Genomic DNA, 115343 nt, shown 5'->3' on the forward strand with positions numbered 1-115343 from the left:
CACTTCATGTGGTTTATTTGTTGTACATTTTTTGCATTGACTTTCAACATTCCAACCATTCCTCTTAAAACTAGTTTATAATCTCCAGAAAGCTCATTTTTAATCATTTAATTTCCGAGTATCTATTATAAAAAAATTATAAAAAGTAAAGTTAAAAAATGGTAAGAAAATCGCTATTTGTTTATTATATTGCTTTCCTAACTGTAATTCAATTTAATAAATCACAATTTAAATGAACAGTAAAGTAAAATAATAAGCAATTTCTATATATGTTCTACGTTTCTAAATGGGTAAAGTTGCAAAAAGATTTCCAAAAAGTTACTGGGAGTTAAGGGTAGGTTGATGGTATAATTTTCATGTTTATTAGGATAAAAGACCTACATACTTAAGTTGGAGGCAGAAACGTGAGACGGAAGTTTACCCAGTCAATTTGCATGTTTTTAATGGTAATATCAGTAATAATATGGTTGGATTACAGCAATTTTACACATTCATCAATTCAAGCAAAAAGTGCAACAGCCACTAACAAAATAGCGAAATGGACGAACAGCGAAGTAATCATTAATGGTGTACATGTTGAAATTACCGGTTTTAATATAGATGGGAATAATTATTATAAGTTGCGGGATATTGCAATGCATATGGCTGGAACTAGCAGTGAATTTATCGTAGTTTGGAATAAGCAAGCGAAAGCGATTGAAGTGAAAACAGGGGAATCATACGAAGATATTACTTCGTGGTGGCAATTTGGCATTTACATGAATTTGATTAACATTTGATACAATAGTCACTACTTGGTTGCTTATAACTCCATCAATCATTCAAAAGCAACGAATTACACCAATGCAAGAGTGGAAGGTGTAGATACAGATAAACGTGATGTTTTTGTAGCGGCTGTTCCTCGTAATGATATGGTTAATGGTAAGATAAACTTTAAAAGCTTAAGCAAATATAGTGGCACAGCATTGTCAGCTTCCGTACCACATATCGTTCCTATTACTAGCAACAAATTTATGGTACTATGGCAAGAAGTGAAGAAAGTAACCGATGAACCTTTCAAAAATTATATCGACGATGGACATCTGAAATATGTTTTATGTGGATGGAGCGGGCAAACCGCTAGACAGCGTACAAACTGTTCCTTATTTTCGATTATCGGAAGTGCAGCCGGTCGTGAATCAAAATAAAGTAATTTGGTTTACCAATGTAAAAAATCAACGTACTTTCTATGAAATTCCGTTATCGGCTTCTTAAGCAGTTTAATGTTACTGCAATGTAGAAGATTAAATCAATAGTAAGTACAATAGGAGTATAATAATGGACAAACTAGTAACTCGTTGTGATTGGGCGATGAAACATGCATTAGAAGAAAAGTATCATGATCAATTTTGGGGTATACCCGTACATGATGATAAACAATTATTCAAAATGCTACTATTGGAAGGACAGCAAGCTGGTTTAAGCTGGTTGACGATTTTGAAAAAAATGGACACATTATGTGCTGCATATGATAACTTTGATCCTGTCAAATTAGCCGAATACGATGAACAAAAGGTTGCGCAGTTGTTAGCAGATGAAGGTATTATTCGTAATCGTCAAAAAGTACAAGCAGCTATTCATAATGCGAAGCAATATTTAAAATTGTGTGAACAACACCAATCGCTGGATCGCTTTCTATGGAGCTATGTAGATTTTCAGCCTATTCAAAATAATTGGTCAGTCATAACAGAAGTACCCGCGCGATCGGAGCTGTCTGATCAAATAAGTCAAGATTTGAAACGATTAGGATTTAAGTTCGTTGGTACGACGACGATGTATGCCTTTATGCAAGCTGTCGGAATTGTTAACGATCATTTACTAACATGCTCTTTCCGTGAAGCGGATCGAATAGTTTAAACGAAGAGAAGCTGGATGGAAAAATGTATTTTTTATTCCATCCAGTGTGATCGTGTGAATATGCTGCAGCATTTCTTACACCCCTTCTTCAAGTTCCCACTAGAGCAAGTGGTGATTGCATGGCATAATGTATCTAGCCCCTTCCCATGGCCGTTTATACGTTTACTCGTACAAAACTTCGTATCTAGCCCCTTCCCAAGACTGTTTATATGTTTATTCATACAAACCCTACGTATCTAGCCCTTTTCCAAGACTGTTTATACGTTTACTCGTACAAAACCTATATATCTAGCCCTTTTCCAAGATCGTTTATATGTTTTTTCAAACAAATCTACGTTACTAGTTAGTTATTAGTTTTTCTCTGATTTCTGGAACGCCTCCGTAGTTTGGGCATGAACTACAAATGGCTTAATTTTTAATTTATAAATATTTTTTTGTACGATACATTACTAGCCTGTACCATTTTATAGCTTCTTGCATATTCTACTAGAAATATTGCAAGGAGGAAGATCAATGATGGAAGAGTTTTTGCAGTATATTTCTGAACAGTCGTTAATTCTTATTCCAGTACTCTATGTTATTGGAATATTATTGAAGAAGACACCACAAGTAAAAGATTGGGTTATTCCATGGATATTACTAGTATGCGGTGTTACATTGTCTATTTTTTTAGCTGATGATGTATTACAAGGAGTTATTCAAGGTGTATTGGTAACAGGTGCTTCGGTACTTGGACATCAGTTATATAAACAATCGAAAGATAGAGATATGAGTAGTAAATAAGGAGATCAAAGCAAGCTTCCATAAATTCGTGGAAACTTGCTTTTTTTTTTGTTGCACATTAAAGGCGCACTCTACATACCAAATATAGTAAATTATCAATTTATGTGAATGAATAGTTGCATTCTGTTGTAAAAGTCGCTTATTCTAATAAGTGTAGTAAAAAATAAATTTTTATAGGTGTATGTACCTATAAATATAAAGTATAATAAATTTTGAGAGTCTTTCTTATTAAATTTAAAGTAATTTGGGCATATATATCTTGAAAAGTATCCAAATTTCATAAATATTTCAAATGTTTTTTGTATAATATAAATAGCTACAGGTGGGGTGATAGGACGAATGGAATGGTTGATGTATGCGATTGCAGCATTCGCTATAATAGCTGTTGGTTGGTATTACTTTGTTACTATGGTCAATAAAATATATGGCCGCAAATCAGTTGAAGCAAATAAAGAAAAGCAATGGTTTGGAACATTATATAATAATCACATAGATGCAGTTATTTCTGTAGATCAAAATTTTCGGATCATGGAAGCTAATAGTCGAGTGGAAGAACTGTTGGGTATACAGATCGATTATTTTAAAGGTCGTCCAATCGAAACGATCGTGACAGCGGTCAAGTATGAGCAACAGGAAATGCTTAGAGATTACTTTATGAGAGTGTATTGTGGAGAATTAACAGAATTTAATACAGTAGCCCATAATGAGGATGGTTCGAGTGTAGCACTTCAGCTACAGTGTATTCCATTTCAAATAGATGATGTTGCGAGTGGTAGCCATTTTATTATTAGAGATATTACAAAAGAAGTACAGTCACTGGAGCAGATGAAAGAACTCGCATATCAGGACGAATTAACGGGGCTAGCTAATCGTCGTCATTTTTATGAGCTGTTACAGCAATTTATAGTGAAGTATCGGGTAACAGGTGTTCCAATTGCTGTGTTGATTATGGATTTGGATGGATTCAAACAAATTAATGACTCCATAGGGCATTTTGCAGGAGATCGTTACTTGCAGTCTATTAGTGATCAGTTAAGAAAAGTTGCTGCGGCTTACCAAGCGGAGATTGCTAGACTAGGCGGCGATGAGTTCGCCATCGTGTTTGAGCATGATCAAGTATGGACAGCTGCTGAAAAATTATCAGAACAAATTATTGCGCACATACAAGAAGCAATTCCAGAGCAGGAGCAGATAATACCTGTATCTATTAGTATTGGAATAGCTATTTATCCAGATGATAAATTAGATATGATGGATCTTCTCAAAGCTGCTGACGAAGCGTTATATGGTGTGAAAAGTAACGGGAAAAATGGCTATCGTTTTTACAAGGAAAAGGAGAATTACGTAAAAAAAAAGTTGTCAGCGGCTAGCGAGATAAATGATAACAAAAAAATACAAACAAATGAACGTCTGGCAAGTCGGCATGATGATGTTCTTACGTTAACTAATTCAGATCGAGAGCATATATAGATGCAAAATAAAAACCAGTACACAGTTATATCTATCCATTTAAATGTGATTGGATGCTGCTGAGTACTGGTTTTTTGTCGTTATGTTTAAATACGATTACTCCGTTTTTTCATGATCGTTAGTCAATTTTAGTACATCAAATAGTTTGAATAGTAAACTGGATAAGAGCGCTACGACAGTAGCTAACGACATACCGGTTAATGTTAGATCACCAACGCTAAACTCTACACCACTTAATCCTACGACAAATACGATAATCGTCAAATACAGGTTCGTTGGCTTGTTATAGTCTACTTTGGACTCGATAAGCATCCGAAGTCCTGATGCAGCAATTACACCAAACAGAAGTAGGGAAACGCCCCCCATAACAGGCGGTGGAATTACAGCAATTAATGTAGCCACTTTCCCTGAAAAGGATAGCAAAATGGCAATAATTGCTGCTCCTCCGATAACGAAAGTCGAGTAAACTCTGGTGATTGCTAGCACCCCAATATTCTCTCCATATGTCGTGTTTGGCGTTGACCCAGTGAAACCTGATATAATGGTAGAGATCCCATTTCCAAGTAGTGATCGATGAAGTCCAGGATCTTTCTGCAAGTCTTTGCCGACGATGTTACTTGTTACGACTAAATGACCAATATGTTCGACAATAACAACGAGTGCAGCCGGTGCAATAGCGATGATCGCAGACCAATGGAATTCTGGAAATGTAAATTGTGGTGTTTGGATCCAATTAGCTTCACTTACTGCCGACATTTCTGTCATTTTCATAAAGTAAGCTATGACATATCCACTAATAATACCGAATAGAATAGGGATGATGCGCATAAAGCCACGAAATAGAATAGATCCAAGTATTGTAATTGTCAGGGTAAGGACAGAAAGTAGCACATTATTACTATTCATCGTCCAATCGGCAGTGCCATCGGATATCCAGCCTGCATTTCTAGCAGCTACTGGTATAAGCTCGAGACCGATGAGCGCGATAATGGCCCCCATAGCTGCTGGTGGAAAGGCAACATCGATCCAGCTGGTGCCGACTTTTTGAATAATGAAAGCGACGATGGTAAAGATGATACCCACAACGATGAAACCACCTAAAACTGCTGCATAACTACTTTCGCCAAAAGCGGCGTTCTGAATTATTGCAGAGGCAGGAGCAATGAAAGCGAAGCTAGAACCTAAGTAGGCGGGAATCATTCCTTTACTAATCCATATGTATAGTAGTGTTCCTATTCCGTTCATCAATAAACAGATGGCAGGATCAACCCCTAATAGGTTTGGAACTAGTACCGTAGAGCCGAACATCGCAAATAGATGCTGTAGGCTGAGCATGGCACTTTGGCCAAGTGGGGGTCTTTCATTGACACCAATCGATTTTCTCACGTTATCCCGTCCTTTTGTACAAAATAATGCATTATGCCATTGTTGATTTTACAACTTTGTTATCGACTTGACAATGATTAGTTACACAGCAATAAGTAATTGTTACTATTTTTGTTTTTTTACGTACATAATAACTAGACTAGACTCGAGAGGAGCAATTGATTTGAATTTTATGGGGCAAAATCAAAATGAAGATGAAGGCAATAATCAATCCCAAAAACCATCATTTAAACCAGTTAATGCTGGAAAGACGATAGCTATTGTTATTGCTGCTATTGTAGTTATTTATTTGGGATCAACTTCTTTTTATACGGTACAAGAACAAGAACGAGCAGCTATATTAACGTTTGGAGCTTATACACACGAAACAGGATCAGGGCTACACTTTAAGTTTCCATATCCGATACAAGAAGTAGTGAAAGTACCGGCAGAGTTAACGCAATATATTACGTTAGGCTATCGAGATGAAGGAAAAAAAGCGAATGAAACGATAGAATCAGAAGCAATGATGATTACAGGTGATGAAAACATTGTTATCGCTGACGCAGTCATTACTTGGAAAATTTCTGATATTGGAAAGTATTTATACAATATTGATAATGCAGAGCAAATTTTGCACAATGCAGCAAGTGCATCAGTTCGTTCAGTCATCGGATCTCAAAAATTGGATTTTGCTATTACAGATGGTAAAACGGTTATTCAAGATGAAGTACGTAGCCGCCTTGTAGAACTACAAACGAAGTATGATACGGGGATTCAAATTATTGACATCAAGTTCCAAGATATTGAACCACCTGGTGGAGAAGTTGAAGATGCATTTCGTGATGTAACGAACGCACGTGAAGAGAAAAACACGAAAATTAATGAGGCAAAACGTTATGAAAACGATCGTATTCCGAAAGCAAGAGGGGAAGCACAAGCGTTAATCGAAAATGCTGAAGCAGACAAAAAATCTAGAGTTTTGAATGCTGAAGGTGATGTAGCTAAGTTTAACGCGATTTATAAGGAGTACGTCAATAACAAGAGTGTTACAGAAAGTCGTTTAATATTGGAAACGTTAGAGAAAATATTACCTAACGCACAAATATTAATTACAAATACAGGATCGAACACTGTAAATTATTTACCACTTAATGAGTTGTTACAAGGAAAAGAAAATGGTAATAAAATCGAGAGTGAAAAAGGGAAAGCGCCCGTTGTGAATGAGTCATCATTCAGTACTAAAACGCAACCGCAAGAAAAATCAGAAAATCCTTCATCAACAAATGATGTTTCGACTGAAGTAGATTTACCTAATACGAATCCGGAACAGTCTAGTAATGAAAATGGTCAAAGCGCAACTCCAGGAGGTAATCGATAATGAATAAACGAATAGTAGCAACAGTTGTTGGTGTTGTTATACTTATTATATTAGCATCCACATCATTGTTTACAGTGAAGGAAGGCGAATATAAAGTAGTGTTACGGTTTGGAGAAGCCGCTCGAACGGTTACTACTCCTGGGTTAAAGCTTAAAGTTCCTTTTATAGAAAACTTAACAACTTTACCGAAATATCAAATGACATATGAAAGTGCTGCAACGCAAATTTTAACGAAAGATAAAAAGATTTTGTTTGTAGATAATTTTACAGTTTGGCGGATTAATAATCCTGAAAACTTTTATAAAAAGCTACATTCGATCAGTAATGGTGTGAAACGTATTGATGAGGCTGTTTTTAATGCCATGCGCCGAAAACTATCGGAAGTGGATTATGACAACATTATTAGTGAAAATACAGAGCGCGGAAATATTAACGATCAAGTGACGAATGATGTTATTGTAGCATTGGAAAGAGATGATTATGGTATTGAAATCGTTGATGTGCGTATTAAACGTACGGATTTACCGGAAGGGAACAAGCAAAGTGTTTATAACCGAATGATTTCTGATCGTAAATCGATGGCTGCTCGTTATTTGTCTGAAGGAGATGAAGAGTCTCGTAAAATTACATCCAAAGCAGATAGAACAGTAAAAGAGTTAATTGCTCAAGCGGAAGCGGATGCTAAAAAAATTGTTGCCTCTGGTGAGTCGGAAGCTGCCAAAATTTATAACAGTGCATACGGGAAAGATCCGCAATTTTATAATCTATATCGAACGCTAGAAAGTTACGTTGTTACATTGCAAAACGAACCTGTAATAATGATCCCAATTGAGTCTCCATATGCCAAAATATTGCTCGGGCAATAATAAATTTTTAGAAGAAAAATGATTGCTTCCCACTGTAATATATTTCACTGTACAGATGTTTAAGAGTGTAGTATCATCCAATCAAATGAACAAAATAGAAGGATCCTTCGATTGTTGAAGGGTCCTTCCTTTGTACGCTCTAACGAACATGAGAACAGGGGATAGTAAGCGATGAGAGAGCAGGCAGCAACAAAGAAATCAACGTATATGGTATCGCGTCTTGGAATGCATATGTCTGGTCGAGTTTGGTGGAATGTTCGAATTGATTTGGTTGCTTCAATTATTTTTTCGCTATTTAACGTTGTAGTAAATCAGTTTTACATCGCATTTGCTATTCAACATGGAGCAACCCATTTGCAAGTAGGTATTTTATCTGCTGCTCCGGCTATTGGTTTGTTGTTTTCACCAATTTGGGCGAGTTTAATAGAAAAAGCTAAAAGCCCTCGTTTGTACGTAATTATTCCTAATATTGTAGGTAGAGCGTTAATGATCTTACCGGCATTTGTAGCAGAGCCTATAGTTTTTGTAATCGTTTCACTTGTGTATCAAATATTGATGGGCATTCAGTCTCCAGCTTATGCTGCACTAGTATCCAGAATGTATCCATCGAATATACGTGGACGATTGATGGGATATGTGCGCGTAGCAATGGGTGGGTTGATGATACCGCTTGCTTTTATAGTAGGTAGTTGGGCGGAGGTGTCTGGTACGAGTATGCCGCTAATATTTGCAGCAGTTACAGGTACATTATCGATTAGTCTATTTTATTTGTTGCGTGTGCCAAAACAAAGTGATGTTAAGCAACATAACCTTGTTCGCAAAACAGCGAAAATTTCATTCTCAGAACAATGGCAGCTTGTTAAAACGAACCGGATGTTAACGATATTTCTTATTGCTACGACCTTTGCTGGATTTGGCAATATGCTTGCCGTACCACTGTATCAAATTGTTCAAGTAGATGTATTACAATTGTCTAACTTATATTTAGGCTATGCGAGGGTTGCCTATTATGTTGCCTTATTGATTGCTTTTATAATTGTCGGATGGATGATTGATAAACTACCGATTAAATATACACTTGTTATTGGGATTTTGGCTTATGCCCTCGTACCGCTTATTTATAGCATCTGGGGTAATTATAGTGCAGTTATTACGGGTTATATGATTCAAGCAATCGGAGATGCTATTTGGGATATTGGAATATTGGCGTTTGTATTTCGATTATTGCCAGGTAGAGAAGCGATGGTATTTGGTATCCATTTGTTAGCAACTGGTATACGAGGATCGATAGGTCCGCTGTTAGGTGCATCACTGACGGATTCATTACCCATTCCAATCATATTATTGATTGCTTCAGCATGTAGTGTTATTGGGACGTTATTGTTCATATGGGGAAATCGGGGAAAAAATATGCTGATGTAATCAACAGTCGGCTAAATAATAAAAAATGACTCTTGCTATTCGTTACTGTGTAGAAAAAACGAATTAGCAAGAGTCGCTATAGAAAATCAATACAATGAAATTGTTAATGTATCGCGTTCTGAAAGGGAATGGAGTGTAGCTTCACTACCGATAATTTCTACACTGATAAGGGAAGCAATACATTTTTTCAAGGCGTTTTTTCCGGTTTCCAACTTCCGATGTAATACTGCTGATAGTTTATCTAGAGCATGTTTATTTGTATCTGTTAGATAAACAGGAATTGTTTTTTCCTGGAATAAAAATAGAGTTTTCATTAGTACAACCTCCATCCATCAATAATGAAATACTGTAAACGGCGATAACCGATGCAGTTATTATCCTTGTAATTGTATTTTAAATCACAATTATTAAATAATTCTTAAAAATCAATAATAATATCGTTACAAAGTTGTGTCGGATTCAATGGATGAAAAACGAACAATGACAAAATAGCATAAGAAAATGCTAATTTGCAATCTGTTATTGTTTTTTTGCTGCATTTATAATAGTGGGGAAGGGTAAAATGGATAAGTAATCAACGATATGGAGAGGAAGTGTTTAGTATGACACGTATGAATATTGGTTTGCAGATGTACACTTTGCGTGAAGCACTTGCTGAAGACTTTGAAGGAACATTAAGAAAAGTTGCAGCGATAGGATACGAAGGTGTAGAATTTGCAGGTTATGGTGGTATGGATGCTAACTCATTAAAAAATTTGCTGGACGAACTACAGATCAAAGCCATTGGTAGTCATGTTCCGTTAACTTCACTTCTGGAACGATTAGACGAAGAAATTGAATATATGAAAGTAATCGGTGGCAAATATATCGTATGTCCATGGTTGCCTGTTGACGAACGTGATGAAGCAGCTTGGGAAGGGCATGTAGAAGCATTCCGCAAAATTGGTGAAAAGGTTGCTGCTGCTGGTCTAGTGTTTGCTTATCATAATCATGATTTTGAATTCCATGTAAAAATGGATGGACAACCTGTATTTGATGCATTGTATAGTAAAATTGACGCTGCTCACTTACAAGTAGAAATGGATATTGGTTGGGTACAATATGCAGGTAATGATCCATTAGCTTATATTCGTAAATATAGCGGTCGTTTGCCACTGTTGCACTTGAAGGATTATCAAGATGGCAGTTTTGAACAATCAGCTATTGCAACGGTTGAACTAGGCAGAGGGAAGCTTGCGTTGAACGATATTATTCAAGTTGCTGAAGAGTCAGAAGTGGAGTGGATTATTGTTGAGCAAGATATTTGTATGAATCCACCGCTAGAAGCAGTAGCCGAAAGTTTTGAATGGGTAAAAAATAATTACATGAACAAATAAGGTGAAGTATGTATTTTTAAATAGAGGAGAATTTAGAAATGAGTAAAATTCGTGTAGCCGTAGTTGGATGTGGATCGATTTCAAAATTTCGTCATGTTCCAGAGTATGCGGCGAATGACAATGTAGAGCTGATTGCATTTGTTGACCCTATTATAGAAAGAGCAGAAAACATGGCAGTTATTCATGGTGGCAAAGCTTTCGCTACTCACCTAGAGATGTTAGCGGAAATGAAGCCAGACGCTGTTAGCGTATGTACACCGAATAACGTGCATGCTTCTATTAGTATTGATGTTGCTAATGCTGGTGCACACGTTTTGGTTGAAAAACCAATGGCGGTTACAGATGAAGAAGCGGCTGCAATGATTGAAGCTGCAAACAAAAACAGTGTAAAATTGATGGTGGGACACAATCAACGTTTTATGCCGCCACACGTGAAAGCAAGAGAAATTTTGGCAAGTGGAAAATTAGGTAAAGTGTTAACATTCCGGACTACTTTCGGTCATCCCGGTCCAGAATCGTGGAGTATTGATGGACGCGAAAGCTGGTTTTTCCGTAAAGAAGAAGCAATTATGGGTGCTATGGGAGATCTAGGTGTTCATAAGTCTGATTTGATCCGTTATTTACTTGCTGATGAAGTAGAAGAAGTTGCTGCATTTATTGGTACAGTTGATAAAAAAGATACCGATGTTGATGATAACTCTTCTTGTTTAGTAAGAATGAAAAGTGGAGCGATTGGTACACTTGTTGCTAGTTGGACGTATTACAAAGGTGAAGATAATTCGACAGTATTATGGTGCGAGAACGGTGTAATGAAAATTGGAACGCACCCTGATGATCAAGTTATCGTTGAACTACGTAATGGTAGTATTGAAAAACATAAAGTTGGCGCTATTGCAACAAACGATAAGCAAGAAGTTAGTGGTGTAGTTGACGAATTTATAAATAGTATTTTGGAAAACAGAACACCTGCTGCATGTGGCGAAGAAGGTCGCAAATCGTTAAACGTTATTTTATCGATGTTCGAATCTCAAGCAACCGGAAGATTTGTAAAACCAAATAACTAAATATATAATGCAGTTTCCAAATGATACGATGCAAGCCGATGATCACTCGATTAATATAAACCGAGTGGTTATCGGCTTTTTTTTTGCTATTTGCTGGCGTGGTTAGTGTGCCTATTTACTGCTTTATTAGCGTATCCCTTTCGATCAGTTGCAATGGAAACTGATCCAGGGGGATACGACTAATAAGGAATTAATAAGAAATTAGTAACGGATTAGTAAGGGATTTAGAAAAATTAGAATGATAAGAGAGGGGAATGAAGAGATTTTAATAAACGTATAAAAACGTTGATACATCAACACATTCATTTTCTTTGGAAATTATTATGTCATGCAATACAGTATTGCTCGTGTTACCATGAAAAAGTCGAGAAGAGCAGACACAACTAAATTACTAGAAAGGATGTCTCGGACGATGAAAAAATGGGGAAAGATACTTGCAGCTACAGTTATTGCATCAACAATAGGTAGTACGTCATTGCTACCACAGCAAACGGTAGAAGCGAAACATGCACAAAAGAATGAGGAAAAATCACATTGGCAACACGATCATAAATTAGATTGGAAGGCACAGTCTTTTGAGTGGCATGTACAAACGAAACTGTTAGCCAATTTGGCTGAACAGTCGGGCATTTCAAAGCAAGAATGGAGTAAAATTGAAAAATTGTTATATTCTATTATAAAATGGAAGCCTTCGGAATCAAAGCCAACACCAGCGCCAACGGTGAAGCCAACACCAGCGCCAACGGTGAAGCCAACACCAGCACCAACGGTGAAGCCAACACCAGCACCAACGGTGAAGCCAACACCAGCGCCAACGGTGAAGCCGACACCAGCACCAACGGCACAGCCTGGTTTTACGAAGGAGCAATCGGAAATTTTGCAACTAGTTAATAAAGAGCGAGCAGCGGTTGGGTTAGCTGCTTTGCAATTAGATAGCTTACTTAATAAAGTTGCTACAGAAAAAGCAAGAGATATGGATGTCAATAATTATTTTGATCATCAATCACCAACCTATGGTTCACCTTTTGAGATGATGCAAAGTTTTGGTGTGAAATATCGTTACGCAGGTGAAAACATTGCTTCAGGATATAGAACGAGTGAAGAGGTAATGCGTGGTTGGATGAATAGTCCAGGTCATAAAGCGAATATATTGAAATCATCGTTTACTAAGCTAGGTGTAGGCTATGTGAATGGTGAATGGGTACAAATGTTCACTGGGTAAGCGATTAAAATAGAGCCGAGTGATGTGCCAAAAAGTGTGTAGTAAAAAAGGAGTATAACATTGAATAAAAAATTTGCATTTATTTTAATTATATTAATAACTTCGTTATTATCATTAAAAGCAGCGGAAGCGTTGAGTGTATCGAATCCGCAATTAAATAAGAAGCAGGTTCAAACACTGTCCAGCGACGAAGTAACTACTCTAGGCAGTGCAAAACCAACATTAAAGAAAACTGCCTATGAAGAAAGTGTACCACAAGTGAAGGCAGCGAACGGAAAAGTTTACACTTATACAAAAAAGCTAGCTGTTAAAGCGACGGCATATACGGCATCTGCTGCTGAAAATGGTGGTTGGGGCGCTGTAGATTACTTTGGTAATAAATTAAAGGTAGGAACTGTTGCGGTTGATCCGAAAGTGATACCGTTGGGAACGAAGCTGTATATTACAGGATATGATTATGCGGGCTTACCTGAAGGCGGTATGTTAGCAGTTGCTAGTGACATTGGCGGAGCAGTAAAAGGGAACAAAATAGATATATTCGTTCCCGATTCCCGCAGTCAAGCGATGAAGTTTGGTATTCAAAAGCTAAAAGTTTTTGTTATCGAATAGGAGATTTATTAATTAATTCTGAGATCAATACAATTTGATAGTCCTCTTTTTGCAACATTTCAATGAGCTCGGGCAAAGCTTCAATGGTTCCCATTAGACTTTGCCCGCTTCCACCACCAGCATGTTGCAGTATAATGGATCCGGGCTTGAGCGTACGGTTGATGTTCATCATCACTTGCTCGCTGCTCGGATTATTTTTCCAATCCTCGGAATCAACATCCCAATTTACGATAATAAAGTTTTCTTCGGCACTCCATTTTAATTGTTGCTTATTAACTTCTCCATAGGGCGGACGTATAAAGCGAGGGGAATAACCTGTAATTTTTTTTAATATCCGGTTCGTCTCCATAATTTGCTGTTGATATTCTGCCAAAGTAAGTTTAGTTAGTAAAGCATGGTTATAGGAATGGTTTCCAATTTCGTGTCCATCATCTATCATACGTTTCACAAGTTCAGGGTTAGCCTTCGCTCGTTCACCAACGATAAAAAAATTCGCTTTTACGTTATATGTAGCTAAAATATCAAGTACTTGTGGTGTGAATCGATGATCAGGAGCATCGTCAAAGCTTAATGCAACTTGTCGCTTGTCACGTGTTCCATGCAAAAAATAATGTTGAGGGAACATTTGCTGCAATTGTTGCCAAGAGATTGTTTCTTTTCTAGTTGTATCACGTTTCGTATTTGATTTTTGAGGGGAACGTTGTTGCTTTGGTACCTTTCTATCCGGTGAAGATAAGTAATTATAATTGTCGCCGTTTGCTGCGCTCGTAGTTGGTGTAACATGCCATACAACTGCACAGAGGAGTAGTATTGCTAGAGAAACACGCAATAAAGTTCCTATTTGTCGTATGTGCCGCTGCATTAATCTGCTCATGCTGATCATCCTTTACACGTTTTGTCATGTAGTTTAGTGTGCCCGCAAACGACGTTTTCATGCGACTATTTAATTTTAAAAAGTTGTATTGTTCGTTGTAGTTGCGTAGACATAGACAACATTTTTTCTGTTTCTGCCACTACAGATTGGACGGATACCATTTGTTCGTTCATCGATGCAGATACTTGTTCTGTACCTGCTGCTGATTGTTCTGTAATTGCTGATATATTTTGAACGGAATTAGAAATTTGTTGTGCACCTAGTAGCATTTCTTCACTTTCTGCTGCGAATGCTTGAATTTGGTTAGTAATAAACTCGATACTCTGAACAATTTCAGCAAAGATGGTCGCTGTCTGCTGAATATTGTTTGCTTGTTTTTTTACTACTTCTTCATTAGCTAACATGTCTTGCATAGCTTGGTTAATATGTTCATCGATTTTTTTTACTAAATGGAATACTTCTTTTGTTGAAGCACTTGATTCTTCAGCTAGCTTACGAACTTCATTGGCGACTACAGCAAATCCACGACCATGTTCGCCAGCACGAGCAGCTTCTATAGAAGCATTCAATGACAGTAGATTGGTTTGTTCTGCAATCTCTGAGATCGTTTTAGTAATAGCTGAAATACCTTTTGCACTGCTCGCAAGCTCTTTTATCGCATCTCCAACTTTGTTCGTTGCTTCTATATTACGCTGCATACTGATCTCTTGCACATCTAATGCTTCTCGACCTTGATTTACCAATGTAATCATTTGTTCAGAACGATTGTTCATCTCGTAAGTAGATTGAGTATAATTAGCTACTTTTCGTTCGATTGCTACGATCGATTCGCTCATTTCATGAACATCATCAGAGATTGCACTAGCACCTGTAGCAAGTTCATTCGCTGAAGCGGCTACTTGTTCCATAGCTAATTTCACATTGCTGTTTTTTTCGAAAATACTACGGCTAGATTCATTAACTAATCGTGTAATGCTGCTCGTTTCTGTTAAGATATCGCGTAATTTGTCAATCATGCTATTGAAAGAATGAGCTAAATTGCCAGCTTCATAAGTATCTACATCAATTTTTTGAGTGAAATCCCCTTTTGAGATACGATGGGCGGCGTTAGAAATATCCTCCAGTGATCCCGAGAAAGATGATTCAAAGATTTTAGATGCAGGATATATCACCACAGCCATGATAGCGGTTACAAGTAATAAAGGTAGTAACGCTGCTTTAGAAATAAGCAGTGCAATTGCGGTGGAAACAGTGAAGGTGATTAGTAAAGAATAAAGCATAACAAGCGTCTTATTGCGGACTGACAATGAATAGTACCAACGACCCATAAGCCATTTCTCCTTTCGACTATACACGATAGCGAAAGTATAGCATTTTTAGCTGGAAAGGTCTATAAAATTTGTTATCAAAACTTTTTATTCATAAAATTTCATATTTTTGGTGGGGAATAATTCTAAGGAAATGGGTATAAAGACGCAAATGCATGTGCGGTAAATACGAATGATTTATTCGGTGTGCAAATATTTTGCCGATGATACGATAGAGATACGACAGGAAAAGGTCAATAATTGTCGAAGCGACGAGGAGGTAATGGGATGAATGAGGAAACAGTTTCACTATCTAGGCAAGTGGATTTTGTATTTCGTCAACTAGAGAAGGAATTAACGAATGCAGTAGCTGGTACAGTATTAATTCATATTCGGAATAATGCTATTGGAAAATTCGGTGTGAAACACCATCCGATTAATTGTAAAGATGGTAAATTAGAAAATAATTACTTTACAGGACTAACGCCGAGTCAAGTGGAGGAATTTCGACAAATTGCCGTGCAGGCGTTGCAATATCGCAGTAATTGGACGCATGGAGAAATACTATATGATTTTTCTGTCAAGCAAAATCCGAAATCTTGGTCAGCAAGTGTTCTCTATGAGTCCAACTACAATATGGCTTATTGGAATTCAAACTACTCCCAGAGTGCTTCTGGTGCTTCTGTTATGGAGAGAAGTTATCCACGGAGAGTGAAGTAAGTATGTAATAAATGTTTTCGTTTATTTTGGTTAATTACTTTCATTAAGACTTTGTTTTTTTCTGCGAAGTTTAGCCTTTACAATGAACCCAGCACCTGTACTAAGGAGAGATAGCGTACCGAAAAGTAATACATACCAAAAGCTATGGCTTATTGCTATCGCCGTTAAGCTTAAAAAAAGTGTTGTAATTATTGCGAACGTTAACGAAAGCGGTTTGGACATCAGAAATAGCTCCTTTCTTCTCGATATATAAGTGTGGCTAAATATCGAAGTTTATAAATGGTAAAAATATGCTAATAAAAAATAGAAAATAGTTTGTATAGTAAAAAAGAAATTGCACATAATATGTTTGCAAGCTTGCTACACATTATAATAACTCCAAAACAAAGTGAGAATTCGAAGGGAGCAACACAAAATGGCAAACCAAAACAATCGCAATAGCAGCAATCAGCTTGTAGTACCACAAGCTACACAAGCTTTGAACCAAATGAAAATGGAAGCAGCTCAAGAGCTAAACATTCAATTTTCTCCAGATGGTTACAACGGAAATCTTTCTACACGTGATGCAGGTTCAATTGGTGGATATATTACAAGAAAGCTTGTCCAAATTGCAGAACAGCAATTGTCAGGTAAATAGCCGTTAATTGATTGCTATTCACAATAGTTAAAGCAGAGCCCAAGGATTATCCTTGGGCGTTTTTATTTTAGCACGGATGGATCAGTTTGCAAAATAAGTTAGACTGGAGTCACTGGTGTAACAACTGTGCCGTGGAATGGATATTCATATTCAATTGGACCATCAAAAGTGACGTAATCTAAGTTTAACATTAATAGTAGATGTCGAATACCTGTAGTTGGATCACTAATAATAATATGATCTCGACCAGCAGCTTCGATCACGCCTCGAAATATTTTGGCATTCCACTCCGAATTATTTTCATATGTCATATAAAAAGTTCCTATTTTTCCACGATTTAATCTCAAAATATTCTCCACGTAAGACTCTTCCATTTGATTGTTGGTTGGTGCTGGCATTGGCATTGGTTGCATCGGCATATAATTCATTGGCATATATCCTGCCGGCATATTAGGATAAGGCATCTTCATCGCTTGCATCGGCATCGCCATATTTGGTTTGCCAGCCATTTTTCCCATCGGCATATTAGACATTTTGGACATGCTGCCCATTGGCATATTGGACATATTCGGCATATTGCTCATTTGACCCATTGGCATATTTGCTGCACCCATATTTGGCATTGCCATATTACTCATTTGATTATTGTTCACCATTAACACTCCTGTTCACGTACTTATTGGTTTTCATTAAAAGCTTACTTCAATTAGTAGACATTTGGACAATCGCCATAGGTTGGTACAAAGAAGCAATGTTTTTTGTATCTTCCACTATTTACTTGATTATACCAAGTAGGGGGGCAAGGGCCGTCAGGACGATAAAACCACAAGGCGTTCGAAGCGGGATGCTGGCGTTCCCCCGAAACTGTTCGTTCTGCAAGCCTAACTTCACGGTCACGTGCTTTTTGATAGAAGTAACTTTTTTGAACGGCTTCAAACCCACCCGGAGACTGATAGATCATATCGGGAATGCTACGGATATTTCGAAAATCCATACAATCACCTTTTACACGATTGACACCGACATTTCCAACCATAAGCATTCCAAGTTCGCCTTCGCCTTCTGCTTCAGCACGCATCAGCCTAGCAAGTTGTCTAGTGTGTTCAGCATTTGTTTTTATAACAGCCACATGTTTTCTTCCTTTCTATTACAATGAAATTTCTATTGGGCATTCATCTATAAATTTAGTTTATTAAGTAATTAACAAATTGGTGACAATTTGCACAACATTTTTACGTGTCGAATTCATGAACATAAGCCGTTTACATTGTCTTTATACGTAATTTTAGGTATGATTAATGACGGTTGTAGTAGAAAAAAAGTCGTAATATGATTTAAATCATTGCGGCTTTTGATTATAATTAGGAGGCTCACTTCGTGTTAAAGGAACTTTATGAATTGACGAAACCACGGTTGCTCCGGTTGAACATGTTTGCTGCACTAGGTGGATTTTGGGTTGCTTCCAAGTGGCAGCTTGATTTTTGGCTTATGCTTTCAATGTTGATCGGCTCCACTTTAACGATGGCGTCAGCCACAGTCATTAACAATTACTGGGATCGCGACTTTGATACGCGAATGGAACGAACAAAAAACAGAACACTACCGATGGGGAAAATGAAACCATCTGCTGTACTGCTCTATGGGCTACTGTTAGGAGTTAGTGGAATCGTTATTTTGTTTATCGTTGAACCAGTTACTGGTTGGTTAGGTCTTTTGGGTTGGTTTGCTTATGTTATCATTTATACGATTTGGTTAAAAAGAAGATCGACTTGGAGTACAGCAGTTGGTGGAATCGCTGGAGCGATGCCTCCGGTTATAGGGTATTGTGCGGTTACTGGGACTGTTGATATTGGTGCATGGGCTTTGTTCGCCATCTTGTTTCTGTGGCAGCCTGCACACTTTTGGTCACTTGCTATTCGTAGAGTGGAAGAATACCGCGCTGCAGGCTTTCCATTATTACCAGTAGTTAAAGGAATTAAACGAACGAAACTGCAAATGATTCCTTACATTTTCTTATTGCTTCCTACTGTTATCGTTCTTTATGTGTATCAATTTGCTGGCATTTATTTTTTAATTATTTCCTTAGCGTTAACACTTATTTGGTTAGTACACACGATTATGGGGTTAAAAGCAGAAGATAACGACAAATGGGGCAAACAAAATTTTATTATTTCTATTAATTATTTAATGATTGTGTTTATTGCAATGATTGCTAATACTTTAACGGCTGCTTAATTTTTTTTTATTATGGGGGTAGCTTAGATGGGGTTCATACGGAAACATAGTTTTAAAATTGCTGTATTGGTGTTGTTGCTCGCAGTTGGAGCGTATTTATTTTATTCACTCGTATGGAGTAAAGGACAACCTTTACCGATCGAGATGGATGCACCAGAGTTTACGATACAAGATATAGATGGAAAGGAAGTATCGCTCGCTGATACGGCAGGTAAGGTGAAGTTAGTTTATTTTTACTTTGCCAATTGCCCGGATGTATGTCCACCGACAACTTTTTTACTGTCACAACTACAAGATTTGTTACGAGAAGATAAGTCTTTAGTTGAAAAAGCAGAACTAATATCAATTACGTTTGATCCGGTACGAGATACACCTGAAGAAATACGTAACTTTGCAACGCGTAATCATGCGCAATTCGATGGCTGGCATTTTTTACGTGGAGAAGAGGAAGCTACGAGAAAATTGGCTGAAAGTTATAAAATCGTTGTCACAAAAAATAAAGAAACCGGTGAGTTTGGTCACTATAATCGGATTATACTAGTAGATAAAGATAATCAAATCCGTAAGTGGTTCAATGGTAGTGATGAAATGCTATCAGCAGAAGATATGTTCAAAGAAATGAAACGATTGTTTTAAATGATGAGAAATGAAAAGCTGGTTGCCGCAAATAAGTCTATTTGCAAACTACCAGCTTTTGTTGTATAACCATACTACTATGTGGGGAAGCAAGGGTTAATCTAACAGCAATGCCTCGTAATTGATATATTCGTTTAGTTCAGCTTTTTCTAATTGTATTACTAAATAATCAAGGGGAGTTTTTTCAACTCCTGGATAGCCACGTCTAGTGTAAAGATGAACGGCATCTGGAAATAAGTCACGGAGCATTCCCCGGATTCGTTTGCCGGAAGCATCATTGTCGGTGAAAATATAAACGTGTTTGTTAGCAGCTTGCTTGCGCAAAAGTGCCAGTTGATCTTCTCCAGGTGTACCATAAGTGCATAATATATCGATATCGGTGTGTAATAATTTACGCAGTTTAGATCGATCATTTTTTCCTTCAACAATAATGACGTTGTCCACGTTTGACACCCCCATCGCTGCATCATTATATATGTAGTTTATCATCAAATAGCGAGTAAACCAACTATGCTCGTTAACTTGCAAATGTCAATAAGCGGTGCGCAAATGTTTGGAGTAGATGATTGGTAGTATCGTAATGGCAGTCATAAGTAATAAAAAGGCAATGTAGTATGGTGAAACATAATTACGTAATGCTCCAGCTGCTACTGGTCCGATAAAGGCACCGATCGAAGTAGCGATAGACAGAATAGAAAATGTTCGTCCATATTTTACGCCGCCACTTAATTCAATTAACATAGTAGATAGTGCAGGTAAGGTTACTCCTTTTGCAAGTCCCACCATAAATAGTAATACCGTAAGTGGTATCGCTACTTCTGACGCAATTAGAAAATAAACGATAGCAATGCTAAAAGCTCCCCATAATGTACGTTGAAAAGCTGGTAAATTGTTCAAAAACATTAAACTGAGCGTAACAAGGGCACCTAAACTAACGATAGAAAATAATAATCCGGTTGTCATCATTGCTTCTGTTGTTTTCGCTAGTAATGGTATTTCGAATGAGAGTATACCTTGCGCACAGCTTAAACCAACAGGTAACAAATAGATTAGCCATGGAATACCGGTACCTTCTGGTTGTAATTTGGGTTTAGGTTTAATAACTACGGGTACAGCATCAGCTATTGGTGCTGGTGATGAAGATAATGGTGCTTTGATGTCTTTTATAAAAAAAATTGCCAATAATGATGTAACCACAAGTAACCATCCTAAAAAAGTGAAAGTCGTCGTGAATCCGATTTTAGCTACTAAATAAGCTCCAGCAGCTGGAGAAGCTACAGAAGCAATCGTATGTACTAGCCCATGCCCCGCCATTAATTTTCCTTGTTGCTTCAAATCATTGGACATTTTGGCGAGCAAAGCCATACAGGCAGGAGACAAAAAGGCAATAACAAATCCACTAATGGAACGAAGCAATAGTAATTGCCAAGGATCGGTGACATAAGCTTGCAGTAATAGAATAATTCCTGCACCAAGTAAACTGAAAATGATAAAACCTTTGCTACCTAACCGATCAACAGCTACTCCTGCGATAACATTTCCAGGCAAATGAGTAATGGAATACATTCCCATCATCAGCCCGATAAAGGATGGTGCTGCGCCGATGGAGATTGCAAACGGTGTTAAAATCGGATATTGTGCGTGCAGATCGAAAAAGGCGATGAACAAAAACAGGTAGAGCCAAATAGCGTTCCTCACTAGGCCTTGCCTCCTTAAAAGTACTATCATAACTACTTGTACGTAATAGTTGTACAACTTATGACTCAAGGTTATAATGTTTGTTATGAATTGGAAGAAAAGTTTACTATTTTGGAGGGGAACTGATGGATTTTTTAGATTTTTCAGCTTATGATTTTGAAACGTGGCAAACATTTTTAAAGGATAAATGGTTAATTATAGCAATTGCTTTGCTGGTTTTAATATTTATTATCCGCTTAGTGAAAACTGTAGTAAAATGGTTGTTAGTTGCTGTTATTGTTATTGGGCTAATATTGTACAGTGGATATTCGCTAGATGATGTAAAGCAATTGGGAACGAATGTAACGACAACTTTAAAACAAGAAGCAGTGGAGTTAATGGTTGCTGGAGCGAAAGATGCTGTATATGAAGTTAATAAAGACGGTAGCTTTATCGTTAAAACAAAATTACTAGAATTAAAGGGTAAAGCTGGTGAAAAACAAGTAACAGTGTCGCTACGCGGGATTGAAATTGGTAAACTAGATATAGACGATACTATTAAAAAGTTTATTGAACAAGCGAAGAATAGCAGTTAAATATTTTATGAACGGTAGGTTTCGATATGGTTAGGAGTGTTAGAGATGGACGACGATAAACAAAAAAAAGAAATGGATCACCAACGTCATTTTTCTTTTCGGCTTAATCTGTTCTTTTTTGTCGTTTTTGCTTTATTTAGTATTTTAGTTGTCCGCTTGGCAGTATTGCAATTTGTGGAAGCTCCTTCTCTTATTGCAGCAGGGGAAAGAAAGCTTACAAGTACAAAACCGATTGCGCCGATTCGCGGCAATATTTATGATGCATCAGGACATGCGATTGCTTATTCTATATCTACACAATCACTGTATTACAGTTTTGCTGCAACAGGCAATGCAGATAAATCTGTAGAACAAGCGAAAGAAGATGCGGTGCAATTAGCAGAAATATTCGAAAAATATGGTGATCCTGAAAATGCGATGACAGCTGAAGAGATTATGCTACAAATGGACTTGAAATTTCAACGGAACACTATTTCTACACCACGTAGAATAAAAACAGATTTGAATCAAAAAGAGATAGCTTATTTCATGGAGAACAGAATTACCTACAAAAATGTTGATATTATGGAAGAAAGTGTTCGTAAATATGATCAAGATACTGTCGCCGTTCAACTTGTTGGTTATTTAAAGAAGTTTAAAGGACTTAATTTAGATAATATGCCTTTTTATAAAAGTAAGAAGGAAGAGACAGATCGTAAGTTGCAATATTTGGAAGAAGAAGAAGTTGGAATGGACGGCTTAGAATTAATGTATCAAGATGTGTTGCGTGGTAAAAATGGGCTTAGAAGCTATCCGGTGAATCGTTTGTCTCAAATTACCGGCCCGATGGAATTTACGCCACCAGAAAAAGGTGCTTCGTTGTATTTAACGATCGACAAACAAGTACAGGTACAAACAGAGCAAGCTATTATGGACCATTTGGAAGTTATTCGTAAGTCGAACAATCGCTTTGAACGTGCTGAATATGCTAATACTGGATATGCTGTGGCGATGGAAGTCGATACTGGAAAAGTAGTAGCGATGGCGAGTATGCCGGACTATAATCCAAATATTTGGGCTGGTGGTAGAATAAGCCAGCAAGATCTTGATGATTTTGGTAGTAATATGAATAATGGTACGATTCAAACGGCATATGGTAATTATACGGACGAAGAGCGGATGAAGCGACCTAACTCCATCGTTCCTCTAGGTTCCACGATTAAGCCACTTACTGTGTTAGTTGGACTTAATGAAGGATTAATTACACCTAATACGTACTATAACGATACATCCAAATATATGTTTGGTCGTGAAGGTTATCGAGTAGCTATCAATAACTCTCAATTCAAAGCATTCGGTTCTATTGATCCAGCACAAGCTATTCGCCATTCGTCCAATACTTTTATGGCGGAGAAAATTGGTAATGCACTAAATATGCGTGGAGATGTAGATGGTAAGTCATCGATTGATATATGGGATGAATATATGAAGTTATTCGGTTTAGGAGTACAGACTGGAAGTGGATTGCCTCATGAATCCGCTGGAATTATTAACTATTATACTGAAGCAGAAAGAGCGAGTAAACAATCAGCACTCATTTATGCTTCATTTGGTCAGCAAGGAAGTTATACGACGCTACAATTAGCGCAATATACAGCTATGCTTGCCAATCGAGGTAAACGGATAAAACCGCAGTTTGTGAATGAAATTCGAACGGCTGATGGAGAGTTAGTGGAAGGCTATACACCAGAAGTGCTGAATGAAGTCAATTATAAAGAAGAATACTGGAAAGAAATCGAGCAAGGTATGGGTCAGGTTAAAGTCGAAGGGTTTGAAGGTTTTAAACATAACTTTAATCGAAAAACGGGTACTTCCGAGCAAGATGTCGGAGGAAAAAAAGTCAATAATGCTGTCTTTATCGCTTATGCACCTGCCGAAAAGCCTAAATTAGCAGTTGCTGTAGTAGTTCCAGATGGAGGATATGGTGGGTATGGTGCAGCGCCGATTGCTCGTAAAATCTTTGATGCATACGATGAAATTATCGGATTGACCGATAAGCCCAAAAAAGAAGTGCAGACAGATGAGGAAAACCCAGAAGAAGGTAATGTGAATAGTAGTTCGGAGGAAGCAGTAGAGTACACTGAATAAAATGAAATAAACTGATAAAAGCTGCGTGAAAACGGAATAATATTCTGTTTACTACGCAGTTTTTTTGTTGTAAAAAATAATGTTGCTCAAGGGAAACATTATTGTGTATAATAAACAAAGAGGCGTATGGTGAAATAAAGTTACTAAGCGCAAATTGGTAGTAGATTGCATATAAATAGAGAGATACAGCAGTATTATAAATTAATTATTAGTCTACACAGCATATGGAGGAACTGGTATGAGAAGGTTAGTTAATCGAGGATTACAGATGTTGTTACTAGCTACGAGCATAATATTGATTGTCGCTGGGTGCTCTAGTGAAGGAAAAGTGGATGGCAAGCTTAACATTACAACAACTACTGGTATGATCGCTGATATTGCAAAAGAGGTTGGCGGACCATATGTACATGTTATTGCATTGATGGGTTCAGGTATTGATCCTCACTTATATCAAGTGTCGCAAGGGGATATTCGGAAACTGGATAATGCCGATATCATTTTCTATAATGGGTTACATTTGGAAGGGAAAATGGTAAATATGTTTGAAAAGTTAGAAAAAAAGAAAACAACGGTTGCCGTATCTTCTGCTCTAGATCCATCACAATTAATGAAGGATGAAGGGCAAGGAGAAGATGCTTATGATCCTCATATTTGGTTCGATGTGAAGATGTGGATGAGTGCGGTGGAAGTTGTAAAAAACACTTTAATTGAAAAAGATAATCTAAACAAATTATATTATGAACAACAAGCAGCAGCATATTTAGAAAAATTAACCGATTTGGATCACTATATACATCAACAAGTAAAGTTAATTCCAGAACAACAGCGCATACTTGTAACAGCACATGATGCTTTTGGTTATTTTGGGAGAGCATATGGAATTACTGTAACTGGGTTGCAAGGAATGAATACGATGGCAGAATTTGGGTCGCGAGATATTAGTACGTTACGTGATTTTCTGGTGGAGAACCAAATAAAAGCTGTATTTGTAGAATCGAGCGTGTCACCTAAAGCAATGGAGTCCGTAATAGATGGTGCTCGTATATTAAAGCACGACGTATCGCTAGGTGGAGAGCTTTTTTCTGATGCAATGGGAGAAGAAGGAACGCCGGAAGGTACTTATATTGGAATGGTAAAGCATAATATTGATACTTTAGTAAACGCTCTTCGTTAAAAAATAGATAAAGAAAAGTAAAAGAAGACAAGAGGTGGCTAATATGGCGGTAAAACCGTTAGAAATTATAAATTTAAGTGTAGCTTATCAAAAGAAAGCAGTCTTAAAAAGTGTTAGTTTTACTGTTAATGAAGGAGAATTAATCGGGGTTATTGGTCCGAACGGAGCAGGAAAATCAACGATGATTAAAGCGGCGTTAGGATTAATACCAAGTATAAGTGGTCAAGTAAATGTATATGGAAAAAGTTATAAAGAACAACGTCATTTGATTGGTTATGTTCCACAACGGGAATCAGTCGATTGGGATTTTCCAACTAACGCTTTAGATGTGGTGACGATGGGGACCTATGGTCAATTAGGTTGGTTCAAAAGACCAGGTGCAAAACAACGACAGATAGCGATGGAATGTTTGCAAAAAGTAGGAATGGCTGATTTTGCAAATCGTCAAATTAGTCAGCTATCTGGGGGGCAACAACAAAGAGTATTTTTGGCACGAGCACTTGCTCAAAATGCCCAGCTCTACTTTATGGATGAACCATTTGTCGGCGTTGACGCTGCTACGGAAAAAGCAATTATTACGTTGTTGCAAGAGTTGAAGCGGCAAGGGAAAACGGTTATTGTTGTACATCATGATTTATCAACAGTAAAACAATATTTTGATTCCGTTCTTCTACTTAATGTGGAAGTAAGAGCATACGGACCTGTAGAAACGACCTTTACGGCAACTAATTTGCAATATACGTATGGCGGAAAGCTAGCTTTGCTTGATCAAACGCTAGCCGATCTTACGCCGGCTAAACAGCTGGAAGAGGTGTAATTGCGATGCTAGAAGCGATTGTTATGTTATTTCGTGATCCGAATATGCAGTGGATATTTCTTGGCTGCTCGCTACTTGGGTTAAGTAGTGGATTGATTGGTTGCTTTACTTACTTGCGCAAGCAAAGCTTGGTAGGTGATACACTTGCTCATGCGGCACTGCCGGGTATATGTATTGCATTTATGTTAAGTGGTGTGAAGTCGATGTTTCTTTTTCTAATTGGAGCAACCGTTGCTGGTTTTATTGCGACTATAGGTATAGGGGTTATTACAAGGCATTCAAAATTAAAGCAAGATGCAGCGTTAGGAATTGTATTATCAACATTTTTTGGTTTTGGAATTGTATTGCTTTCTATTATTCAACGTGGTGATTATGGCAATCAAGCAGGTTTGAATCGGTTTATGTTTGGGCAAGCGGCATCGATGGTAAGTAGTGATGTATATATGATGGCAATTATTAGCGTATTGCTCGTTATCATTTGTTTTTTACTATTTAAACAATTTAAGTTAATTTCATTTGATCCGGGATTTGCAAGAGGATTAGGTTATCCAGTCACTTTTTTGGAGCAGTTAATGTTGCTATTAGTCGTTATTGCGGTAGTTGCAGGTATTCAAGCCGTTGGTGTTGTATTAGTAGCGGCGCTACTCATTACACCAGCAGTAGCTGCTCGTTACTGGACAAATCAGCTTAGTATCATGGTTATTTTATCAAGTGTAATAGGAGCAGCTAGTGGTGGTTTAGGTACGTTAATTAGTGCATCTGTACCTAATATGCCGACAGGACCTGTGACAGTGTTAGCGGCTGCGTTTATTTTCCTAATATCTATTTTGTTTGGATCTAGTAAAGGGTTATTGTTCCGTAAGCTACAATATCGGAAAGTAAAACAATCATTTGAACTGGAGTTTGCTGGAGAAGTAGCAATTCATGCGAATGAAGCAACTACTACACCTCATGCTTTATCGCGTAAGAAAAGGCAACAAGCTGGGAAGGGGTCGCAAACATGAGTCATTTTTGGATTTTATTAACAGGTTCTCTTGTGGCTTCATGTTGTAGTATTTTGGGAGTATTTTTAGTGCTAAGAAAAATGGCGATGATTGGTGATGCGATTAGTCACGCAGTTATGCCTGGAATAGTGATTGCTTTTTTATTAAGCGGTTCAAGAGATTCTGTCTTAATGATGGTAGCAGCACTCGTTTTTGGTTTATTAACGACATTTTTAATTCAATTATTTCAACGTAATGGTATTCAAGAAGACGCTTCGATAGGTGTGGTGTTTACAACATTGTTTGCTATTGGTGTTGTATTAGTTAGTTTATTTGCTAGACAAGTACACTTGGATCAGGATGCGATTTTGTATGGCGAAATTGCTTTTGTTCATTGGAACACATGGGACATTGGTGGAGTAAGTTTAGGACCGCAGGCGGTCTGGCTACTTGGATTTACGTTAGTGGTAATTATTATTGTCGTTGGGCTATTTTATAAGCAGTTTAAAATTGTTTCGTTTGATCCTGCTTTAGCGGCGGCTATCGGCATTCCAGTTGCGTTTTTCCATTATTTAATGATGGGATTAGTATCGATGGCTACCGTAAGTTCATTCGAAAGTGTTGGAGCGATATTAGTGGTAGGATTACTAATCGTTCCAGCATCGACTGCTTATTTATTAACAGATAAATTAGGTTGGATGATTGGGCTAAGTGTAGTAGTTGGTGTAGCTAGCACGTGTATAGGATACGTTGCTGCTAGTTTATTAGATGCTTCTATTGCAGGTAGTATGGTTTGTGCGGCTGGTATAATCTTTGCACTCACCTTTTTATTTTCCCCCAAGCATGGGGTGCTCGTTCGAAAGTGGCGACAACGAAAAATGGCTGCTTCAGCATAAAATAACAGGCTAGCATTATTTACTGTAGTTAAAACAGTAAATTAATGCTAGTTTTTTGATTTTGCACCTGTTTAATATCGATTACTTGTGAATTAGTGACGTAGTTTATTTGGTTTCAGTGCAAACTATGCTAGAATAATCTTAATTAGAAAAAAGTTGTATGCTCTATAGAGATATTATTTATATGACAGGACGGGAGAGAATTTTGATGACAAAGTATAAGCTGATGGCACTAGATATGGATGGAACGCTCTTAAATGAATGGTCCGAAATTAGTGATGAGAATGCAATATGGATACATAAAGCACAAGCTGCGGGGGTAACGGTTTGTTTCTCTACAGGACGTGGCTTTATGAGTGCTAATCCGTATGCTCATCAACTTCAGCTTGTCACACCAATGATTACTGTAAATGGTAGTGAAGTGTGGAGTAAGCCCCACGAATTGTTGAAACGTACGGAGATGGATGTAGCAATGATAGCTCAGCTTCACCAGTTAGCAGGTGAGTATCCTGATGCGTGGTTTTGGGCTTATACGACAGAAGGTATTTATAATAAAGAGAAATGGATTGGAAAGCAGCGGAAATTGGAAGATTATACGTGGCTGAAATTTGGTTTTCATACTGAAAATGATAAAGAAAGAGCAGAAATAACAGAAGAGCTTATCAAATGGGATGCCTTCGAAATTACTAATTCATCGATTTGGAATATTGAACTTAATCCGAAAGGTGTTAATAAGGCAGCGGCGATCCAAGAGGTTTGCAAATTTTTAAATATAGATATATCGGAAGTTATTGCTGTAGGGGATAGTCTAAATGATATTGCTGCTATTCAAGCTTGTGGCTTAGGTATTGCAATGGGTAATGCACAGCAGGAAGTGAAGGATGCAGCCGATGAAATAACAGTGACTAATAATGAAGATGCGATTGCTGCTATTATAAAAAAACATATCTTTGGACAGTAGTTTTCGTACTATAACAAAAAATTAATAAAGTGTTAATAATTTTGTAGCATTGTTTAGTTAGGCTTAAGTGAAGGAGCAAACTATATGGAGATTTTAGGTTGGATTATAATTGTTGCTCTATTTATTGTTGGAATGGCAGGAGCGATATTTCCAGTTTTACCAGGTGCACTTGCAATTTACTTTGCCTATTTTATTTATGGCTGGTTTTTTTCTTTCGGACCACTTAATGTATGGTTTTGGATTATTCAAACGGTAATTGTAGTTGTATTATTTGTAGCTGATTATGCGGTTAGTGCTTGGGGAGTTAAACGATTCGGTGGTAGTCGGGCATCCGTTATATTCAGTACAATTGGGATTATAATTGGACCTTTTGTAATACCAGGATTCGGGCTAATTGTTGGTCCTTTTTTAGGTGCAGTCTTTGGTGAGATGATAGCAGGATCGTCATTCGGAAAGTCGTTACAAGTTGGTATTGGTTCTGTTGTAGGATTATTTACAAGTACAGTTGTCAAGATTATTTTGCAATTAGCAATGATTGTTCTATTTATTATCTGGGTAGTTTAGAATCAATCAGCTCTAACAAAGAACAGGGAGAAGGCAGTTATCGGTTATGTTAAAAAAAGATAATTTAATTAGAGGGACCTTGATATTAACCGTTGCAGCATTGACCGCCAGAGTGCTAGGTTTGTTCCAGCGTGTACCGCTTGATTATATGCTCGGTAGTCAAGGGATGATAGCTTTTACTATCGCCAATCAAGTGTATATGGTATTGCTAATTATTGCGACAGCAGGTTTCCCGAGTGCTGTAAGTAAAATGGTGTCTGAGCGATATGCGCTGGGACAACCTGCGGAGGCCAAACGAATTTTCCATGCTGCGCTAGCATTTGGGGCTATTACTGGTGTCATTTTATCCGCTACTCTGTTTATAGTAGCTCCGACATGGGCTAAAATAGCTGATTTGCCAAGTGCCTACTTGGCAATTAGAGCGATTGCTCCAGCGTTACTACTCTTTCCAATTATCGCTATGATGCGTGGCTATTTTCAAGGAAGACAGTTAATGTCTGCTGGTGGTATTTCACAAATTGTCGAACAATTTATGCGCGTCCTACTTGGGTTAGGTTTAGGTTTAATCGTATTGGATCTAGGTTGGGGCGACGATTGGGCTGCTGCTGCTGTTACATTCGGTAGTGTGTTTGGTAGTATTGGCGCGTTTGGAGTTATGATTTGGTTTGGTCGTAAACTAAAGCGGCAAGATCAAATGGAGCAAGTAAAAGTAAAGCCACGCTTTAATGCGGAAGCGTCCGCTGCATTAATGATGAGTTCGAGTAGTAGTAAAAGTGTCAGAAACAGTACAGTCAACCAAGGAAGTAAAACGAAGTTTCGTAAAATATATCGTGAAATATTAGCGATGTCTTTGCCAGCGCTACTTACTTCAATGACGGTCAATTTAATTTATTTGTTTGATACTTCTTTTTTTAAACGACTTACTTCCGGATTTTATACTGCCGAGATGTCTGATATTGTACAAGCAGATTATGGGATAAAAGCTATTTCTTTAGCCGGTATTCCACCTATTTTGGCAATTGCACTTGGATCAACGATTATTCCAGTCATTTCGTCGGCTTTTTCTGTAAACAATATGAAAGAAGTACAGAAGCAAGCATCATTAGTGATGCGAATAGTTTGTTTTACAGGAGTTCCGGTCGCCTTATTATTAGCGATTGCTTCGTATTCTGTGACAGGATTGTTATTCGTTAGCCCAAGCGGTTCTGACGTAGTGGCATTGCTTACTATTGGTACAATTGTCCAAATAACGATGATGACAACAAATTCGATACTGTATGGTATGAGCAGATCGAAAACATCGATGTATCATACTGCAACTGGTTTATTATTAAAAGTGGTCATTAGTGTAGCTACTGCTCCGTTTATAGGTATTTATGGGCTTATACTAGGTTCAACGATTTGTTTTATCGTTATTACGATGTTGAATGTTCGTACGATTAATCAAATTGTTACGTTGCGAGTATTGGGTAAACGCTGGGTTCCTTATTTGTCAGCTGTTGCTATCGCAGGGCTTGCTGGTTGGTTATCTGAAAGAGGCGTTCTACTTTGGACGACAAACTTGCCGAATAAAGTGTCTTACTTTATTAGTGCATCCGTGACAGCTGCTGTTGTTGGTGCATTATATGTGGCATTGCTATTTGTATTCAAAGTGATTACAGCGGATGATCTACATAGTTTTCCTAACAAATTGCGTAAGCCATTAGAGAAAATAATGAGGATATTTACTGGAAATCAAAAGATGCGTTCCAAGTGATTAGACATTATTCGTTAAAACTTCTCATTTACACCTCCAAGATTTACTAGTACACTTATGGTTAGGTATTAGTTAATCAAAGTGTGGATATTTTTTATTCGTACTGAAAAAAGGAGAAGTGTAAATGTCAAAAAAGTTGTTAAGATCTATGTTAACCATGCTACTGGCAGCGACATTGTTAATTGCAGCCGGCTGTCAAAATGTAGGTGACCTTAATCTTAATGAGGCACTAAGCAAATCATTGAAGGTACAATCAGTAGAGAGCAAACAATCTATTGCATTGGAAATTGACTTAAACGAAAAGTATGAAGCGACAGCTGAAGTTACCGATGTTATGCAGTTGTTTAGTAAAGTGAAACTAGATATTACTCATGCAAAAGCAGATAAAGATGGTAATGCATCTGTAGATGGTACTATTTATTTTGCTGATAAAGCTGGAATCAAATTTTCGATGCAAATGAATGCTAAAGTAATGGCATTCCAAATAGATGGTGCGAAGCAGCCATTCTACCTTCCGTTAGATTTGGATGCCGAAGAATTTTCGGAAGAAGAGATAGCTGAAGCGAATAAGCTGCAATTACAAATTACCGAGTTAATTGGTAAATTTATTATCGAGAAATTACCTTCTCCAGACGGACTAGCCGTACAACCTGTGAAAGATACTGTTAACGGGGAGTCACTTTCCTTGATGCAAGTAAGTGCAGAAGTAGATGGTGAACAATTATTAACGTTACTTACGCAATTTGTAGATAACCTGTTGAAAGATGAAGCTGGCTTTAAAGTGGTTATTACTGAAGTTATTAAATTAGTGATGGAAAATCCGTTGTTTGCAGAAGAGATGGCTTTGATGTCAAGTGACGAAGAGCTTGATCAACCGAATGTCGATGATATTGCCAAAGAACTATCGGATACACTGTTCGAATTTTTAGTGGAAATGCGCAAAGAAATGGGAGATTCGATTACGACAGAATCGATTGGTTCTATTTTGAAAAAAGTACTACATGCAAAAGTTGATCTGTTCTTGGATAAAGAATTACAAACTAGAAAGCAACATGCAGAAATCAATGTAAACTTGGGCAAATACAAAGAGTTTAAGGATATGCCGTTCCATGCGATTCGTCTTAAGTCAACATCAGAGAGTTGGAATATGGGCGGTAACGTTAAAGTAGATAAACCATATAAACCAGCAGAAAGTATTGAACTAAGTGAGCTGGACTATATGGAAGGTTTTGAAGTATTGCAATTATTCGATAATAAATCCGAACTATATTCTATACTAAAAAACAATTTCCATATTACAAAACAAACGTATCATGGATTTTTAGAAGAGTATGAGGGCGCTCCAGTCATTATGCCAGGTAATATTACATTAGTATCGCTTCGTGATATTGCTGATTATTTTGGTGGGGAATTGAAATATGATAAGAAAAGTAAGACAGTTACTTATAATGACATAGCGACTAATACAGTTATTAAAGTTACTTTTGGCAGTAAAATAGCTGAAGTGAATGGCAAAAAGGTTGAGTGGAGATATCCAACTATTAACATCGATGGTTATGGTTACGTTGATGCTCGTAATTTGGCTAATGCGCTAGGTGCGAGTATTAAGTGGGGCGATGACTATGGATTTAAATTGTTAACGATTGAGCGTGAGCTTTAAGTTAAAGTTAGTATTACGTTCAAGTATATAGTCAGCACTACAATTATAGTAGGGTGAAGGTTGTTGTGACCTTTATCCTACTTTTTTGTATTTCTATCCGGCTATGTGATAAGGTTCACATTTTCAACATGGCTTTTAGGCTGGCTTATCGCTATAATTGAAATGTTATTAATTTTTTGAAATTAGGTGATTTTATTATGGTAACCGGCCGCTTTCGCAAGTTGGCTATTGTGACATGTATCGGAATGCTTATCGTATTATTAGCCGGAGCTTTAGTAACGAATACGGATTCAGGAGCTGGATGTGGAACGGACTGGCCACTATGTAATGGGAAATTTATCCCAGCCTATACGGTGGAGTCAATGATAGAATATTCGCATCGCTTCGTGAGTGGCGCAGAAGGAATACTTGTGTTAATTGTTACGATTCTTGCTTATCGGATGTATAAGCGGGATAAGCAAGTATATAAAGAGCCGTATTATTATGCAGCAGCAGCTTTATTATTTACTGTTATTCAAGCGCTTATGGGCGCTGCCGCCGTTAAAATGCCGACGAGTGCTGCCGTAATGGCCATTCACTTCGGAATATCGTTAATTGCTTTTACAGCTACATTCCTTTTAGTGGTGTGGACTTATCGAGCGAAACATGGCGTACCACCTGTCTTTAAAGTGCCACGTGTTATTGTGATGCCTACATTATTGATTGCGATTTATTGTTATGTGGTTGTTTATTTAGGAGCTTTTATTCGTCATACAGATTCAGCGGGTGGTTGTTTGGGATGGCCATTATGTAATGGTGAAGTTATTCCAGAGTTGCAAGGGGCAACGGGGATCGTCTTTTTACATCGAGTAGCCGCTTTAGTCTTTGGTCTTGCTATTGTTGCACTTTATTTCTTTATAAAAAAACAAGTTCCCAATCGAGAAGTTGGTTTAACTCATTCTGCTGGCTGGGTGCTAGCACTTGTAATTATTCAAATTTTCAGTGGTGCTTTACTTACGTATTCAATTGGCGATGAGAATTGGTTTTTGTTTACCAGTTTATTGCATAACGTGATTATTGTTGCATTATTTAGTATTGTTATTGATATTTTAATTCGGGCATGGCGATTTAGTAGTCAAAAGTAAGAGGAATGAAACTTCGGATGGATAGATGTTCAAAATTAAAATATTCTTCTAGTTGCAAACTACTTAGGGCATACTAATCCAGCTGTTAATGCAGGATGGAGGAAATGTAGATGCTTAGATTTTTATTCGATGAACAACAAGCAGTATCCAATCAATTAAAACCGGCTTATGAAGTTATAGATCGATTCGGGCAGTTAATAAAAGCACAATTAGCAGAAATAAATGATGGGGAACAGGAACAACTCAAAAAAAGGCGTATGTATGAAATTAGTGCCAAAGGATTACGAGCGGCGCTGGATGAATTAGAGCAAAGTCATTATGTTGCTCAAAAGCTACATTCAACAATTTCTGCTAAAACCTTGCAGGAAATGTCAAGCGAAGAGCGAATTAGTTATGATAGATATGTATACTTTGATAAAAATGGTTTTATTAGAGTATTTTCTTTGTTAGATAAATTAGGTACTTTTCTAAACGAGATGTTGCACTTGCAAACAGAACGAGTAAAACCACACTTTTCGTATTTTACCGTTTTGCGTCATATGCGGCATAAACAAGTTCATATGGTATTGACAAATCCGTTGAATGAATCGAAAGAGAAGTACAAAGAATCGGTAAAACGACTGCGCAAACGACGGAATACAGAAATTCATTATATGAATTCAGAAATGCAAGATGATTATATTCGTAGTCAACGTTTGTACGGAGATGAATATGAATTGCATAATTTGCCGTTAGAAAATTTGCAGCAGCAAGTGATGGACCTGCAAGAGGGGCTAACTATGGCTACAGAAGCATTGCAGCTCGTGTTTGCTTATGGTTGCCAGTTGGTCAATAAAAAGCAGCTATAATAGGGCAAAAGGTGGAGAATCCGTGGAGCTTAAAGGAAAAACAGCTTTAGTGACTGGAGCTGCCAAAGGGCTGGGGAAACGAACGGCACTGCAATTAGCCGAACAAGGCTGTAACATTGTTTTAAACTATTATTCAAGTGAGATGGAAGCTGTTGAAGTTAAAAGACAGCTGGAGCAATTTGGAGTGGACGTAATTTTAGTACAAGCAGATATTAGTACGACAGAAGGTGTGGACAAACTAGCTAATCAAGCTATTGCCAGTATGGGTGGAGTTGATATACTAATCAACAATGCCGGACCATTCGTACGAGAACGGAAGTTGTTTGTCGATTATGATGAGCAGACGATGGTTCATTTGTTACATGGTAATTTACTTAGTGCGATGTTGCTTGATCATAAGCTGTTGCCTTACATGATGGAGAAAAAATGGGGACGAATTATCCATTTTGGATTTGGTCATGCTGGCGAAGCTAGAGCATGGCCACACCGTGCCGTATATGCAGCTGCTAAGACGGGGCTCGTCTCCTTTACAAAGTCATTAGCAGTAGAAGTAGCTCCTTATGGTGTAACGGTTAACTTAATTGGTCCGGGAGATATTCGTGGGAATAATAAAGAGCTAGCGATAGCTGATGTATTGCATCAGCAAGATGCGGAGTCACCTTCTGGAAGACCGGGTACTGGTGAAGATGTTGCACGTGTTATTTTGTTTTTGTGCAAAGAACAATCCAGTTTCTTAACAGGCAATGTCGTTGATGTGACTGGCGGGTTTGATCCAATTCGTGCCAATATTAAAGGGATAATGTAACAAAAGAGTCTTATCCGGCGAAGCTGAGCAGCTTCGCATAGGATAAGACTCTTTCAATTAAAACACTTGCATGACTTCTACGACACCTTCAACTTCTTCTAGAAGAGCGCGCTCGATGCCTGCTTTAAGCGTTATTGTTGAACTTGGGCAACTGCCACATGCACCTACAAGGCGAAGCTTAACAATACCGTCTTCAACGTTAACTAGTTCAACATCCCCACCGTCACGTTGTAGAAACGGGCGAAGCTTATCTAGTACGTCAAGCACCTCATCATACATTGTATCGCTAACTTGGTTACTCATTGCAATCAACTCCCTTCTCCCCTATTATAGTACAATAATCAATTAATATAAAGCTGGTGAATGTATGATAAAACAGGTAATTGAATTTTGTGCAAGTAATACCCACCACGGTACCGATAGAGTAATGGAAAAACTGGAAGATATGGAGCAATTTACAGTTATTGAATATGGTTGCCTTGGCAATTGTGGAGAGTGTTATTTGCTTCCGTACGCACTAGTAAATGGCACTATCGTTTCTGTCCAAAATATGGAACAATTATTTGATCGGATATTGGCTGAAACAATAGAAAAATGTAAGGACTAGCCACGATGCCGTTTTGATTTCCATAAAACACCGCTCTTAATAAGGCGTGGAACACGTCCCATTATCGGAGTACTGCCCATCACACCAAATCCACTTTTCTTCCCTAACGATCCGAGCATCCCTTTTAACTTAATAATGGTTAGCTTTGGGGTGCGATCGTGCCACTGCGCATGCAGTATTTCCGCTATTTGCTTGCCTTGTGCTCCTGCCGCCTGACCACTTGGTGAGTACGGTAAAGCGGCGCAATCTCCAGCAATGTAGACATTAGTGAAGTCGGGTAGCTGATGATGCTCGTTAATAATTAATCGCCCCATTGTATCTTTGGGAAGATTAATCGCTTGAACCAATTGTACAGGTTGGATGCCTGCGGTCCAGACGGTAATATCGGTAAGAATAGTATCTTGTTTCGCATTCATGTCATATAATTGACCAGGCTCGACCCGTTCCAAATTAGTATGTCCACGCATTTCGATATGATGCTCCATAAACCATTCGGAAACGAACGTTTGTAGTCTGCCAGGAAAAGCAGATAATGCTTTGTCGTTGCGATCAATTAGTCTAATATTCAAATCGGGACGACTTTCTCGTAATTCGCTAGCTACTTCTACGCCACTCAACCCGCCACCAATAATCGACACTTGTCCATAGGGCTTCACATCATTTAAGGCAGCAGAAGTTTTACGCACGGCTGAAAAAGATTGGATACTATAGGAGTATTGTTCTGCGCCTACGATATTATGATATTTGTCGGTGCAGCCTAGACCGATAACTAGCCAATCATAATACAATTGTTGTCCATCGGCCAAATTAACGAGCTGTTGCTCCAGCTGCACATTGGTTACATCTCCATAGACGTAACTTATTCGCTCATCTTCAGGGAACGGCACCCGTAATTGCAAATCGGATACTGTACCTGCTGCTAATGCATAAAATTCTGTTTTCAATCCTTGAAATGGTAAGCGGTCGACTAACGTAATCATAATATCAAGTGGTAAATTTCTACTTAGAAGATCAGTAATTAATGAATGACCTCCGTATCCACCACCAAGTACAACTAAATTTCTCATTGTTTAACAAGCCTCACTATTCCTTATAATAGCTGTAGCAAAAAGACTTTTACTGAAAGACCTCGATTTCATTATAAAATGTATCTCGTTCTACTGGAATACGACCAGCACCTTTAATGAGCCAAATTAAATCTTGTTTAGTAATCCCTTCTGGAGTTAGAGCGCCAGCAGCATGACTAATTTTTTCCTTGACGATTGTACCATGTGCATCAGAAGCTCCCATCGTTAAAGCAACTTGTGTTAACTGCACGCCAATATTAATAAAGTATGCTTTAATGTGTTGAAAGTTATCTAACATTAGTCTGCTTATTGCTATCGTTTTTAAGTCTTCAAAAGCTGAATTTCTTCTGCGAATTCCTGCTCTTGGATTAATCGGCTGCATGGAAAGTGGAATAAATACTAAAAAGCCGTTCGTTTCATCTTGAAGCTCACGAATATACATTAAATGTTTAATGCGATCTTCTTTTGTTTCAATCGAGCCATATAGCATCGTTGTATGGGTACGTAAACCTAATTGATGAGCGGTGCGATGAACTTCCAAATAAGCAGATACATCGGCTTTGTTGACATGCATTTTTTGACGGTAATAGTCAGATAAAATTTCTGCGCCACCGCCAGTTAAAGATTTTAAACCAGCAGCCATCAATTGTTGTAACACTTCTTTATAGCTCAAGCCACTAATTCTTGCGAAAAAATCGATTTCCGCAGCAGTATAAGCTTTTAATGTAACGTCAGGATATTTTTCATGAAGTGCTTTTAGAGAATCTACGTAATATTGAAAAGGCACATGTTGATTATGCCCACCAACGATATGAAATTCTCGGACTCCGGGATGGTAGTGTTTTTCTACATATTCAATCATTTGCTCTCCTGTTAATGTATATGCTCCTTCATCACCTTCGTCTTTGCGAAAATTACAAAAAGCACAGCGAGATTCACAAACGTTTGTAAAGTAAAGACTCATATTTTCAATAAAGTAAACTTTTTTTCCGTTTTTCCGCAAATTAACTTCGTTGGCTAACTGACCAATCGTTAACAAATCATCAGATTCATATAAAAATACGCCATCTTCTAGTGTTAGACGCTCACCATGTTGCACTTTCTCGATGATGCGCTGCATGTGAGAGGTTTCATTTGGTACAATAATATTCATTCGCTTTTACCCTCCATATGTAACATTCCATAATACTTGTGAAAAAAATAACAATTAGACGTAAATAGATACTACTACGATTATAAACCTCTATTCAGTGAAGGGGCAATATAATGTAACACTTTTCACAAATTTAACTGTTATTCTTCAAGCTGAAGGGAGTTACAGCTATCTTTAGGAAGAACATAGAAAAAAAACATAGGAATATACGCCAGTTGAGTGAAAAGCAATTATACAGTATACTATAGAGAAGTAAGTGAATAAACTATATTTTTATTTAAGTTATATGGAGGGATGTAGTATGATCGATATTAAGATCAGTGAACTAGCATCTGAAAAAATAAAAGAAATGATTGCTAATGAAGATATACCGAACTTGTTTTTGCGTCTAGGCGTAAATGAAGGTGGATGTAGCGGCTTTTCCTACGGTATGGGTTTTGATGATGAAGTGAAGCAAGGGGACGAAAAGCTAGAGCTAGACGGCATTAAAGTAATTGTAGATGAAGACAGTCGTAAATATTTGAATGGGTTAGAAATTGACTTCAAAGACGCTGTAATGGGTGGTGGATTTACCATCGATAACCCGAATGCTTGGGTTACATGTGGCTGCGGATCTAGCTTCCGTACGAAAAAAGATGCTGGTAAACCGGATAGCGATTGTTAAAAAAATAACATAATATAAGAAACTTCTAAGGGTGTCCAGATAGTTAGTGCGAACTAACTTTCCGGACACCTTTTTTTGGTTAATTGTTGAACATAGGAACGGAAAACCGTTATTACATCGTTATTACATGTAGATAGGAACGTAAAATCGCCATACATGTGGGATGTAGCGGAAAATTGCCATTACGTGCAGTATTTGTAGCGAAGCTTTATACGAAGAAATGTTTAACCAGTCACGTGTAGCCGTCTTTATCGAAAGGGTTTGTATGAAAAAACGTATAAAAGTTCATCTGTAGCGGTGTGTGGCGAAGGTTTTATACGAAAAAACGTATAAACGGTCACGTGTAGCGGTCTATATTGGAAGGGTTTGTATGAAAAAACGTATAAAAGCTCATTTGTAGTGCTCTGTAGCAAAGTTTTTATAGGAAAAAACGTATAAAATTCCTTTTGAAGTGTATTCCTGTAGCGATTCCAAATCAGATTAGTGATTGAAAAAAAATCCGGATGTTATGTTGTTTATTATTTGTTTATTGCTCATTGCTAAACTATATAGGTAATTCAGCATGTGACATAAGAAAGAGGAGGCATTTGATTTATAATAAAATGGATACAATCGGTGGGAAAGGTGATTTGTTTCTTATTGCTACTAATGATAGTAGTCGAACCGTTGGCGGCAGCGAGTAAGGTGGGGGCAGCTTCAGATCCTGAATTAACAGTTGTTGGAAAGTGGACGGCATACGGGCGGAGCGGAATTGTAAAAGGAACGGAGCCGGGATCGTTTAATTTTCTTAGTGATGTAGCTGTTGACGGTGCTGGAAATTTGTACGTGGCAGATTGCAGATACACTAAATAATCGGGTGCAAAAAAGAGATGCGATATCAGGTGAATGGACCGTATGGGCAAGTCAAATGGAGCAAGCGGACAGTTGATCGGTGAATTCAATGCACCAACTCACCTTGCTGTTGATAAGGATGGTAATGTGTTTGTGTCTGAACAGAGCAATCAGCGTACCTGTGTAAATGGGAGCAAGGAAAGGAGAGGGAGCGGTTGAGCATAATCGTTGTGGACGATGAATATTTGGCAGCCCAGCGATTATTTCGGTTGCAAGAAGAAGGAATAACACAGCCAATTGCTGTATTTCATGATCCGCAACAAGCCTACCAATACGCAGAACAAAGGGAACTAAAGTTGGCGTTTTTGGATATATCGATGCCGACTATCGACGGTATTTCTTTGGTTAAATTGTTGCATAAGTTGCAGCCAAGCTTTCGGATTGTATTCGTTACTGGCAACAAAGAGTATGCCATTCAAGCGTTTGATATAGGCGTAGTTGACTACATATTGAAGCCGGTAATGAAGGAAAGATTGCATACAACAATACAGCGGATGGATAATTGGAACGAGCTAATGAGTCAGTCCTTTGCCATGAAACTATCTGTTCGTTTATTTGATCAGTTTATATTGACAACAAGTGCTGACGGTCAACGCCAACCACTAAAACTACGCAGTCCAAAAACAGAAGAATTATTCGCCTTTTTGTTGTGCCGCAAAACAGTAAGCAAAGATCTGGTCATTGACGTTCTATGGCCGAACATGACTCCAGAAAAAGCTTGGAAAAATTTGAACTCCAATTTATATTATATACGCAAATCGCTAGATGCGAGAGTCATACCCAATTGTATGACGACATCTGGATCAGAAATTAAAATAGATGCTAAAGCGTACGACTGGGCGATGGATGAGGCATATCGCTTGGAACGTAGTTATATTCACTTGTTAGAACATGCCGCTAAAGCGTACGAAGAAGCAGAAAACTTACTACCGGAGCTAGAGTGTTATCAGCACATTATTGCATTGGATCATTTGAGAGAAGATATTCATCGTCAAATTATTCGGATCTACTACCTACTTGATCGGCGTAATGACGCAATATTGCAAACGAAACGACTGCAACAAATTACACGTGAATTGGATGAAACGATGCCGAATTAGACGGTACATCTATTATGGATAAGTAGTAACGATCGCTTTACGAACTTGGGATGGGGTAACTCCTTTATACTGTTTGTAGAGCTTGCTAAAGTAATTGGCATTATCACAGCCGACTAAGCTTGCTATTTCATAAATAGCATATTCGCTATCGAGCAATAGTCGTTCCGCCTCGTTTACTCTGCACATATTGACATATTCAATAAAGGTACGACCAGTCAGTTTTTTGAATTGCTTGCAAAAATGAAACGGATCTAAATTTACGATGGTTGCTGCGTAATTAACCGTTAATTTATGATGATAATGCTGCTCAACATAATGTAGTAATTGTTTAAAACGTTCACGATTAGCAAAATAATAACTAGACAAATGTGTTTGCTGATGGTGATTGCTTGTCCGATAGTTACGTGCTAGCTGAACAAGCAGCCCATATAATGTTGTTTTGACAATAAGCTGATAACCTTCCTTCACCTCGGTTAGTTCATTTAATATGTGCAGCAATGCTTCATGAAACTGGTGATCCCATATCGTATCTAGCGATACAGCAACTGGAAAATGCAATATCCCCTCGATGAATGGAGCAAGCATTTGGGCATGGATCGGATCATGTAGCCAATCTCCAAATAACGATGAATTGAACACTAATGAATCATATATGATTATACCTTCTGACTGTGCATATCCGACATGTAAACTACCGCCAGGAAGTAGTAACACTTCACCTGGTTGCAAAGGATACGGTTTACTATCGATATAAAAAATAGCTGTACCCGTTTCCATTCGAATAAACTCCATATGTTCATGCCAATGTAGTGTAAGGATACAATCGTCAATACGAGCATGCGATGCTACATTATGAAATCGTTCAATTGGATATGTTTTTTGCAATAAACGAGTATTTTCCCATAATTCCTTAGGATGATTCATCCTATCATCACCACCACAATATTAGACTAATGTTAGCCAACTTCATTTAGTGAAATTAAGGAATGTGTACTATATAATGAAGCTGATAGAGTAACTATATGACAATATTGTAATGGAAAGCAAGTTACTTAAGGAGGGATATTGTGCAAAAGCATTTTCAAGTACTGTTAGTCGGGTGTGGTAATATGGCTCATGCTTGGATGGATTATATTGTAACGCGCCGTGATGTAGAGGTGGTAGGGTTAGTAGATATTCATCTGCCTGCAGCAGAAGCCTTTGCCATGAAAAAGCAGCTAAACGTGCCGCTTTTTACTCATATAAATGATGCACTACAGCAAATTACAGCAAATTTGGTATTAGATATATCGATTCCGAGTAATCATTATGAAGTAGCAAAATTAGCGATGCAGCGTGGCTGTGATGTGTTAGCCGAAAAACCGATGGCCGAGTCGATCGAACAATGTTTGGAATTAGTAGAGATAGCGAAGCAGACGGGTAGAACACATGCGATTATGCAAAATAGAAGGTTTGATCCGAAAATAAGAGCGCTACGACAAATGTTAGATCAGCACGTCATTGGGCAAGTTGGTTTTGTTAGTGCTCAATTTTACTTGGCACCTCAATTTGGTGGTTTTCGTGAACAAATGGAAAGTCCATTACTGCTAGATATGGCGATCCACACGTTTGATCAAGCGAGATTAATAACAGGGGCTAATCCGGTATCTGTTTATTGCCATGAGTTTAATCCAGCAGGTTCGTGGTACGCTGGCAATGCGATGGCGATTTGTATCTTTGAAATGTCGGATGGCTCCGTTTTTCATTACAATGGCTCTTGGTGTGCGGAAGGGGCTCCGACTTCTTGGGAAGCAGACTGGCGGGTGATTGGCAGTAAAGGAACGGCTATATGGGATGGTCATCATGAACCGTATGCAGAAATCGTTCCATTGCGAGAACAGCAGGAGGCAGCTCAACAACAAAGATTAATGAAGGAATATCTACATGTTACTGCGGAGATGGCAGAGATGACGTATACTTTTCATCACGGATGTCTTGACCATATGTTTCAAGCGCTAGTGAACGAGGAAAAGCCAGAGACGGACAATAGTGATAATATATATAGTATGGCGATGGTACTGGCTGCACTGGAAAGTGCGCGTATGAAGCAAAAAGTAGAAATTGCATCTTATTTGGAACAAGCGGCTCGTCAAAAATAATCTGTCTTATCAACAGATGGGAAAATTTAGTGAATAGCGTGAACAGACCTTGCCATTGGTGGAGGTCTGTTTTTTATTACAGAGTAGAAGGCGGAGTGACCGATGTTACTTCCGGTGATTAAACTCACATGCAAAAAATGACTTTTGCATTAATATAATGGTATAGCTTATTAATAACGAAGGAGTTGGTGCGTAATGGCCGCAAAGGATTGGGGCACGCATGCTAATCAGGCGACAGCAGCATCACAATCACAAACCGATGTCCTTGTGAGCCGCGCCAAACAAGCGCAAGAGCAGTTTATGTCTCTTTCACAAGAACAAATCGATAACATTATACAAAAAATGGCACTTGCTGGTTTGAATCAACATATGCAGCTTGCGAAGCTTGCAGTTGATGAGACAGGCAAAGGAATATATGAAGATAAAATTACAAAAAATATTATGGCAACAGAAACAATTTATCAACATTTGAAACATGATAAAACAGTAGGTGTCATTGAAACAAATGAATATGAAAATTATAATGTTATAGCTGAGCCTGTAGGTGTAATTGCAGGTATGATTCCTTATACAGATCCGACATCGTTTACGATGTTTAAAGCTTTAATGGCTATTAAAACTAGAAATCCTATTATTTTCGTCTTCCATAGCAGGGCAGAGGAATCTAGCCGACGAGCAGCACAATATTTATTAGCAGCAGCACTAGAAGCGGGAGCGCCAAAAGATTGTATTCAATGGTTAGATAAGCCCGATGAAAAGCAAGTGGATCTATTAATTGCTCATCCAGATGTAGCGTTAATATTAGCTTCTGGTGATGAAACTATGATCAGGCGAGTCCATCGTACAGGGAAGCCAACGCTCGGTTTGAGCCCAAGTAATGTTCCTTGTTACATTGATCGAACTGCCGATTTAAAGCAAGCTGTTACTGATCTAGTTCTATCGAAAACATTTGATAACGGCATGCCAAGTGCTTCAGAACAAGCGGTCATCATTGACGAAGCGATCTATCCAACAATGAAACATATGATGCAAGCGCTCGGTTGTTATTTTGTTAATGAAGCAGAGAAAGAACGGCTGTCACAGTTGTTCACAAATATGAGGCATTCCGATGAACTTATAGGTCAATCCGCATGGAGCATTGCAGAACGTGCTAAAATAGAAGTACCAGCACATACCATTATTTTGGTGGCAGAACTTGCTGGTGTTGGGGAACAATATCCGTTATCTGCTCACAAACAATTTCCAGTACTTGCTTGTTACAAAGTAGCTGATGTAACGCAAGGGATCGAACGTTCAATGGAAGTGATGAACTATAGTGGAATTCCACATTCGGCGGTTATTCATTCCAATGACGATCAATCCATTCAACAATTTTCTAACTTATTACCAGCGATTCGAATAATGATTAATTCTCCAGCTAGTTTAGGAGCGATTGGTGATCATTTTAGTACGAACTGGCCGTTTCTTACGTTAGGAAGTGGAAATACAGGTACATCCGCTGGTATAAATTCTGTGAAGTTGCTTAATCTAAAGCGAATTTCGGAACGAACAACGCATATGCAATGGTTCAAAATACCGCCTAAATTGTACTTTGAAAAAGGTTCTACGCAGTATTTAGCGAAAATTCCGAATATTCATCGGATTGTTATTGTGACAGATAAAAATATGGTAGAGCTTGGTTATGTTAAGAAAGTAGAGTACTATTTACGGAGACGAAAAAATGCGGTACAAATCGAAGTAATTGCTGATGTAGAATCAGATCCATCGATTGAAACGGTACAAAGAGGTGCGGCAATTATGCATCGATTTGAACCGGATTGTATTATCGCTCTTGGTGGAGGGTCGCCGATAGATGCAGCGAAAGCTATGTGGTTATTTTATGAATATCCCGATACAGATTTCCAATCTGCCAAGATGAAATTTATGAATATGCGTAGCAAAGTATATAAATATCCGAAGCTAGGGAATAAAGCGCAGTTTGTAGCGATACCGACTACTTCCGGCACTGGTTCTGAAGTAACTTCTTACGCAGCTATATCTGATACAGAACATCGATTGGATAAGCATACACTATTGGATAGTGAACTGACGTCTAACGTTGCTATCATTGATCCGGAATATACGTACACGTTACCTGCGAGCACGGTAGCTGATGCTGGGATGGATGTATTAACACATGGAATTGAAGCATATGTTTCTATTATGGCAAGCGACTTTACCGATGGTCTGGCGATTAAAGCGATTGAGCTAGTATTTGACTACTTGGAGCATTCGTTTTCCACTGGAGATAAAGTAGCCCGTGAAAAAATGCACAATGCTTCGACGATTGCCGGAATGGCTTTCGCTAACGCATATTTAGGTATTTGTCACAGCTTAGCTCATAAGTTTGGTATTTATTTTAAATTACCACATGGCCGAACGAATGCTGTACTGCTACCTTACGTTATTGCTTATAATGCACAACGACCTACTAAGTTCCAAGCTTATTCTAATTATAATCACTATCAAGCAGATACGCGTTATGCTAACATTGCTCGGATGCTGGGGCTACCTGCTCGTTCAACCGAAGAAGGTGTTAAAAGTTTAATTAACGCTATTATAAAATTAAATAAATCGCTAGGAATTCCAGAAAGTTTTATGGAAGCTGGAATTGCAGAAACAGAATTTTTAACAGTGGTCGATCGATTAGCCAGTTCGGCTTTTGAAGATCAATGTACAACTACTAACCCGCGCATGCCGCTCATTTCAGAATTAGTACAGTTATATCATGATGCATATTATGGTAATTTGTCGAAATAGCGGCCTGTCTTTTCATAGATTAATGCAATTGCATGTAAATTATTGAGGAGGAATGCAACATGTCTACAGTTAAAACAGAAACGGAACGATTACAAGCATGGGAAAAATTTAACGATGGTGTCTGGCAAGAGACGATTGACGTTCGAGATTTTATTGTACAAAACGTCAGTACGTATACAGGTGATGATACGTTCTTGGCAGGACCTACAGAGGCTACAGATAAATTATGGTCCATCATCAGTGAATTAACGGTACAAGAGCTTCGCAATGGTGGCGTGCTGGATGTTGATGTGAATACACCATCTACTATCGTATCGCATGGACCAGGGTATCTAGACAAAGATTTGGAGCAGATTGTCGGTGTACAAACGGATGCGCCATTCAAACGTTCGGTTCAGCCATATGGTGGTATTCGGATGGTAGAAGATGCATGTAAAGCTTACGGCTTTGAATTACCGCAAGAAATTGTCGCTATTTTTACAGAAATTCGAAAAACACATAACCAAGGTGTGTTTGATGCTTATACACCAGCAATGCGGGCTGCTCGTCGCGCGGGTATTATAACTGGGCTACCGGATGCATATGGTCGAGGCAGAATTATTGGAGACTATCGTCGTGTTGCTTTGTACGGCGTAGATCGACTGATCGAAATGAAAAAAGCAGATATGAAGCTGACAGATAACGTTGCAATGACAGAAGAGGTTATTCGTGAACGCGAAGAGCATTCGGAGCAAATTCGCTCTCTCATGGAATTGAAACAAATGGCAGCAAGCTATGGCTACGATATTTCTCGTCCAGCTGTAAATGCAAAAGAAGCAGTACAATGGTTATATTTCTCCTATTTGGCAGCAATTAAAGAACAAAATGGAGCAGCAATGAGTTTGGGACGTGTATCTACGTTTTTAGATATTTATATTGAGCGTGACCTGCAAGCGGGTATATTGACGGAGCAAGAAGCACAAGAAATTATTGATCACTTCGTTATGAAATTACGGATCGTTAAGTTTCTACGTACGCCAGATTATAACGAACTATTTAGTGGGGACCCAACATGGGTAACAGAATCGATTGGTGGTATGGCGGAAAATGGGAAATCACTTGTTACTAAAAACTCATTCCGTATTTTACACACGCTATACAATTTAGGACCGGCTCCTGAACCTAACCTAACGGTTCTATGGTCAGAAAGTTTGCCAGATGCGTTCAAACGATTCTGTGCGAAAGTATCTATCGAAACAAGCTCCATCCAGTACGAAAATGATGATATTATGCGTCCTCACTTTGGAGACGACTATGGTATAGCTTGCTGTGTGTCTGCGATGCGTATCGGTAAACAAATGCAGTTTTTCGGAGCACGTGCGAACCTTGCCAAAGCTTTATTGTATGCCATTAACGGTGGTGTCGATGAAGTATCAGGAGCTCAAGTTGCTCCTAAAGCAGCACCAATTGTAGATGAGTATTTGGATTATGATATCGTTATGGAAAAGTTCGACAATATGATGGAATGGCTAGCTGAATTGTATATGAATACATTGAATGTTATTCACTACATGCATGACAAATATAGCTATGAGCGTATCGAATTTGCTCTCCATGATCGTCAAATTTTACGTACGATGGCATGCGGTATTGCTGGTCTATCCGTAGTAGCTGACAGTTTAAGTGCAATTAAATATGCGAAAGTTCGTCCAATTCGCAACGAGCAAGGGATTGCTGTAGATTTTGAAATTGAAGGAGAATATCCTCAATACGGTAACAACGATGATCGCGTCGATCAGTTTGCAGTTTCCATCGTGGAACAATTTATGAGCAAATTAAACAAACACAAACCATATCGAGATGCGATACCTACACAATCTGTATTGACGATTACATCGAACGTTGTTTATGGTAAAAAGACAGGTTCTACACCTGATGGACGTAAAGCTGGTGAGCCATTTGCACCAGGTGCGAACCCAATGCATGGACGCGATCGTAAAGGTGCGCTAGCTTCACTATCCAGTGTTGCGAAGTTGCCATATGATCATTCTTTAGACGGCATATCGAATACTTTCTCCATTGTTGGTAAAGCGTTAGGTAAAGATAGTGAATCACAATCGACTAACCTTGTTTCCATGCTTGATGGATATATGGGACAACAAGCGCATCATTTGAATATTAACGTGTTTGATCGCTCAACATTAATTGATGCGATGAATCACCCAGAGCAATATCCGCAATTGACAGTTCGTGTATCTGGTTATGCTGTTAACTTTATTAAACTAACGAAAGAACAACAGCTGGAAGTAATTAGCCGGACATTCCACGGAGAAATTTAAGTTAAATAGTAAACGATAAGATAAGGCGGCCTGCCCGGTTTTTGTGGGCAGGCTGCTACTATTTACAATAGCTAAAGATATAGTAATATTAATGTAACAATGATTTTGGAAAAGGGGAGAACAGCGATGAGGACGGTCACACCACCGCAATCTGATTTAGAGGTAAAAGGACGCATCCATTCATTAGAGACATTCGGAACGGTGGATGGACCAGGTATTCGTTTCGTACTGTTTTTGCAAGGTTGTGCGCTACGCTGTCAGTTTTGTCATAATCCAGATACATGGGATACGACGATAGGAAAAGTAATGACAGTACGCGAAGTAATCGAAGAAATTAGACCATATGTCGGTTACTATACTCGTTCTGGCGGGGGATTAACTGTATCTGGTGGGGAACCGACATTGCAAGCGCCGTTTGTGGCGGCATTATTTCGAGCAGTAAAGCAAGAGTTAGGGATTCATACTGCGCTTGATTCTTCTGGTTTTAATGAACCGAACCATGTAGCTGCTACAGGCTTGTTCGATGCAACCGATTTGGTTATGCTTGATTTGAAAATGATCGACGAACAAAAGCACCACAAGTTAACGACGCAATCCAACAAACGCATTTTGCAGTTTGCTCAATTTTTAGCAGATCATAACAAGCAAATGTGGGTAAGACACGTCGTTATTCCTACTATTACAGATGAAGAAGAAGATATCGTGAAGCTAGGACAGACGATTGCACGCCTCGGTAACGTAACACGATTAGAATTGCTGCCATATCATATAATGGGGAAATACAAATGGCAGGAATTAGGATTAACTTATGAACTTGAACATATTGAACCACCGACAAAAACGAAAATGCTGCAAGTAAAACAAATCGTGATCGACCAACTTATTGATAAAGAGCTAGATATTAATATTGGGATGTAACGCTTAAATAACATAGCTTGGTTCTTCCTTTGAAGAAGGGGAGTGCCAAGCTATCCGTTTTGTACGATTTTTCACACAGTGAATGGTCTTTTCCAGGCAGTGATGACTGATTTAAATGATAAATCGTATAAAATTTAGCTTTTTGACCGCCGCACCTAGCTTTTTGTACGCTTTTTCGTACAATAGGCTTCGTTTGGGGTCAATTTAGAGGCAACTTGTGTGAAATATCGTATAAATTGGTTTCTACTTCATGTAAATAATAGAGTTGTGAGGGACTATCTACATCTTTATACGTCAAGTACTGATTTTGAGGTAGAACCTTAAAAACTAACGTTTTGATTTTCATTGGCTATTAGATTTGTTTGTTTGGCAATCTCCCGATACTTCCCCGGTGTAATCCCTTCATGTTTTTTAAACACTCGAATAAACCCGATATCATTGGCGTAGCCTACCGTTTGAGCAATATGCATAATTGTAAAACTAGTAGTCGAAAGTAGCTGCTTTGCTTCTTCCATTCGGATATAGGCGATATATTCTGTAATATTGATATTATTATGTTTTTTGAAAAAAGTTGATATGTAGGCTGGAGCCATATTGAAAGCGCTAGCAATTGATGTTAAAGATAAGTGATGATCTAGCGCATGATCTTGCAGGTGCTGCTTTAGTTGCTCATTTAATTTGATGGCAGGATCGGTTTTGGCTGCTGTTACATTTTTACATATAGAATAGCAAACCTGTTTAATTGCTTGTAGCATTTCTTGTACAGATGCTCTATCCATCACATAACGAATAAGATCAATACCAGGTAATAGTTGTTTACTGTCAATTTTTAAGGCATTAACTACTTTCATCACAGTGCTAAGTATATCAATCATCATAAACTTACCCGTTTCGGACGTTACAAGATCGTGTGACATATTAAAAGTATATAATTCCTCTAACAGTTGTTCGGCTTGTTCATAATCACCGCTTTTTAAAATGTTAATAAAATGAATTTCAGATTCGAGTGAATATTCATAATAGCTCGGTTCAATGTTTTTTATTTGATCAAAGTAAATGATCGCTCCAGTACCATGGATAATACGGTAATCTAATGCGCTCATCGCTTCGCTATAGCAACGGGCAATTTGTTCTGCACCTGCATGAATGGAGCTGGAGGCAAACGTTATATTTAGTTTAAATCGTACTGTTGCAATCTGTTGCAAATTATTAATTAATTCGTCACGCATTTGTTTGGCAATAACTCGATCATCCGCTACATTAAATAGTAGCGCTACTTGATTTTTACCTGTTTCCACGACGTAACCATTATCTCTCATAAGTTCACTACTTAAATTGAGCAGTATAAATCGGACTAGTGCCCATTCCTGCTCACTATCTTCGCGCCGAAACTGACTAGAATCATCACAATCAATAATAACTACGCAATGGTTTCCATTATTCAAATGAATGCCCATAAAATCTAACGAACCTTCTTGCATCATTGCCGCTGAGCTACGATTTTGCAAAATCCTCGTTAAAAAGTGTGAACGGACAACAGGAGCATGATCAGCAAGCAAATGCTGCATTCGTTTTCGATCTTGCATATTATGTTCAATTGCAGTTTTGATAAAGTCATATTCATTAATATATCGTTGGTTTGAATTAGTTTTTAGATTGTTGTCATTACTTTCATTGGTTTCTTTCGTAAGGACACGAACCAAATCTCGCACAGGGCTGTAGTTACGATATGCTAACCAATAAGCAACTATAGCGCCAGCGACTATGGCGATGACTAATAGTATTAGAGCAAGCTTCGAAATTTGATGAATAGGTTGGAGAACAATATCACTAGGCATGACAGAAATATACTTCCAGCCATTCATCCCTTCCGTTTGTGAAAGAAGAACATTTTCTGATTGGAGTGATAATGTGCGATATCCGCTTTGAAAAGAATCCATCTGAATAAAATCAGGCAATTTTTTTTCGGATGCAGTAGAAATAAGTACTTGCCCGTCATCATTGATAATAAAAATGTTAGCATTATTTGCTTTTTCTACTTGTTCCAGCATGTTTAATATCGTTTGTTCATCAATATATAGAACGAGCATCGATCTAACATTATTTGATTCACCAAGCGGTAACGAAACTTTAACAGCAATTTGATTGAGAAATACGGATTCGGCATGTTCGGTGTAGACGGGTTCCGCAGGCACAAAGCTTTTAAAATGATATCCGCTTAGTAAAGTTTCCCTTTGTTTACTTAAATCGAAGTTACCATAGCGAGATATTTTCTCTAAAAACATTTTTGTATCCGTTTTCATGCCTGGGGTTAAAATAATATCCTTTCTTATATCATGAATGAAAAAGCTGTTAACTAATTTGCTCCCGGAACGAATATTTTTGAGCGCAGTAACTGCTTCATGATTGGTAATATAGTCGTTTGCTTCATTAATACTCCAAAACAGTTGCAGCTTCGGATTAGTAGCTATTTGACTAATAAGTAAATCAATTTCTTCCATTTGCTGGTCAACAGTAGTACGTACTTGCTCTAGCATCGCATAGTTGGAACGGTTAGCATTTTCGGACATCATCGATTTTACGTTGGAGTATAGAACGACAGATAAGGCTACTGGAATAATTAGAATGATAATATAGGACAACCATAGAGTAAGAAAAACAACGTTACGTTGACGCATAGTATGTCCCCCCTCAAATACTTCAAACGAGCTAGAAATAATGATTTATACAATCTTTGGAAAGTAATTGTAGCTTATCATATTTGATTTTTTCAAGCAATCCTTGTTAGAGGTAAATGTGTCAAAAAGCTTGATAATATAGGCTATTCTATTAAATTGATAGTGCTTATAGAATTTAGTTAGTTCAAAAAATGAAAATAAAATAGCTGTTTTAAAATGCTGGATATAGGTTTAGAGAGAAATGGAACCTATACTAAATGTAATAGGTCGGCCACCTAAAGTTTATCATTAATTACGAGAAGAATATCGAGGAGGGTCTTATGCGATGACAAAAACAAAAAAGCAAAGAATACTTCAAGTATCGATCGCACTTTTAATTTTTACATTGATTATTGCTGGTTGTAGTGGTGGCGGAACTAATGGTGGTAGTACGAATAAACCTAATGGTACCAATGAATCAAACAAAGGTAACAATGATCCACAAGTTTCAGATGATCCAGTAACAGAAGATGTTAGTTATCCTGATAAAGTAACATATTGGGTAGCGCTAGGAGCGAATGCAGCAGCGACAATGAAAGATTACGGAGAGATTAAAGCATATAAAAAGTTAGAGGAAGTAACAGGAACTACAGTGGAATTTCAACATCCTCCTACAGGACAAGAGAGAGATCAATTTAACTTAATGATCGCTTCTGGAAAATTGCCAGATGCCATCGAGTATAACTGGTCAGGTGCGCCTAAAGGAGTCGATAGTTTAATAAAAGAAAACCGAATTATTCGTTTAAATGAACTTATTGAAGAACATGCACCTAACTTGAAAAAGTTACTGGATGATAATCCAGAATTTAAAAAGCTAGTAACGACAGATGAAGGGAATATTTATACTGTTCCTTTTATAAGAAATCATCCATCACTACAATCTGTTAATGGGCCAGTTATGCGGAAAGATTGGTTAGATTATTTGAATTTGTCAGAACCGAAAACTATAGCGGAGTGGGAAACGGTATTAACAGCTTTCCGTGATGGAGATCCAAATCAAAATGGAGAGAAAGATGAAATTCCCTATTTATTTCATATTCCTGATTTAGATATAAATCATTTGTTTATCGGCGCTTATGGCATTACATCGGGCTTCTATAATGATGGTGGAACGATTAAATACGGACCAACACAACCAGAATTCAAAGAGTTTTTAACACTAATGGCAAAATGGTATAAAGAAAAGCTAATTGATCAAGATTTTGCCACGACAGATGGAAAATTAAGAGATGCGAAAGTAACAGGTAACCAGTTAGGTTCGCTAAGTGCTTACCCAGGTAGTGGTATCGGTCGTTATACTGAACTTGCTAAAGAAACTACGCCTAACTTTGCGATGGTTGGTACGGTATATCCTGCTTTAGAAAAAGGTGGATATGCCATGGGACAATTTAGCTTTCCTTTTACAGGAGAAGGAACGGCAATTACAGCAACGGCAAAAGACCCAGAAAAAATATTAAAATGGTTGGATTATAAATATTCTGATGAAGGGCATTTATTGTTCAACTTCGGTATTGAAGGAGAAAGCTATGTAATGGAAGGCGATTATCCGAAATTTACGGATACTATTTTAAATAACCCAGAAGGTTTACCAATAACACAAGCGATGGCTAAATACTTTATATCTGGTTGGAGTGGTCCGATTGTACAAGATTATCGTTACCAAGAACAATATTTCCAATTGGAAGAGCAACGTAACGCTAGTGCAAGATGGCAAACTGCTAATCACGAAAAGTTAATGCCACCTGTTACATTAACGATTGACGAAAGCTCCAAAGTTTCATCGATAATGAACGATGTTAAAACGTATCGAGATGAAATGATGACGCGGTTTATTATGAATGCGGAACCAATTGAAAACTTTGACAAATTTGTATCGACGATTGAAAGTATGGGCGTTCAGGAAGCGATTGCAGCACAACAAGCAGCATATGATCGTTTCCAACAACGAAAATAGTTGGAGTAGTATACAAGTGATAGAAAATTAGTTCGTCTGACGGGAGGGCTCTTACAAGTGGAACTGAAACCAAAACTGACATCGACGAGTCCCCCTGTAAAGGGGGCCGATAAAAACGCTTTTAAATATCGAGCGTTACGCGACCTGAAAATTAATAAGTATGTATATATGATGCTTATTCCTGTTATTGTTTATTATATTGTCTTTATGTATTTTCCAATGTACGGTCTACAAATTGCTTTTAAAGATTTTTCTGCGGGAACTGGTATGTTAGGAAGTCCTTGGGTGGGCTTTAAACACTTTGAAAGTTTTTTTAATAGTTATTATTTTTGGAGATTGTTGCGTAATACGCTGTTATTAAGTTTATACGAGCTTTTATTCGTATTTCCAGCATCTATTTTACTAGCATTATTACTAAATGAAGTACGTAGTTCCAAGTTCAAACGTACCGTACAAACAATTACGTATATGCCTCACTTTATTTCCATCGTAGTCATTGCCGGGATGTTAGTAGACTTTTTATCACGCGATGGATTAATTAATGATGTTGTTGCTTGGTTCGGTTTGGAACGAACAGCATTTTTGGGAGAACAAAGCTGGTTCAGGACGATTTATATATCGTCTAACATATGGCAAGGCGTCGGCTGGGGTTCGATTATCTATTTGTCTGCAATGTCCAGTATCGATCCATCTTTGTATGAAGCCGCTCGGGTAGATGGGGCAGGACGATTACGTCAAGCATTCAATGTTACATTGCCAGGAATTATGCCAACGATTGTTATATTGTTAATTTTACAAATTGGTAATTTTATGACAGTTGGAACGGAGAAAATTCTTTTGCTATACAATAGTACGACTTATGAAACTGCTGACGTTATAGGTACATTCCTCTACCGAAAAGGGATTCTAGAAGCAGACTACAGTTATAGTGCAGCAGTGGGCTTATTCAATTCCGTTATTAATTTTACGTTGTTAGTGCTAGCCAATGCGATTACTCGTAAAACTAGCGAAAATAACTTGTGGTAAAGGATGCGGCAGCGATGAAAATTAAACGAAGTGTTGGAGAAATTGTATTTGATACGAGTAACGTTGTTGTTCTACTATTGTTGTCAGCAATTACGTTATACCCATTATTATATGTATTAATAGCGTCGCTTAGTGATCCTGCTTGGTTAGTGAAAACGAGAGGTTTGATCTTTTATCCAAAAGGTATGACGTTAGAAGCGTACAAAATGGTGTTTATGAATCCAGCTACGATGTCGGGATATTTCAATACGATCTTTTATGTAGTAGTTGGAACATCGCTTAATATCGTAATGACTGCATTAGGAGCTTATGCATTATCTAGGCAAAATGTGATGTGGAAAAATCCGATTATGTTCGGAATAGTATTCACCATGTTTTTTAATGGAGGATTAATTCCTACTTTTTTATTAGTTAATAATTTAGGATTACTTGATTCACGTTGGGCACTAATACTTCCAGTAGCGATGAGTGCTTATAATTTAGTTATTATGCGGACCGCTTTCGCTGGTGTACCAGTTAGTTTGGAGGAATCAGCGCGTCTGGATGGAGCGAATGATTTTACGATTTTACTACGGGTAATTGTTCCATTATCCATGCCAGTTATTGCAGTTATGTTATTGTTTTATGGTGTCGGACATTGGAATGCTTGGTTTAATGCGATGATTTATTTGCGAACACGTGATTTATATCCGTTACAGTTGATTTTGAGGGAAATATTAATAACGAATAGTACCGATACGATGATGACCGGTGTTGGTGGTGGGGATAAAATGCCAATTGGTGAAACCATCAAGTATGCGACCATTATTGTAGCGACCGTCCCGATCCTGGCATTATATCCATTTTTACAAAAATATTTTGTGAAGGGCGTTATGATTGGAGCGATAAAAGGTTAATATTTGGATAGTTTAAAATGTTAATACGTGATCGATATTAGGGGCTGGATGTTATGAGTGGAAATAGATTATTAAATGAAGAAATTTATAATTCCAAACTTTATTTTGAAAAGGATTTCGATCTTCGATTAGAAAAAGAACTGTTGGACAGTCCATTAAAAGAAAATGATGTATTAATTCGAACGGTATATAGTTTAATTAGTCCAGGAACAGAATTAGCATTATATACCGGAACGCATGTAGGGATATCAGATCCGAATAATACATTTGCCAAATACCCCTTTTATCCGGGATACGCTCTTGTTGGTGAAATTGCTGCTGTTGGTAGTGATGTTGAACACTATTCCATTGGAGATTTTGTATATGCTACGGGAAAGCACGCTAGTTATAACGTGTTATCTACTCAAAATCAACCAATATCGCCTATTATAGCGATTAGTCATCAATCCGAATTAGAAAGAATACCCTTTGCCAGATTAGCTGGAATTTCAATGACTGCTATTATACAGAGCAATATACGGGTAGGGGATGTTGTTGTAGTTATTGGTATGGGGTTAATTGGAAATATGGCAGCTCAGCTATATGCGTTATTGGGTGCTGAAGTAGTAGTAATAGATGTTGTGGAGGAACGGTTACTCATAGCGCAACAAGTGGGAATACAACATACGATATTAGCAACGGATGCTGCACAGTGGAAAGAGAAATTACAACAACTGATGAAAAGAGAGCAAGCGGATATTGTAGTAGAAGCAACTGGATCGCCACATCTTGTTGTACCTGCACTGGAGCTTGTGAAAAATATGGGGCAAGTTATCGCACTAGGTTCAACACGTAGTCATACAAAAATAAATGTATATGAGCACATACATCGAAAAGGTGTCCGTTTTATAGGAGCACACGAAGGGTTACAAAACGATAGCGATTTTCCTTCCAATCGATATGAAATTACACGTTACATGTTACGGTTAATTAACGACAATATATTGAAAATCGGTCCACTGATAACGAATAAAATAACCTATACCGAGGCACAGCGAGGATATGAGATGCTACTGCATCAGCGTCACGAAGCTTTAGGCGTATTATTACAATGGAAATAAAGGGATTAAAATAACAGATAGGGCTGTCCCATAAAAAACTTCCCCAAAATAAAAAGTTGGGCGATAAAACGTAACGCAATGTAACATAACGTAACGTTTCCGTCCAACTTTTATCCAATATTTCGTACAAATCTCAACTTCATCCGTCATTCGCAGCTCTATTATCTGCCTGTAGCTCTCCGTCGATGGTTCCATCCGCTGTCAATTATCAAACCAAGCCCTTTTATACGAAAATTAGTACAAAGCCACCATTTTGACGGTCATTTCTGAGCTTTTCATACGAAATTTCGTATAAATCCTCCAACTTCGATCCTTATACCGAGGTCGTTTATACGATAAAACGTATAAATCCTACATTTCGACAACCATATTCAGCTTGGTCATACGAAATTTCGTACAAATCTCAACTTCATCCGTCTTTCGCAGCTCTATTATCTGCCTGTAGCTCTCCGTCGATGGTTCCATCCGTTGTCAATTATCACACTAAGTCTTTTTATTTGAAAATTAGTACAAAGCGACCAAGTCTGCATCTACCTGACCATATCCAATCCTTTTATACGATAGAACGTATAAAAACCTGCGCTATAGCGCAGGTTTTTTATGATTTACATTCACATTCAAATTCTACATCCATGCCCATATTGATAACCATACCTACGTCCATGTAATTTGTTGCTTAGATTCGACAAATTTCAATCGGGCATACTGGACATTCTGGGCAGCCTGCCATTTTGCGAAGTTCACCTTGATTAATAATTTGGAGAAGTCCATCATTATTTTGCTCAAGAATACCTTCTTTTTTCATGCTGCTTAGCATTCTGTTAATGCCTTCACGAGTAGTTCCAGCGAGTTCAGCTAGATCGCTATTCGTTAATTTGATGTCAATTAATATATGATCGCTTTTCATAATACCGAAGCTGTTGCATAGGCGGATTAATGTGGAAGCTAGTGCGCCATGTTTGCCACCCATTAATAAATCGCGCAGTTTTGATTCTGTTTGTCGTTGCATTAAACTCATCCACATTGCAAATCGATATGAAAACTCACCGCTTTTGCTCATTAGTAGTTCTAATTGCAAACGTGATATAACTCCGACTTCGACATCGTCGATTGCTTCGGCACTATATCGGTGCATCGTATCCCAAGCATCAATATCAGCAATCAAATCATTCGCTTGTACGATAGATAGTAGCAAGTCTTTACCATCACTTGTTGTTTTGCGTAGTTTTAGTCTTCCACTTTTTATCCAGTAAACTGATGTTGCTTCGTCTCCCTCCCAAAATAGGTAAGACCCTGCTGAAACTTTCTTTATATGTGTAATAGAAGCGAGCTGATCTAGCTGCCCTTCTGTAAAAAACGATGCATTCCCTTTATATCCGTTGTCGGTTGTTGCGACCGGCCGTTCTGTTGTGTTGGCGAAATAAATACTCATACCGCTTCATCCCCTCACCCTTGTTACTTTTATCATACTATCATCTGTAAAAATTCGAAATCAGGGAATTCACTGATTATGATAGGGAATTTCCCTGACATACATATTTGAAAATAAGCTCTATACTACATATAGGATAAAATTTTACGATTGTATGGAGCAGTAAGGGGTGGTATGGATGATTACTACTATTGAATCCAAAATTGACTATTCGTTAGAGTATATACGTCAGCAGTCCAGTAGTGATTTTATTGGACTTGGCGTTATCGATAGGGAGCAGCGCAATTTGTATTGGAGCTATGTAAAAGGTAGTGTAAGCGCTCGGACTTTACTCATTGTGCAAAAATTAACAGGTGGCTTAACAGGTGCTGCTATTCGAGCTGGAAGACCAATGAAGTCGTCGTTTATATGTAGTGATGCAGATCGATTCCGACAAGGTGAACCTGTGATGTTAACCGAAAAATTAGACAGTGCATTGTCACTGCCTGTGTATAATTCTAATGAGATTACAGCGATATTATTATTAGGAAGAAGAAATCAGATGATATATAGCTCAGCGGAGCAAGGGGACGCTGTTGATTATGCCAGTCAATTAGGGGAATTGTTAGTGATGGAATTACCTAATCGCTTACAATAAAATAGTGTGATAACATCTCGCTGTACTGCTATAATAGATAAGGAGCAATGCAGCGAGGTGAGAATATGATTAAACTAATGATCTGTGATGATCATGCCGTAGTTAGATCTGGTTTGTCTATGCTGTTGCATGGACGTAATGGAATAGAAGTTATCGGTGAAGCGTCTGAAGGTGATGAAGCGATTGTACTCGCTCAACAAATCCATCCTGACGTTGTATTAATGGATTTAAGTATGCCGCATGGCAAAGATGGAATGACAGCAACGAGTGAATTGAAAAAGCTAATGCCAGATGTTGCGATTTTAATTTTGACGATGCATGATGATGATGAATATTTGTTCCGTGCCATTCAAATCGGGGCTTCTGGTTATATATTGAAAAATGCACCACATGATGAATTGATATCAGCTATTCAATCTGTAGCTATGGGCGATGCTTATTTGTACCCAACGGCAACCAAACGGTTAATGGGAGAATATTTGGATCGGTTGCGCAATGGTGCAGAAGTCGTGACTCCTTATGATACGTTATCCGAGCGAGAACGAGAAATTTTAGGCTGGCTGGCGAAAGGTTACACGAACAAAGAGATAGCTGAAAACTTATTTATTAGTGTGAAAACGGTCGAATCGCATCGTAGTAATGTGATGGACAAACTAGGGCTAAAGACAAGACCAGAATTGATTAAATTTGCTTTGAAGAAAGGACTGTTGAATTTTGAGTAATCCCTCTTCATCTTTGATGCCCCAAGGAATAGGCAATGACGTCGATAAACTGATCGCTATATTGCAACAACAGCATATGAAGCCAGACCTGCTAGAGCAGGTAACGAATTCTTTGAAACAACTGACAGATGTAAAATTCGCATTAGATGAATCATCTATCGTAGCGATAACAGATGCTCGTGGGCGTATTCAATATGTCAATGATAAATTTTGTGAAATCTCTAAATATGAACGCAGTGAATTGTTAGGGGAAGACCATCGAATTATTAATTCAAGTTTTCACAGTCGTGTTTTTTTTCAGCAGCTATGGCGAACGATTGCTAGTGGCAATGTATGGCGGGGAGAAATAAAAAACAAGGCGAAAGATGGCAGCTACTATTGGGTTAGTACAACAATTGTTCCTTTTATAGATAATCAAGGTAAACCGTACCAGTATTTAGCAATTCGTACAGAAGTAACGGATCGCAAGTTAACAGAGCAGAAACTGAAAGAAGCAATGGTCAAAGTTATTGAAATTCAAGAAGATGAGCGGAAACGAATATCACGAGAATTGCATGATGGAATAGGGCAAAGTCTATTTTCGCTACTTATTCGATTAGATCGGTTAATTTCTGAAAATGAACAGTTGTCTGATTTACATCTGTTGCGTAAAGACGTGTCTGTTATGATGGAAGATATTAGAAGTATTGCGTTTGAATTACGTCCATCTGTGCTGGATGATCTCGGTGTTGTACCTGCTATTCGTACTTACATCGAAAACTATGCGCAGCATTTTGCAATTAATATAAAATTGGAGCATAGTTTAGAAACACGATTATCATCTGCTCGTGAAACAGCTATATACCGAATTATTCAAGAATCATTAACTAATATTGCAAAATACGCTGATGTATCTGAAGCGGTAGTACAGCTTATGGAAAATGATCAAGAAATAATTGTTACGATCGCTGATGAAGGGCAAGGTTTTACGTTAGATGATTGTGACCATGGCGTTGGATTGTTTAGTATGGAAGAACGTGCACGAAGTGTAGGTGGCATGATCGATATATGCACATCGCCTGGTAATGGAACGACTATTAAATTTACTTTGCCACTTACGTAAGCTAAAAGCTGTAATCAAGCAACATGAGAAAGACTGTTTGCAACGAAAGAGAGGAGTAAGTTGGCGATGAAAGAATGTATTTTTCATTTTAAATTGACTAGAGGAAAAGAGACAGAAGCGTTACGGGGATTACTTTTTTTGGGTGATGATGAGCGTCCACAAATGAAAGATTTTTTAGCTGCATTTACTCAAATGGGCTACAAAGTAAAACGAGATCATGATTACGAATTGAAGTTTACATCACTTGATCCAAAAGATCCTTTTCAAATAGAAATTACGAAATTAGAAATAAAGGGTGAAAAGAAAGATCAAGCAGCGATTGATGCGGAGTTAAAAGCAATTTTAGAGCAATTAATTAAACCATCGTGGTGATCTGTCTCTTAAAAACATTTTATGGAAAAATTAAACCTTACAAGCAAATCAAACTGTTTATGCAGTGGGAATAGCTTGTTTTTTTTTTGGCTTTTGCATCATAATAGTAACAAACGTAATCGAAAGTAGGAGAAACGAGTGTACCGCATATTTATAATCGAAGATGATTTTAAAATAGCAGAAATATTAAAACAAAAGCTGAAAAAATACGGTTATATAGTAGAGCGAGCGGAACAATTTCAGCAGTTGCAAATAGAAAGTAAACAGTTTGATCCTCATGTCATTTTACTGGATATTAATTTACCGTATTATGATGGATACTACTGGTGTAGGCAGATTCGAATTACTTCCAGTGTACCAATTATTTTTTTGTCAGCGCGAGCGGGAGAGATGGATCAAGTAATGGCGCTAGAAAATGGTGGAGATGACTACGTCACAAAACCGATTCAAATTGATTTGTTGTTAGCCAAAATTAAAAGCTTGTTGCGGAGAACGTACGGAGAATATGCTGGTGATATAAATCAAGTGCGCGGAGATAGTAACGAAGAATCAGAGCATCAAACAGCAGGAGTGATAAATGTTGGTGAACTCCAATTATTTTTTTCGCGAAATGTATTGCGCTGGCACCAACAACAAATAGAATTAACAAAAAATGAAGTAAAGTTGGCCCATTGCTTCCTGCAAGCATACGGAAATGTGGTGACGAGGGAGACACTTTTGGAAGCGTTGTGGGATGATGTTAGTTTTGTCGATGACAACACGCTGACGGTGAATGTTACTCGTTTACGCAAAAAAATGGAACAAATCGGATTGCCTAAAGCGATAGAAACGGTTCGAGGTAGTGGTTATAAACTAGTTTTGCCAGCTTTATAGAATCGAAAAACGATGTGTCAGAAAGTTAAAGGTGAAGCAATTGAAGCAGTCAAAGCAATTAAAGAAATTAAAGCAAGAAGGAAAGTTGCTGCGCATATTTTTATTTGATCGTTTGTTGTATTTGTTGAGCATTGTTATTATCGTTATTATTTTTGCTGTTTTAATGGAGTTAGAGTTAGTTCTTTATGGTGGATATGTTCATTCGGCTACTCGCAACTATTTTGTGTTTTTGGCTATTGTGATCATGCTAGCTGTTATAACGATTGATTATTTACGACAACGGAAATACTATACAGAAGTCCTTGTCTCTACGACTCCAACAATGGATTTAAGTGAATCGTTACTATTCCAATCGGCTGTAACCAAAGAGCAACAAGCAGTGAATGCGATGATACAACAACTGCATACCGCTTATTTGAATCAATTGGGCGAGCATCGTCGCAAACAAGAAAGAAATCATCACTTTGTATTACAGTGGGTCCATCATATGAAAACGCCAGTTTCAATTATTGATTTATTAGTAGAAGAAGATGCAGAGCAAGTAACGATGCAAAGTATTCGTGAAGAGAATGACAGAATTTCTAGTGGGTTAGATATTATGTTGCATACTGCTCGATTAGAAAAATTTGCAGTAGACTTGCACATAGAAGAAGTAGCTGTTCATGATATCGTTCGCAAAGTAATTAACCTACATAAAAAGCAATTTATCCAGTTTTCGATCTTTCCTCATTTGGAAGGACAGTTGACTGTAGAAACGGATGTGAAATGGTTTCAATTTTTAGTGCAGCAGCTCGTAAGTAACGCGATCAAATATAGTAAGCAAAAACCAGGTAATAAAAATTTGCGAATTGTATGTACGAGCAGTAAGGAGCAAGATCGAAGTATAGGCGAAATAACGATTATAGATGAAGGAATTGGTATTGCTGAGCACGAGCTACCACGCATTTTCGATCCTTTTTATACAGGGCAAAATGGGCGTTTAGTAGAGGAGTCTACTGGTATGGGGCTATATTTGAGCCAACTAATTGTTGGGAAGCTCGGGCATACGATAGAAGTACAGTCTACAATTGGTATCGGAACAGCTGTGACGATAAAATTCACTTCAAGTGGTGTGCATCATTTTAGCCAATAAAGTCAAGGTGACAATAATGTAAGCTAGAAATAGGGAATAGAAGCTGAATTGTAAGACAAATCGATGGGTAGCCCTTCTGTTTATTTATATAATATGTGTAGATTAGTAATTGTACGAAGGAGGAGTTATAACCATGTCTGTTTTACAAGTAAAAGGTTTATGTAAAATTTACGGCGGTAAAGGTAAGATGACTTATAAAGCATTAGAAGATATTGAGTTGGATGTCAAAAAGGGCGAATTTGTCGGCATTATGGGACCGTCAGGGAGCGGGAAAACGACATTATTGAATCTATTAGCAACGATAGATAAACCAACGTCTGGCGTATTGGAGATTAATGGGATTAATCCAGTAACCTTATCACCCAATAAATTAGCATTATTTCGCCGTAGACAGTTAGGATTTGTGTTCCAAGATTTTAATTTACTTGATACGTTAAGTATAAAAGAAAATATTATATTGCCGCTCGTTTTAGAGGGAGTAGCTCCGCGGCTTATCGAAGAGCGCTTGCAACCTATTGCTGAATTTTTGAATATTTCATCTATATTAACGAAGCGGACGTATGAAGTTTCTGGTGGTCAGAAACAAAGAGCGGCTATTGCCCGGGCAATCATTCATCAACCATCTTTAGTGCTAGCCGATGAGCTAACGGGTAATTTGGATTCAAAAGCGGCGAAAGATGTAATGGATGCACTACAAGATATGAATAAACAAATGGATGCAACGATACTAATGGTTACCCATGATCCGTTTGCGGCAAGTTACTGTGAACGTATTATTTTTATTAAAGATGGTAGCTTTTTTTCGGAAATACGACGCGGTGCTAATAGGCAAGCTTTTTTTCAACAAATATTGGATGTGTTAAGTGTGCTGGGAGGGAACTTCGATGACGTTTCGCTCACTCGCAATTAGTAATATAAAAGGAAATTGGCGGTCTTATAGTGCTTATTTTTTAAGTAGTGTCTTTTCGGTCGCTATATTTTATCTTTATGCCGCATTTATCTATCATCCGGGCATTGTGAATGGTCATATTATCGGAGCTTCTGGTGTAAAAACAGCGATGGAGCTTTGTCTCTATTTGATCATTATATTTTCGTTCTTTTTCGTCTTATATTCTAATTCCGCATTTTTAAAAACACGAAAAAAAGAATTCGGACTATATTCTTTGTTTGGGATGACACGAAATCAGTTACGTAAGATGGTCATTTATGAAAACACGGCTATTTCGCTGTTAGCGATAGCAACGGGAATCGGCATTGGCATGCTGTTTAGCAAATTGTTTTTTATGACGATATCGGCGTTACTCCAAATGGAACAGTCGATGCCGTTTGCAATGCCTAGTCGAGCTATATGGATAACTGCTATTGGATTTTTTAGTTTATTCTTTTTTTTATCGATCTGGTCTTCCTTTCGGATTGGCAAAGTAGAAATAATTGAACTACTCCAAGCAGGGCAGCGTCCAAAAGGGGAACTTGTTTATTCCAAGTGGCTTGTTTTGGTTGCCGTTGTTTGTCTAGCTGCAAGTTATTCCATGGCATATATCATGGATGGTTTTAGTTTTATACTATTATCTTTACCCATCTTAATTACTGTAGTAATTGGAACTTATTTTTTATTAACCCAGCTCAGTATCTTCTTGTTGAAATTAGCAAAGCGAAAACCATCTTTTTATTATAAACGGACGAATTTGCTAACGTATGCGCAGTTGGGTTACAAAATTAGAGATAACGCTCGAATTTTATTTACCGTTTCTATTTTAAGTGCTGTTATTATGACAGCAATGAGTACAGTATACATTATGTCGATTCAAATGCGAGATGATGCACTTGAGATATACCCACATACGATGTCTTTTGCAGCACCCAGTCAGCAAATCGAACAATTACTGGATGAAAAACAGCTGGAAGAGAAAATAGCAGCAGCAAACATTGAAGTTGCTTTCAAAGATAAATACAGCGGGATTTTGCTGGATAATTCTACTATAGAATTACAGATGATGAACAAAAAAGGAGTAAACAAGCCGTTCCACTGGGATCAAAGTATATCCTTTATTATTGCTGAATCAGATTATAACAATTTGGCGCAACATTTAAAATTACCCAAAACATCGCTTCATGATGGCGAATTAGTTTTTATTGGTTCCAGTTATGAATATATTGATCATTCTTTTAAACAAGGAACGTTCCAAAGTACCATTGAAAGTCAAATATGGAATGTGGATATCGTGCAGTGGATTGATGGGAATATAATGAACAAAACACTACCATATGTCGGTTATACACTAGTAGCTAACGATGAAATGTTCCAGCAATTATCGCGTAATACAAATAAAGAGCAAACAATAACCGTTATCGGTTATGAATTAAAAAATTGGACGAAGACCACTTCATTTATGAATGAACTGAAAGCAGATTTAACACCAGAACAACTAGAGATTAGTAGTATTGGTAGACTAGCAGCATATAATGAAGCAAATACGATCAGTGGTTTAACATTATTTATTGGTTTATTTATTAGTTTATTATTTTTTTTAGCTGCTGGCAGTATGATTTATTTCAAACTGTTCACAGAGCTATCAGAAGATCGCAGTCATTTCCGCTCTTTACATCGGATTGGGATGACTAAAGCAGAAACTAAACGAATTGTTGTAAGTCAAATAGCGATTATCTTTTTCGTACCTTGTGTCATCGGAATCGTTCATGCATTGTTTGCAATGCAGTCACTGGATAACATTATGATGTCATCTAATTGGTTATACTCGTTTGTTATTATCGGTATTTTTATTCTCATGCAATATATTTATTTTCTAGCTGCCAGTCGTAGTTATATGAAAGGTTTAATGAGGAGCGAAGGATAATTAAGTGGTGTTTATTTTCATAGAAACAAGCGTAATTGTTGCTGTTCTTTCAGCTGACAAAATTACGCTTGTTTTTTATGTTATGGGGCGAAACTAACGTTGATTTGGACAATTTCTGAGCGACTACCAATCCGAATGGGAGGTCCCCAAAAACCGTAGCCAGAAGTTACAATCGAATGCATATTATTTTTTTGCAAGTATCCCCAATCATTTTCAAATAATAGCTGTGTAATCAGGTGTGCTGGTGCTATTTGCCCTCGATGCGTATGACCAGAGAGAATAAGGTCTGCCCCTTGTTGTTCAGCTTCCGCGAAATCTTTTGGTTGATGCTCCAGTATAATAATTGGCTTCGTATGATCTAGTTTTTCTGTAAGCTGTTGCAGTGGCACTCGTGCTTTATCAGAATGATCTTTGCGACCAATAATGTATAGTTTGTCTTCAAGAAGTTCTACTTCATCATAGAGAACCTTAATATTACTGCTCTCGATCACTTCTATCAATTGTTCTAGTCCTTCTGTTGTTCGATCGTGATTACCGAGTGAAGCATAAGTGCCGTACGTAGATTGTAAGTTTTGTAAAATAGCTGGAATGCCTTGAGCGACTACTGGCGCTAGTTGGTCATCGATAATATCTCCGGGAAATAAAATAATGTCTGGTTCCAGCGCATTGATTTCTTTTACTAATCGTTTCGCGTGATTTTTACCTGATAAATACCCGAAATGCATATCCGAAGCTACAACAATTCGCAATGGGTCTTTTGCATCGTTGAGCTGTACATTATCTTTGACAATCGAAACGTCATATTGCTTAACATAAGGGCTATAAGCATTGAAAGAACCGACTGCAATAATGACAACGAGTGAAACAAGCAATATAATGCTAATCGTTTGTTGTGCCCCTTGTTTGGAAAATTTCATCATTCGTGCTATCCAGATAATCAGATGGGCGATTGGCAATAACATTAATAAAAGGACAAATAAGACCAGCCAATATGCGCCTATCACTTGCAAATAAGATTGTGAAACAAAGATTCTGCCCAAAATAAAGGAAACAGCTAAAAAGCTAATAATAATAATATAAGCCCATTTAAACCGGTTGCGCAGCACTGGTTGCAAAAAGCGCCAGCTACTTCTTCCAATGTAATAAACTAAAGCGCTATATACGAGTAAAAAAACAATTCCAATTACAATAAACATCGTAATTCTCACTCCCCCCGCTTTATTATAGCAAGTAACAATAGTAAAATGCTAATCGATGGTGGCGTGCTCTTCTTTGCGTTGAAGTGGTATACTAGAAGTAGCGATAGAATTAGTAAGTACGATGATAAGTTATAATAAATGAAAATATAAAAGTAGGAGAATGAATATATGAAATCACTAGTATTAGCCGAAAAACCAAGTGTAGCAAAAGAAATAGCTCGTGTACTCGGCTGTACCCAAAAACATAAAAGCTATATTGAAGGTCCAAAGTATGTGGTCACGTGGGCGCTAGGACATCTTGTAACATTAGCAGAACCGGAAGATTACGATAAAAAATACCGCACATGGACACTAGAAGATTTGCCAATTGTACCAAAGCGGATGAACTTGAAAGTAATGCGTGAAACATCGCATCAATTTAAAGCAATTGCACAATTATGCAAACGACAAGATATATCGGAGTTAATTATTGCGACTGATGCTGGGCGTGAAGGGGAGCTAGTTGCTCGCTGGATTATGGAATTAGTCCATTGGCGCAAACCGTTTAAGCGGTTATGGATTTCGTCACAAACTGATCAAGCAATTAAAGAAGGGTTTCAAAAGCTAAAAGATGGACGAGCTTATAACGATCTTTATGCATCGGCTGTATGTAGAGCAGAAGCGGATTGGCTAATTGGATTGAATGTGACTAGAGCACTTACGACGAAATACAATGCACAATTGGCGGCAGGGCGAGTACAAACGCCAACATTGTCGATGTTGATGGAAAGAGAAAAGGCGATAAAAAACTTTCAATCGCAGCCTTATTGGACGATAACAGCACAATTTGATCGCTTTCAAGCTACATATCGTCAGCAAGATACACAGGATGGAAGGATATGGAGTGAAGAAGAGGCAAAGGAAATTGTAAAGCGAATTGCTGATAATAGCCAAGTGGCGACCGTCGTTCAATTGCGGACAACCGAAAAACAACAGCCTCATCCACAAGCATATGATTTGACGGAATTGCAGCGGGATGCGAATAAAAAGTTAGGTTTTTCGGCGAAGCAAACGTCCAATGTATTGCAAAAATTGTATGAGCAGCATAAATTGGTAACCTATCCGCGAACGGATTCCAAATATTTGACGACAGATATGGTACCGACGCTTCCTGGTAGATTGCAAAGTATCGCAGTAGGTCCCTATCAAACATTAGCTAGAAAAGCGCTAGCTGGAAAAGTAACGATGTCTGCTCGTGTAGTTAATAACGAAAAAGTATCTGATCACCATGCGATTATACCAACGGAACAATTTGTGCAGCTAGGTCAATTAACGAATGATGAACGAAGACTGTACGATCTCATTGTACGCCGGTTTTTAAGTTTGTTTTTTAAGCCTTATCGATACGATGAGACAGCTGTTGTTATCCAAGCTGGTAACGATAAATTATACGCCAAAGGTAAAATCGAAAAAGATGCTGGGTGGCGAGCAGTTTATACAGAGAACAGTAGAGAGCTGGATCGAGAGGACGAAGAAGAGGACGGACAAGAAAACACATCTTCTCTAGAGCAACAGTCGTTGCCGCCACTCAAGCAAGGCGAGAAGCTCAAAATAAAACAAACGATGTATAAACCATTGCGGACGATGCCGCCCGCACGGTACACGGAAGCTAGCTTGCTAGCACAGATGGAAAAGTACGGTCTTGGAACGCCAGCGACGAGAGCTGATATTATTGAAAAGCTATTGCAAACAGATACAATTGACCGAACGAGCAATCGACTGCAACCAACAGGCAAAGGGGAGCAATTGATTGAACTGGTCGTAGATGAGCTGCGTAGTCCAGAACTAACTGCAAAATGGGAAGCAGAGCTGGAAAAAATCGCAAAAGGAAAAGCTGATCCAGAAAAATTTATCGTCGCTATTCGTCAGCAAGCTACGAAGTGGGTAGGCGAAGTAATTAGTACAACGAAACAATACAAACCGCATAATACAACCGGCAGTTTTTGTCCTGAGTGTGGAGAGGCTATGCTTGAAGTGAAAGGGAAACGTGGCAAATCATTTGTCTGTTCCAATCGAGAGTGTAGCTATCGCAAAGCGGCTGGACCAGTATTGCTGAATAAACGTTGCCCGCAATGTCGCAAAAAGATGGAAATGCATGACGGAAAAGCTGGGAAGTATGCACAATGTAAACCGTGTAACATTATAGAAATGTTGGATGAAGCGAAAAGTGGCAAAATAAATAAGCGAGAAGAGCAAAAGCTACTAAATAAATATAAAGATAATGCACCTTTAACTAATAGCTTGGCATACAAATTGAAAGCAGCGATGATGGAACAAAATAAAAAGTAGGTAATCATCATCACAAAAAGACAGTGTAGATTCGTGAACGAGCGAATTTATTCTGTCTTTTTTGCTGTGTTTCTAAATTAACGGCTAATAACCAGCGACAGCCATCCAAGAAAGTTTATGAGGTTGGACATATTGTAATAGTAAAGAGGGAGAAGGAGTGTGAAGATAATGACAGTAGCACGCGGCAGTGGACGAATACTTGCTAATAAAATGTCAAAAACGGACGTCTTAATCCGCAACCATGAAATTGCTAATCATATACCGCCTACAAAAAGATTCCATTCAAAAAACTTAATGGAAATGCTACAAACACATGGAATGGTTGTTATTAAACCGTTGGTTGGTTCAGGTGGAGCAGGTGTAATAAAAGTTGTGAAACATGCGAAAGGAACCTATTCATATACGTATTTATCCCGTACTCGTTCGTTTCAATCGTATGATTCATTATATAGAGCACTACGAGCTACAATGAAAAAGAAAAGATATATGATTCAAAAAGGAATTGACCTCGCAACTGTGAATGGCAGGCCGATTGACTATCGTGTAAAATATGTGAAGGAAAACGGCAGATGGAGATACAAAGCAATTGTAGGAAGGATTGCTCGTTCTGGCTTATTTGTAACCAATTTGCAGCGAGGTGGACGGCTCGTATCCGGATCAAAAGGAATTGCGTTATCACTAGGATCAAGTTACGTAAAAGAGAAAAAAGGTAAGATGCGTAAACTAACGGTGTTATCTACGAAAATACTAGAACAGCGATATCGTGGTATCAATCAACTGGGCTACGACTTTGGAATAGATAAAAGCGGTAAAATATGGTTATTTGAAGTAAATACGCGACCACAGTAGTAGTATATATAGTAAAAAGTGCGATAAAAAGTTTTATGGAGTTTTAGAATACAATTAAACTTTTCTATCAAGAAATTATACCCACACCTGTGGGTAACATTATCCACATAATCCACCTTGTTATTCTTCGTAATTCGACTATTGTTCACAAAATACGCACAGCATATCCACACTGGGTTGTGGATATGCTGCTTGTTGTCGATTGAAATTAATACATGATACTATGAATCTATCATTAACTTTGCCTAAAAGGAGGACAATCGTATGCGGCAGCTTTCTGATGAACTTCTTGTAGATACTTATCATGCGGCAATAGAATACCAACTTGATCCTGACTTTATATCACTTATCTATGCTGAGATTGAACGAAGAAGTGGAGATTCGGAGCAATTTACGTATCAAATGGTCGTCGTTTAATTATCATTAACATCTATGAATATAGCAATACCTTACCTGATAATAAATTAGATAGTTATATTATATGTAGAGTATCTTCTAAAGATGCTCTATTTGTTTTATTTACAAGTTCAAACGTGCTATATTTATAAGGAGCAATTTATCGGATAAAGGAGAGCATATTACTGTTTGTGTACAGTTCTAAACATTTTCGTATAAAATACCCTTGAATTTTGGCGAAAAACTCTGTAATATGTCTGATGTATGTTGTGATTAATTTCATAATAATTGTAGGCAACATGGAAGAGATTAAAAGATTAAATAGTATAATGTTAAAATTATGATCAAGATTGTGTAAAAATTCACAATCTTTTTACAGAAAATTAAAGAATGGAAGGGATCAAACGATGAGTAGCATACCCAAAATAGTTATCCTTGGTGCCGGATACGGTGGTGTACTTACTGCGCTTCGTCTTCAAAAAGAATTGAATTACAACGAAGCTGACGTAACTTTGGTTAACAAGCATGACTATCACTATTTTACAACCCATTTGCATATGCCTGCAGCGGGTACAGACAATCCAGAAAACGCACGAGTAAATATTTCGAAATTAATTGATGAGTTTAAAATTGATTTTGTGAAATCTACTGTTGTGCAAATTCGACCGCAAGACAAGAAAGTTATTTTAGAGGATGGAACTTTGTCTTACGATTATTTAGTGATTGGACTAGGTGGCGAGCCAGAAACATTCGGCATACCGGGATTAGCAGAACATGCGATGAGTATTCGTAGTATCAACTCCGTACGTTTGATCCGTGAACATATTGAATATCAATTTGCTCGTTACAAATTAGAGCCTCATCGAACAGACTACTTAACGTTTGTAGTTGGTGGTGCTGGATTTACAGGAATCGAGTTTATCGGTGAACTGGCAGATCGTATGCCATTACTATGTAAGCAATATGATGTAGATCCTAATTTAGTCAAAATTTATAACGTTGAAGCTGCTCCAAGTGCACTACCTGGGTTTGATCCGGAATTAGTGGAATATGGAATGGATGTTCTTGCGAAAAAGGGAGTAACGTTCCGCATTGGTACAGCGATCAAAGAATGTACGCCTAGTGGTGTAGTTGTCGGAGATAATGAAGAAATTAAATCTGCAACAGTTATTTGGACAGGTGGTATTCGTGGTAATCGTCTGATTGAAGAAGCAGGATTCGAAACGATGCGTGGTCGTGTAAAAATAAGTGACCATTTGCTTGCACCAGATAGCGATCATGTTTATATTATTGGTGATAATTCATTGATGTTTAACCCAGAAGGTCGTCCATATCCACCAACAGCACAGATTGCAATGCAACAAGGAGTAGTATGTGCGCATAACCTTGTAGCATCAATCCGCAACCAGCCACTGAAAGAGTTCACGTTTAGCAATAAGGGAACTGTTGCTTCACTTGGCAAAGGCGAAGCTATTGGTGTTGCTTTTGGCAAAAAGTACAAAGGTCGTGTTGCTTCTTGGTTGAAAAAAGCAATTGACATTCGTTACTTATTTATTATTGGTGGTATTCAACTTGTATTACGTAAAGGTAAGTTTCTATAAATGAGACATTGTAGTGTGCAAGTTCGTGGGTTGTTAACTAGAGATGAATTAGACCGATATAACGCTTTAATGGAAGTGGGTTCTTATTTAGAATCACAAACACGTTATGACTTAGCTTATACCGTTCAACATGAAGTTGATCTGCTCATTATGCCAGCGATTGAACGTCTAAAAGAAAAAAGTAGACAACGTGATCGAGACACAGCAGCTTATTTGGCTGAGAAGCAAGTGCCAGAAACAGACGAAGACTAAAGTTGCATCGTAATAAACTGCACATAAAAACACCTGTCTTAGCTATAAGTGTATAGGGCTGACCTATAGTTTATAGCTAGTGACAGGTGTTTTTGATTTATACCATTGCGTAATTGATGATAGTTCTCACTAAATGCGAAGTAATTGCTCTAGTTTATCGATGTCCAATATATTACCCACATAAAAATCGCCAAATTCCGCATAACGCGCACTAACTTCATCAAAGCGCATTTCGTAAATTAATTTTTTGAATTGTAGAGCATCGTCAGCGAATAACGTTACGCCCCATTCCCAATTGTCGAACCCGACAGATCCCGTAATAATTTGTCGTACTTTCCCAGCATAAGATCGACCGATTAAGCCGTGACTTAGCATTAATTTTTTACGCTCATCCATACTAAGCATAAACCAGTTGTCTTCGCCATCTCTCCGTTTATTCATTGGATAGAAGCAAATGTGATCTGCTTTAGGAAGCACAGGCTTCAATCTAGCAACAACGTGTGGATTTTCCATCGGATCTCCACCTTCTTTTGCCAAATAGTTACTTAATTCCACTACACTTACGTAAGAATAAGCAGGAATAGTATAACTAGCAAATGAAGTTTTGTTAAATGCTGTTTCAAGCTCATTTAGATCTTGCAACGATTCGCGCAGGTGCATAAAAACAATATCAGCTTTTTGTCCAACGATAGAGTATACGGCTGAACTTCCTTGCTTATTATTTTCTACTTCTAGCCATTCACTATAAAAAGCTTGTAGTTCATTTAAAGCGTCGGTTCGTTCAGCTGCACTGGCAAGGCGCCATTTGCTCCAATCTAATTTGCGAAAATCGTGTAATGCATACCAGCCCTCCAACGTTAAAGCGGCTTCATTCATCTATAATTAACTCCTCTCGTATGTAAACACTAATGTTACTATTGTACCAAAGGCGGAATGTAATGAGCAAATGGCGGTACTGTGACATTTATTTCAGGTGGATTGACTTCAATATTGCAATTGATTAAACTTAATTACGAGAGAAGGAAAGGGGCATATTGTATGGTTATTTACATTGTGCAGTTAATCATTGCTACTTTGTTGTTTTTTGTCATGTTATTTGGTATCGGTTTTATATTAAACATGCTACTAAAAACAACATGGTTTCCGGCAATTGCATTTATTGTAGTTTTAATAGTCGTTGCTATTTGGTCGCCTTGGGATACCGAAACATTTAACCCAACGTTTAATAATATAGGCGAATATACGATATATTATTTGCCAGTAATTGGGGCGATTATTGGAGCGTTTGTTAGTGGCTGGACGATAAAAGTATTGCGTGAAAAAGGATTTAAAATGTTTTAGTACATAGTGAATTATAAGAAACAGCTTCTGCATAAAATCGGAGGCTGTTTTGTTTTTTTGCTGTTATCTACTATTTTACAGAGGGCGCTATTACTATTGATTTATGATAAAATAGGAGGTAGTAAGTGAAGGATGGAGCTAAATAACTATGATTATATCTAATTTATTACATTTTACGGCACATCATCGTTTTTATATATTTCGTGATTTTTCAATGAGCCAATTGGATGGGAAAATGTTGTCCCAAATTTATCAACCGATGATCGGAGCATTTGCTATTGCTGTTTATCAGCAGATGTATCATATGGTGGCGGAAGGTAAGACAGGTTATTCTACTATAGAACCGCTACGCAAGTTATTACTTGGTGCTGGTTTAGAGATGAATGAAGCGAGTCGAAAATTTTTATTAGACCAAATGTCCAAGCTGGAAGCTATCGGTTTACTGCAATCTTATCGGTTAGCTACTGATGATGGCGGTGAAGTAATTTATGAGTTTGAATTAGTTGCTCCGTTATCACCGACAGACTTTTTTAGTACAGTACATTTAGCGATGTTATTACGTGATAAAGTAGGGAAATATGCTGTAATTGAGATGCGGGAATCTTTATCTTGTGCGGAGCCAGATGAATTAGCGCAAGCGGAGTTGATGAAAGAAAACTTGTCGATCCCTTTTTATGAACTATTTAAACTGAATACGCAATCGTTTGATTTGGAGTTGGAACAAGCACTGCAAGAAGTCGCGCCTACTCGTGAGAAAACAGCTGTTGTAGCTTCGCAAGAGCAATTTGTCATTCCTCCTACGATTACATATGGAGAGATTATACTGCGCTTTCCACGTGGCTCTGTTAATCGTCCGCATGTCGAAAAACTACGGATGCATACGGATATATTGGAACAGCTAAATTATGTAGCTTATAAATATCAGCTATCGGTTGTAGATATTTGTCGTATTTTGGATGAAGATGGTGTTTTTGGATCATTTGGAGAATTGCAGTTAGATGAAATACAGCTGATTGCCTCGCAAATGTATCGACAAGATTCTAAGCGGGAACAACAACAAGAAAAACGATTAGCAAAAACAGCAGTATTTCAAAATGAAGAAAAAGGTAATGAAAAGCTAGATAATGAGGAAGCAGCAGTAGAAGAAAAGTATTATTTGCAGGTGCCAGATCAATTAGCTACATATTGCGATATAAGTCAATATAATATGTTGATGCGTAATGAACCATGTACTCACTTTTTAAAAAGGTTTTTCCCAGGTGCAGTACCCCAATGGTTAGAGCAGCAGTTCGAGCATATCGACGTTGTGTATAAACTCGCAGAACCAGTCGTTAATGTGTTAATTCATTATGTTATAGGAGCCAATGATAGCAATCGCATTACGAAAAGCTTTATTGATGCCGTTGCTTCCAATATGTTAATTAAAAAAGTGACTAGTTTTGAGAAGGCAGTTATGTATGTTCGCGAACAAATAAAACTAGAGCTAATGAAAGAAGAACGGAAAGAAATAGCAAGTGGAAAGCGAAGTAAATCGACGAGTGGAGCTGCTCAAACGAGCGCTAACAAATATAATAATAAACGTAATCCTGTTCGAGCGAAACCAGAGATACCGATTATTTCTAGTGAGCAAGCCGCAGCTACTGCTGTTTCGGCAGATGAAATGATGGAATTGCGAAAACTAGCACGTAAGTTAACAGATCACAAAAATGGTTGAGTCGTATAAAGGAGTGATTAACAGGTGGATTCTTTAGGAAATATGCTACAAGGATGGAAGCAAGGGCAATCCATGATGGAACAAGCAGAACAAAAGATGAAAGCACTGGCTGAAGAACCACTGATTAAACAATTACGAGCGAAACATCCTCAGATCAATGACACTATTTTAAAACTACACATGAATAAACTATATCAACATGTTTCAGAATATCGTAATTGTTCCCATTGCCCGGGGCTTGATCTATGTCCGAATGATTATGAAGGGCATTATACGATGCTCTACGTCGATGAATCACAAGCACAAGTGCAAATAAACGATCGGAAAATTGCTTGTAAAAAGTTTAATGCTAGGCAAAAGGAAGAACATATTCGCAGTCGGATTCATAGTTTTTATATTGATGAAAAGTCGTTAAAGAAACGTTATTCGATTGAAGAAATATTAGACAATGATCCGGAACGTGTAAAAGCTGTTGGACAAGTGATGCGCTATATTCACAAAGTGAAGGAAGAAGGTTTATCAGCTCATGGTCTCTATTTGGCAGGTCCATTCGGAACAGGTAAAACATTTTTGATGGGCTATATGATGCATGAGCTAGCAGAAGCTGGATACTCGGGCGTTATTATTTATATGCCTGATTTTGTAGAAGATTTAAAACTACTGATGCATGATGCGATAAAATTAAAAGAAACGATAGATATGTTGAAAGAAACCGATGTACTCGTATTTGATGATATTGGAGCAGAAAATTTAAGCCCTTGGGTACGTGATCATATTATCGGAACGATATTGAACTACAGAATGGAACGCAAACCGACATTCTATACTTCTAACTATCATATGGCAGAGCTGGAGCGTCATTTTAGTTTTACGAATAGAGATGGCGATGAACAACATAAAGGTCAGCGATTGATGAATCGAATTGCGCCATATGTAGAAATGGTCATTGTAGCTGGTAGTAATAAGCGAGGTATGCCTGATTTGGGTAACGAGGAAGTGGGAGAATAACGCTGGGACATAGAAGAAGCCGGTGTGCGAATAAGCAGCGACCGGCTAATCTTCTTGTGACGTATGGTTGTGCGCAACAATTATGAAATGATGAATTTCACAACAACTGCTGCTACAAACACAATCGTCATAAAAGCAAACATACCACCAAATCCGAAAACAACGTCCCAGAAGTCATGACGCGGTTCCTGATTGTAATGTTCGCGTGGATCTTTTACGTTTTCCATCATTACGACCTCCTTTTACGAGCGATTGCTTCTCATAGTATACCCAACTATTAGAATACTTGTAAAGCATGTCAGTGACAAAAGTTAAATACAAATGAAAATAATTGTTATATTAATAATAAGGTGGGCAAAATGATGAATCATTACGAACATATTCAGCACAAGTTAGCGATATTGCCTGATCAGCCGGGTTGCTATTTAATGAAAAATAGTGATCAAGCAATTATTTATGTTGGCAAAGCAAAAGTGCTCAAAAATAGGGTACGTTCGTATTTTTCGGGAAGCCATAATACGAAAACACAAAAGTTAGTATCGGAAATTGTTGATTTTGAATTTATCGTTACAGCTAGCAATGCGGAGGCATTAATTTTAGAGTGTAATTTGATTAAACAACATCAACCACGCTATAACGTACTATTAAAAGACGATAAAACGTTCCCTTATATTAAAATTACGAATGAAAGACATCCTAGATTGGAAGTAACGAGACGAGTTATTAAAGATAAAGGCAAATATTTTGGGCCATATCCAAATGCCTATGCTGCACAACAAACGAAGAAATTACTAGATCGCCTATATCCACTACGTAAGTGCAATACGATGCCAGAAAAAGTATGTTTGTACTACCATATCGGGCAATGTCTTGCTCCATGCGAATATACGGTGGAACAATCTACTTATGATCAAATGGTACACGAAATTACGAGTTTTCTAAACGGTGGACAGTTGGTCGTTCGCAAAGAATTGGAACGGAAAATGGGAGTGGCAGCGGAGCAATTAGATTTTGAGCAAGCAAAAGAATATCGAGATCAATTGTTGGCAATCGATGCGACGATGGAAAAACAAAAAATTACGATGGCAGATGCGTTGGACCGTGATATTTTCGGCTATGCGGTTGATAAAGGGTGGATGTCTGTCCAAATTTTATATATGCGGCAAGGAAAGATGATCGAGCGACATGGAACAAGTTTCCCCTACTATGGTAATGAATATGATGATTTTATTAGTTTTGTTTCGCAATATTATAGTGAAAATCCTGCCTTGCCAAAGCAAGTACTATTGCCACGACCAGAAGAGGATGAGCAAGCCGAAGAAGTAGTTAGCGCATTGGAAAGTTGGTTGAAAATTAAAGTGCAGCTACCACAGCGAGGCAAAAAAAGTGAAGCGGTGGCGATGGCACAGCAAAATGCTACGCTAGTTTTAAATGAAAAGTTTCGCTTATTAGAAAGAGATGAAGATAGAAGTGTTAAAGCGGCACAAGCGCTTGCCAAGTGGCTGGGGCTGGATCAAGCAACACGAATAGAAGCATTTGATAACTCGAATATTCAAGGAACGAATCCAGTATCTGCTATGGTCGTTTTTGTGGATGGGAAACCGGCTAGTAAAGAATATCGTAAATACAACATTAAGACGGTGCAGGGCGCAGATGACTACGAAACGATGCGGGAAGTTATTCGCAGAAGATATGAGCGGGTATTAAAAGAGAACTTGCCTCAGCCTGACCTTATTGTAGTCGATGGAGGAAAAGGACAAATATCAGCAGCTTTGGATGTGCTGCACAATGAGCTAGGGCTATTTATTATGGTATGTGGATTAGTAAAAGATGATAAACATAAAACAGCACAGTTAATGGCTGGAGAGCCGCCGGCTATTGTTCCACTGCCACGTGATAGTCATGAGTTTTATTTGTTACAACGCATTCAAGAAGAAGTGCACCGATTTGCTATTACATTTCACCGTGCGCAGAGAGCAAAATCAATGGTTGAATCGAAATTGGATCAAATACCTGGCATAGGGGAAAAGCGTCGTAAAGCGTTATTAAAACATTTTGGCTCGCTTAAAAAAATAAGTGAAGCAACGGTAGAAGATTTTCAAGCAATCTCAATCGGTTCAGCACTGGCGACACGTATTTTAGAATCTTTGAATGACGATGGACAAGCGTAGAAAACAGAAGAAATTATCAATAGAATACTGCTTATGCAAAAGGCGCTATAATCATCCGTGTTGGTTAACGAATGGTTATAGCGCCTTGCCTATGAAACCATGTTTCTGTAGCTGCTAACCGATCTTTAAAGTTGTTTAAGATCGCTGTAGTGGTACTTTGCCTGAATTACGGCGCGTTCCATCCCATTTTCTCAAAAGGAAGGCGATAATAACGGGTAATATTAAAAAGAAGGTGGCAGATAATTTATCTGTCGTACTACCCATCATATACAGGCTGCTACTTACCGCAATTGTATTGAAAATGGCATGAGTAAAGACGGCTGTTGGAAATCCGTAACGAACGAAAATGAAGCTGAATAACAAACCGATGATGATCAATTCGATCAACCGTGTCGTCGCCGGATAGAATGGATACGTTACATGTCCAAGTGCCCAAAAAATAGTCGGTAATATCGCGGCAGCAAAAGTATTGCGGAACCACCGGCGGAATAATCCAATTCCAAATAAACGGAAAATAGCTTCTTCCGATATGGCTGCTGCCCAAGCTAATACAGGCATTAACCAAAGTACAGACATATTGTAAGGAGAAGTCGAAACGTCACTAGTACTCCAAGTACCGATAACTTTGCTTAGTATCCAAAAAATAACAGGTTGTAATCCTAACATAATGAAAGCAAACAAGTAGGATAAAATCATACTGCGCCATATATAGTTGCCGTAGCCTTGCTCTCCACGTTTTGGCCAAATACTTCGTTTCTGTACTCTCCATAATCCTTCACCTGCAAAGATGGAAATATAAACAGAAAAGGCCATCATAACAGTTAGTATAAACATCACGACAATCATTAATAATTTGAAAGGAGCAGAATTGGATGGTATAGCGCCTTCCAAAGCAAACATTCCATCGATCATATTTAAGTTCATAATGAGATAGGTAAGGAAGAAAATCGCTGTTAACATAATTCCATATTTAAACGATGTATACTGACGATAGACAATAGCATAAATGATCGCCAATATTGCTAAGACGATACTCATCAGTAAATAGCCGTACTGGCTTAACTGCATTGCTAACTTGTCTTGTTGCTTCACATAGGTAATATAATCATCCGGTGGAATAAAATTAGAAGCATATTTTGTTACAACAATCCGATCGTTAATTAACGCTGCTTGTGCAGTAACTTCCATTGTTGCTTCGCCAATGTTATAGCTGCTAGAGGTTGCTTTCCACAATCCATCTGGCGTTTGTTCCCATTGCTGTAATTGCTTTGGATGGAGATGATATCGTAATAGCTCACCTGTAATGGCATCGATTTGTGTTTGTTTGTCTAATGGTTTAGTTGCTTTTTCCTCATCTGTTTGCATGGATTGTAATTTTGGGAAGTGCCAGCCCACTATTTCGCCGCTATACATATGTACATCTACTGTCGGAGTTTCCTGCATACCAGCAATCGTCAAGCGAACTTGAAAAAAATCATTAGGAAAATGAGAGTCATATTGTTGGTCGTAGTTGGCAGTTAGTTTTTCTTTATCCAAATACCCAACAAACAACCGCTTTGATTGATGGATAGGCTTACTTGCACGAACAGTAACACCTAAATGTTGCTTCGCAAAATTAATTGCTTTTGTGCTAGCTTCTTGTTTGGAGATTGCTTTACCGCCGTAAGGATGCTCATTTGAATATTTGATTAACGGTATTATTTCAAAAGAAACAAACACAAGGCAGCTGATTATGGCAGCTAAAATATATTTTTTCCACTCTTTTTGACTTATGATCTCTGTCATCGACTCACCTCTAATATAAACTAAACGACCTATTTTACTTTATCATATTCTTCCATGAATATGCTAATTCCATCCGGAATCTTTTAGATACTGTTGGTAACAACAATAATAAAAAACTAATGGGTTGGTGAATCGAACAACGATGCAATTTGTTTTACCCACAGTTGGACAGACGGATTCATTGTCTCGGGCGATAGATGGATCAAGGACGTAGTACGTTTAGTATTCTCCAGTTCCCCAATATTAATAACCGCTAGTTCATTGTCTAGTAACAACTGCTGTCGCATATAAGAGCGAGGTAGTAGAGTAGCAGCGCGACAAGTATGCAATAACCGTAAAATAGCTTCAAAAGAATCGATTTCCATACGCACATCGGGAGCTAACTGATATTTTTCAAATAATTCATCTGTTAGAACGCGATACCACGTTCCTTTGGAAAATAAAATCATAGGTAAATGGTTTAAATCTAAAATTGAAAATTTTTCTGGTGGCGCTTGTAATACGTTGCGCGGGACGACTAGTACCAAATGATCGTGAAAAAGTGGTGTACTGTGCAGCAAAGGGTCTTCCACGCCAGAAGCGACAATGCCAATATCGACTTTATGGTCGCGGACATAGGAAACAATTTCGTGCGTTTTACCAGTGATTGCTTTAATATCAATGTTAGGATTATTAACTGTTAGTGCTTGGATAATATCGGGTAATGTCGTTTGTAAAGTAGTTAAACTTGCACCTATAGTCAAATGAGATCGCTCTGTGTGGACAAATTCGGCTACGGATTGCATAAACTTATGATGTTTTTGCCTTAATTCCAGTGCGTATTCATACGTTAATTGCCCTACTCGGGTCAATTCCAAACGTTTACCTATTCGGTCAAATAAATCGACACCAATCTCTTGCTCCAATTTGGCAAGTCGGCGTGATAGTGCAGGTTGTGAAATATTTAGCACATTTGCAGCTTTATTCATGCTGGAATGTTCTACAATTAATGCAAACATATGCAATTCTTCGATCATCTCATTCACTCCTTATGCATTTATCGTATAACATATTATAATTAATAAGCAATTCCATTATAAGCTGAAAAAGGGTAGGATGGAAGTATGACAAATATGTGTCGAATCGATTGACGCTTGTTCATGCTGGGGGTACAATGATACATGGTTTGTTTATCTTCTAATTAAACAATGTATTAGGTACAGAATCGAAAGGAGAAAGCTGGAAATGAAAGGAAATTCTTATTTTCCGCGCAAATTACATTCTTTGCTCGGAATCATTCCGCTAGGTATGTTTATCATTGTTCATGGTTTGGCTAATTATCAAGCGTTTGAACGAGGACCAGAAGGTTTTAGTAAAGCTGTTAACTTAATTAACAGTATGCCGCTATTGCCAGTGCTCGAAATATTAGGTATTTACTTACCGTTGTTATTTCATGGAATCTATGGTTTATATGTAGCATATCAATCGGATTCTAATATGGGCAGATTTAAGTATGAACGAAATTGGGCATTTACGGCGCAACGTTTAACGGGTGTTGTTACCTTCATTTTCGTATTTTGGCACGTGTATCAAACAAGACTTCAAGTTTATTTAGGAAAAATTACTTCGGATCAACTAGGTTCAACTATGAATGAGATTGCTAATAACCCATGGTTCTTTGCATTTTATGTGATCGGTGTCCTAGCAGCTGTATTCCACTTTAGTAATGGATTGTGGGCGTTTTTAATTAGTTGGGGAATTACAGTAGGACCAAAAGCACAACGAATTTCTTCATATATTTGTATGGGTGTTTTCGTTGTCGTAGCAGCATTTTTCTTACTTTCACTTATAGCGTTCCGTGGCGATGAATTTAAAACGGCAGGCGATATGTTACAAATGATTCGTAATATTGGATAGTTAGAATACAAGGAGCGATAGGAAATGGCAAAAAATAAAATTATTGTCGTCGGCGGTGGCTTGGCTGGTCTTATGGCAACTATTAAAGCTGCGGAAGCTGGCGTACATGTAGACTTATTTTCACTCGTACCAGTAAAACGCTCTCACTCCGTTTGTGCGCAAGGCGGTATTAACGGTGCTGTTAATACAAAAGGTGAAGGGGATTCACCTTGGGAGCATTTTGACGATAGCGTTTATGGTGGCGACTTTTTGGCTAATCAGCCACCGGTTAAGGCGATGTGTGATGCTGCCCCAGGTATTATTCACTTGATGGATCGTATGGGAGTTATGTTCAACCGTACATCGGAAGGATTGCTTGATTTCCGTCGCTTTGGTGGAACGAAGCATCACCGAACAGCATTTGCAGGAGCAACAACTGGACAGCAACTTTTGTATGCGCTTGATGAACAAGTGCGTCGCTGGGAAGCAGCTGGTTTAGTAGCTAAATTTGAACATCATGAATTTTTAGGTGCAGTACTAGATGATGATGGTGTTTGCCGTGGTATTTCTGCACAAGATTTGCGTTCAATGGAAATTAATACAGTTCGTGCAGATGCTGTAATCGTGGCATCTGGTGGTCCTGGTATTATTTTTGGTAAAACGACAAACTCCGTTATTAATACAGGAACAGCAGCGAGTGCGGTTTATCAACAAGGTGTGAATTACGCGAATGGTGAGTTTATTCAAATTCACCCGACAGCTATTCCTGGAGATGATAAACTTCGTCTGATGTCAGAGTCAGCTCGTGGTGAAGGTGGTCGAATTTGGACTTATAAAGATGGAAAACCATGGTATTTCTTAGAGGAAAAGTATCCAGCTTACGGAAACCTTGTTCCAAGGGATATTGCTACTCGTGAAATATTCAGCGTCTGTGTAGATCAAAAGCTAGGTATTAATGGAGAAAACATGGTTTATCTTGACTTGTCACATAAAGATCCAAAAGAGTTGGACGTAAAACTAGGTGGAATTATCGAAATTTATGAGAAATTTATGGGAGACGATCCACGTAAAATTCCAATGAAGATATTCCCAGGTGTTCACTACTCGATGGGTGGTATGTGGGTAGATTACAATCAAATGACTAATATTCCAGGTTTGTTTGCAGCTGGTGAATGTGATTACCAATACCATGGTGCAAATCGGCTAGGTGCGAATTCCTTGCTATCTGCTATTTATGGTGGGATGGTTGCTGGACCGAAAGCCGTGGAATATATTCGTAGTTTGAGTAAATCTGCGGAAGATATATCTTCCTCTGTTTTTGATCGAGAAGCAAGTCGTCAAATGGGTATATACAACAACATTTTGGCAATGTCAGGCAATGAAAATGCTTACGTTCTACACAAAGAACTAGGCGAATGGATGACGAATAATATGACGGTTGTTCGCTTTAATGATAAGTTGGAGCAAACGATTGGTAAAATAAAAGAATTAAAACAACGTTATAATCAAATCAACATCAATGATACTGCTCAGTGGAATAATGCAGGTGTAGCGTTTACTCGTCAATTGTGGAATATGTTAGAGTTAGCAGAAGCGATGACTTTAGGTGCGCTAATGCGTAATGAGAGCCGTGGTGCTCACTATAAACCAGATTTCCCTGAGCGTGATGACGATAAATTTATGAAAACAACGATTGCTAGCTGGACAAAAGATGGTCCACAAATTTCTTATGAAGATATCGATGTTAGTTTGATTCAACCTCGTAAACGTGACTACTCGACAGATAAGAAGAAAGGAGATTAATCATGTCTCAATCAACTGTTACTAGCAAAACGGTTAAGTTTGTCATTACAAGACAAGATTCACCGGAAGCAAAGCCATATGTCGAAGAGTTTGAAATACCATATCGTCCAAATATGAACGTCATAAGTGGACTGATGGAAATACAACGTAATCCAAAAAAGGCAGACGGTGCTGATACTGCTCCTGTTTGCTGGGATTCTAACTGTCTAGAAGAAGTATGTGGTGCTTGTTCGATGGTGATTAACGGAAAGCCCCGTCAAGCGTGTAGTGCGCTTGTAGACAAGCTAGAGCAACCAATTCGTTTGGAACCTATGCGTACGTTTCCGGTCGTTCGTGACCTTGTCATCGATCGTGAACGGATGTTTACTGCATTGAAAAAAGTAAAAGCTTGGATTCCGATTGATGGTACTTACGATTTGGGACCAGGACCACGGATGGCTGAATCTAAACGACAATGGGCATACGAGTTATCGAAATGTATGACCTGCGGTGTCTGCTTAGAAGCTTGTCCAAACGTAAATGAACGCAATAGTTTTATTGGGCCTGCTGCTATTTCTCAAGTTCGTTTATTTAACGCTCATCCAACGGGTGAGATGAACAAAGAAGAGCGTTTGGATGCATTAATGACCGATGGCGGGATTGAAGGTTGTGGTAACTCCCAAAACTGTGTTCGTTCTTGCCCGAAAGGTATTCCACTTACTACTTCTATCGCAGCTATGAACAAAGATACGACGAAACATTTGTTCAAGAAATGGTTAGGAATGTAGTTAAAATGAAAGTCGAATAACAAATGTTATAGTCGAAACGACTTAAATTTAGTACAATATAATGGCATCATCAGTTTTTATATATTAGCGAATGAACCAGGACAGGTGAACACACGCTAATATATAACTGGTGATGCTTGTTTTTTTGATGCACAATATATAAAATTTAAATATTATTTCGCATATTGGTTAGGTCAACTATCGCATGATATCAGTGTAAAGGCTATGTGAAATGTCACAGAGAACAATAAGCTGGTTATGATAAGCTACGATTAGAGTATACAATTAATATAGAAAGAAATGCGGGGCAATGGTAATGACGACAGATATGATCATAACAATAGTGATATTAATTGTTGCAGCCATTTTATTTGTAAGTGGCAAAATAAGAGCTGATTTAGTCGCAGTATGTGCGCTAATATTGTTAGTTTCTTTTGGAATTTTGCGACCTGATGAAGCTTTATCTGGATTTTCTAATTCGGTTGTCATTATGATGATCGGTTTATTTGTCGTAGGTGGAGGAATATTTCATACGGGGCTTGCCAAAAAAGTGAGCGGCTATTTGTTGAAGTTTTCAGGGAACAGTGAAACGAAATTACTAATTACAGTAATATTAGTTACTGCTTTTATCGGAGCTTTCGTAAGTAATACTGGTACAGTAGCTGTGATGTTACCGATCGTTGTTAGTTTAGCAATGAGTGCCGATATTCATCCGGGAAAGTTGTTAATGCCGCTTGCTTTTGCAAGTAGTTTGGGTGGCACATTAACGTTGATTGGAACCCCGCCAAATATGGTTATAAGAGAAACGCTAGCGAATGCTGGCATAACGAAGCTGTCTTTTTTCTCTTTTACACCTATTGGGATAGCTTGTTTGATTATCGGATTTGTCTTAATTTTGTTTTTTAGTCGTTACTTAGTACCGGCAAACAAAAACAAAGATACTAAAGAGAACAACAAAGGGCGAGCTCGTTCTTTGAAAGAGCTGGCAACGCAATACAGTTTGTCACAAAATCTTTATCGCGTACAAGTAAAAGAGAATGCACCTATTATTCACAAACAACTACATGAATTAAAAATGACGGACCACTATAGTATTAGTATAAGTGAAATTAGACGGGTGACCTCTTCTAAAAATCCTTTTTTTAAAACGATTAGTCAAGAAGTGGCGGGTCCTAATACATACATTGAAAGTAATGACATTTTGTATGTTAATGGTTCTTATGAAAATGTGGAACGATTTGCGCATGACAATGGGGTAACGATTCTCGATCGCCAGACGCAAGAAAGGTTAAACAATCAAGTTTCGGACCATTATGCTTCTGCCGAAATTGGAATTGCGGAAGTGTTGTTTCCTCCGAATTCGAAACATATTAGTCGGCTCATTAAACAAACTGGTTTTCGCGAGAAGTTCCAAATTAATATTTTGGGAGTAAATCGTAAAGGAAATTATATACTGCATCAATTAAAAGATGAAAAATTGCGCTTTGGTGATGCATTGCTAGTGCAAGGAACGTGGGAAAACATAGCACGACTAGCCGAGGAGCAAGATGATGTTGTAGTCGTTGGGCAACCGTTAGAGGCAGCAAAGTCTGTTCCGAATAATGCAAAAGCACCGATTGCAGGCGCTATTATGGTATTGATGGTAGTTATGATGATTTTGGATATATTACCAGCTGTTATAAGCGTGTTAATTGCCGCTGTATTAATGGTGGTGACTGGTTGTCTTAGAAGTATGGAAGAAGCGTATAAAACGGTTAACTGGGAGAGTATCGTTTTAATTGGTGGTATGATCCCGATGTCGATTGCAATTGAAAATACAGGTGTAGCTGCGCTTATGTCTACTCAATTAGTCAACACGCTAGGTAGTTATGGACCATTAGCACTGTTAGCCGGTATTTATTTTTCCGTTTCTTTTCTTAACTTATTCATTAGTAATACTGCTACTGCTGTATTATTTGCTCCAATTGCTTTGTCAGCAGCTATCCAAATGGGAGTTAATCCGATCACTTTTTTATTCGCCGTATCATTGGCGGCAACGATTTGTTTTGCTGTACCATTTTCCACGCCACCTAACGCATTAGTAATGACCGCTGGTAGATATTCGTTTATGGATTTTGTCCGGGTTGGTTTGCCAATACAGCTTTTGTTAGGTGTCGCAATGGTTGCTTTGTTACCACTGTTCTTTCCATTTTAGACACAACTTTAGTAACAACTAATTGCACAACAAAAAAACCTTTGCTTCCAGTTAACTGGAGGTCAAAGGTTTTTTTATCTTAGAACAGATGAAGGTCGCTATTACTTAGCTAGAGCCAATGCTCGCCCCATTCTTGAATGGATTCGATAACTGGTTCTAATGCGTTTCCTTTTTCTGTTAATTCATATTCGATCCGAACGGGCATTTCAGGGTACACTTGTCGTTTGACAATACCTTGACATTCGAGTTCTTTCATACGATCGGTTAACATTTTGTCGCTCATTTCTGGTATTTGTTCTTTTATATCTTTGAACCGTTTTGGTCCACCTAGTAGTACACGAATTATTCTTCCAGTCCATTTCTTACCTAAAATATCGGCCGCAGCTTCATATTTAGGGCACATTGTCGTGTAATCCAACCGAATCACCCCGCTTTTAATGTACTAATTGTATCATAGGATCACATAAAAAGTAAGTAAAGTAATATCAAGCGGTGAAATTTGTTACACAATTGAAATATTGCTGTTATCGACTCATTACATTAATGGGTTAATATACAGGTAGACCCCCTTTTGAATATATATAAATTTTAGGATCTGCATCGGCAGATCCATTTTTTTATTTATGGGGGGAAATTATATTGAGAAAATTATAATGGAACAGCAATTCTTTTTCTTTGTCTAAAAAATACCCACTGTTTGTATCCGATTGCTTTTAACACTTCTCTCACTTCATCAAAATCATCTGCAATTCTTGTTGGAACGTGAGCGTCAGAACCGAAAGTTACTTGCACGCCAAAGTGATGCGCTCTCTCGAGCATGTCATGGGATGGATACCAGCCGCCAACAGTTTTTGTTTTACCCGACGTGTTTATTTCAATGGCAATTTGCTGATCAGCGATAATTCGTAATGTTTGATCAATTGCATCGTTAGCAGGGATGTTAGAAAAGTCTGGAAAGTAGCCTTTCATCGCATCAATGTGACCCAAAATATCAAACATGCCACTTTGAGCAGATTCGGCGATTAACGTATAGTAAGTTTTTTTCTCTTCGATCATTTGCTGCTTAGTTAAATTGTTCCATCTTTTTCTGTTGAAGATGCTGACACCATTTACTTGATGAACGGAACCGATAATATAATCAAACGGAATTTGCTTGTATGCCGCTTGATAGCTAGCGATATGTTGTGGGAAATAATCTGATTCCACGCCTAATAACACTTCAATTTTGTCTTTATATTTATCCTTCAACGCAAGCACTTCTGCCACATAGTTAGGAAAATCACTTCGAGCCATCGTAATCTGAGCAAAAGGATGATCTTTTTCATGATAAAAATAAGGAGAGTGATCTGAAATGCCGATGATTTGGAGACCAACCTCCATTGCTGCTTTAATATAATCTTCAATGTCACCAGTAGCATGGCCACAGCGTGAATGATGGGTATGCAAGTCGAATTTCATCGCAAACTCCTCCTAATAATTTTTATATGTTGTATATTATTCACTACTAACAAATTGATGTTCAGGCATTCCTTTTAGGTCACTCAAAAATTGCTGCATAGCTGTATTCAAATACCGAGATGATTTATAAACGACGCCGACTGGATGCGTACGCTCTAATTCAGGAATTTTAATCATATGCAATGAACCACGTTTTAATTCATTAGGGATGGAAAGTTTGGACACGATAGCTGCACCTAAATTAATTTCAACCATTCGTTTTACTTCCTCACTGCTAGACAATTCCATTATAATATTCGGTTGTACGCGGTGTTCTTGCAATATTTGATCTAAAAATTTTCTTCCTAAAGTATCAGGAGCTAGCATAATCATTGGCAAATCTTTCAATTTTTCAATGGTCATATGCGCCTGGTTGGCTAGTGGATGCTCCGGAGCTACTACTAACTCGAAGGTGTCATAATAAAGTATGGACGATGAAATAAATTGCTTTTTTTCAGTTAAATAAGTAATCCCGACATCGATAGAGCCATTTTCGACACTAGTCATAACTTGTGAAGAAGGCATCGTATGAATCGTAGTTTTGATCAGCGGAAATTGGTTTTGAAAATAAGATAACACACGTGGAAGCAGTTGAATAGCGATGGAAGCTGTTGTTCCTAGGGAAATATGACCTTGCGGCGTTTGATTCAAATCTGCTAATTTTTGCTTTAACTCTTCGGTCACTTGCAAAATACGTGCGGCATGATCCAAAAAAACTTGCCCGTGGTCGGTTAATGTTACGGGTTGGTTCCGATTTATAAGGATGGTGTTAAACTCTTCTTCGAGACTTTTAATTTGAGCAGAGACTGCGGGTTGCGTTAAATTGAGCAGTTCACCAGCTTTGCGAAAGCTCATCGTTTTTGAAATGGTCAGCAATGTTTCTAATTGGCTTATATTCAAGAGTAGTAAACCTCCTTATCTACGACAAGTCTGTCATGCACTTTCTTTATTATAGCGAAATATATAGTATTGTTCAAAAAGTTCTTTGTTATCAGCAAAAAGCAGCCCAATCTATTTAAAGGATTAGGCTGCTTACAGCGTAAAAAAATAACATATAGGATAGTATGATGAAGCTAATATTTGGTTGCTAAAGAAAGTATTTTATGGATCGTGAATAATCAGTGTAGATGTAATTACTCTTTTAACGTAACGCTAACTTCTCGTTTGTCACCATCTTTTTTATCAACTAAAACAACTAACCATTCTTTTTTGTCTTTAGAGTAAGTAATGGTTTTAATAATAGGTACGTCCATATAATGATGTTGTAATAAAGCATATTCGATAGCATTTTTTGCTCCATGGTGTGGCGTATCTTCTAAAATAGTTATTGATTCTGCCGTGACTTTTCCAGGATCTGATGCATTAATTTCTCCATTTACAACTAATACTTCTATTAGCTGACCTAATTCAACGACTTCGTTTGAAACTACCCAATTTGCTTCATAATCATTATTAAAACTCACTTGAGGCGAAACTAAGAGGAATTGTCCTTCTTCTTTTTTAACAACATATCCGCTAATAGAAATTCCTCCTACCTGATCTGTTCCTATTTGATCTATATTGTCTACTTTAGAACATCCCACTGCTATTAAGCAAAAAACTATCATTACATGGATAATTTTCATTATGTCGCCCCTCAAATCGTTGGTATTATACGGAAAATATAATAAAAGCACCTGAGCTGTGATTTTGCTGCTTGGGTGCTGTATGCTGATGGTTTGTATTCGTGTTGTATGATGTAATCTAATCTAAAACTAGCATATTACATTACTCTTGAAGAAGCTTATTGCGAATTGTATCAGGCATTTCTGTTGTTTCCAATAATACTACTATACCCAGTTCTTCGTCAATTGCTGTACTTATAGTTTGGGCATACTGTCACTAGGAGGTTAGAGTAGGATTTTATAAGAAAAAACGTACAAACATTGGTATAAATGAGTCTATAGAGAACGTTTGTACGGTAAATCGTATAAAAGGACCTCGAAAGCCGGTAGACTGTGTGGATTTTATACGAAAAAACGTACAAAAATTGGTATAATTGAGTCTGGATAGAACGTTTGTACGAATAATCGTATAAAAAGAGCTAGAAAGCCAGTAGCCTGTCTGTGTGGATGTTATATGAAAACATATAAGTTTACAATTCTATAAATTGAGCTTGAATATTACCTAGTTATGGCATAGAATAACGATAATAGTATAGTGAATGGGCGAAGTACACCCCGGAATTCCTTTCAATATGAAGGGAAGATCGGGGTGTTTTTATATTGGCGAATGTGGCGTAGATTTACAAAAATTTATATATTAGGAATCGGGAGGGGAATGTTATGAGTTTTAAAGTGGAACACGAAAAGTGGCTTCAAGCACATTTGACTAAACGGCAAGGTGAACGAAAAGATGCGCTAAGAAGAGGTCATGGATATGGTAATCGCTTATTTGTAGAAAATGTATGGTGGGTGCTTATAGGACATTTTGGTGGTTTACATCCGGAGTATGAAGTGAGGGATTCGCGAGGACGATCTTATTTTGTAGATTTTATGTGGATAGTGGGTGGGTATTATTTTGTTTTTGAGATTATGGATTATGGTTCGCATGGTAGGGATCGAACTAAATTTCGGATGGATCTGAATCGAGGATTGTTTCTGCAAGCGCAAGGGTTTCACTATATTGAGATTTCATTGGATGAACTGAAGGAGGATTCATCATTTGTATTGGCTATGCTTCGAAGTATATTGGCATCTTATTTAGCTATATCAACCAATCAAAATGGTATTGTTTTACATAAATTCGGGAAAATTGAACGGCAATTGATGCGTTTGGCTATTAGACATCATCGAGTGGTACGTCCAGCAAAAGCAGCAAGAGAACTTGAACTTCATAAAGACACGGTCATCAAACATTGTCGCATACTTGTGAACAAAGGTAAATTTCGAGCAGTAGCAACAGGAACTACGGGAAAGATTTATCAATATGAGTATCTAGGTTCAACACAAAGTCCCGATCTAATTTAAATTAACAAATAAAAAGGTTGTAAAATGAAAAAGGTTGTAAAATTAAAAAAGATGGTAGATCGAGGGGTGTTAGCCGCTGATTTACCATCATTAGAAGATGTCGCTTAAATATGATCATGTAGCTCATGAAGTTATGTGGCTTTATCTCGATACTAAACTCTTTCTTAGTGCTAGAGCCAGTCTTTTTTGCGAAAAATATAAAACATGACAATACCGAGAATCGCCATAATACCGAGTAAAATATACGATCCGTATTTTAGATCTAGCCCTGGTATAATCTCGAAGTTCATACCGTAAATACCGGTGATAAAGGTAAGGGGCATGAATATAGTCGTAATGGCTGTAAACACACGCATAATTTCGTTGGCGCGCGCAGATAGTCCTGATTGATAAGCTTCACGTAAGTTACCTGTAAGGTCGCGGTAAGTCTCAAACGATTCCGAAACTTTAATTGCGTTTTCGTATACGTCACCAAAGTATTTTTGTAATTGATGATCGATTAAATGTAAGTCACGTTTATTAATAGAACCGATAACTTCTCGTTGCGGACCTAGCATCTTTTTTACCCATAAAATCTCACCACGTAGACCGATAATTTCTGTAAGGTGATTTTTTTTCGGATGAATTAATATATCTTCTTCCAACAATTCTAATTTATCTTCAATACGGTCGCCAACTAAAAAGTAGTTATCTACGAGTAAGTCGAATAAATGATACAAAAAGTAGTCAGGTCTATTCACTTCTTGTTCCCACAAAGTAGGTTTCAGCAACCGCAATTCGTTAATTTTTTGGTTCGTTATCGTAATAATAAAATGCTGTCCAATAAAAATGTTAAGTGCCCGTAAATATATGTCTTCATTATCAAACCGAATACTATTCATCACAATAAAATAGTGATCGCTGTAAACTTCGATTTTTGGACGTTGTTCTTCATCGTTTAAACAGTCTTCAACAGCAAGATCGTGAATTCCGAATAATGGTTGCAATATTGCTAAATCTTCTAAATTAGCATCAATCCAGTAAAAACCATCTTCTGGTGCTATTAATGTTTGTTCGATTTGTTCGTCATCCAAAAGTGTAAAAAAACCTTCCGTTACTAGTCTTACTTTCATCGCAATCTCTCCTAAACAGTGGAAATTATACCAGAGAAGTTAAGCTATATGAAGTAGCTTCACTGCAATGTGCGATCAGTATACAAACTGAGTGACACAGCTTATGAAGCGTACGGGGACAGTCAGCTTATTCGTAACCGGTATATCGTGTTGTATATAATAGTTGCTGGGCTTAGGTCGTTCCCCTTCCATCGCAGATGTCACTCCTTTATTGTTCAATTTTATTGTTTTAATCCTTGTTTAGTATACTCCTGTTGCAATACAACATTCAAGCAAAATGTAATTCCTTGACTATCCTTTCAATATGGATTAAAGTGAGTGTAGCAGATAATAATTAAATAGACTTCTTTCTTATCAAGAGCAGGCGGAGGGACTAGCCCTATGAAGCCCGGCAACCGGCGTAAGCACGGTGCTAATTCTTGCTGAAGCGTTAGCTTCTGGGAGATGAGAGAGGTGTTGCCGATATATTTATAAACGCGCGACCTTTCTCTCAGCAGAAGGGTCTTTTTTGTAATTTTTAGTTATTATCTTTCCAAAGACACATTAATTTAGGAGGGATTGGTATGCCAATTAAAGTTCCGGACCATTTGCCAGCAAAAGAAATTCTTCATAATGAGAATATATTCGTGATGGATGAATCAGTTGCTTTTCATCAAGATATTCGCCCACTACGAATTGCTATTTTGAATATTATGCCGACAAAGGAAACGACGGAAACGCAGTTGCTACGATTGATAGGCAATACACCACTTCAAGTGGAGTGCGTGCTGCTCCATCCGAAAACACATACATCCAAAAATACTTCCATTGAACATTTGCAAACTTTTTATAAAACGTTTGATGAAGTAAAAGACGAATTTTTTGATGGTATGATTATTACTGGTGCTCCTGTAGAACATTTGCCATTTGAAGCTGTCACCTACTGGCCGGAATTGCAAGAAATTATGGAGTGGAGCAAAAAGCACGTAACATCTACGTTCCATATTTGTTGGGCTGCACAAGCGGGTTTATATCATCATTACAACATTCCGAAATATGATTTGGGTCAAAAGATATTCGGCGTATTTACTCATACGATTGAAAAAGAAAATGATAACTTACTACGTGGGTTTGATGAATTCTTCTTTGTGCCACAATCACGGCATACGGAAGTTAGACGAGATGATATTGAAAAAGTGGATCAATTGGAAATATTATCAGAATCGGAAGAGGCAGGTATATACATTGTAGCGTCCAAAGATGGTCGTCAAGTATTTGTTACTGGTCATTCGGAATATGACGCAGGGTCATTAAAAGCGGAATACGATCGAGACGTGGCAAAGGGAGTAGAAACTCCACTTCCAGTAAACTATTTTCCGAACGATGATCCAGCGAAAGAACCACGTTCTACTTGGAAGTCGCATGCAAACTTACTGTTTTCCAACTGGCTAAACTACTGTGTGTATCAACTAACTCCTTTTGAGCTAGGTAGTGAGCAGCAATAAAATATATTTGGAGGGTTAACAGCGATAATGAAACTAGAAACTGTTTTGGCGCAAATTGGTTCCATGGAAGAGAAACAAACGGGAGCTGTCAGTTATCCAGTATATTATGCTACAGCTTTCCGTCATCCAGAATTAGGTAAAAGTACAGGGTTTGATTATTCTCGTACGAAAAGTCCAACTAGAGCAGTATTGGAGGACGCAATTGCGAAGCTAGAGTGCGGGGATGCTGGCTTCGCTTGTAGTTCCGGTATGGCGGCTTTGCAAATTGTGTTTTCAGCTTTTAGTCAAGGAGATCATTTAATTGTATCGTTAGATTTGTATGGTGGTACGTACCGATTATTAGAGCAAGTCATGTCTCGTTTTGGCTTGACGGCATCCTATGTTGATATTAATAATTTGGATGAAGTAGAGCGTGTAAGGCAAGCAAGTACGAAAGCTCTTTTAATCGAAACACCAACGAATCCGCTAATGATGATGACCGATCTGGAAAAAGTAAGTAGCTATGCAAAAGAAAAAGGGTTACTGACGATTGTTGATAATACGTTACTAACACCGTTCTATCAACGCCCTATTGAACTAGGAGCAGATATCGTAGTACATAGTGCAACCAAGTACTTAGGTGGGCATAATGATGTATTAGCTGGACTAATTGTTACGAAAGGAAAGCAATTATCGGAGCAGATCGCATTTTTGCACAATTCGATTGGTGCGGTACTTGGACCGCAAGATTCATGGCTGCTGATGCGAGGAATGAAAACTTTGGCGCTTAGAATGGAGCGACACCAAGCAAACGCCCTTGCTTTGGCGGAGTACTTGGGGTCCCATGAAGCGATAGAGAAAATTTATTATCCGGGATTGCCAGATCATCAAGGGTACGACATTCAACAAAAGCAAGCATCGGGTAATTCCGGCATATTTTCTTTCCGAGTGAAAGATGAGCGCTATGTTGCTCCCATTTTACGTTCAATTCAATTAATCGCTTTTGCAGAAAGTTTGGGTGGAGTGGAGTCATTGCTTACTTACCCTCGAGTACAAACCCATGCGGATATTCCATATGAAGTACGGCAACAAATTGGAGTAGATGAAAAGCTGCTGCGCATTTCTGTAGGAATTGAACATATCGATGATCTTATTGCTGATTTGGAGCAGGCGCTGGCGGTTGCTCAAGCAGAAATCGAATCACTTTAACACTGATATTTAAAAGAACAAAAAAAACAATGAACGACAGTTTGCTGATGAAGCAAGCAGTCGTTCATTTTTTGTCCACAATTACCGTATATATCAAAGCGAATGGGTGACTAGGTTACTTTTATTGTGCTACTATTAGATAGAAAATACTTTAGAATAACACCATTATAATTTGTTTAAGGCGATTCTAATCTACAATAAAGGAGAGTTCGCAATGGCAGGAATTGATCATATATTAGAAAAAGCATTACGTAATGAACGAATAAGTATGGAAGATGCGATGGAATTACTTGCTTCAGATCAAATTGAAAAAATGGGGCACGCTGCTAATCAAGTGATGCTACGACATCATCCGGACCCAATTACGACATTTGTTGTTGGACGTAATATTAACTACACCAATGTTTGTGATGTGTATTGCCGGTTTTGTGCTTTTTATCGTTCACCCAAGTCGGATGAAGGATATGTGCTTGAAGATGACTTGGTGCTACAAAAAATACAAGAAACAATGGATGTTGGTGGTACAGAAATTTTAATGCAGGGTGGCACTAATCCTAACTTACCTTTTTCCTATTATACCGATTTACTTCGAAAAATTAAGCGAGCATATCCAGAAATTACGATGCACTCTTTTTCACCAGCGGAAATTCAAAAGATGAAAATAGTTTCGGATGGATTGACGCTGGATGAAGTTGTTGCTGAGCTGAAAGCAGCTGGTCTCGATTCTTTGCCAGGTGGTGGAGCGGAAATATTGGACGATCGAACAAGACGGAAAATAAGTCGTTTGAAAGGCTCATGGACCGATTGGATGGACGTAATGAAATCTGCTCATCGACACGGGATGAATACGACAGCGACGATGGTTTACGGTTTAGGAGAGACGATTGAGGAACAAGCACTCCACTTTCTTAGAATACGTGATGCTCAGGATGAATGTATCCGTAATGGTTATCCTTCGGCAGGATTTTTAGCTTTTATTTCATGGCCCTTCCAGCCTGATAATACCAATTTACGATTGGAGAAAGCAGCACCAGAGCAATATTTAAAAATAGTGGCAGTAAGTAGGTTAATGTTGGATAATATTAAAAACTTCCAATCTTCTTGGGTAACGATGGGACCGGAGATGGGAAAATTGTCCCTTCATTACGGATGTAATGATTTTGGCAGTACAATGATTGAAGAAAATGTTGTCTCCGCAGCAGGCACAACTCATAAAGTGAACATTGAATCGATCTTACAATTAATTCGTGAAGCGGGAAAAACACCTGCTCAACGTGATACGAAATATAATATATTACGTGTATTTGAGCAACATGAAAAGGCGGATAAAGACTTTATTATGCAAAATTAAACTCATACATATTAATGCCAAACTCTTCTTCGTATATATGGCTCTTTTGCACCATATACTTAAAACGGAAGAAGGGAGCGATATTATGGAGTTGTTTCGTATACAAGCGGTAGTGAATGGAGAGAGAAATAAAAAGTATATTGCGCAGCTACAACAATTATTGGCATGTGAAATGACAGTAGAGCTACATAAATATACTTTTGATACCGCTGGTGAACCGCTATTTGAACTCAATCTAAAGAACGATAATACGATCGTTTGTTTGCCTAAATTACCACAATTTCAACTTATAAAGCATGGACCAATCATTTATAAAGCAGCAGCGGCAATTGTCGCTGATTTTATCGTGCAGCATTTGGAATCACATATGATGGAACAAATGATTGCTCGAAAATATGCCAGTTATAGTAAAACCGATCGCGCTTCTATTTTGCAATTTAGTCAGATTGTTTTGCAAGGGGAAGATTGGGACGGATATGGTGCCAAATTTATCGAAGCAGATCAGAAACGTCGTAAGCAAGTCATTGCAACGGAACTATTCGACTATTGGTCAACGGATTCATTGCTATTGCTTGAAGGATTTACGACGTTTCGATTAGCAGCTTATCGACAAGAGTTGAATGAAGTGATTGAATATGCATTGGATGAATTCGTATTGGAAAAACAATATAAAGAATTTATTGATCTTCTTAAATATTTTGTTTATTTGCAGGACACGAAGCAGGAAGTTGTACACTTATTTCATTACAGTGGGCAGGACTTTACGTTGTATGATAAAAACTTTGAACCAATTACAGTAGAGCATAATTCAGATGCGATCGTAGCAGAAATGATTGAAACAGAAATGAATATGAATGATATGGTGCTCAGTTCACTCATTGCTGTATCACCTGCCAAAATTATCGTTCATACAAAAGTTCCGCAACAACAAATTATTCGAACGATAGCATCTATCTTCGAAAATCGAGTTACTGTTTGTTCCCAATGTGCCCATTGTAGTAAGCTGGCTACAGAAGGAAGTCAGCCTTGACGATTGAAACTAGAGCAGTATATAATAATTGTTGTAGCAATGATATGAAAACAGCGAAGATAAAGACATGTGCGAATCAAAGTATGTTCGTGGCAGAGAGAAGGAACGTTGGCTGAAATTCCTTTACGATCATCGATTGGCATACCACTTTGTAGCTGCATAATGAAACGTTGGAGCTTAAACACTGCTTCCATCAGTAAATTATGCCGTCTAATCCCCGTTACTGGATTTACAAGAGTTGGTGAAGGTCGTTGTAACAGAGACTATTCTCAACTGAAGTAGGGTGGAACCACGGGTAAAGCACAGCACTCGTCCCTTTGCGGGATGCAGTGCTTTTTTGTATGGGAAAAATGGAATTAATTTGCAGGAGGATGAACGAATTGAGTATTAATATTACATTTCCAGATGGAGCAGTAAAAGCGTATGATGCTGGAATTACAGTGGAAGAAATTGCAGGATCTATTAGTTCGGGATTGAAAAAAAATGCGATTGCAGGCAAAGTCAATGGTCAAGTAGTCGATGTTTATTTACCGATTGAGCAAGATGCTGCTGTAGAAATTGTAACGGTGGAAACAGAAGCAGGATTAGAAGTATATCGTCATAGTACTGCTCATTTACTTGCGCAAGCATTAAAACGAATCTATGGTGATGAAAACATCAAATTAGGAATTGGACCAGTAATAGAAGATGGATTTTATTACGATATTGATATGGAACAATCAGTAACACCCGAAGATTTGCAAAAAATCGAAAAAGAAATGAACAAAATTATTGGTGAAAATTTACCAATTCGTCGTAAAGAAGTAAGTCGTGCGGAAGCGATTGAAATATTTACAAAAATCAATGATAATTTGAAGCTTGAGTTGATTCATGATTTACCTGAAGACTCCGTTATTACAATCTATGAGCAAGGTGAATTTTTTGACTTATGTCGTGGTCCACATTTGCCATCTACGGGTCGAATTAAATCATTTAAGCTATTGAGTGTTGCCGGAGCATACTGGCGTGGAGATTCCAAAAATAAAATGCTACAGCGTATTTATGGAACAGCATTCCCGAAAAAAGCACAGTTAGACGAACATTTACATTTCCTAGAAGAAGCAAAAAAACGGGATCATCGTAAATTGGGTCGTGAATTACAAATGTTTACCTTTTCTCGAGAAGTCGGTCAAGGATTACCGCTATGGTTACCCAATGGTGCTAAATTACGTCGGACGATGGAACGTTACATTGTTGATTTGGAAGAAAAACTGGGATATGACCATGTTTACACTCCTGTATTAGCTAACGTAGAATTGTACAAAATTTCTGGGCACTGGGATCATTACAATGAAGATATGTTTCCAACGATGGAAATGGACAATGAAGAGCTTGTACTTCGTCCAATGAACTGTCCGCACCATATGATGGTGTATAAGAGTCAAATGCATAGTTATCGTGACTTGCCGATCCGAATTGCTGAACTAGGAACGATGCATCGTTACGAAATGTCTGGTGCATTGACTGGGTTACATCGTGTACGAGCGATGACACTTAATGACGCACATATTTTCGTTCGTCCAGATCAAATTAAAGAGGAATTTGCGCGCGTCATTAAACTAGTCCAACAAGTGTACAAAGATTTCGGTATTCATGATTATCGATTCCGTCTATCTTATCGTGATCCACAAGATACGGAGAAGTATTTCCCGGATGATAACATGTGGGAATTGTCGCAAAGAATGCTGCGTGAAGTTGTTGATGAAATGCAAATTCCGTTCTTTGAAGCAGAAGGCGAAGCTGCATTCTATGGTCCAAAACTAGATGTGCAAATTAAAACAGCGTTAGGAAAAGAAGAAACATTATCCACTGTACAATTGGACTTCTTATTACCAGAACGTTTCGAATTAGAGTATGTTGGAGAAGATGGTAAGAAGCACCGTCCAGTCGTTATTCACCGTGGTATTATTAGTACGATGGAACGGATGACTGCATTTTTGTTGGAAAATCATGCTGGCGCATTGCCATTATGGTTATCACCAATGCAAGCGAAAGTTATTCCAGTTTCTACCGTATATGAGCAATATGCCAAAGAAGTAACAGAGCAGTTGAAAGAAGCGGGAATTCGTGCAGAAAGCGATTTGCGTAATGAAAAATTAGGTTACAAAATCCGTGAAGCACAGCTTGAAAAAGCGCCTTACATGCTAGTTGTTGGAGAAAATGAAATGCAGGCGCAGTCGGTTTCGGTTCGTAAACGAGGCGAAGGTGACATTGGTACACTGTCTATTACAGATGCTATCGCTATGTTACAACAGCAAATTACTAGCAAAGAGTAGCCGAAAAAGATACTGTAAAACGTAATAGTAGTGAATTTTGGCTAAATGATAAAAGATAGTTTATGCATAACGCTTGTAGCTTAAGGGCATTATTCTTCTTAAGGAGGAATGGTCTCTTATGGCTGCAAGCTTTTTTTCTGTTTATGTTAAGCAATGGTGGCGTAACTATAAATATATAATAGTATTGCTATCGATTGTTACGGTTATTCCCTGTTTGGTAACTGGGAAGTCTGTCGTTGCTAGGGCAGCAGAAGCTATAGAGGATTCAGTACAAGTGGAAGAAAAACAACGGTCGGAACAGCATGTCGAGTTAGTGGTAGAAGTTATTGCGACAGGTTATACGGCAGGCATAGAATCCACTGGAAAAAATGCTGATCATCCTGCTTATGGTATTACTTATTCTGGTGTAAAAGTAGTTCGTAGCCAAGTATCAACTATTGCTGCCGATCCACGCGTTTTTCCAATTGGTTCCCTATTATATATTCCTGGTTATGGCTATGGCATTGTAGCTGATACAGGAAAGGCGATCAAAGGAAATCGAATTGATTTGTATTTTGAAACAGTGGATGATGTGTATAGTCAGTGGGGGAAACGAACGGTGCAGGTGCAAGTGTTAAAGCGTGGTGATGGAAAATTGTCACAGGAGTTAGTAAATGAATTGAATGACATAGTCGAAGTAAATAAGTCTATCCCACTTTATTATTTGGAATCATAAGGAAGGGATGAATACGATATAAATTCGCAATAATAAGGATAGATACAAGGAGGTGGAAAATACAATGGCTCAAAATAAACGCAATAAAAATAACAACAATAACAACAATAATAACAATAATAACAATAAAAACAATAATCAAGAAAATAATAATCAAGTAGAATTCGCTGAGGAATTTGAACAAAACAATAAAGAAGTAGAGAACCAAAGTGTAGCGAAGCAACGTAACATTCAAAAAAACCAACTTCGTTAATTGTTTAACAAACGATTTGTCGATTCGATTTTTCTAGGATAACCGCCTAATGTGTCTTCTCCAAGACGACATTAGGCGGTTTTTTGCGTCTTATCTGGGTAGCAGGCAAATCAGTCTTAAGTCTGAGCATAAGTTCAATCGCACGACTCTATATATGAACAGTGTTGTTGTATATACTAAATATATAAACGAAGACAGGAGTTGAGCAAGATGAACAAAAAGATGCTAAGTCGTTTTTTTACAGGTGTTGCAGTAATTGGCGTTGGAGTCGTCATTTTATTACAACAGCTTGGCTTTCTACATATATCACTTGGAAGTTTAATCTCCTTATTGTGGCCTGTTATTCTTATATATGTAGGGGGAGAAGCTATTCTTACGAGTAAGCGCCATGAAGGTTGGTGGGGGTATATCGTCCTCGGATTAGGTATTGTTTTTCTCGGTCGTAATTTTGGGTGGTTCTTTATTTCCATCGGTACGCTTATTAGATTCGCTGTGCCAATTGCAATTATCGCTTACGGGCTCAAAATGATGTTTAAACCACGTGAGAAGCAACATGAGCCACCAGAAGAAGAATGGAAATATTACCAAACACGCAAAGATGATTCGTATAATGTGCCACCTGCTCCACCACTTCACCCAGACCCAACGAAGCATGTGCAAGAACAACCAATCAATGAGCAACAGAACAACGATCAGCAACAACATAGTTATAACCAACAACAAAACAATCAGCAGTACAACTACGAGCAACCAAATAGCTATGAACAACAGCATTTTGACAAAAGCAATGGTTATCGTCAACCAAATAATGAACATTACAATCATGCACGCAGGCAAGCTGAGAAAGATAAATATAAATACAAAAAGTATGACGAATATGATGAATATGATGAGTATGATTATTATGATAAAGAAGATGGGGCAGACTGGTACCGACATATAGGTCGTGATAAACGTAAAACGGAGCACCGGAATACTTTTATTGGAGATATTCATGTTGGTGATGAGTATTGGGAAGTTAAACCACTTAATATATCTAGTTTTATCGGAGACACTACGTTGGACTTAACGAAAGCAGATATTCCGCCAACGGAAACGAAAATATATGTATCTTCTTTCATCGGTGATGTCAAAGTATATTTACCTAACGATTATGATATTGCGATCCAAGTTGTTTCTAGCGCCTTTATTGGTGAAGTGAAATTGATGGGCAAAAAAGAAGGCGGTATGTTTACCAATGTTAAAGTAAATTCACCGTATTATGAACAGTCTACCCATCGGATAAAACTAATCGTTAGTACCTTTATAGGGGACGTACGAGTAACAAAGGTAGGTTGATCCGTCATGTTTATTAAAATTATCCGCAGTAACAAATGGGAATGGATCGGTTTGTTTATGCTGGGATCAGCAATTATGCTAGGAGCGATGTACTGGATATGGAATGGTGTAAGCACGCATAGAAGCATCGGAGAAGCGCGGATTTATTCCGTGCTGCTTTTTTTGCTGCTAAGCGGTATTTATGGTTACTACTTGGCACAACGATTTTCAGGTAGACTGGAGACGCTCCACTTGGCATTGAAACAAATGGCAAATGGAAATTATGAAGTACGGATACCGGAAGAAGGAAATCAGTCGGTCATTCGCTTGTATCGTCAATTTAATGAACTAGCGACATCTATGGAAGAGAAGATGATTCAACTCCAACGATTAGGGGAAACGCTAGTTATGGAGCAGGTAGCGTCCAATGAAGAAGCGGTATTAGAAGAGAGAAAGCGGCTTGCTCGAGATTTGCATGACTCTGTAAGTCAGCAATTGTTCGCGATCCATATGTGTGCATCTTCTTTATCTCGATTGCAGCAAACTGATTTTGAGAAAGCGGAAGAAGTGATGGAACAGTTAGTTACGATGTCAACACTTGCCCAAAAACAAATGCGGAATTTTATAGCACAATTAAGACCGATGGAGTTGGAAGGCAGGACACTATATGAAGCATTGGACAAATGGTTTCCCGATTATTGTCGCCAAAATAATTTGCAAGGTGAGCTGGATTGGCGAATAAGTGATCCAATTAGTGAAGCGAAAGAGCACCAGCTGTTTCTGATTATACAAGAAGCGATGGCTAATATTGTGAAGCATGCAAGAGCAGATCACTGCAAACTTACAATTAGTGATTCCAAACGGCAAATGGTTGTTTATTTATCAGATAATGGCGTTGGGTTTAATGTGGATAAAGTGGAACGTGGTTCATATGGACTGTCAACGATGCAAGAACGAGCGATAAAATTAGGTGGAGACGCTGAAGTTATTAGTAAAATAGGCAGCGGTACAAGAGTAAAAATAATGATACCTAAATTGTAAAGAAGGAGTCAATTAATATGGGAAACACACCTAGTGATAATATAGGTAACATAATTAAAGTGATGCTAGTAGATGACCATGATATGGTTAGGATGGGACTTCGAACGTATTTGATGTTGGAAAAATCGATAAGTATAGTTGCGGAAGCCAATCATGGACAAGCAGCTATCGACTGGTTAGAAGCATGTGAGCAGCATAACCAGCCGGACATTATTTTAATGGATATGATGATGCCAGTACTGGATGGGATTGCAGCGACACGTCAAATTACTGCTGCTTATCCAGCTATAAAAATAGTAATGTTAACTAGCTTTTTGGAAGATGATAAAGTGTATGAAGCGGTGGAAGCGGGAGCGGTTAGTTATGTGCTAAAAACGGTAGCCGCAGAGCAATTAGTTCAAGTCATTATCGGGGCGATGAATGGAATGCCAGTAATGGCATCGGAAATTTCACAAGCGTTGACACGTGGGTTAAGACAGCAAGCGACACAAAACAGCGAGCATGAAGGAATGACCGAGCGAGAAAGAGAAGTACTGCTGTTAATAGCCGAAGGAATGTCTAACAAAGACATTGCGGAAGAACTGCACATTAGTATTAAAACGGTTAAAACACATGTCAGCAATTTATTAATGAAATGCAATTTAGATGATCGTACGCAGCTAGCAGTATTGGCACATAGACGTGGATGGGTAAAATAACAAGTAAATGGATTTATTAGTATACTAATTGGTTGAAATGTTGCTGGAATTGGAATGGTTCATGTCGCAGTTGAGAAAATTATGTTAAATTAATGTAATTTTAAGTTTGTTTTAATCTAAATTGTGCATCATAAATATAGTGATTATGAACAATCATTATTTTTATTGATTGTCTCAAGGAGGAGAACAAAATGGACGAATATAATAAAAAAGATGAGAATAATAACTTAACCAACGATATAAACAATGATACAAATAACGACACAAACAAAGATAGAAATGATAACTCCGATCAGCATGCAGAGCAGCCGAATTCGTCGTCAACTTATTATTATGCCTATGGGTCGTCTTTAAATAATCGCAATCATCGACCAGAACAGATGACAGAGGGGGAGCCGGTATCGCGAGATGAACAATTGCGTACAGTGAAAGCAGAAATCAATCCAGCAACTCCACCGCCGCCGTTAACGCAGCAGCAATCTTCAGGAACACGTCCATTTACAACGTCTGGCACGATGAATAATGGGAATTGGAAAGTAGCGGCACCACCAAAACGTCGCTCGTTTGCCTCTTATTTTATTGCCTTTTTGGCTGGAGCATTAGTTGTCGGCGGACTGATGTATACGGCAGATGTTCGTAATTGGTTTGGTGGAAATACGCCAAGTGCGACGCAAGAAGCTCAACGACCACAAACGGTAGACAATTCTGGCGGTGATACTCCAGCGAGTGGCGGTACTGCTGTAACTTCTAATTTTAATTTGCCTAGCAATATATCACAGCTATTTCAACAAAGTAGCCCAGCAGTTGTCAAAATAGAAACATTTGAGCAACGGCAAGCACAAAGACGAGGAGCAAGTTTGTTCGATGATCCGTTCTTCCGTCAATTTTTTGGTGATAATTATGTGATACCAGAAGAGACAGAACAAGGCGGTCGTGTACAAACGGGCATTGGTACTGGATTTATTTTTGAATCGGATGGATATATATTGACGAACCAGCATGTGGTCGGTGAATCCAGCGAAATTTTAGTGACGATTCAAGGTCATGAAGAGCCACTAAAGGCAAAATTACTAGGTGCTAGTTATGAATTGGATTTGGCAGTTATTAAAGTAGAGGGAGCGGAAGCTAATAGTTTCCCTACATTACCATTAGGCAGCTCAGATGATATCGGGATTGGCGACTGGGTAGTGGCAATTGGTAATCCTTATGGATTTGATCATACAACAACTGTAGGAGTTATAAGTGCCAAAGAACGACCGATTGATATTGCCGATCCACAAGGGGATAGACATTACAAACATTTGCTGCAAACAGATGCTTCAATTAATCCAGGAAACTCCGGTGGTCCATTGCTGAACTTGGCTGGCGAAGTGGTTGGCATTAATACAGCAGTTAGTGCGCAAGCGCAAGGAATCGGCTTTGCTATTCCGACAAGTACGGTGCAAAATGTACTCGCTGATTTAAAAGCTGGTAATGAAATCGCTAAAGAACCGGCTCCATTTGTCGGTATACAGGGAGAAACGGTAAACGAAGAAATTGTGCAACAATTCGGATTGAAAAATGTAACAGGTTCCATTATTGTCAATGTCATTTATAATTCACCAGCTTACAAAGCAGGTCTGAAGCAATATGATATCATTACATCTGTCAATGGTACATCGTATAAAACATATCCAGAACTGCAAAAAGCAATTACAGAGCTACAAGTAGGTGAAGTAGCCAAGTTCGAAATTATTCGACAAGGTGAAGTAGAAGTGATTGAAGTGGAGATTGGCGATATGAATAAAATGTAAATGATAGTTTGAAGTTATGTTAATATAGTGGGAAGCGTAGAGAGTAAGTATTCTCTGCGCTTTTTTCGAAAATGGAGGATGAACGAGATGCAGCGTGCGCAAATATTAGTAGTAGATGATGATCCGAGAATTATCTCGTTGTTGAGACGGAGTCTTACATTTGAAGGGTATGAAACGATTACAGCAGATAACGGTGCGGAAGGGCTGCAAGTGCTGTTAAATAAAGACCCTGACTTGATTATATTGGATGTGATGATGCCACAAGTAGATGGTTGGGAAGTGTGTCGCCGAGTGCGCGAGAGTGGAAGTCTTACACCGATTCTGATGCTGACTGCCAAGGATGAAGTAGATGCTCGAGTAAAAGGGCTTGATCTTGGAGCTGATGACTATTTGGTTAAGCCATTTGCATTAGAAGAATTGTTAGCACGAGTGAGGGCATTATTACGCCGCAAAACAGAAAAAGCAGAAGAAGTAAATAAACTGACGTTTGAAAAGTTGATCTTAGACTTGGATGCACGTGAAGCGATCCGAGATGGACGGACAATTGAACTAACATCCAAAGAATATGATCTGCTATATTTGTTTATGAATAACCCAAGGCGAGTGTTAACACGTGATAATATTATGGAGAAAATATGGGGTTACGATTTCAGTGGAGAGTCGAATGTACTGGAAGTGTATATCGCTATGCTGCGCCAAAAATTAGAAGAAGGTGGAGAAACGAGGATAATTCAAACTGTTCGTGGAACAGGTTATGTGCTGCGTGAAAAAGGTGGACAAGAGTTATGACCATCCGGTTACGTTTAACGCTGTGGTATTCTGGCTTACTAGCAGCTACCATTTTAGTGCTCGGTGCCGCTATTTATTATATTGTGCAATGGAATACATATTCCACTGTAAAACAGCAGCTAGTGGAACATGACCGAAGTCTAGATATTACTGGTACAGCGATATTTAATCAGTCTGATTGGAAAATTGATTTGAATGTCAGTCGTAATACATTTAAAGATGAAAAGGATATATTTATCCAACTTATTAATTATCGGGAAGGGGTTATCGCTCGTTCTAATAATATCGTAAGGCAAAACTTTGATTTACCTTATCCCGAACAATCAGACAATCAAGCGGTTGGTTTTAAAAAAGTAAAAGTAGACATTAATAAACAAAAATTTTCGATGCTTATTCATCAGCGACCGATTCCATTCCAGGGGGAAACGATTGGACTATTGCAAATAGCGGCATTTACGTATAACGAGGAGCAAGTGTTAAGCAATCTGCGAACGATATTTATTATTGCATCTTTAGCGATGCTGATGATTGCTTTTACATTGGGGCTTGTTATAGCTCATCAAGCATTACGACCAATTGAACGAGTCATTCAAGCAACGAGACAAATTGAAAAAGGTTCAGACCTCAGTATGCGTATACCATACACAGGTCCCAAAGATGAATTAAATGCACTGGTGCATACGCTTAATACGATGCTGTCTCGCTTGGAAGTCGCCTACAATGAACTAGATGAAGCATATAAAGCACAGCGTCGCTTTGTATCAGATGCTTCTCATGAGCTGCGAACACCACTAACAACGATTCGCGGCAATATTGATTTGCTGCAGAAAATGGCGGAAAAAGTGCAGGATGAAAGTAAACAACAGCTGCAAGAAGCGGCGGGTGACGGTAGCTATTGGTTAATGAGTAAAGAAGCGATGGATGATATATCTGCGGAAGCAAAACGAATGAGTCATTTGGTAAATGATTTGTTGGCACTTGCTCGTGCAGACGCTGGTTATGTGATGCAGAAGCAGCATATATTTTTATTTCCACTTGTAGAAGAAGTCATTCGAAGAGCGCAGTTACTGCCGCATACGGTAGAGTGGAAAGCGAGTAAGCTGGATTTGCTGCACCAAGTAAAGGTGTATGGTAATTATGAATATTTACAGCAATTACTATTTGTGTTTATAGAAAATGCCTTTAAATATACACAGGAAGGTAGTGTGGAGCTATCAGTTATACGTGGTGAGAAACAAATTGGAATAGTCATTGCGGATACGGGAATCGGTATGAATTCTGATGAAATTCCATACGTCTTTGACCGGTTTTATCGTGCAGATGAATCGCGCGGTGAAACGCCAGGTACAGGGCTTGGACTTTCGATTGCAAAATGGATTATTGATGAACATAAAGGTTCTGTGGAAGTAGTTTCTGGTGAAGGTAAAGGAACGATCTTTACGATTTGGCTACCGATAGCCTATGCGGAACTGGATGCTTCGTCTATAATAGAAGAGACAACGGATTGAGTATTATTTAGAAAGCAGGTGTTTGGGAGTGGAAATAGTAAAAATATCGCCTCGCGGTTATTGTTATGGGGTAGTCGATGCGATGGTAATCGCTTTGCAAACCGTTCAAAATAAAGAATTGCCCAGACCTATCTACATTTTAGGTATGATCGTTCATAATGCCCATGTTACAGAAGCGTTTGAACGTGAAGGTGTTATTACGCTGGATGGAGAGAATCGTCTTGATATATTAGATCAAGTTAATGAAGGTACAGTTATCTTTACGGCACATGGTGTATCGCCAGAAGTACGGAAGGTTGCGAGAGACAAAGGGTTGACGGTTGTTGATGCAACTTGTCCAGACGTGACCAAAACACATGACTTGATCAAGGAAAAAACTGCGGAAGGATATCACGTTATTTATATTGGAAAAGCGGGACATCCGGAACCAGAAGGAGCAATTGGCGTTGCGCCTAATGAAGTGAAATTAATTGAACGTGAGCCAGATATCGCTTTATTAGACTATACTTCTGATCAAAAGCTGATTATAACAAATCAAACGACGATGTCGCAGTGGGACACTCGTCACTTGATGGAAAAGCTACAAGAAAAATTTCCACATGCGGAAGTACACAACGAAATATGTATGGCTACCCAAGTGCGGCAAGAAGCAGTAGCTGAGCAAGCAGGGCAAGCTCAACTATGTATTGTCGTTGGAGATCCGCGCAGTAATAACTCCAATCGTCTTGCGCAAGTATCAGAAGAAATTTCCGGTGTGAAAGCATACCGAGTGGGCGATGTGTCAGAAATTAAACAAGAGTGGCTTGCAGGAATCGAACGAGTAGCTATAACTTCGGGTGCCTCAACACCAACTTTGTTGACGAAAGAAGTTATTACTTATTTGGAAGCATATGACCATAATGATCCATCTACTTGGGAAATCAAACGCACCGTTCAAATGGATAAGTTATTACCGAAAATTCGTACAAAGTCTGTTTAATGGGAAGAATTGCAGTTTAAAAGCATCTATATAGAGCGATTATTAATCGAGCTGTATAGATGCTTTATTTAGATATTGACGAACAGAGTTAAATGTTCTATAATTGCTTTAATAGATAAAAGCGAGAAAGCAAGAAAGCCAGAAAGCAGGAAAGCGTCGATGTGAGGATGTGCCTGCATAAAAAGGAGAATATAAATAATGATAGTAGTAACTAAAGCTAATATTGCAGATACAGTAATTGATGAAATTGTGGCTCAGATAGAAAAAGCAGGGGTAGAAGCGCACGTATCCAAAGGGACTGATCGTACAGTTATAGGAATCATTGGTAGTGCATCGCCAACACTTGCAGAACATTTGCGTCAAATGAAAGGTGTAGAGAATGTCGTGAAAATTTCTAAATCTTATAAACTAGCAAGTCGTGATTTCCATCCAGACGATACTATTATTGATATTAAAGGTGTAAAAATCGGTGGCGAAAATTTAGTTATTATGGGTGGACCATGTGCGGTGGAAAATCCAGAACAAATCGATGAAATTGCGCGCTTAGTAAAAGCAGCTGGTGGTCAAGTGCTACGTGGCGGCGCATTTAAGCCTAGAACAGGTCCATACAGCTTTCAGGGTGTAGGTGTTGAAGGGCTAAAAATGATGGCAGAGGCGGGCGAGAAACACGGTTTGCTGACGATTACGGAAGTAATGACGCCTGAGTATGTTGATATTTGTGCCGAGTACGCAGATATATTGCAAGTAGGTACACGTAATATGCAAAACTTTGACTTACTTCGCAAGTTAGGCACGATCAAAACGCCAGTATTACTTAAACGTGGATTTAGTTCTACGTATGATGAGTTTTTAAATGCAGCAGAATACATTTTGGCAGGTGGCAATCCAAACGTTATGTTGTGTGAGCGTGGTATTCGTACATTTGAAACATATACTCGTAATACACTAGACTTAACAGCAGTGCCAGTATTGCAATCACTTAGCCATTTACCGGTTATTTCTGATCCAAGTCATGGAACTGGTCGTCGTGAATTAGTAGAACCAATGTGTAAAGCTTCTGTAGCTGCTGGAGCAAACGGCTTAATTGTAGAAATGCATACAGATCCAGACAATTCAGCTACAGGTGACGGGGTACAATCGTTGTTCCCAGATCAATTCGCTAATCTTTTGAAAGATTTGGAGAAACTAGCTCCGCTTGTCGGCAAACGTTTTGATACAGAAAAAGCTCCGGCAGACGCATTTTTGAAGTGGAATAAGTTCTAAGTTCCTGACGCAGTGTGTATAAGCTTCTTGGTACTGTTCAGTTCATTTTTATGCTGAATAAATGCCAAGAAGTTTTTTTATTTCAGTGCGATGATATAAAACCCAAATTACGGTGACGAAATGTAATATTGTTATAGCAACATTAAATTTACAGGTCATGTTAGAATAGCTAACATAAGAAACACAAATAGCTGACATAACTATTGACGACATGGAAAGTGGGGAATTATAATAACGACATAGTTTTGCAAAAAATTGAACGATCTAGTTCAAAATTTGTGCAAACGTTCGGAAATGGAGGAAGTTTTCATGTCAGTAGAAAAGGTTTTGCAGCACATCCAAGAAAGAGATATTCAATTCGTTGATTTTCGGTTTGTTGATATTGCCGGCAGAGCACATCATATTACACTTCCGGCATCAGAAGTGGATGAAAGCACATTTGAACAAGGCGTTGCTTTTGATGGTTCATCTATATCAGGATTTCGTAGTGTAGAAGAGTCTGATATGGTGATGATGCCTGACACTTCTGCAACATATGAAGATCCATTTATGCTGCAACCTACGCTTAATATTATGTGTAGTGTTCATACTCCTGATGGTGTTCAGTACGAACGAGACCCTCGTTCCATCGCTCAAAAAGCGGAAGCATTTTTGAAGCAGTCAGGTGTAGGAACTACTGCCTTTTTTGCACCAGAATCGGAATTTTTTATTTTTGATGATGTCCGTTTTGAAAGTTCGATGCAGCGATCCTTTTATAGTGTAGATTCTGAAGAAGCAGGATGGAACAGTGGTCGTGAAGAAGTTGGCGGCAATCTTGCTCATAAGGTGAAAGTAAAAGGTGGTTATGTACCAGTTGCACCGATCGATTCGCAACAAGATATCCGTAATGAAATGGTATCGACGATGCAAGAAATAGGTCTACGCGTGGAGAGACACCATCATGAAGGTGGTACGGCAGGACACTCAGAAATAAATTTTCGATTTGATACATTAACAAATTCTGCTGACAATTTAATGAAATATAAATATATTGTACAAAATGTAGCACGTAAGTGGGGAAAAACGGCTACGTTTATGCCCAAGCCATTATTCGGAGAAAACGGTAGTGGAATGCATGTCCACTCTTCTATTTTTAATGGGGAACAACCTCTTTTTTATGAAAAGGGGACGTATGGCAACTTAAGTGAGCTGGCAATGCATTATATTGGTGGATTGTTGTATCATGCTCCAGCATTAATTGCGCTGACGAATCCAAGTACGAATTCTTTTAAGCGTCTAGTGCCTGGGTATGAAGCGCCAGTTAACTTAGTTTTTTCAAGAGGGAATCGTTCGGCTGCCATCCGAATTCCTATCGCTGCTGTAACGCCAAAAGGTTGTCGTGTTGAATTCCGTACACCAGATTCTACAGCGAATCCGTATCTTGCGTTTGCCGCTATGTTATTAGCAGGATTGGACGGTATCAAACGTAAGCTTGATCCTGTTGCGCTTGGTTATGGACCGTTCGATAACAATATATATGAACTGCCTGAAGCAGTGAAGAGAGAAGTACGTAGTGTACCAGGTACACTGGATGAAGCTTTGAACGCGCTGGAAGCAGATAGTGAGTTTTTAACGGCTGGTGGTGTATTCTCACCAGACTTTATTAGCAACTATATCCAATTGAAGCGGCAAGAAGCAAGAGAAGTATCGATTCGTGTTCATCCTCATGAATATAGTCTTTATTATGACTGTTAAGTGATTTTTGTTTAGCATCTACGTTCTAATTTGTGCTACTATGAAATATAAAAGAGATTTGCTCAAGTGGAAGGAGATTATACGATGAAACGCGCATTTAATTTTAATGCTGGTCCAGCGGCATTGCCTTTGTCAGTATTGCAAAAAGCACAAGAACAATTTGTAGATTTTAACGGTGCGGGTATGTCCATTATGGAAATGTCACATCGCAGTGCAGCTTATGAACAAGTGAATAATGAAACAGAGGCTTTGGTTCGCAAATTACTACAAGTACCAGATAATTATAAAGTATTGTTTATGCAAGGTGGGGCTAGTACTCAGTTTGCTATGCTACCGATGAACTACTTAACGGCAGGCAAACAAGCTGCTTATGTCGATACTGGTGCATGGGCTGGTAAAGCAATCAAAGAAGCTGAACTGATTGGTAACACAGTAATAGCAGCGTCATCAGCGTCAGATCAATATATGAAGATGCCAGCGCTTGACCAACTTTCGTTAGATAGTAATACAGCTTATTTGCACCTTACTTCGAATGAAACAATTGGTGGAACGCAGTTCAAAACTTTCCCGAATACAGGGAATGTGCCACTAATAGTTGATATGTCTAGTGATATTTTGAGTAGACCACTTCAAATAGAGCAATACGGCATGATTTATGCAGGAGCGCAAAAAAACTTAGGACCATCTGGTGTAACGCTAGTTATCGTTCGTGAAGATCTTGTTGCTGCAAGCAATAAGGAAATTCCGACGATGTTCCGTTACAGTACGCATGCGAAAAGTAATTCGCTATATAATACTCCACCATCTTATTCGGTTTATATGATGAAGCTTGTTTTAGAATGGATCGATGAAATGGGTGGCGTGGACAAGCTTGCTGCATATAACGAGCATAAAACGAACCTTATTTATAATGTGATTGATAATAGTGATGGCTATTACCGAGGATGTGCTGATATAGATAGTCGTTCACGGATGAATATTACGTTTAGAATGGCTAATGAAGAGCTAGAAAAACAATTTGTGAAAGAATCCGAGCAAGCGGGATTTGTAGGATTGAAAGGGCATCGTGATGTAGGTGGGCTACGTGCATCTACTTACAATGCGGTACCAACTGCAAGTTGTGAAGCACTTGCTCAATTTATGGTTGATTTCCAAAAACGTAACAATTAATGCAAATGATTGATAGGTAAGCAAATAAACACTGCTTCGTTTCATCCTGTGGAGAGGATGAGGGAAGCAGTGTTTATCCGTTAACTTAACTGATGCAACTTTCGTCGCGACCAATTGGATCGATCATTTTGTAACCAACGTTGCGAACTGTCATAATGTATTCAGGGTTACGCGCATTTTTTTCTATTTTGTCTCGCAAGTGACTAATATGAACGTCTACAATTCTCGTATCACCGAGGAAGTGGTAATCCCACACGCCATGCAATAATTGTTGTCTACTCAATACTCTACCTTTGTGTTCACAGAGGAAGTGCAGTAATTCAAACTCTTTTGGTGTAAGTTCAATAGGCTGTCCATCCAAAATAACTTCTCGTTTTTCTACAAATACTTGCAGATTTCCAATGGTATAAGTAACTTCTTCGGCTATGCCAGGGATCGGATGAAGTCGTCTGAAGAGTGCGTTGATTCGTGAAATCAATTCTTGTGTACTAAATGGTTTCGTCATGTAATCATCTGCGCCGTTATCTAAGCCGATAATTTTGTCTGTTATATCTTGCAGAGCGGTTAACATAATAATCGGAACTGCATTATTTTGTTTGCGCAATTCTCGGCATACCTGAATACCATCCATTTTGGGAAGCATTAAATCAAGTATAATAAGGTCAGGCCTGAACGTATAAAGCATCTCAAACACAGCTTCACCGTCATGAACGCACTTTACGTCATACCCGGCTAAATTAAGATTAAATTGTATTAGGGTAACTATTGAAGGCTCATCATCGACTACTAATATTTTTTTGGACATGGAGTTTCTCCTTTGTATCCGTTATAGTAAGTTTATTATGCATGAGCAAAGTATGCGTAGCATTAACGGTACGTAAAGACAATGTAAAATATGTATTGATTTCTAGAAAGAAGCGGGGGCGGTTTCATGCCTTTCCACATCGTATTAGTGGAACCAGAAATTCCGGCAAACACAGGCAACATAGCTCGAACTTGTGCTGCGACTGGAGCGCATCTGCACCTTGTTCGACCATTAGGCTTTCAAACTGATGATCGTACGCTCAAGCGAGCTGGTCTTGATTATTGGCATGCAGTACAAGTGCATTATTATGACAGTATAGAAGAGGTACAGCAAAAGTTTGCAGATAACCGTTTCTTTTATGCTAGCACACGTGCAAAACAATATTACACCGAGTTTCAATATGAAGACGGCGATATGTTTGTATTTGGTAAAGAAACGAAAGGATTGCCACAGGCGTTAATTGAAGATAATATAAATAGCTGTATTAAAATGCCGATGACTGATGCAGTACGTTCGTTAAATTTATCCAATTCGGCAGCGATTATATTGTTTGAAGCATTGCGGCAAACAGGGTTTTCGAGCTTACAATAATTTAGCTATACAAAAAAAACGACATCAACTAAAATTAAAAGAAGGAATTAGTCGTTTTTCGTCGAAACATATGTATGCAAAGGTTTCAGAGACGA

General features: G+C 38.2%; 108 protein-coding genes and 1 riboswitch. Of the genes, 82 read left to right on the forward strand and 26 right to left on the reverse strand.

The annotated features are described in order from the left end of the window. Nucleotides 1-404: 404 nt before the first annotated feature. The 5 genes from ACFSTH_RS16240 (at nt 405) to ACFSTH_RS16260 (ending at nt 4149) form a co-directional block, all read left to right on the forward strand. Nucleotides 405-779, forward strand: coding sequence for a hypothetical protein (locus ACFSTH_RS16240; RefSeq protein ID WP_377775002.1), 375 nt, complete (start codon nt 405-407; stop codon nt 777-779). 15 nt (nt 780-794) lie between these two features. After that, nucleotides 795-1187: a hypothetical protein gene (locus tag ACFSTH_RS16245; RefSeq protein WP_377775001.1), complete on the forward strand. Its 393-nt coding sequence runs from the start codon at nt 795-797 to the stop codon at nt 1185-1187. Between the two features lie 130 nt (nt 1188-1317). Continuing rightward, nucleotides 1318-1896, forward strand: coding sequence for a DNA-3-methyladenine glycosylase I (locus ACFSTH_RS16250; RefSeq protein ID WP_377775000.1), 579 nt, complete (start codon nt 1318-1320; stop codon nt 1894-1896). A 513-nt stretch (nt 1897-2409) separates the two neighbouring features. Continuing rightward, nucleotides 2410-2679, forward strand: a complete 270-nt coding sequence (locus tag ACFSTH_RS16255; RefSeq protein ID WP_377774999.1) for a phage holin family protein — start codon at nt 2410-2412, stop codon at nt 2677-2679. 339 nt (nt 2680-3018) lie between these two features. Next, on the forward strand, nt 3019-4149 hold the full coding sequence (locus ACFSTH_RS16260) for a diguanylate cyclase domain-containing protein (RefSeq protein ID WP_377774998.1): 1131 nt from the start codon (nt 3019-3021) through the stop codon (nt 4147-4149). A 96-nt stretch (nt 4150-4245) separates the two neighbouring features. On the opposite strand, the gene uraA is transcribed toward ACFSTH_RS16260, so the two are convergent. Then, nucleotides 4246-5535, reverse strand: a complete 1290-nt coding sequence (uraA, locus tag ACFSTH_RS16265; protein ID WP_377774997.1) for a uracil permease — start codon at nt 5533-5535, stop codon at nt 4246-4248. 172 nt (nt 5536-5707) lie between these two features. Between uraA and hflK the strand changes: the two genes are divergently transcribed. The 3 genes from hflK (at nt 5708) to ACFSTH_RS16280 (ending at nt 9183) form a co-directional block, all read left to right on the forward strand. Then, complete coding sequence (gene hflK, locus ACFSTH_RS16270; protein WP_377775007.1) at nt 5708-6895, forward strand: FtsH protease activity modulator HflK; 1188 nt, start codon at nt 5708-5710, stop codon at nt 6893-6895. Next, nucleotides 6895-7761, forward strand: coding sequence for a protease modulator HflC (gene hflC, locus ACFSTH_RS16275; protein WP_377774996.1), 867 nt, complete (start codon nt 6895-6897; stop codon nt 7759-7761). The genes hflK and hflC overlap by 1 nt, the downstream gene beginning before the upstream one ends. Before the next feature lie 171 nt (nt 7762-7932). Next, nucleotides 7933-9183, forward strand: coding sequence for an MFS transporter (locus ACFSTH_RS16280; protein ID WP_377774995.1), 1251 nt, complete (start codon nt 7933-7935; stop codon nt 9181-9183). Between the two features lie 86 nt (nt 9184-9269). Here ACFSTH_RS16280 and ACFSTH_RS16285 read toward each other — a convergent pair whose 3' ends face one another. Further along, nucleotides 9270-9497: a 3-dehydroquinate dehydratase gene (locus ACFSTH_RS16285; RefSeq protein WP_377774994.1), complete on the reverse strand. Its 228-nt coding sequence runs from the start codon at nt 9495-9497 to the stop codon at nt 9270-9272. Between the two features lie 288 nt (nt 9498-9785). Here ACFSTH_RS16285 and ACFSTH_RS16290 point away from each other — a divergent pair, with 288 nt between their 5' ends. From ACFSTH_RS16290 to ACFSTH_RS16305, 4 genes are all read left to right on the forward strand, one after another. After that, on the forward strand, nt 9786-10559 hold the full coding sequence (locus ACFSTH_RS16290; protein WP_377774993.1) for a sugar phosphate isomerase/epimerase family protein: 774 nt from the start codon (nt 9786-9788) through the stop codon (nt 10557-10559). A gap of 38 nt (nt 10560-10597) precedes the next feature. Continuing rightward, nucleotides 10598-11623: a Gfo/Idh/MocA family protein gene (locus ACFSTH_RS16295; protein ID WP_377774992.1), complete on the forward strand. Its 1026-nt coding sequence runs from the start codon at nt 10598-10600 to the stop codon at nt 11621-11623. Between the two features lie 412 nt (nt 11624-12035). Beyond that, on the forward strand, nt 12036-12845 hold the full coding sequence (locus ACFSTH_RS16300) for a CAP domain-containing protein (protein ID WP_377774991.1): 810 nt from the start codon (nt 12036-12038) through the stop codon (nt 12843-12845). Between the two features lie 60 nt (nt 12846-12905). Continuing rightward, nucleotides 12906-13454, forward strand: coding sequence for a 3D domain-containing protein (locus ACFSTH_RS16305; protein ID WP_377774990.1), 549 nt, complete (start codon nt 12906-12908; stop codon nt 13452-13454). Here ACFSTH_RS16305 and ACFSTH_RS16310 read toward each other — a convergent pair. Continuing rightward, entirely contained in the window at nt 13444-14328 is an 885-nt protein-coding gene (locus ACFSTH_RS16310) for a polysaccharide deacetylase family protein (protein ID WP_377774989.1), read from the reverse strand. The two genes, ACFSTH_RS16305 and ACFSTH_RS16310, sit on opposite strands and share 11 nt — an antisense overlap. Before the next feature lie 65 nt (nt 14329-14393). After that, nucleotides 14394-15656: a methyl-accepting chemotaxis protein gene (locus tag ACFSTH_RS16315; RefSeq protein WP_377774988.1), complete on the reverse strand. Its 1263-nt coding sequence runs from the start codon at nt 15654-15656 to the stop codon at nt 14394-14396. A 267-nt stretch (nt 15657-15923) separates the two neighbouring features. Between ACFSTH_RS16315 and ACFSTH_RS16320 the strand changes: the two genes are divergently transcribed. After that, entirely contained in the window at nt 15924-16355 is a 432-nt protein-coding gene (locus ACFSTH_RS16320; RefSeq protein WP_377774987.1) for an O-methyltransferase, read from the forward strand. 30 nt (nt 16356-16385) lie between these two features. On the opposite strand, the gene ACFSTH_RS16325 is transcribed toward ACFSTH_RS16320, so the two are convergent. After that, on the reverse strand, nt 16386-16577 hold the full coding sequence (locus tag ACFSTH_RS16325) for a hypothetical protein (RefSeq protein WP_377774986.1): 192 nt from the start codon (nt 16575-16577) through the stop codon (nt 16386-16388). Nucleotides 16578-16770: 193 nt separating this feature from the next. Between ACFSTH_RS16325 and ACFSTH_RS16330 the strand changes: the two genes are divergently transcribed. Further along, nucleotides 16771-16992, forward strand: coding sequence for a small, acid-soluble spore protein, alpha/beta type (locus ACFSTH_RS16330; protein WP_377774985.1), 222 nt, complete (start codon nt 16771-16773; stop codon nt 16990-16992). Between the two features lie 98 nt (nt 16993-17090). Here ACFSTH_RS16330 and gerQ read toward each other — a convergent pair whose 3' ends face one another. Further along, the gene (gerQ, locus tag ACFSTH_RS16335; protein ID WP_377774984.1) at nt 17091-17648 is read right to left on the reverse strand and encodes a spore coat protein GerQ; all 558 of its coding nucleotides are present in this window, start codon (nt 17646-17648) and stop codon (nt 17091-17093) included. A 50-nt stretch (nt 17649-17698) separates the two neighbouring features. Further along, nucleotides 17699-18121 carry a cell wall hydrolase gene (locus ACFSTH_RS16340; RefSeq protein WP_377774983.1) on the reverse strand — a complete coding sequence of 141 codons (423 nt, stop codon included), beginning with the start codon at nt 18119-18121 and terminating at the stop codon, nt 17699-17701. 248 nt (nt 18122-18369) lie between these two features. On the opposite strand from ACFSTH_RS16340, the gene cyoE reads away from it, so the two are divergent. After that, nucleotides 18370-19227 (forward strand): heme o synthase, encoded by an 858-nt coding sequence (cyoE, locus tag ACFSTH_RS16345; RefSeq protein ID WP_377774982.1) that lies wholly within the window; start codon nt 18370-18372, stop codon nt 19225-19227. A 27-nt stretch (nt 19228-19254) separates the two neighbouring features. Beyond that, complete coding sequence (locus ACFSTH_RS16350) at nt 19255-19863, forward strand: SCO family protein (protein WP_377774981.1); 609 nt, start codon at nt 19255-19257, stop codon at nt 19861-19863. 96 nt (nt 19864-19959) lie between these two features. Here ACFSTH_RS16350 and ACFSTH_RS16355 read toward each other — a convergent pair whose 3' ends face one another. Further along, nucleotides 19960-20307 (reverse strand): toprim domain-containing protein, encoded by a 348-nt coding sequence (locus ACFSTH_RS16355; protein WP_377774980.1) that lies wholly within the window; start codon nt 20305-20307, stop codon nt 19960-19962. 87 nt (nt 20308-20394) lie between these two features. After that, a complete protein-coding gene (locus tag ACFSTH_RS16360; RefSeq protein ID WP_377774979.1) occupies nt 20395-21561 on the reverse strand; it encodes an MFS transporter in 1167 nt (388 codons plus the stop codon). Nucleotides 21562-21686: 125 nt separating this feature from the next. Between ACFSTH_RS16360 and ACFSTH_RS16365 the strand changes: the two genes are divergently transcribed. From ACFSTH_RS16365 to ACFSTH_RS16425, 13 genes are all read left to right on the forward strand, one after another. Further along, complete coding sequence (locus ACFSTH_RS16365) at nt 21687-22136, forward strand: hypothetical protein (protein ID WP_377774978.1); 450 nt, start codon at nt 21687-21689, stop codon at nt 22134-22136. Nucleotides 22137-22181: 45 nt separating this feature from the next. Continuing rightward, on the forward strand, nt 22182-24263 hold the full coding sequence (locus ACFSTH_RS16370; protein ID WP_377774977.1) for a peptidoglycan D,D-transpeptidase FtsI family protein: 2082 nt from the start codon (nt 22182-22184) through the stop codon (nt 24261-24263). A gap of 238 nt (nt 24264-24501) precedes the next feature. Continuing rightward, nucleotides 24502-25437, forward strand: a complete 936-nt coding sequence (locus ACFSTH_RS16375; protein WP_377774976.1) for a metal ABC transporter solute-binding protein, Zn/Mn family — start codon at nt 24502-24504, stop codon at nt 25435-25437. A gap of 43 nt (nt 25438-25480) precedes the next feature. Continuing rightward, nucleotides 25481-26254 (forward strand): metal ABC transporter ATP-binding protein, encoded by a 774-nt coding sequence (locus tag ACFSTH_RS16380; protein ID WP_377774975.1) that lies wholly within the window; start codon nt 25481-25483, stop codon nt 26252-26254. 5 nt (nt 26255-26259) lie between these two features. Continuing rightward, nucleotides 26260-27258 carry a metal ABC transporter permease gene (locus ACFSTH_RS16385; RefSeq protein ID WP_377774974.1) on the forward strand — a complete coding sequence of 333 codons (999 nt, stop codon included), beginning with the start codon at nt 26260-26262 and terminating at the stop codon, nt 27256-27258. Then, nucleotides 27255-28133 carry a metal ABC transporter permease gene (locus tag ACFSTH_RS16390; protein WP_377774973.1) on the forward strand — a complete coding sequence of 293 codons (879 nt, stop codon included), beginning with the start codon at nt 27255-27257 and terminating at the stop codon, nt 28131-28133. Before ACFSTH_RS16385 ends, ACFSTH_RS16390 begins: the two co-directional genes overlap by 4 nt. Nucleotides 28134-28341: 208 nt before the next feature. Then, nucleotides 28342-29094 (forward strand): Cof-type HAD-IIB family hydrolase, encoded by a 753-nt coding sequence (locus ACFSTH_RS16395; RefSeq protein WP_377774972.1) that lies wholly within the window; start codon nt 28342-28344, stop codon nt 29092-29094. Between the two features lie 84 nt (nt 29095-29178). Beyond that, complete coding sequence (locus ACFSTH_RS16400) at nt 29179-29658, forward strand: DUF456 domain-containing protein (RefSeq protein WP_377774971.1); 480 nt, start codon at nt 29179-29181, stop codon at nt 29656-29658. A gap of 46 nt (nt 29659-29704) precedes the next feature. After that, complete coding sequence (locus ACFSTH_RS16405) at nt 29705-31414, forward strand: putative polysaccharide biosynthesis protein (RefSeq protein WP_377774970.1); 1710 nt, start codon at nt 29705-29707, stop codon at nt 31412-31414. 124 nt (nt 31415-31538) lie between these two features. Continuing rightward, nucleotides 31539-33074 (forward strand): copper amine oxidase N-terminal domain-containing protein, encoded by a 1536-nt coding sequence (locus ACFSTH_RS16410; protein ID WP_377774969.1) that lies wholly within the window; start codon nt 31539-31541, stop codon nt 33072-33074. 197 nt (nt 33075-33271) lie between these two features. Continuing rightward, nucleotides 33272-34198, forward strand: a complete 927-nt coding sequence (locus tag ACFSTH_RS16415) for a COX15/CtaA family protein (protein ID WP_377774968.1) — start codon at nt 33272-33274, stop codon at nt 34196-34198. 110 nt (nt 34199-34308) lie between these two features. Next, complete coding sequence (locus ACFSTH_RS16420; RefSeq protein ID WP_377774967.1) at nt 34309-35046, forward strand: Cthe_2314 family HEPN domain-containing protein; 738 nt, start codon at nt 34309-34311, stop codon at nt 35044-35046. A 22-nt stretch (nt 35047-35068) separates the two neighbouring features. Further along, the gene (locus tag ACFSTH_RS16425; RefSeq protein WP_377774966.1) at nt 35069-35851 is read left to right on the forward strand and encodes an SDR family oxidoreductase; all 783 of its coding nucleotides are present in this window, start codon (nt 35069-35071) and stop codon (nt 35849-35851) included. A gap of 57 nt (nt 35852-35908) precedes the next feature. Here the strand turns inward: ACFSTH_RS16425 and ACFSTH_RS16430 are convergent, their stop codons facing one another. Then, on the reverse strand, nt 35909-36154 hold the full coding sequence (locus ACFSTH_RS16430; RefSeq protein WP_377774965.1) for a NifU family protein: 246 nt from the start codon (nt 36152-36154) through the stop codon (nt 35909-35911). A 64-nt stretch (nt 36155-36218) separates the two neighbouring features. Here ACFSTH_RS16430 and ACFSTH_RS16435 point away from each other — a divergent pair, with 64 nt between their 5' ends. Continuing rightward, complete coding sequence (locus ACFSTH_RS16435; protein WP_377774964.1) at nt 36219-36458, forward strand: YuzB family protein; 240 nt, start codon at nt 36219-36221, stop codon at nt 36456-36458. Here ACFSTH_RS16435 and ACFSTH_RS16440 read toward each other — a convergent pair. Continuing rightward, the gene (locus ACFSTH_RS16440; protein WP_377774963.1) at nt 36455-37525 is read right to left on the reverse strand and encodes an NAD(P)/FAD-dependent oxidoreductase; all 1071 of its coding nucleotides are present in this window, start codon (nt 37523-37525) and stop codon (nt 36455-36457) included. The genes ACFSTH_RS16435 and ACFSTH_RS16440 overlap by 4 nt on opposite strands. Before the next feature lie 49 nt (nt 37526-37574). Then, nucleotides 37575-38678 carry an aminofutalosine synthase MqnE gene (gene mqnE / locus ACFSTH_RS16445; RefSeq protein WP_377774962.1) on the reverse strand — a complete coding sequence of 368 codons (1104 nt, stop codon included), beginning with the start codon at nt 38676-38678 and terminating at the stop codon, nt 37575-37577. Nucleotides 38679-38979: 301 nt separating this feature from the next. Here mqnE and erpA point away from each other — a divergent pair, with 301 nt between their 5' ends. From erpA to ACFSTH_RS16465, 4 genes are all read left to right on the forward strand, one after another. Continuing rightward, complete coding sequence (gene erpA, locus ACFSTH_RS16450; RefSeq protein WP_377774961.1) at nt 38980-39342, forward strand: iron-sulfur cluster insertion protein ErpA; 363 nt, start codon at nt 38980-38982, stop codon at nt 39340-39342. Nucleotides 39343-39981: 639 nt separating this feature from the next. Beyond that, on the forward strand, nt 39982-40194 hold the full coding sequence (locus ACFSTH_RS16455; protein WP_377774960.1) for a hypothetical protein: 213 nt from the start codon (nt 39982-39984) through the stop codon (nt 40192-40194). A gap of 42 nt (nt 40195-40236) precedes the next feature. Next, nucleotides 40237-40392: a hypothetical protein gene (locus ACFSTH_RS16460; RefSeq protein ID WP_377774959.1), complete on the forward strand. Its 156-nt coding sequence runs from the start codon at nt 40237-40239 to the stop codon at nt 40390-40392. Next, a complete protein-coding gene (locus tag ACFSTH_RS16465) occupies nt 40389-41333 on the forward strand; it encodes a response regulator (RefSeq protein WP_377774958.1) in 945 nt (314 codons plus the stop codon). Before ACFSTH_RS16460 ends, ACFSTH_RS16465 begins: the two co-directional genes overlap by 4 nt. A 12-nt stretch (nt 41334-41345) precedes the next feature. On the opposite strand, the gene ACFSTH_RS16470 is transcribed toward ACFSTH_RS16465, so the two are convergent. Then, nucleotides 41346-42257: a helix-turn-helix transcriptional regulator gene (locus tag ACFSTH_RS16470; protein ID WP_377774957.1), complete on the reverse strand. Its 912-nt coding sequence runs from the start codon at nt 42255-42257 to the stop codon at nt 41346-41348. A 143-nt stretch (nt 42258-42400) separates the two neighbouring features. Between ACFSTH_RS16470 and ACFSTH_RS16475 the strand changes: the two genes are divergently transcribed. The 4 genes from ACFSTH_RS16475 to pflA all read left to right on the forward strand — a co-directional run bounded on the left by ACFSTH_RS16475 (nt 42401) and on the right by pflA (nt 49506). Next, on the forward strand, nt 42401-43471 hold the full coding sequence (locus ACFSTH_RS16475; protein WP_377774956.1) for a Gfo/Idh/MocA family protein: 1071 nt from the start codon (nt 42401-42403) through the stop codon (nt 43469-43471). A 195-nt stretch (nt 43472-43666) separates the two neighbouring features. Further along, nucleotides 43667-46270 carry a bifunctional acetaldehyde-CoA/alcohol dehydrogenase gene (gene adhE / locus ACFSTH_RS16480; RefSeq protein WP_377774955.1) on the forward strand — a complete coding sequence of 868 codons (2604 nt, stop codon included), beginning with the start codon at nt 43667-43669 and terminating at the stop codon, nt 46268-46270. A gap of 59 nt (nt 46271-46329) precedes the next feature. Continuing rightward, entirely contained in the window at nt 46330-48588 is a 2259-nt protein-coding gene (gene pflB / locus ACFSTH_RS16485) for a formate C-acetyltransferase (RefSeq protein WP_377774954.1), read from the forward strand. Between the two features lie 126 nt (nt 48589-48714). After that, nucleotides 48715-49506, forward strand: a complete 792-nt coding sequence (gene pflA, locus ACFSTH_RS16490; protein WP_377774953.1) for a pyruvate formate-lyase-activating protein — start codon at nt 48715-48717, stop codon at nt 49504-49506. Nucleotides 49507-49826: 320 nt separating this feature from the next. Here pflA and ACFSTH_RS16495 read toward each other — a convergent pair whose 3' ends face one another. Beyond that, nucleotides 49827-52184, reverse strand: coding sequence for a helix-turn-helix domain-containing protein (locus tag ACFSTH_RS16495; RefSeq protein WP_377774952.1), 2358 nt, complete (start codon nt 52182-52184; stop codon nt 49827-49829). A 325-nt stretch (nt 52185-52509) separates the two neighbouring features. Here ACFSTH_RS16495 and ACFSTH_RS16500 point away from each other — a divergent pair, with 325 nt between their 5' ends. The 4 genes from ACFSTH_RS16500 to ACFSTH_RS16515 all read left to right on the forward strand — a co-directional run bounded on the left by ACFSTH_RS16500 (nt 52510) and on the right by ACFSTH_RS16515 (nt 57199). Next, nucleotides 52510-54177: an extracellular solute-binding protein gene (locus tag ACFSTH_RS16500; RefSeq protein WP_377774951.1), complete on the forward strand. Its 1668-nt coding sequence runs from the start codon at nt 52510-52512 to the stop codon at nt 54175-54177. Between the two features lie 168 nt (nt 54178-54345). Further along, nucleotides 54346-55203: an ABC transporter permease gene (locus tag ACFSTH_RS16505; RefSeq protein WP_377775006.1), complete on the forward strand. Its 858-nt coding sequence runs from the start codon at nt 54346-54348 to the stop codon at nt 55201-55203. Nucleotides 55204-55217: 14 nt separating this feature from the next. After that, a complete protein-coding gene (locus ACFSTH_RS16510; RefSeq protein ID WP_377774950.1) occupies nt 55218-56099 on the forward strand; it encodes a carbohydrate ABC transporter permease in 882 nt (293 codons plus the stop codon). Nucleotides 56100-56152: 53 nt separating this feature from the next. Next, nucleotides 56153-57199: a zinc-binding dehydrogenase gene (locus ACFSTH_RS16515; protein ID WP_377774949.1), complete on the forward strand. Its 1047-nt coding sequence runs from the start codon at nt 56153-56155 to the stop codon at nt 57197-57199. A 676-nt stretch (nt 57200-57875) separates the two neighbouring features. Here ACFSTH_RS16515 and ACFSTH_RS16520 read toward each other — a convergent pair. Continuing rightward, nucleotides 57876-58631, reverse strand: coding sequence for a Crp/Fnr family transcriptional regulator (locus ACFSTH_RS16520; protein ID WP_377774948.1), 756 nt, complete (start codon nt 58629-58631; stop codon nt 57876-57878). A 178-nt stretch (nt 58632-58809) separates the two neighbouring features. Between ACFSTH_RS16520 and ACFSTH_RS16525 the strand changes: the two genes are divergently transcribed. The 8 genes from ACFSTH_RS16525 (at nt 58810) to ACFSTH_RS16560 (ending at nt 66324) form a co-directional block, all read left to right on the forward strand. Then, the gene (locus ACFSTH_RS16525) at nt 58810-59268 is read left to right on the forward strand and encodes a GAF domain-containing protein (protein WP_377774947.1); all 459 of its coding nucleotides are present in this window, start codon (nt 58810-58812) and stop codon (nt 59266-59268) included. A gap of 65 nt (nt 59269-59333) precedes the next feature. After that, nucleotides 59334-59990 (forward strand): response regulator, encoded by a 657-nt coding sequence (locus ACFSTH_RS16530; RefSeq protein WP_377774946.1) that lies wholly within the window; start codon nt 59334-59336, stop codon nt 59988-59990. Next, on the forward strand, nt 59983-61092 hold the full coding sequence (locus ACFSTH_RS16535) for a PAS domain-containing sensor histidine kinase (protein ID WP_377774945.1): 1110 nt from the start codon (nt 59983-59985) through the stop codon (nt 61090-61092). The genes ACFSTH_RS16530 and ACFSTH_RS16535 overlap by 8 nt, the downstream gene beginning before the upstream one ends. A 66-nt stretch (nt 61093-61158) precedes the next feature. Beyond that, nucleotides 61159-61464, forward strand: a complete 306-nt coding sequence (locus ACFSTH_RS16540; protein WP_377774944.1) for a hypothetical protein — start codon at nt 61159-61161, stop codon at nt 61462-61464. A gap of 138 nt (nt 61465-61602) precedes the next feature. Continuing rightward, nucleotides 61603-62337 carry a response regulator transcription factor gene (locus tag ACFSTH_RS16545; RefSeq protein ID WP_377774943.1) on the forward strand — a complete coding sequence of 245 codons (735 nt, stop codon included), beginning with the start codon at nt 61603-61605 and terminating at the stop codon, nt 62335-62337. Nucleotides 62338-62368: 31 nt separating this feature from the next. Beyond that, on the forward strand, nt 62369-63469 hold the full coding sequence (locus ACFSTH_RS16550) for a sensor histidine kinase (RefSeq protein ID WP_377774942.1): 1101 nt from the start codon (nt 62369-62371) through the stop codon (nt 63467-63469). 133 nt (nt 63470-63602) lie between these two features. After that, a complete protein-coding gene (locus ACFSTH_RS16555; RefSeq protein WP_377774941.1) occupies nt 63603-64379 on the forward strand; it encodes an ABC transporter ATP-binding protein in 777 nt (258 codons plus the stop codon). Continuing rightward, nucleotides 64354-66324: an FtsX-like permease family protein gene (locus tag ACFSTH_RS16560; RefSeq protein WP_377774940.1), complete on the forward strand. Its 1971-nt coding sequence runs from the start codon at nt 64354-64356 to the stop codon at nt 66322-66324. The genes ACFSTH_RS16555 and ACFSTH_RS16560 overlap by 26 nt, the downstream gene beginning before the upstream one ends. An 80-nt stretch (nt 66325-66404) precedes the next feature. Here ACFSTH_RS16560 and ACFSTH_RS16565 read toward each other — a convergent pair whose 3' ends face one another. After that, nucleotides 66405-67520: a metallophosphoesterase gene (locus ACFSTH_RS16565; RefSeq protein WP_377774939.1), complete on the reverse strand. Its 1116-nt coding sequence runs from the start codon at nt 67518-67520 to the stop codon at nt 66405-66407. A 171-nt stretch (nt 67521-67691) separates the two neighbouring features. Between ACFSTH_RS16565 and ACFSTH_RS16570 the strand changes: the two genes are divergently transcribed. The 5 genes from ACFSTH_RS16570 (at nt 67692) to ACFSTH_RS16590 (ending at nt 72949) form a co-directional block, all read left to right on the forward strand. Continuing rightward, a complete protein-coding gene (locus ACFSTH_RS16570; protein ID WP_377774938.1) occupies nt 67692-69851 on the forward strand; it encodes a DNA topoisomerase III in 2160 nt (719 codons plus the stop codon). 168 nt (nt 69852-70019) lie between these two features. Continuing rightward, nucleotides 70020-70700 carry a YheC/YheD family protein gene (locus tag ACFSTH_RS16575; protein WP_377774937.1) on the forward strand — a complete coding sequence of 227 codons (681 nt, stop codon included), beginning with the start codon at nt 70020-70022 and terminating at the stop codon, nt 70698-70700. A 264-nt stretch (nt 70701-70964) separates the two neighbouring features. Further along, nucleotides 70965-71117: a sporulation histidine kinase inhibitor Sda gene (gene sda, locus ACFSTH_RS16580; RefSeq protein ID WP_377774936.1), complete on the forward strand. Its 153-nt coding sequence runs from the start codon at nt 70965-70967 to the stop codon at nt 71115-71117. Nucleotides 71118-71503: 386 nt separating this feature from the next. Continuing rightward, on the forward strand, nt 71504-72697 hold the full coding sequence (locus ACFSTH_RS16585) for an NAD(P)/FAD-dependent oxidoreductase (protein WP_377774935.1): 1194 nt from the start codon (nt 71504-71506) through the stop codon (nt 72695-72697). Then, nucleotides 72698-72949 (forward strand): hypothetical protein, encoded by a 252-nt coding sequence (locus ACFSTH_RS16590; protein ID WP_377774934.1) that lies wholly within the window; start codon nt 72698-72700, stop codon nt 72947-72949. Between the two features lie 129 nt (nt 72950-73078). Here the strand turns inward: ACFSTH_RS16590 and hemQ are convergent, their stop codons facing one another. Continuing rightward, complete coding sequence (hemQ, locus tag ACFSTH_RS16595; RefSeq protein ID WP_377774933.1) at nt 73079-73825, reverse strand: hydrogen peroxide-dependent heme synthase; 747 nt, start codon at nt 73823-73825, stop codon at nt 73079-73081. A gap of 162 nt (nt 73826-73987) precedes the next feature. Between hemQ and ACFSTH_RS16600 the strand changes: the two genes are divergently transcribed. The 3 genes from ACFSTH_RS16600 to dnaI all read left to right on the forward strand — a co-directional run bounded on the left by ACFSTH_RS16600 (nt 73988) and on the right by dnaI (nt 77012). Further along, complete coding sequence (locus tag ACFSTH_RS16600) at nt 73988-74290, forward strand: YuiB family protein (RefSeq protein WP_377774932.1); 303 nt, start codon at nt 73988-73990, stop codon at nt 74288-74290. A gap of 148 nt (nt 74291-74438) precedes the next feature. Further along, nucleotides 74439-76004 carry a helicase DnaB gene (locus tag ACFSTH_RS16605; RefSeq protein WP_377774931.1) on the forward strand — a complete coding sequence of 522 codons (1566 nt, stop codon included), beginning with the start codon at nt 74439-74441 and terminating at the stop codon, nt 76002-76004. A gap of 24 nt (nt 76005-76028) precedes the next feature. Then, on the forward strand, nt 76029-77012 hold the full coding sequence (gene dnaI / locus ACFSTH_RS16610; protein WP_377774930.1) for a primosomal protein DnaI: 984 nt from the start codon (nt 76029-76031) through the stop codon (nt 77010-77012). A gap of 80 nt (nt 77013-77092) precedes the next feature. On the opposite strand, the gene ACFSTH_RS16615 is transcribed toward dnaI, so the two are convergent. Further along, the gene (locus ACFSTH_RS16615; RefSeq protein WP_377774929.1) at nt 77093-77242 is read right to left on the reverse strand and encodes a YqzM family protein; all 150 of its coding nucleotides are present in this window, start codon (nt 77240-77242) and stop codon (nt 77093-77095) included. A 132-nt stretch (nt 77243-77374) separates the two neighbouring features. Between ACFSTH_RS16615 and uvrC the strand changes: the two genes are divergently transcribed. After that, nucleotides 77375-79183: an excinuclease ABC subunit UvrC gene (gene uvrC / locus ACFSTH_RS16620; protein WP_377775005.1), complete on the forward strand. Its 1809-nt coding sequence runs from the start codon at nt 77375-77377 to the stop codon at nt 79181-79183. Nucleotides 79184-79318: 135 nt separating this feature from the next. On the opposite strand, the gene ACFSTH_RS16625 is transcribed toward uvrC, so the two are convergent. Both ACFSTH_RS16625 and ACFSTH_RS16630 read right to left on the reverse strand, forming a co-directional pair. Then, the gene (locus ACFSTH_RS16625; RefSeq protein WP_377774928.1) at nt 79319-80968 is read right to left on the reverse strand and encodes a CPBP family intramembrane glutamic endopeptidase; all 1650 of its coding nucleotides are present in this window, start codon (nt 80966-80968) and stop codon (nt 79319-79321) included. A 116-nt stretch (nt 80969-81084) separates the two neighbouring features. Beyond that, complete coding sequence (locus ACFSTH_RS16630; protein ID WP_377774927.1) at nt 81085-81984, reverse strand: LysR family transcriptional regulator; 900 nt, start codon at nt 81982-81984, stop codon at nt 81085-81087. Between the two features lie 208 nt (nt 81985-82192). Here ACFSTH_RS16630 and ACFSTH_RS16635 point away from each other — a divergent pair, with 208 nt between their 5' ends. The 4 genes from ACFSTH_RS16635 to ACFSTH_RS16650 all read left to right on the forward strand — a co-directional run bounded on the left by ACFSTH_RS16635 (nt 82193) and on the right by ACFSTH_RS16650 (nt 87607). Further along, nucleotides 82193-82864 carry a succinate dehydrogenase cytochrome b558 subunit gene (locus ACFSTH_RS16635; protein ID WP_377774926.1) on the forward strand — a complete coding sequence of 224 codons (672 nt, stop codon included), beginning with the start codon at nt 82193-82195 and terminating at the stop codon, nt 82862-82864. Between the two features lie 24 nt (nt 82865-82888). Beyond that, nucleotides 82889-84646 carry a succinate dehydrogenase flavoprotein subunit gene (sdhA, locus tag ACFSTH_RS16640; protein ID WP_377774925.1) on the forward strand — a complete coding sequence of 586 codons (1758 nt, stop codon included), beginning with the start codon at nt 82889-82891 and terminating at the stop codon, nt 84644-84646. 2 nt (nt 84647-84648) lie between these two features. Then, nucleotides 84649-85413, forward strand: a complete 765-nt coding sequence (gene sdhB, locus ACFSTH_RS16645) for a succinate dehydrogenase iron-sulfur subunit (RefSeq protein WP_377774924.1) — start codon at nt 84649-84651, stop codon at nt 85411-85413. A gap of 316 nt (nt 85414-85729) precedes the next feature. Beyond that, nucleotides 85730-87607 (forward strand): SLC13 family permease, encoded by a 1878-nt coding sequence (locus ACFSTH_RS16650; protein WP_377774923.1) that lies wholly within the window; start codon nt 85730-85732, stop codon nt 87605-87607. A 109-nt stretch (nt 87608-87716) separates the two neighbouring features. Here ACFSTH_RS16650 and ACFSTH_RS16655 read toward each other — a convergent pair whose 3' ends face one another. From ACFSTH_RS16655 to ACFSTH_RS16670, 4 genes are all read right to left on the reverse strand, one after another. Further along, complete coding sequence (locus ACFSTH_RS16655) at nt 87717-88025, reverse strand: winged helix-turn-helix transcriptional regulator (RefSeq protein ID WP_377774922.1); 309 nt, start codon at nt 88023-88025, stop codon at nt 87717-87719. A 230-nt stretch (nt 88026-88255) separates the two neighbouring features. Further along, nucleotides 88256-89065 (reverse strand): histidinol-phosphatase, encoded by an 810-nt coding sequence (locus ACFSTH_RS16660; RefSeq protein WP_377774921.1) that lies wholly within the window; start codon nt 89063-89065, stop codon nt 88256-88258. Nucleotides 89066-89101: 36 nt separating this feature from the next. After that, complete coding sequence (locus ACFSTH_RS16665) at nt 89102-90004, reverse strand: LysR family transcriptional regulator (RefSeq protein ID WP_377774920.1); 903 nt, start codon at nt 90002-90004, stop codon at nt 89102-89104. A 233-nt stretch (nt 90005-90237) separates the two neighbouring features. Further along, nucleotides 90238-90729 (reverse strand): hypothetical protein, encoded by a 492-nt coding sequence (locus tag ACFSTH_RS16670; protein WP_377774919.1) that lies wholly within the window; start codon nt 90727-90729, stop codon nt 90238-90240. A 699-nt stretch (nt 90730-91428) separates the two neighbouring features. Here ACFSTH_RS16670 and ACFSTH_RS16675 point away from each other — a divergent pair. Further along, entirely contained in the window at nt 91429-92112 is a 684-nt protein-coding gene (locus ACFSTH_RS16675) for a hypothetical protein (protein WP_377774918.1), read from the forward strand. A gap of 170 nt (nt 92113-92282) precedes the next feature. On the opposite strand, the gene corA is transcribed toward ACFSTH_RS16675, so the two are convergent. Continuing rightward, entirely contained in the window at nt 92283-93224 is a 942-nt protein-coding gene (corA, locus tag ACFSTH_RS16680; protein WP_377774917.1) for a magnesium/cobalt transporter CorA, read from the reverse strand. Nucleotides 93225-93572: 348 nt separating this feature from the next. After that, nucleotides 93573-93675, forward strand: a riboswitch (SAM riboswitch). 112 nt (nt 93676-93787) lie between these two features. On the opposite strand from corA, the gene metA reads away from it, so the two are divergent. From metA to serC, 17 genes are all read left to right on the forward strand, one after another. Continuing rightward, nucleotides 93788-94708: a homoserine O-acetyltransferase MetA gene (metA, locus tag ACFSTH_RS16685; protein WP_377774916.1), complete on the forward strand. Its 921-nt coding sequence runs from the start codon at nt 93788-93790 to the stop codon at nt 94706-94708. A 27-nt stretch (nt 94709-94735) separates the two neighbouring features. Then, nucleotides 94736-95896 carry a PLP-dependent transferase gene (locus ACFSTH_RS16690; RefSeq protein WP_377774915.1) on the forward strand — a complete coding sequence of 387 codons (1161 nt, stop codon included), beginning with the start codon at nt 94736-94738 and terminating at the stop codon, nt 95894-95896. Between the two features lie 214 nt (nt 95897-96110). Then, nucleotides 96111-97247: a cyclic dehypoxanthinyl futalosine synthase gene (mqnC, locus tag ACFSTH_RS16695; RefSeq protein ID WP_377774914.1), complete on the forward strand. Its 1137-nt coding sequence runs from the start codon at nt 96111-96113 to the stop codon at nt 97245-97247. A gap of 85 nt (nt 97248-97332) precedes the next feature. Continuing rightward, nucleotides 97333-98277 (forward strand): sporulation protein YtxC, encoded by a 945-nt coding sequence (ytxC, locus tag ACFSTH_RS16700; protein WP_377774913.1) that lies wholly within the window; start codon nt 97333-97335, stop codon nt 98275-98277. A gap of 371 nt (nt 98278-98648) precedes the next feature. Next, on the forward strand, nt 98649-100592 hold the full coding sequence (thrS, locus tag ACFSTH_RS16705; RefSeq protein WP_377774912.1) for a threonine--tRNA ligase: 1944 nt from the start codon (nt 98649-98651) through the stop codon (nt 100590-100592). Between the two features lie 118 nt (nt 100593-100710). Continuing rightward, nucleotides 100711-101307 carry a 3D domain-containing protein gene (locus tag ACFSTH_RS16710; protein ID WP_377774911.1) on the forward strand — a complete coding sequence of 199 codons (597 nt, stop codon included), beginning with the start codon at nt 100711-100713 and terminating at the stop codon, nt 101305-101307. 64 nt (nt 101308-101371) lie between these two features. Then, nucleotides 101372-101560, forward strand: coding sequence for a hypothetical protein (locus ACFSTH_RS16715; protein WP_377774910.1), 189 nt, complete (start codon nt 101372-101374; stop codon nt 101558-101560). A gap of 210 nt (nt 101561-101770) precedes the next feature. Then, nucleotides 101771-102898, forward strand: coding sequence for a cell wall-active antibiotics response protein LiaF (liaF, locus tag ACFSTH_RS16720; protein ID WP_377774909.1), 1128 nt, complete (start codon nt 101771-101773; stop codon nt 102896-102898). A 6-nt stretch (nt 102899-102904) separates the two neighbouring features. Then, on the forward strand, nt 102905-103918 hold the full coding sequence (locus ACFSTH_RS16725) for a sensor histidine kinase (protein WP_377774908.1): 1014 nt from the start codon (nt 102905-102907) through the stop codon (nt 103916-103918). A gap of 17 nt (nt 103919-103935) precedes the next feature. After that, nucleotides 103936-104616: a response regulator gene (locus tag ACFSTH_RS16730; RefSeq protein WP_377774907.1), complete on the forward strand. Its 681-nt coding sequence runs from the start codon at nt 103936-103938 to the stop codon at nt 104614-104616. 191 nt (nt 104617-104807) lie between these two features. Next, the gene (locus ACFSTH_RS16735) at nt 104808-106409 is read left to right on the forward strand and encodes a S1C family serine protease (protein WP_377774906.1); all 1602 of its coding nucleotides are present in this window, start codon (nt 104808-104810) and stop codon (nt 106407-106409) included. A gap of 87 nt (nt 106410-106496) precedes the next feature. Continuing rightward, a complete protein-coding gene (locus ACFSTH_RS16740) occupies nt 106497-107198 on the forward strand; it encodes a response regulator transcription factor (RefSeq protein ID WP_377775004.1) in 702 nt (233 codons plus the stop codon). Continuing rightward, nucleotides 107195-108706: a sensor histidine kinase gene (locus ACFSTH_RS16745; protein WP_377774905.1), complete on the forward strand. Its 1512-nt coding sequence runs from the start codon at nt 107195-107197 to the stop codon at nt 108704-108706. Before ACFSTH_RS16740 ends, ACFSTH_RS16745 begins: the two co-directional genes overlap by 4 nt. Before the next feature lie 28 nt (nt 108707-108734). Next, a complete protein-coding gene (locus ACFSTH_RS16750) occupies nt 108735-109685 on the forward strand; it encodes a 4-hydroxy-3-methylbut-2-enyl diphosphate reductase (protein WP_377774904.1) in 951 nt (316 codons plus the stop codon). 198 nt (nt 109686-109883) lie between these two features. Continuing rightward, nucleotides 109884-110948: a 3-deoxy-7-phosphoheptulonate synthase gene (gene aroF, locus ACFSTH_RS16755; protein WP_377774903.1), complete on the forward strand. Its 1065-nt coding sequence runs from the start codon at nt 109884-109886 to the stop codon at nt 110946-110948. A 309-nt stretch (nt 110949-111257) separates the two neighbouring features. Beyond that, entirely contained in the window at nt 111258-112682 is a 1425-nt protein-coding gene (glnA, locus tag ACFSTH_RS16760; RefSeq protein WP_377774902.1) for a type I glutamate--ammonia ligase, read from the forward strand. Between the two features lie 84 nt (nt 112683-112766). After that, nucleotides 112767-113852, forward strand: coding sequence for a 3-phosphoserine/phosphohydroxythreonine transaminase (gene serC, locus ACFSTH_RS16765; RefSeq protein ID WP_377774901.1), 1086 nt, complete (start codon nt 112767-112769; stop codon nt 113850-113852). Nucleotides 113853-113937: 85 nt separating this feature from the next. Here the strand turns inward: serC and ACFSTH_RS16770 are convergent, their stop codons facing one another. Then, entirely contained in the window at nt 113938-114657 is a 720-nt protein-coding gene (locus ACFSTH_RS16770; RefSeq protein WP_377774900.1) for a response regulator transcription factor, read from the reverse strand. 126 nt (nt 114658-114783) lie between these two features. Between ACFSTH_RS16770 and trmL the strand changes: the two genes are divergently transcribed. After that, entirely contained in the window at nt 114784-115248 is a 465-nt protein-coding gene (trmL, locus tag ACFSTH_RS16775; protein ID WP_377774899.1) for a tRNA (uridine(34)/cytosine(34)/5-carboxymethylaminomethyluridine(34)-2'-O)-methyltransferase TrmL, read from the forward strand. Nucleotides 115249-115343: the final 95 nt, after the last annotated feature.

The organism is Paenibacillus yanchengensis, from assembly GCF_042684845.1.
Lineage (GTDB): Bacteria > Bacillota > Bacilli > Paenibacillales > Paenibacillaceae > Pristimantibacillus > Pristimantibacillus yanchengensis.

Excerpts from the sequence above, each read along its gene's own strand:
- ACFSTH_RS16250 (WP_377775000.1), top strand. The coding sequence starts at position 1,318 with ATGGACAAACTAGTAACTCGTTGTGATTGGGCGATGAAACATGCATTA.
- ACFSTH_RS16255 (WP_377774999.1), top strand. The coding sequence starts at position 2,410 with ATGATGGAAGAGTTTTTGCAGTATATTTCTGAACAGTCGTTAATTCTT.
- ACFSTH_RS16260 (WP_377774998.1), top strand. The coding sequence starts at position 3,019 with ATGGAATGGTTGATGTATGCGATTGCAGCATTCGCTATAATAGCTGTT.
- hflK (WP_377775007.1), top strand. The coding sequence starts at position 5,708 with ATGGGGCAAAATCAAAATGAAGATGAAGGCAATAATCAATCCCAAAAA.
- hflC (WP_377774996.1), top strand. The coding sequence starts at position 6,895 with ATGAATAAACGAATAGTAGCAACAGTTGTTGGTGTTGTTATACTTATT.
- ACFSTH_RS16280 (WP_377774995.1), top strand. The coding sequence starts at position 7,933 with ATGAGAGAGCAGGCAGCAACAAAGAAATCAACGTATATGGTATCGCGT.
- ACFSTH_RS16285 (WP_377774994.1), bottom strand. The coding sequence starts at position 9,497 with ATGAAAACTCTATTTTTATTCCAGGAAAAAACAATTCCTGTTTATCTA.
- ACFSTH_RS16290 (WP_377774993.1), top strand. The coding sequence starts at position 9,786 with ATGACACGTATGAATATTGGTTTGCAGATGTACACTTTGCGTGAAGCA.
- ACFSTH_RS16295 (WP_377774992.1), top strand. The coding sequence starts at position 10,598 with ATGAGTAAAATTCGTGTAGCCGTAGTTGGATGTGGATCGATTTCAAAA.
- ACFSTH_RS16300 (WP_377774991.1), top strand. The coding sequence starts at position 12,036 with ATGAAAAAATGGGGAAAGATACTTGCAGCTACAGTTATTGCATCAACA.
- ACFSTH_RS16310 (WP_377774989.1), bottom strand. The coding sequence starts at position 14,328 with ATGAGCAGATTAATGCAGCGGCACATACGACAAATAGGAACTTTATTG.
- ACFSTH_RS16315 (WP_377774988.1), bottom strand. The coding sequence starts at position 15,656 with ATGGGTCGTTGGTACTATTCATTGTCAGTCCGCAATAAGACGCTTGTT.
- ACFSTH_RS16320 (WP_377774987.1), top strand. The coding sequence starts at position 15,924 with ATGAATGAGGAAACAGTTTCACTATCTAGGCAAGTGGATTTTGTATTT.
- ACFSTH_RS16325 (WP_377774986.1), bottom strand. The coding sequence starts at position 16,577 with ATGTCCAAACCGCTTTCGTTAACGTTCGCAATAATTACAACACTTTTT.
- ACFSTH_RS16330 (WP_377774985.1), top strand. The coding sequence starts at position 16,771 with ATGGCAAACCAAAACAATCGCAATAGCAGCAATCAGCTTGTAGTACCA.
- gerQ (WP_377774984.1), bottom strand. The coding sequence starts at position 17,648 with ATGGTGAACAATAATCAAATGAGTAATATGGCAATGCCAAATATGGGT.
- ACFSTH_RS16350 (WP_377774981.1), top strand. The coding sequence starts at position 19,255 with ATGGGGTTCATACGGAAACATAGTTTTAAAATTGCTGTATTGGTGTTG.
- ACFSTH_RS16365 (WP_377774978.1), top strand. The coding sequence starts at position 21,687 with ATGGATTTTTTAGATTTTTCAGCTTATGATTTTGAAACGTGGCAAACA.
- ACFSTH_RS16370 (WP_377774977.1), top strand. The coding sequence starts at position 22,182 with ATGGACGACGATAAACAAAAAAAAGAAATGGATCACCAACGTCATTTT.
- ACFSTH_RS16375 (WP_377774976.1), top strand. The coding sequence starts at position 24,502 with ATGAGAAGGTTAGTTAATCGAGGATTACAGATGTTGTTACTAGCTACG.
- ACFSTH_RS16380 (WP_377774975.1), top strand. The coding sequence starts at position 25,481 with ATGGCGGTAAAACCGTTAGAAATTATAAATTTAAGTGTAGCTTATCAA.
- ACFSTH_RS16385 (WP_377774974.1), top strand. The coding sequence starts at position 26,260 with ATGCTAGAAGCGATTGTTATGTTATTTCGTGATCCGAATATGCAGTGG.
- ACFSTH_RS16390 (WP_377774973.1), top strand. The coding sequence starts at position 27,255 with ATGAGTCATTTTTGGATTTTATTAACAGGTTCTCTTGTGGCTTCATGT.
- ACFSTH_RS16395 (WP_377774972.1), top strand. The coding sequence starts at position 28,342 with ATGACAAAGTATAAGCTGATGGCACTAGATATGGATGGAACGCTCTTA.
- ACFSTH_RS16400 (WP_377774971.1), top strand. The coding sequence starts at position 29,179 with ATGGAGATTTTAGGTTGGATTATAATTGTTGCTCTATTTATTGTTGGA.
- ACFSTH_RS16405 (WP_377774970.1), top strand. The coding sequence starts at position 29,705 with ATGTTAAAAAAAGATAATTTAATTAGAGGGACCTTGATATTAACCGTT.
- ACFSTH_RS16410 (WP_377774969.1), top strand. The coding sequence starts at position 31,539 with ATGTCAAAAAAGTTGTTAAGATCTATGTTAACCATGCTACTGGCAGCG.
- ACFSTH_RS16415 (WP_377774968.1), top strand. The coding sequence starts at position 33,272 with ATGGTAACCGGCCGCTTTCGCAAGTTGGCTATTGTGACATGTATCGGA.
- ACFSTH_RS16420 (WP_377774967.1), top strand. The coding sequence starts at position 34,309 with ATGCTTAGATTTTTATTCGATGAACAACAAGCAGTATCCAATCAATTA.
- ACFSTH_RS16430 (WP_377774965.1), bottom strand. The coding sequence starts at position 36,154 with ATGAGTAACCAAGTTAGCGATACAATGTATGATGAGGTGCTTGACGTA.
- ACFSTH_RS16435 (WP_377774964.1), top strand. The coding sequence starts at position 36,219 with ATGATAAAACAGGTAATTGAATTTTGTGCAAGTAATACCCACCACGGT.
- ACFSTH_RS16440 (WP_377774963.1), bottom strand. The coding sequence starts at position 37,525 with ATGAGAAATTTAGTTGTACTTGGTGGTGGATACGGAGGTCATTCATTA.
- mqnE (WP_377774962.1), bottom strand. The coding sequence starts at position 38,678 with ATGAATATTATTGTACCAAATGAAACCTCTCACATGCAGCGCATCATC.
- erpA (WP_377774961.1), top strand. The coding sequence starts at position 38,980 with ATGATCGATATTAAGATCAGTGAACTAGCATCTGAAAAAATAAAAGAA.
- ACFSTH_RS16460 (WP_377774959.1), top strand. The coding sequence starts at position 40,237 with ATGGGCAAGTCAAATGGAGCAAGCGGACAGTTGATCGGTGAATTCAAT.
- ACFSTH_RS16470 (WP_377774957.1), bottom strand. The coding sequence starts at position 42,257 with ATGAATCATCCTAAGGAATTATGGGAAAATACTCGTTTATTGCAAAAA.
- adhE (WP_377774955.1), top strand. The coding sequence starts at position 43,667 with ATGGCCGCAAAGGATTGGGGCACGCATGCTAATCAGGCGACAGCAGCA.
- pflB (WP_377774954.1), top strand. The coding sequence starts at position 46,330 with ATGTCTACAGTTAAAACAGAAACGGAACGATTACAAGCATGGGAAAAA.
- pflA (WP_377774953.1), top strand. The coding sequence starts at position 48,715 with ATGAGGACGGTCACACCACCGCAATCTGATTTAGAGGTAAAAGGACGC.
- ACFSTH_RS16495 (WP_377774952.1), bottom strand. The coding sequence starts at position 52,184 with ATGCGTCAACGTAACGTTGTTTTTCTTACTCTATGGTTGTCCTATATT.
- ACFSTH_RS16500 (WP_377774951.1), top strand. The coding sequence starts at position 52,510 with ATGACAAAAACAAAAAAGCAAAGAATACTTCAAGTATCGATCGCACTT.
- ACFSTH_RS16505 (WP_377775006.1), top strand. The coding sequence starts at position 54,346 with ATGATGCTTATTCCTGTTATTGTTTATTATATTGTCTTTATGTATTTT.
- ACFSTH_RS16510 (WP_377774950.1), top strand. The coding sequence starts at position 55,218 with ATGAAAATTAAACGAAGTGTTGGAGAAATTGTATTTGATACGAGTAAC.
- ACFSTH_RS16515 (WP_377774949.1), top strand. The coding sequence starts at position 56,153 with ATGAGTGGAAATAGATTATTAAATGAAGAAATTTATAATTCCAAACTT.
- ACFSTH_RS16520 (WP_377774948.1), bottom strand. The coding sequence starts at position 58,631 with ATGAGTATTTATTTCGCCAACACAACAGAACGGCCGGTCGCAACAACC.
- ACFSTH_RS16525 (WP_377774947.1), top strand. The coding sequence starts at position 58,810 with ATGATTACTACTATTGAATCCAAAATTGACTATTCGTTAGAGTATATA.
- ACFSTH_RS16530 (WP_377774946.1), top strand. The coding sequence starts at position 59,334 with ATGATTAAACTAATGATCTGTGATGATCATGCCGTAGTTAGATCTGGT.
- ACFSTH_RS16540 (WP_377774944.1), top strand. The coding sequence starts at position 61,159 with ATGAAAGAATGTATTTTTCATTTTAAATTGACTAGAGGAAAAGAGACA.
- ACFSTH_RS16555 (WP_377774941.1), top strand. The coding sequence starts at position 63,603 with ATGTCTGTTTTACAAGTAAAAGGTTTATGTAAAATTTACGGCGGTAAA.
- ACFSTH_RS16560 (WP_377774940.1), top strand. The coding sequence starts at position 64,354 with ATGACGTTTCGCTCACTCGCAATTAGTAATATAAAAGGAAATTGGCGG.
- ACFSTH_RS16565 (WP_377774939.1), bottom strand. The coding sequence starts at position 67,520 with ATGTTTATTGTAATTGGAATTGTTTTTTTACTCGTATATAGCGCTTTA.
- ACFSTH_RS16570 (WP_377774938.1), top strand. The coding sequence starts at position 67,692 with ATGAAATCACTAGTATTAGCCGAAAAACCAAGTGTAGCAAAAGAAATA.
- ACFSTH_RS16575 (WP_377774937.1), top strand. The coding sequence starts at position 70,020 with ATGACAGTAGCACGCGGCAGTGGACGAATACTTGCTAATAAAATGTCA.
- sda (WP_377774936.1), top strand. The coding sequence starts at position 70,965 with ATGCGGCAGCTTTCTGATGAACTTCTTGTAGATACTTATCATGCGGCA.
- ACFSTH_RS16585 (WP_377774935.1), top strand. The coding sequence starts at position 71,504 with ATGAGTAGCATACCCAAAATAGTTATCCTTGGTGCCGGATACGGTGGT.
- ACFSTH_RS16590 (WP_377774934.1), top strand. The coding sequence starts at position 72,698 with ATGAGACATTGTAGTGTGCAAGTTCGTGGGTTGTTAACTAGAGATGAA.
- hemQ (WP_377774933.1), bottom strand. The coding sequence starts at position 73,825 with ATGAATGAAGCCGCTTTAACGTTGGAGGGCTGGTATGCATTACACGAT.
- ACFSTH_RS16600 (WP_377774932.1), top strand. The coding sequence starts at position 73,988 with ATGGTTATTTACATTGTGCAGTTAATCATTGCTACTTTGTTGTTTTTT.
- ACFSTH_RS16605 (WP_377774931.1), top strand. The coding sequence starts at position 74,439 with ATGATTATATCTAATTTATTACATTTTACGGCACATCATCGTTTTTAT.
- ACFSTH_RS16615 (WP_377774929.1), bottom strand. The coding sequence starts at position 77,242 with ATGATGGAAAACGTAAAAGATCCACGCGAACATTACAATCAGGAACCG.
- uvrC (WP_377775005.1), top strand. The coding sequence starts at position 77,375 with ATGAATCATTACGAACATATTCAGCACAAGTTAGCGATATTGCCTGAT.
- ACFSTH_RS16625 (WP_377774928.1), bottom strand. The coding sequence starts at position 80,968 with ATGACAGAGATCATAAGTCAAAAAGAGTGGAAAAAATATATTTTAGCT.
- ACFSTH_RS16630 (WP_377774927.1), bottom strand. The coding sequence starts at position 81,984 with ATGATCGAAGAATTGCATATGTTTGCATTAATTGTAGAACATTCCAGC.
- ACFSTH_RS16635 (WP_377774926.1), top strand. The coding sequence starts at position 82,193 with ATGAAAGGAAATTCTTATTTTCCGCGCAAATTACATTCTTTGCTCGGA.
- sdhA (WP_377774925.1), top strand. The coding sequence starts at position 82,889 with ATGGCAAAAAATAAAATTATTGTCGTCGGCGGTGGCTTGGCTGGTCTT.
- sdhB (WP_377774924.1), top strand. The coding sequence starts at position 84,649 with ATGTCTCAATCAACTGTTACTAGCAAAACGGTTAAGTTTGTCATTACA.
- ACFSTH_RS16650 (WP_377774923.1), top strand. The coding sequence starts at position 85,730 with ATGACGACAGATATGATCATAACAATAGTGATATTAATTGTTGCAGCC.
- ACFSTH_RS16660 (WP_377774921.1), bottom strand. The coding sequence starts at position 89,065 with ATGAAATTCGACTTGCATACCCATCATTCACGCTGTGGCCATGCTACT.
- ACFSTH_RS16670 (WP_377774919.1), bottom strand. The coding sequence starts at position 90,729 with ATGAAAATTATCCATGTAATGATAGTTTTTTGCTTAATAGCAGTGGGA.
- ACFSTH_RS16675 (WP_377774918.1), top strand. The coding sequence starts at position 91,429 with ATGAGTTTTAAAGTGGAACACGAAAAGTGGCTTCAAGCACATTTGACT.
- corA (WP_377774917.1), bottom strand. The coding sequence starts at position 93,224 with ATGAAAGTAAGACTAGTAACGGAAGGTTTTTTTACACTTTTGGATGAC.
- metA (WP_377774916.1), top strand. The coding sequence starts at position 93,788 with ATGCCAATTAAAGTTCCGGACCATTTGCCAGCAAAAGAAATTCTTCAT.
- ACFSTH_RS16690 (WP_377774915.1), top strand. The coding sequence starts at position 94,736 with ATGAAACTAGAAACTGTTTTGGCGCAAATTGGTTCCATGGAAGAGAAA.
- mqnC (WP_377774914.1), top strand. The coding sequence starts at position 96,111 with ATGGCAGGAATTGATCATATATTAGAAAAAGCATTACGTAATGAACGA.
- ytxC (WP_377774913.1), top strand. The coding sequence starts at position 97,333 with ATGGAGTTGTTTCGTATACAAGCGGTAGTGAATGGAGAGAGAAATAAA.
- thrS (WP_377774912.1), top strand. The coding sequence starts at position 98,649 with ATGAACGAATTGAGTATTAATATTACATTTCCAGATGGAGCAGTAAAA.
- ACFSTH_RS16710 (WP_377774911.1), top strand. The coding sequence starts at position 100,711 with ATGGCTGCAAGCTTTTTTTCTGTTTATGTTAAGCAATGGTGGCGTAAC.
- ACFSTH_RS16715 (WP_377774910.1), top strand. The coding sequence starts at position 101,372 with ATGGCTCAAAATAAACGCAATAAAAATAACAACAATAACAACAATAAT.
- liaF (WP_377774909.1), top strand. The coding sequence starts at position 101,771 with ATGAACAAAAAGATGCTAAGTCGTTTTTTTACAGGTGTTGCAGTAATT.
- ACFSTH_RS16725 (WP_377774908.1), top strand. The coding sequence starts at position 102,905 with ATGTTTATTAAAATTATCCGCAGTAACAAATGGGAATGGATCGGTTTG.
- ACFSTH_RS16730 (WP_377774907.1), top strand. The coding sequence starts at position 103,936 with ATGGGAAACACACCTAGTGATAATATAGGTAACATAATTAAAGTGATG.
- ACFSTH_RS16735 (WP_377774906.1), top strand. The coding sequence starts at position 104,808 with ATGGACGAATATAATAAAAAAGATGAGAATAATAACTTAACCAACGAT.
- ACFSTH_RS16740 (WP_377775004.1), top strand. The coding sequence starts at position 106,497 with ATGCAGCGTGCGCAAATATTAGTAGTAGATGATGATCCGAGAATTATC.
- ACFSTH_RS16745 (WP_377774905.1), top strand. The coding sequence starts at position 107,195 with ATGACCATCCGGTTACGTTTAACGCTGTGGTATTCTGGCTTACTAGCA.
- aroF (WP_377774903.1), top strand. The coding sequence starts at position 109,884 with ATGATAGTAGTAACTAAAGCTAATATTGCAGATACAGTAATTGATGAA.
- glnA (WP_377774902.1), top strand. The coding sequence starts at position 111,258 with ATGTCAGTAGAAAAGGTTTTGCAGCACATCCAAGAAAGAGATATTCAA.
- serC (WP_377774901.1), top strand. The coding sequence starts at position 112,767 with ATGAAACGCGCATTTAATTTTAATGCTGGTCCAGCGGCATTGCCTTTG.
- ACFSTH_RS16770 (WP_377774900.1), bottom strand. The coding sequence starts at position 114,657 with ATGTCCAAAAAAATATTAGTAGTCGATGATGAGCCTTCAATAGTTACC.
- trmL (WP_377774899.1), top strand. The coding sequence starts at position 114,784 with ATGCCTTTCCACATCGTATTAGTGGAACCAGAAATTCCGGCAAACACA.